At 63.0% G+C, this 115,343-nt stretch carries 101 protein-coding genes and 2 pseudogenes (1 of these 103 running past the window's edge); 52 read left to right on the forward strand and 51 right to left on the reverse strand.

The features are described 5' to 3' along the window. Nucleotides 1-243: 243 nt before the first annotated feature. The 4 genes from IB267_RS34005 to folE are packed head-to-tail and all read right to left on the reverse strand — an operon-like array spanning nt 244 to nt 3,527. The gene (locus IB267_RS34005) at nt 244-519 is read right to left on the reverse strand and encodes a DUF2256 domain-containing protein (protein WP_210335977.1); all 276 of its coding nucleotides are present in this window, start codon (nt 517-519) and stop codon (nt 244-246) included. 45 nt (nt 520-564) lie between these two features. Continuing rightward, nucleotides 565-2,127 (reverse strand): cryptochrome/photolyase family protein, encoded by a 1,563-nt coding sequence (locus IB267_RS20505; RefSeq protein ID WP_192449322.1) that lies wholly within the window; start codon nt 2,125-2,127, stop codon nt 565-567. Between the two features lie 41 nt (nt 2,128-2,168). After that, nucleotides 2,169-2,876: an SDR family NAD(P)-dependent oxidoreductase gene (locus IB267_RS20510; RefSeq protein WP_246810774.1), complete on the reverse strand. Its 708-nt coding sequence runs from the start codon at nt 2,874-2,876 to the stop codon at nt 2,169-2,171. 42 nt (nt 2,877-2,918) lie between these two features. Then, nucleotides 2,919-3,527, reverse strand: a complete 609-nt coding sequence (gene folE / locus IB267_RS20515) for a GTP cyclohydrolase I FolE (RefSeq protein ID WP_192449323.1) — start codon at nt 3,525-3,527, stop codon at nt 2,919-2,921. Between the two features lie 107 nt (nt 3,528-3,634). Here folE and IB267_RS33160 point away from each other — a divergent pair. From IB267_RS33160 to IB267_RS20545, 9 genes and pseudogenes are all read left to right on the forward strand, one after another. Beyond that, nucleotides 3,635-3,835 (forward strand): annotated as a pseudogene (locus IB267_RS33160) (ATP-binding protein); the annotation flags it as partial. 1,138 nt (nt 3,836-4,973) lie between these two features. After that, the gene (locus IB267_RS20520) at nt 4,974-5,183 is read left to right on the forward strand and encodes a cold-shock protein (protein WP_192449324.1); all 210 of its coding nucleotides are present in this window, start codon (nt 4,974-4,976) and stop codon (nt 5,181-5,183) included. A 1,055-nt stretch (nt 5,184-6,238) separates the two neighbouring features. Further along, nucleotides 6,239-6,469, forward strand: a complete 231-nt coding sequence (locus IB267_RS20525; RefSeq protein WP_192449325.1) for a hypothetical protein — start codon at nt 6,239-6,241, stop codon at nt 6,467-6,469. After that, nucleotides 6,430-7,279 (forward strand): annotated as a pseudogene (locus IB267_RS20530) (terminase large subunit domain-containing protein); the annotation flags it as partial. The gene IB267_RS20525 and the pseudogene IB267_RS20530, both read left to right, overlap by 40 nt. 77 nt (nt 7,280-7,356) lie before the next feature. Further along, the gene (locus IB267_RS33485; RefSeq protein ID WP_246810775.1) at nt 7,357-7,788 is read left to right on the forward strand and encodes a hypothetical protein; all 432 of its coding nucleotides are present in this window, start codon (nt 7,357-7,359) and stop codon (nt 7,786-7,788) included. Beyond that, nucleotides 7,709-8,224: a hypothetical protein gene (locus IB267_RS33490; RefSeq protein ID WP_246810776.1), complete on the forward strand. Its 516-nt coding sequence runs from the start codon at nt 7,709-7,711 to the stop codon at nt 8,222-8,224. Before IB267_RS33485 ends, IB267_RS33490 begins: the two co-directional genes overlap by 80 nt. 1 nt (nt 8,225) lies before the next feature. Then, nucleotides 8,226-8,378, forward strand: a complete 153-nt coding sequence (locus IB267_RS20540) for a hypothetical protein (protein ID WP_246764868.1) — start codon at nt 8,226-8,228, stop codon at nt 8,376-8,378. Then, nucleotides 8,372-8,581 (forward strand): hypothetical protein, encoded by a 210-nt coding sequence (locus IB267_RS33495; protein ID WP_246764895.1) that lies wholly within the window; start codon nt 8,372-8,374, stop codon nt 8,579-8,581. The genes IB267_RS20540 and IB267_RS33495 overlap by 7 nt, the downstream gene beginning before the upstream one ends. 3 nt (nt 8,582-8,584) lie before the next feature. Further along, entirely contained in the window at nt 8,585-9,052 is a 468-nt protein-coding gene (locus tag IB267_RS20545; protein WP_192449326.1) for a DUF1515 family protein, read from the forward strand. A gap of 456 nt (nt 9,053-9,508) precedes the next feature. On the opposite strand, the gene IB267_RS20550 is transcribed toward IB267_RS20545, so the two are convergent. The 7 genes from IB267_RS20550 to fdnG form a co-directional block, all read right to left on the reverse strand. Next, a complete protein-coding gene (locus tag IB267_RS20550) occupies nt 9,509-9,841 on the reverse strand; it encodes a hypothetical protein (protein ID WP_192450054.1) in 333 nt (110 codons plus the stop codon). Between the two features lie 1,600 nt (nt 9,842-11,441). Then, a complete protein-coding gene (selB, locus tag IB267_RS20555; RefSeq protein WP_192449327.1) occupies nt 11,442-13,346 on the reverse strand; it encodes a selenocysteine-specific translation elongation factor in 1,905 nt (634 codons plus the stop codon). Further along, nucleotides 13,343-14,719 carry an L-seryl-tRNA(Sec) selenium transferase gene (gene selA / locus IB267_RS20560; RefSeq protein ID WP_192449328.1) on the reverse strand — a complete coding sequence of 459 codons (1,377 nt, stop codon included), beginning with the start codon at nt 14,717-14,719 and terminating at the stop codon, nt 13,343-13,345. The genes selB and selA overlap by 4 nt, the downstream gene beginning before the upstream one ends. Further along, nucleotides 14,719-15,630: a formate dehydrogenase accessory protein FdhE gene (gene fdhE, locus IB267_RS20565; protein ID WP_192449329.1), complete on the reverse strand. Its 912-nt coding sequence runs from the start codon at nt 15,628-15,630 to the stop codon at nt 14,719-14,721. Before fdhE ends, selA begins: the two co-directional genes overlap by 1 nt. A 102-nt stretch (nt 15,631-15,732) precedes the next feature. After that, a complete protein-coding gene (locus tag IB267_RS20570) occupies nt 15,733-16,422 on the reverse strand; it encodes a formate dehydrogenase subunit gamma (RefSeq protein WP_192449330.1) in 690 nt (229 codons plus the stop codon). Continuing rightward, complete coding sequence (fdxH, locus tag IB267_RS20575; RefSeq protein ID WP_192449331.1) at nt 16,422-17,408, reverse strand: formate dehydrogenase subunit beta; 987 nt, start codon at nt 17,406-17,408, stop codon at nt 16,422-16,424. Before fdxH ends, IB267_RS20570 begins: the two co-directional genes overlap by 1 nt. After that, the gene (gene fdnG / locus IB267_RS20580; protein WP_192449332.1) at nt 17,405-20,491 is read right to left on the reverse strand and encodes a formate dehydrogenase-N subunit alpha; all 3,087 of its coding nucleotides are present in this window, start codon (nt 20,489-20,491) and stop codon (nt 17,405-17,407) included. Before fdnG ends, fdxH begins: the two co-directional genes overlap by 4 nt. A 195-nt stretch (nt 20,492-20,686) precedes the next feature. Here fdnG and selD point away from each other — a divergent pair, with 195 nt between their 5' ends. Together selD and IB267_RS33165 are read left to right on the forward strand one after the other, a co-directional pair. Then, on the forward strand, nt 20,687-21,733 hold the full coding sequence (gene selD / locus IB267_RS20585; protein WP_246810806.1) for a selenide, water dikinase SelD: 1,047 nt from the start codon (nt 20,687-20,689) through the stop codon (nt 21,731-21,733). Nucleotides 21,734-22,172: 439 nt separating this feature from the next. Continuing rightward, a complete protein-coding gene (locus tag IB267_RS33165; protein WP_210335949.1) occupies nt 22,173-22,673 on the forward strand; it encodes a S9 family peptidase in 501 nt (166 codons plus the stop codon). A gap of 15 nt (nt 22,674-22,688) precedes the next feature. Here IB267_RS33165 and IB267_RS20595 read toward each other — a convergent pair whose 3' ends face one another. Beyond that, entirely contained in the window at nt 22,689-23,747 is a 1,059-nt protein-coding gene (locus IB267_RS20595) for an adenylate/guanylate cyclase domain-containing protein (protein WP_192449333.1), read from the reverse strand. Nucleotides 23,748-23,914: 167 nt separating this feature from the next. Between IB267_RS20595 and IB267_RS20600 the strand changes: the two genes are divergently transcribed. Beyond that, nucleotides 23,915-24,370, forward strand: a complete 456-nt coding sequence (locus IB267_RS20600; RefSeq protein WP_192449334.1) for an SRPBCC domain-containing protein — start codon at nt 23,915-23,917, stop codon at nt 24,368-24,370. A gap of 202 nt (nt 24,371-24,572) precedes the next feature. Further along, nucleotides 24,573-24,740: a hypothetical protein gene (locus IB267_RS20605; RefSeq protein ID WP_192449335.1), complete on the forward strand. Its 168-nt coding sequence runs from the start codon at nt 24,573-24,575 to the stop codon at nt 24,738-24,740. A 59-nt stretch (nt 24,741-24,799) separates the two neighbouring features. Here the strand turns inward: IB267_RS20605 and IB267_RS20610 are convergent, their stop codons facing one another. Then, the gene (locus tag IB267_RS20610) at nt 24,800-26,869 is read right to left on the reverse strand and encodes an ATP-dependent helicase (RefSeq protein ID WP_192449994.1); all 2,070 of its coding nucleotides are present in this window, start codon (nt 26,867-26,869) and stop codon (nt 24,800-24,802) included. A 342-nt stretch (nt 26,870-27,211) separates the two neighbouring features. Between IB267_RS20610 and IB267_RS20615 the strand changes: the two genes are divergently transcribed. Continuing rightward, on the forward strand, nt 27,212-27,391 hold the full coding sequence (locus IB267_RS20615; protein ID WP_192449336.1) for a hypothetical protein: 180 nt from the start codon (nt 27,212-27,214) through the stop codon (nt 27,389-27,391). 204 nt (nt 27,392-27,595) lie between these two features. On the opposite strand, the gene IB267_RS20620 is transcribed toward IB267_RS20615, so the two are convergent. The 9 genes from IB267_RS20620 to hmpA form a co-directional block, all read right to left on the reverse strand. Then, a complete protein-coding gene (locus IB267_RS20620; protein WP_246810778.1) occupies nt 27,596-27,904 on the reverse strand; it encodes a hypothetical protein in 309 nt (102 codons plus the stop codon). Continuing rightward, on the reverse strand, nt 27,904-29,376 hold the full coding sequence (gene cysG, locus IB267_RS20625) for a siroheme synthase CysG (protein WP_192449338.1): 1,473 nt from the start codon (nt 29,374-29,376) through the stop codon (nt 27,904-27,906). Before cysG ends, IB267_RS20620 begins: the two co-directional genes overlap by 1 nt. Beyond that, the gene (locus IB267_RS20630) at nt 29,348-32,005 is read right to left on the reverse strand and encodes a nitrate reductase (protein ID WP_192449339.1); all 2,658 of its coding nucleotides are present in this window, start codon (nt 32,003-32,005) and stop codon (nt 29,348-29,350) included. The genes cysG and IB267_RS20630 overlap by 29 nt, the downstream gene beginning before the upstream one ends. A 2-nt stretch (nt 32,006-32,007) precedes the next feature. Continuing rightward, entirely contained in the window at nt 32,008-32,343 is a 336-nt protein-coding gene (gene nirD, locus IB267_RS20635) for a nitrite reductase small subunit NirD (RefSeq protein ID WP_371742599.1), read from the reverse strand. 4 nt (nt 32,344-32,347) lie between these two features. Continuing rightward, a complete protein-coding gene (gene nirB, locus IB267_RS20640; RefSeq protein WP_192449340.1) occupies nt 32,348-34,798 on the reverse strand; it encodes a nitrite reductase large subunit NirB in 2,451 nt (816 codons plus the stop codon). A gap of 17 nt (nt 34,799-34,815) precedes the next feature. Next, nucleotides 34,816-36,066 carry a nitrate/nitrite transporter gene (locus IB267_RS20645; RefSeq protein WP_192449341.1) on the reverse strand — a complete coding sequence of 417 codons (1,251 nt, stop codon included), beginning with the start codon at nt 36,064-36,066 and terminating at the stop codon, nt 34,816-34,818. A 325-nt stretch (nt 36,067-36,391) separates the two neighbouring features. Beyond that, nucleotides 36,392-37,606: a CmpA/NrtA family ABC transporter substrate-binding protein gene (locus IB267_RS20650; RefSeq protein ID WP_192449342.1), complete on the reverse strand. Its 1,215-nt coding sequence runs from the start codon at nt 37,604-37,606 to the stop codon at nt 36,392-36,394. Further along, a complete protein-coding gene (locus IB267_RS20655) occupies nt 37,603-38,205 on the reverse strand; it encodes an ANTAR domain-containing response regulator (protein ID WP_192449343.1) in 603 nt (200 codons plus the stop codon). Before IB267_RS20655 ends, IB267_RS20650 begins: the two co-directional genes overlap by 4 nt. A gap of 225 nt (nt 38,206-38,430) precedes the next feature. Further along, a complete protein-coding gene (hmpA, locus tag IB267_RS20660) occupies nt 38,431-39,645 on the reverse strand; it encodes an NO-inducible flavohemoprotein (RefSeq protein WP_192449344.1) in 1,215 nt (404 codons plus the stop codon). Between the two features lie 316 nt (nt 39,646-39,961). On the opposite strand from hmpA, the gene IB267_RS20665 reads away from it, so the two are divergent. Continuing rightward, complete coding sequence (locus IB267_RS20665; RefSeq protein WP_192449345.1) at nt 39,962-40,411, forward strand: Rrf2 family transcriptional regulator; 450 nt, start codon at nt 39,962-39,964, stop codon at nt 40,409-40,411. Between the two features lie 142 nt (nt 40,412-40,553). On the opposite strand, the gene IB267_RS20670 is transcribed toward IB267_RS20665, so the two are convergent. Beyond that, nucleotides 40,554-41,027: an Lrp/AsnC family transcriptional regulator gene (locus IB267_RS20670; protein ID WP_371742600.1), complete on the reverse strand. Its 474-nt coding sequence runs from the start codon at nt 41,025-41,027 to the stop codon at nt 40,554-40,556. A 120-nt stretch (nt 41,028-41,147) separates the two neighbouring features. Here IB267_RS20670 and IB267_RS20675 point away from each other — a divergent pair, with 120 nt between their 5' ends. Beyond that, complete coding sequence (locus IB267_RS20675) at nt 41,148-42,056, forward strand: DMT family transporter (protein WP_246810779.1); 909 nt, start codon at nt 41,148-41,150, stop codon at nt 42,054-42,056. Nucleotides 42,057-42,074: 18 nt separating this feature from the next. Here the strand turns inward: IB267_RS20675 and IB267_RS20680 are convergent, their stop codons facing one another. Beyond that, complete coding sequence (locus tag IB267_RS20680; RefSeq protein ID WP_192449346.1) at nt 42,075-43,226, reverse strand: efflux RND transporter periplasmic adaptor subunit; 1,152 nt, start codon at nt 43,224-43,226, stop codon at nt 42,075-42,077. A 15-nt stretch (nt 43,227-43,241) separates the two neighbouring features. Then, nucleotides 43,242-46,385 carry an efflux RND transporter permease subunit gene (locus tag IB267_RS20685; protein ID WP_192449347.1) on the reverse strand — a complete coding sequence of 1,048 codons (3,144 nt, stop codon included), beginning with the start codon at nt 46,383-46,385 and terminating at the stop codon, nt 43,242-43,244. Between the two features lie 459 nt (nt 46,386-46,844). Between IB267_RS20685 and IB267_RS20690 the strand changes: the two genes are divergently transcribed. Further along, nucleotides 46,845-47,447 carry a TetR/AcrR family transcriptional regulator gene (locus IB267_RS20690; protein ID WP_192449348.1) on the forward strand — a complete coding sequence of 201 codons (603 nt, stop codon included), beginning with the start codon at nt 46,845-46,847 and terminating at the stop codon, nt 47,445-47,447. A gap of 11 nt (nt 47,448-47,458) precedes the next feature. On the opposite strand, the gene IB267_RS20695 is transcribed toward IB267_RS20690, so the two are convergent. The 5 genes from IB267_RS20695 to IB267_RS20710 form a co-directional block, all read right to left on the reverse strand. Further along, complete coding sequence (locus IB267_RS20695) at nt 47,459-48,781, reverse strand: MFS transporter (RefSeq protein WP_192449349.1); 1,323 nt, start codon at nt 48,779-48,781, stop codon at nt 47,459-47,461. A 48-nt stretch (nt 48,782-48,829) separates the two neighbouring features. After that, entirely contained in the window at nt 48,830-49,105 is a 276-nt protein-coding gene (locus IB267_RS20700) for a metal-sensing transcriptional repressor (protein ID WP_192449350.1), read from the reverse strand. 227 nt (nt 49,106-49,332) lie between these two features. Then, a complete protein-coding gene (locus tag IB267_RS33760; RefSeq protein WP_256436965.1) occupies nt 49,333-49,464 on the reverse strand; it encodes a hypothetical protein in 132 nt (43 codons plus the stop codon). A gap of 156 nt (nt 49,465-49,620) precedes the next feature. Continuing rightward, nucleotides 49,621-50,079: an SRPBCC family protein gene (locus IB267_RS20705; protein WP_192449351.1), complete on the reverse strand. Its 459-nt coding sequence runs from the start codon at nt 50,077-50,079 to the stop codon at nt 49,621-49,623. A gap of 80 nt (nt 50,080-50,159) precedes the next feature. Beyond that, nucleotides 50,160-51,521, reverse strand: coding sequence for a dicarboxylate/amino acid:cation symporter (locus IB267_RS20710; RefSeq protein ID WP_371742601.1), 1,362 nt, complete (start codon nt 51,519-51,521; stop codon nt 50,160-50,162). A gap of 398 nt (nt 51,522-51,919) precedes the next feature. On the opposite strand from IB267_RS20710, the gene IB267_RS20715 reads away from it, so the two are divergent. The 5 genes from IB267_RS20715 to IB267_RS20735 all read left to right on the forward strand — a co-directional run bounded on the left by IB267_RS20715 (nt 51,920) and on the right by IB267_RS20735 (nt 56,454). Next, on the forward strand, nt 51,920-53,272 hold the full coding sequence (locus IB267_RS20715; protein ID WP_192449353.1) for an LLM class flavin-dependent oxidoreductase: 1,353 nt from the start codon (nt 51,920-51,922) through the stop codon (nt 53,270-53,272). Nucleotides 53,273-53,281: 9 nt separating this feature from the next. After that, entirely contained in the window at nt 53,282-54,166 is an 885-nt protein-coding gene (locus IB267_RS20720) for an ABC transporter permease (RefSeq protein ID WP_192449354.1), read from the forward strand. A gap of 36 nt (nt 54,167-54,202) precedes the next feature. Further along, entirely contained in the window at nt 54,203-55,186 is a 984-nt protein-coding gene (locus IB267_RS20725; RefSeq protein ID WP_192449355.1) for an ABC transporter substrate-binding protein, read from the forward strand. 9 nt (nt 55,187-55,195) lie between these two features. Next, nucleotides 55,196-55,966: an ABC transporter ATP-binding protein gene (locus IB267_RS20730; protein ID WP_192449356.1), complete on the forward strand. Its 771-nt coding sequence runs from the start codon at nt 55,196-55,198 to the stop codon at nt 55,964-55,966. Nucleotides 55,967-56,079: 113 nt separating this feature from the next. Next, nucleotides 56,080-56,454 (forward strand): hypothetical protein, encoded by a 375-nt coding sequence (locus IB267_RS20735; RefSeq protein ID WP_192449357.1) that lies wholly within the window; start codon nt 56,080-56,082, stop codon nt 56,452-56,454. Nucleotides 56,455-56,572: 118 nt separating this feature from the next. On the opposite strand, the gene IB267_RS20740 is transcribed toward IB267_RS20735, so the two are convergent. The 4 genes from IB267_RS20740 to IB267_RS20755 form a co-directional block, all read right to left on the reverse strand. Beyond that, nucleotides 56,573-57,595, reverse strand: coding sequence for an LLM class flavin-dependent oxidoreductase (locus tag IB267_RS20740; protein ID WP_192449358.1), 1,023 nt, complete (start codon nt 57,593-57,595; stop codon nt 56,573-56,575). 133 nt (nt 57,596-57,728) lie between these two features. Beyond that, nucleotides 57,729-58,043: a cupredoxin family copper-binding protein gene (locus tag IB267_RS20745; RefSeq protein ID WP_192449359.1), complete on the reverse strand. Its 315-nt coding sequence runs from the start codon at nt 58,041-58,043 to the stop codon at nt 57,729-57,731. An 8-nt stretch (nt 58,044-58,051) separates the two neighbouring features. Continuing rightward, nucleotides 58,052-58,573, reverse strand: a complete 522-nt coding sequence (locus IB267_RS20750; RefSeq protein WP_192449360.1) for a DUF4142 domain-containing protein — start codon at nt 58,571-58,573, stop codon at nt 58,052-58,054. A gap of 88 nt (nt 58,574-58,661) precedes the next feature. Then, nucleotides 58,662-59,360 (reverse strand): RNA polymerase sigma factor, encoded by a 699-nt coding sequence (locus IB267_RS20755; protein ID WP_192449998.1) that lies wholly within the window; start codon nt 59,358-59,360, stop codon nt 58,662-58,664. 308 nt (nt 59,361-59,668) lie between these two features. Between IB267_RS20755 and IB267_RS20760 the strand changes: the two genes are divergently transcribed. From IB267_RS20760 to IB267_RS20770, 3 genes are all read left to right on the forward strand, one after another. Further along, nucleotides 59,669-60,079 carry a hypothetical protein gene (locus IB267_RS20760; RefSeq protein ID WP_043611094.1) on the forward strand — a complete coding sequence of 137 codons (411 nt, stop codon included), beginning with the start codon at nt 59,669-59,671 and terminating at the stop codon, nt 60,077-60,079. 298 nt (nt 60,080-60,377) lie between these two features. Further along, a complete protein-coding gene (locus IB267_RS20765; RefSeq protein ID WP_192449361.1) occupies nt 60,378-62,081 on the forward strand; it encodes an amidohydrolase in 1,704 nt (567 codons plus the stop codon). A gap of 166 nt (nt 62,082-62,247) precedes the next feature. After that, on the forward strand, nt 62,248-63,186 hold the full coding sequence (locus tag IB267_RS20770; protein ID WP_192449362.1) for a LysR family transcriptional regulator: 939 nt from the start codon (nt 62,248-62,250) through the stop codon (nt 63,184-63,186). A gap of 56 nt (nt 63,187-63,242) precedes the next feature. Here IB267_RS20770 and IB267_RS20775 read toward each other — a convergent pair whose 3' ends face one another. From IB267_RS20775 to IB267_RS20785, 3 genes are read right to left on the reverse strand one after another with little or no spacing between them, the layout of a single operon-like run. After that, a complete protein-coding gene (locus IB267_RS20775; protein ID WP_192449363.1) occupies nt 63,243-65,075 on the reverse strand; it encodes a carbamoyltransferase in 1,833 nt (610 codons plus the stop codon). Between the two features lie 12 nt (nt 65,076-65,087). Further along, nucleotides 65,088-65,237, reverse strand: coding sequence for a DUF5989 family protein (locus tag IB267_RS20780; protein WP_089043047.1), 150 nt, complete (start codon nt 65,235-65,237; stop codon nt 65,088-65,090). A gap of 46 nt (nt 65,238-65,283) precedes the next feature. Beyond that, nucleotides 65,284-65,715, reverse strand: coding sequence for an SxtJ family membrane protein (locus IB267_RS20785; RefSeq protein ID WP_192449364.1), 432 nt, complete (start codon nt 65,713-65,715; stop codon nt 65,284-65,286). A 317-nt stretch (nt 65,716-66,032) separates the two neighbouring features. Between IB267_RS20785 and IB267_RS20790 the strand changes: the two genes are divergently transcribed. From IB267_RS20790 to IB267_RS20815, 6 genes are all read left to right on the forward strand, one after another. Continuing rightward, nucleotides 66,033-66,200 (forward strand): hypothetical protein, encoded by a 168-nt coding sequence (locus tag IB267_RS20790; protein WP_192449365.1) that lies wholly within the window; start codon nt 66,033-66,035, stop codon nt 66,198-66,200. Beyond that, a complete protein-coding gene (locus tag IB267_RS20795) occupies nt 66,197-68,005 on the forward strand; it encodes a sensor histidine kinase (protein ID WP_192449366.1) in 1,809 nt (602 codons plus the stop codon). The genes IB267_RS20790 and IB267_RS20795 overlap by 4 nt, the downstream gene beginning before the upstream one ends. After that, a complete protein-coding gene (locus IB267_RS20800; protein WP_043611089.1) occupies nt 67,966-68,649 on the forward strand; it encodes a response regulator transcription factor in 684 nt (227 codons plus the stop codon). The genes IB267_RS20795 and IB267_RS20800 overlap by 40 nt, the downstream gene beginning before the upstream one ends. 385 nt (nt 68,650-69,034) lie before the next feature. Further along, a complete protein-coding gene (locus IB267_RS20805; RefSeq protein WP_192449367.1) occupies nt 69,035-69,448 on the forward strand; it encodes a hypothetical protein in 414 nt (137 codons plus the stop codon). A gap of 66 nt (nt 69,449-69,514) precedes the next feature. Beyond that, nucleotides 69,515-70,762, forward strand: coding sequence for a hypothetical protein (locus IB267_RS20810; RefSeq protein ID WP_192449368.1), 1,248 nt, complete (start codon nt 69,515-69,517; stop codon nt 70,760-70,762). A 25-nt stretch (nt 70,763-70,787) separates the two neighbouring features. After that, entirely contained in the window at nt 70,788-71,870 is a 1,083-nt protein-coding gene (locus IB267_RS20815; RefSeq protein ID WP_192449369.1) for an SGNH/GDSL hydrolase family protein, read from the forward strand. A 43-nt stretch (nt 71,871-71,913) separates the two neighbouring features. Here the strand turns inward: IB267_RS20815 and IB267_RS20820 are convergent, their stop codons facing one another. The 3 genes from IB267_RS20820 to IB267_RS20830 all read right to left on the reverse strand — a co-directional run bounded on the left by IB267_RS20820 (nt 71,914) and on the right by IB267_RS20830 (nt 76,871). Then, entirely contained in the window at nt 71,914-74,898 is a 2,985-nt protein-coding gene (locus IB267_RS20820; protein ID WP_192449370.1) for an autotransporter domain-containing protein, read from the reverse strand. Nucleotides 74,899-75,084: 186 nt separating this feature from the next. Continuing rightward, a complete protein-coding gene (locus IB267_RS20825; protein ID WP_210335950.1) occupies nt 75,085-76,440 on the reverse strand; it encodes an FAD-binding oxidoreductase in 1,356 nt (451 codons plus the stop codon). Between the two features lie 53 nt (nt 76,441-76,493). Further along, nucleotides 76,494-76,871 (reverse strand): cupin domain-containing protein, encoded by a 378-nt coding sequence (locus tag IB267_RS20830; protein WP_192449372.1) that lies wholly within the window; start codon nt 76,869-76,871, stop codon nt 76,494-76,496. A 384-nt stretch (nt 76,872-77,255) separates the two neighbouring features. Between IB267_RS20830 and IB267_RS20835 the strand changes: the two genes are divergently transcribed. Further along, on the forward strand, nt 77,256-78,140 hold the full coding sequence (locus IB267_RS20835; RefSeq protein ID WP_192449373.1) for a LuxR C-terminal-related transcriptional regulator: 885 nt from the start codon (nt 77,256-77,258) through the stop codon (nt 78,138-78,140). A 54-nt stretch (nt 78,141-78,194) separates the two neighbouring features. Here IB267_RS20835 and IB267_RS20840 read toward each other — a convergent pair whose 3' ends face one another. The 4 genes from IB267_RS20840 to IB267_RS20855 are packed head-to-tail and all read right to left on the reverse strand — an operon-like array spanning nt 78,195 to nt 82,118. After that, nucleotides 78,195-78,992: an ABC transporter permease gene (locus IB267_RS20840; RefSeq protein ID WP_192449374.1), complete on the reverse strand. Its 798-nt coding sequence runs from the start codon at nt 78,990-78,992 to the stop codon at nt 78,195-78,197. A 10-nt stretch (nt 78,993-79,002) separates the two neighbouring features. Further along, complete coding sequence (locus tag IB267_RS20845) at nt 79,003-79,905, reverse strand: ABC transporter permease subunit (RefSeq protein WP_192449375.1); 903 nt, start codon at nt 79,903-79,905, stop codon at nt 79,003-79,005. A gap of 9 nt (nt 79,906-79,914) precedes the next feature. Next, nucleotides 79,915-80,982 carry an ABC transporter ATP-binding protein gene (locus tag IB267_RS20850; RefSeq protein WP_371742602.1) on the reverse strand — a complete coding sequence of 356 codons (1,068 nt, stop codon included), beginning with the start codon at nt 80,980-80,982 and terminating at the stop codon, nt 79,915-79,917. 29 nt (nt 80,983-81,011) lie between these two features. Next, nucleotides 81,012-82,118: an extracellular solute-binding protein gene (locus IB267_RS20855; protein WP_210335951.1), complete on the reverse strand. Its 1,107-nt coding sequence runs from the start codon at nt 82,116-82,118 to the stop codon at nt 81,012-81,014. 240 nt (nt 82,119-82,358) lie between these two features. Here IB267_RS20855 and speB point away from each other — a divergent pair, with 240 nt between their 5' ends. After that, nucleotides 82,359-83,312, forward strand: coding sequence for an agmatinase (gene speB, locus IB267_RS20860; protein ID WP_192449376.1), 954 nt, complete (start codon nt 82,359-82,361; stop codon nt 83,310-83,312). Between the two features lie 38 nt (nt 83,313-83,350). Here the strand turns inward: speB and IB267_RS20865 are convergent, their stop codons facing one another. The 6 genes from IB267_RS20865 to IB267_RS20890 all read right to left on the reverse strand — a co-directional run bounded on the left by IB267_RS20865 (nt 83,351) and on the right by IB267_RS20890 (nt 88,151). Beyond that, nucleotides 83,351-84,910 (reverse strand): polyamine aminopropyltransferase, encoded by a 1,560-nt coding sequence (locus IB267_RS20865; protein WP_210335952.1) that lies wholly within the window; start codon nt 84,908-84,910, stop codon nt 83,351-83,353. Continuing rightward, entirely contained in the window at nt 84,907-85,143 is a 237-nt protein-coding gene (locus IB267_RS20870; RefSeq protein WP_192449377.1) for a hypothetical protein, read from the reverse strand. The genes IB267_RS20865 and IB267_RS20870 overlap by 4 nt, the downstream gene beginning before the upstream one ends. Next, nucleotides 85,140-85,802 (reverse strand): hypothetical protein, encoded by a 663-nt coding sequence (locus tag IB267_RS20875; RefSeq protein WP_192449378.1) that lies wholly within the window; start codon nt 85,800-85,802, stop codon nt 85,140-85,142. The genes IB267_RS20870 and IB267_RS20875 overlap by 4 nt, the downstream gene beginning before the upstream one ends. 12 nt (nt 85,803-85,814) lie before the next feature. Then, the gene (locus IB267_RS20880) at nt 85,815-86,666 is read right to left on the reverse strand and encodes a DUF350 domain-containing protein (protein WP_192449379.1); all 852 of its coding nucleotides are present in this window, start codon (nt 86,664-86,666) and stop codon (nt 85,815-85,817) included. A gap of 66 nt (nt 86,667-86,732) precedes the next feature. Next, complete coding sequence (gene speD / locus IB267_RS20885; protein ID WP_192449380.1) at nt 86,733-87,128, reverse strand: adenosylmethionine decarboxylase; 396 nt, start codon at nt 87,126-87,128, stop codon at nt 86,733-86,735. Nucleotides 87,129-87,173: 45 nt separating this feature from the next. Further along, nucleotides 87,174-88,151, reverse strand: coding sequence for a DUF808 domain-containing protein (locus tag IB267_RS20890; RefSeq protein WP_192449381.1), 978 nt, complete (start codon nt 88,149-88,151; stop codon nt 87,174-87,176). Between the two features lie 263 nt (nt 88,152-88,414). On the opposite strand from IB267_RS20890, the gene IB267_RS20895 reads away from it, so the two are divergent. The 3 genes from IB267_RS20895 to IB267_RS20905 are packed head-to-tail and all read left to right on the forward strand — an operon-like array spanning nt 88,415 to nt 93,407. Further along, the gene (locus tag IB267_RS20895) at nt 88,415-89,017 is read left to right on the forward strand and encodes a TetR family transcriptional regulator (RefSeq protein WP_043611063.1); all 603 of its coding nucleotides are present in this window, start codon (nt 88,415-88,417) and stop codon (nt 89,015-89,017) included. Nucleotides 89,018-89,073: 56 nt separating this feature from the next. Beyond that, a complete protein-coding gene (locus IB267_RS20900) occupies nt 89,074-90,225 on the forward strand; it encodes an efflux RND transporter periplasmic adaptor subunit (RefSeq protein ID WP_192449382.1) in 1,152 nt (383 codons plus the stop codon). 26 nt (nt 90,226-90,251) lie between these two features. Further along, nucleotides 90,252-93,407 carry an efflux RND transporter permease subunit gene (locus tag IB267_RS20905; RefSeq protein ID WP_192449383.1) on the forward strand — a complete coding sequence of 1,052 codons (3,156 nt, stop codon included), beginning with the start codon at nt 90,252-90,254 and terminating at the stop codon, nt 93,405-93,407. A gap of 54 nt (nt 93,408-93,461) precedes the next feature. Here the strand turns inward: IB267_RS20905 and IB267_RS20910 are convergent, their stop codons facing one another. Continuing rightward, nucleotides 93,462-94,259 carry a C1 family peptidase gene (locus IB267_RS20910; RefSeq protein WP_192449384.1) on the reverse strand — a complete coding sequence of 266 codons (798 nt, stop codon included), beginning with the start codon at nt 94,257-94,259 and terminating at the stop codon, nt 93,462-93,464. A gap of 340 nt (nt 94,260-94,599) precedes the next feature. Between IB267_RS20910 and IB267_RS20915 the strand changes: the two genes are divergently transcribed. The 16 genes from IB267_RS20915 to ggt form a co-directional block, all read left to right on the forward strand. Beyond that, nucleotides 94,600-95,529: a substrate-binding domain-containing protein gene (locus tag IB267_RS20915; protein WP_192449385.1), complete on the forward strand. Its 930-nt coding sequence runs from the start codon at nt 94,600-94,602 to the stop codon at nt 95,527-95,529. A 102-nt stretch (nt 95,530-95,631) separates the two neighbouring features. Beyond that, nucleotides 95,632-96,525: a DMT family transporter gene (locus IB267_RS20920; RefSeq protein ID WP_192449386.1), complete on the forward strand. Its 894-nt coding sequence runs from the start codon at nt 95,632-95,634 to the stop codon at nt 96,523-96,525. Nucleotides 96,526-96,775: 250 nt separating this feature from the next. Further along, nucleotides 96,776-98,008 (forward strand): HlyD family secretion protein, encoded by a 1,233-nt coding sequence (locus tag IB267_RS20925; RefSeq protein WP_192449387.1) that lies wholly within the window; start codon nt 96,776-96,778, stop codon nt 98,006-98,008. Then, nucleotides 97,990-99,987, forward strand: coding sequence for a glycosyltransferase (locus tag IB267_RS20930; protein WP_192449388.1), 1,998 nt, complete (start codon nt 97,990-97,992; stop codon nt 99,985-99,987). Before IB267_RS20925 ends, IB267_RS20930 begins: the two co-directional genes overlap by 19 nt. Before the next feature lie 405 nt (nt 99,988-100,392). After that, nucleotides 100,393-102,006, forward strand: a complete 1,614-nt coding sequence (locus tag IB267_RS20935; protein ID WP_246810809.1) for an ABC transporter substrate-binding protein — start codon at nt 100,393-100,395, stop codon at nt 102,004-102,006. A 19-nt stretch (nt 102,007-102,025) separates the two neighbouring features. Continuing rightward, nucleotides 102,026-103,009, forward strand: coding sequence for an ABC transporter permease (locus IB267_RS20940; protein ID WP_192449389.1), 984 nt, complete (start codon nt 102,026-102,028; stop codon nt 103,007-103,009). Further along, on the forward strand, nt 103,006-103,908 hold the full coding sequence (locus tag IB267_RS20945) for an ABC transporter permease (protein WP_192449390.1): 903 nt from the start codon (nt 103,006-103,008) through the stop codon (nt 103,906-103,908). Before IB267_RS20940 ends, IB267_RS20945 begins: the two co-directional genes overlap by 4 nt. After that, nucleotides 103,905-104,720, forward strand: coding sequence for an ABC transporter ATP-binding protein (locus IB267_RS20950; protein WP_192449391.1), 816 nt, complete (start codon nt 103,905-103,907; stop codon nt 104,718-104,720). Before IB267_RS20945 ends, IB267_RS20950 begins: the two co-directional genes overlap by 4 nt. Beyond that, nucleotides 104,717-105,667 (forward strand): ABC transporter ATP-binding protein, encoded by a 951-nt coding sequence (locus IB267_RS20955; protein ID WP_192449392.1) that lies wholly within the window; start codon nt 104,717-104,719, stop codon nt 105,665-105,667. The genes IB267_RS20950 and IB267_RS20955 overlap by 4 nt, the downstream gene beginning before the upstream one ends. Before the next feature lie 78 nt (nt 105,668-105,745). Continuing rightward, on the forward strand, nt 105,746-107,770 hold the full coding sequence (locus IB267_RS20960) for a beta-N-acetylhexosaminidase (RefSeq protein WP_192449393.1): 2,025 nt from the start codon (nt 105,746-105,748) through the stop codon (nt 107,768-107,770). A gap of 229 nt (nt 107,771-107,999) precedes the next feature. Further along, nucleotides 108,000-108,905, forward strand: a complete 906-nt coding sequence (locus IB267_RS20965) for a LysR substrate-binding domain-containing protein (protein ID WP_246810780.1) — start codon at nt 108,000-108,002, stop codon at nt 108,903-108,905. A 195-nt stretch (nt 108,906-109,100) separates the two neighbouring features. Then, nucleotides 109,101-110,525, forward strand: coding sequence for an aldehyde dehydrogenase (gene aldA, locus IB267_RS20970; protein ID WP_192449394.1), 1,425 nt, complete (start codon nt 109,101-109,103; stop codon nt 110,523-110,525). A 108-nt stretch (nt 110,526-110,633) separates the two neighbouring features. Beyond that, nucleotides 110,634-111,911, forward strand: a complete 1,278-nt coding sequence (locus tag IB267_RS20975; RefSeq protein WP_210335954.1) for a nitrate/nitrite transporter — start codon at nt 110,634-110,636, stop codon at nt 111,909-111,911. A gap of 5 nt (nt 111,912-111,916) precedes the next feature. After that, a complete protein-coding gene (locus tag IB267_RS20980) occupies nt 111,917-113,134 on the forward strand; it encodes a mandelate racemase/muconate lactonizing enzyme family protein (RefSeq protein ID WP_192449396.1) in 1,218 nt (405 codons plus the stop codon). Between the two features lie 21 nt (nt 113,135-113,155). Beyond that, entirely contained in the window at nt 113,156-114,769 is a 1,614-nt protein-coding gene (locus tag IB267_RS20985; protein WP_192449397.1) for a GMC family oxidoreductase, read from the forward strand. 252 nt (nt 114,770-115,021) lie between these two features. Beyond that, on the forward strand, nt 115,022-115,343 hold the start of the coding sequence (gene ggt, locus IB267_RS20990) for a gamma-glutamyltransferase (protein ID WP_192449398.1). 1,418 nt of this gene lie beyond the right edge of the window; the window shows 322 of its 1,740 coding nt (coding positions 1-322); the start codon lies at nt 115,022-115,024; its stop codon lies off the right edge, out of view.

Below are 115,343 nucleotides of genomic sequence, written 5' to 3' on the forward strand. Positions count from 1 at the left end.
TATCCACTCGCTTCAACTCCCGCTCCATCCGCCGCAAAAAGCCGGATGGTCAGATGAAATCTGAGGGGGGTCAAAATTGGACGCCGATTACCCCGCCAAGGGGGTCAAATTTGCACGCCGGAACACACTGGAGCGCGGCATCGTTGTCTCTTAGGAAATAATCCGGTTTATCTGCCTGCCGTAGACGAACTTCAACCGATTGCGCTCGGCAGGCGCATGGCCGGTGTTGACTACGGGGCGCTGTTAATCGGGCGAAGTAAACTTTGACGGCCTTCCTTCCGGCGCGGAAACAAAGGTGTCTTCGCTTCTCTTCGAAGCCGCGGTTTCCTCATGACCCAAAGCCGAATCGGCTCCGACTTGCGCGTCTGACAAATCGAGGCGGGAGCCACGTTTCGATTTGCGGCAACGTTCCGAGCAAAATCTGACCCCGTTCCAGTCCTTCGCCCACTTTAGACGCCACTGAAAGACTAGCCCACAGGCTGGGCAGAACTTCTTGGGAAAATCCGACTTTTTGATCATCCTCGGCACGTTGAGCTTCCGCACTATCTTGCGTGCTGCCCGAGATCACACGCGTTTACCTGCATCAAGGTCTGCAAGAAATGACCGAGCACTTTGGCGGTAGGGCTCCTGTTTGTCGCCAGACATTCGGTTCCACGAAGAGTATGCCTGGCCGAGGCGATGATTGTTAGAAAGCGTTTCAGCGTTTCGATCGAGGAAGTCCCAGTAAAGAGCATTGAAGGGGCAGGCGTCCGTACCTGTCTTCTTGCCGACGTTGTACCGACATCCTTCGCAGTAGTCCGACATCCGGGAAATGTAGGCGCCGCTCGCGGCATAGGGTTTCGAGGCCATGAAGCCGCCGTCCGCGAATTGGCTCATGCCGATGACGTTCGGCAACTCCACCCATTCGAACGCGTCCGCATATACTGAGAGGTACCAGAGATGAACAGCGTGGGGGTCGAGACCCGCCAGCATCGAAAAGTTTCCAACCACCATTAGGCGCTGTATATGGTGGGCGTAGGCGTGATTTATCGTTTGAGTAATAACAGACGACACACATGCCATATCTGTGTCGCCGCTCCAAAAGAAATCGGGTAGCGACCTACGTGCGTTAAACGCGTTGGAGTTTTCATAACCGGGCATTTTGAGCCAGTAGATACCGCGGATGTATTCGCGCCACCCGATAATCTGTCGGATGAACCCTTCGACGCTGTTGAGTGGCGCATGGCCTTCCATGTAAGCACGTTCAGCTGCGCGGCAAATTTCCAGGGGATCGAGCAGCCCGACGTTGATGTAAAATGAAAGGAGTGCATGGTTGAGGAACGGTCGGTCTCTCAACATCGCATCTTGGGTTTCCCCAAAATTCGGGAGAAATTGAAGAATGAAATCATCAGCCGCCTCTTCGGCTTGCGTGCGAGTGACTGCAAACCCAAAATCGCTGGCGGAACCCATGTTTTCAGGGAAGTTTCGTTCTACCAGCTCGACAACTTCTCTCGTGATAGTGTCCGGACTGAACCGACGATGCTTAGGTTGGAAAAGGTTAGGCTGCGCTGGCCTGCGGTTCTCGGCATCGAAGTTCCAGCGTCCCCCCTCCGGCTCATTGCCGTTCATCAATAGTCCGCTGCGGCGCCGCATGTCGCGATAAAAATACTCCATAGTCAAAGTTTTGCGTCCCTGTGCCCAGCCTTGAAACTCAGTTTTGGAACACAGAAAGCGAGCGTCTGGCCTTATATCGACAGGCAGACCAAGCAACGTTTCCCATTGTTTCATGGCCTCAAGAACCCTCCACTCTGAGGCCTCGCAGACGACGACTCGCCGGGGCATGACCATAGCGACTTGCCGCGCGAGCTCCTCGGTGAATGAACCACTGTTTTCGGGATCGTCGAGCTTTGTGTAATGAACATCAAATCCAAGTTCACGCAGTTCGCCTGCAAAATGCCGCATCGCAGAAAAGATGAAGGCAATTTTCAACTTGTGATGACTAACGTAGCTGGCTTCTTCCATTACCTCGCACATCATCACGATGTCCTGTGCGGGATCAAAATTCTCCATACTCGAAACGGATCTGGAGAGTTGATCGCCGAGTATGAGCACCAGATTTCGAATCTTTCCTGCAGGAACATGCGGCATTGTTCACCTGAGCATGACAAGAATCAGCTTCGAACGGCCGGTTACCAAGGGATGGCACTCCCGTCATACGCGAAAAACCGGCCTGTTTGCGACGGTTGGAGCCCATCAAGCACGCCTAGTATTCCTTGCGCGGCGTCAGCGGGCTCCATTCGCTCGTGTCCCGATGCAAAAGGGTCTGAAAGGGTGGTCTTAACGCTTCCTGGATGTATCGAAACGACAACCGATTGAGGATTGATCCTGCCGATTTCAATTGCGCCGGTGCGAACAATCTGGTTGAGCGCAGCTTTTGAGGAACGGTAAGAAATCCATCCACCGAGTGCATTATCGGTGATGGATCCCACACGGGCCGACAGGAATGCAAAGATCGTCCTATCCTTGCGAGCAAGAAGCGGGGCGAAATGCTTGAGGACGAGAGCCGGTCCCACAGCATTCAAGGTGAACTGCGCCAACATCGCTGTCTGCGAGATTTGCCGAATGGATCTTTCCGGGCCGACGCCATCGATGGTAAGCGCGCCTGTCGCGCAGATGACCAAATCGTATGCACCGAGTTCAAGTGCGCCGGCAGCCCTCTGCATGCTTGCCTCGTCGGTTATGTCAAACCCGTGGGAACTACGAGAAAGAGGAACTGCTGCAAAACAGTTCGGATCGGATTTCAAGGCCGCACTGATGGCGCCGCCAATCCCGCCACTCGCTCCAATTATAACGGCGGAGTATCCCGCTTTCAGCGATTTCATCGAGTATTCGGACATATCAGGTTCTTTCAGCGATGGTGCCGTGTCGGCCCATGTTTCCTAACCGCGCACGAAATGAATGAATCTTGCCTGATCTCTGGCCGATCGTTCGAACTTTCCAATGAACGTCGTCGTTATTGTCTTGGCACCATGTTTCTGAATGCCGCGCATTGCCATGCACATGTGCTCGGCTTCAAGCATCACCGCAACACCTTTCGGCCTCAAACTTTCCTCGAGAGCAGCGGCGATCTGGGCTGTCATCGTTTCCTGCGTCTGCAGCCGGCGCGCGTAAAGGTCGACCAGTCGGGCCATCTTGGAAAGACCGAGAACCCCGCTTTCGGGGATGTAGGCGATGTGGGCAACGCCATGGAAAGGCACCATGTGGTGCTCGCAATGCGAATGGAACTCGATATCTTTAACGATGACCATATCGCTATAGCCGGCGACGTCAGAAAATGTCGTCGCCAAGATGTCTTCCGGCGTCGCATCGTATCCCGCAAACAGCTCACGATATGCTTTCGCCACCCGCTTGGGTGTATCGAGGAGGCCTTCGCGAGACGGATCATCACCGGCCCAACGGATCAAGGTGCGTACGGCTGACTCCGCTTCCGCCTGGGTCGGAAGATACGATGGGAACAAAACATCGCTGTCGGTAACAATCGCGTCCATCAAAGACTCTCCGTATTTTAGTCAACAACACCAGTACGGATTCTGCCTTTGATCGGATCAAATCGGGCAATAGGACGGAGTGCATAATTTCGATCTCTTTCCAACGCGGTGACGTCTTTGGCGATCCCGTCGTCGCCACCGCGCTGCTCGACAGGCTCCTTCACCACGCCGTCGTCATTCAGATCGAAGGATCAAGCTATCGCCTGCGACAACATGCGGAACTGATGCAAGAGCACGTCCGCTCCAAAGCCCTCATCACGCCGCCCGCCTTCGCCTATGCCGAGGTGAAGGCCCGCGGATGGGACTAGAGCCGGTACATCGACACCAGCCGCAGAAAAAGGCGTGGGTTAGACGAACGCTCTACCGCTGGATTGAGAAGTCACTTCAACAAATGAAAGCGAAGTCGCCAAAAGTTCAATTTTGTTGAAGGATACCGCCGGTTTACAGGTGGCACACGAGGAGGCACAAAGCACGGGCAAATCAATAACATCGGGTTTGCACGCGTGGATGGCCCCTGATGGAAAGCCCGACCAATATAGGAAGATGAGCTAGGCCGCCATCCGCACACAGACTGCATCAAGGAGGTGCGTTAAATCGCTCAGGGCGGCCGAAGCCGCCCTTTTTCAGTTTTTCCCGCCTGGGCTCAGAAGAGATCTCGAAGCGTCATGTAGACGATAAACGTTATTGCCAGGGTAGGCGAAGCTTGAATCGCAAAATGGAGTAGGGCTACACGTTGTCGAGCTAAGTAGGCCATCGCCTCCTCCTATTTCTTATCGAACGAGGGATATGTGGTCCCTGCGCGAAAGTTTCGGATGATGCGCGCGGAGCGCCGGACGTCTGGAGACGGCTGGGGACTCTCTGAGATGATGAGCTCAGAACGGGCCATGATCTCTTTGATCTTTCGGAGGTCTGCGGATAATGAATAGGGGAGTAGGACGGAAGACATAGGTCCTCCTTTCTTTGGGGCCAGGCATCACCTGAGCGGCGGCGCCCTTTAAATGGCCACCGAAGGATCGACACTGCGCCCTTCTGCTGCCCTTCGCAATGAGAAATTGCGAATTTGCGACGTCGGACTTGCGTTAACCGCAATTGCCCCCTATATCACCTCCATCGGCAATCGCTGATGAGCGCTGGAAAACTTCTGCCGCTCGCGAACGCCGCCATCACCTGATGCCTTTGACCACGGATGTACTGGCACTGGTGAAAAGGTGATGATGAGGAAGGTCGGTGCGGTTTCGCCCCGGCCTTTTTTGTTTCTACAGCAGTGGCTGCCTCCGACTTGTTGAGGACACAATGAGGCTGTAGCCGTTCCCCATCGATCTTGCCTGTTGAGATTTGTTTTCTCGCTTTGGCGTCTAAGCCGACCTTTCCTCTCAAAATCGATCTCTTGCTTGGCTGATACCCATGTCAGCCAAGTATTTTTATTGCGATAGAAAGGAAATCGTTATGAATATTGGAACCGTGAAGTTCTTCAACAGCGCCAAAGGCTTTGGATTTATTGCCCCTGACGACGGCGGAACGGACGTTTTTGTTCACGCATCCGCCGTTGAACGCTCTGGTATGAGGGAGCTCGTTGAGGGGCAGAAGGTCAACTTCGAAATCGTGCAGGATTCCAGATCCGGCAAGAGCGCGGCAGGCAACCTTTCGGCTGCATAATAATATCGCTCTGGTCTTTGACCACCGATGTACTGGCAGTGGCCATTGAGGCGGAATGTGGAAGGTCGGGTTCGCCCGGCCTTTTTTGCTGGCGCGCGTCGATCAACATCGCGACCTGGGAAGTCTCAAGGGGGTCGGCTCCTAGATCGTCAACGAAGGAAGCAACCTCTGTGACGTTAGGCTCTTTCAGGCCCAGAAGTGGATGATGGTTCTTCACACGGCTGGTTACTTCGGCTGTCCAACTGCACCGTGAGGTGGTTAGTATTTGACTGCGTCACTGGGGATGCGGTCAGTTTTTTCGGCTTGGGCCGTTTTGGGCGGTGATTCATCATGTCCAGTGAAGATGGTCGGGGCGGGCCTGAAGGCCCAGACCATCAAGATGCTCAAGGAAACAATGAGAAGCGAGAAAACGAGGCGATTTGACATGGCGCTATTCTCCTAATTGGAGCGCTGTGAATGCAGTTCGGCATTCGTCGCCATTGTCAGGTTGGACGCGCAAGCGCTCAATTGAGGCCGCGCGGCCGGTGCGGTTAAGAAGGGATCATGGTTTCCGGTCGCCGCATGGCAACACTGGAAGTGTACCACAGTTGCGTGGAAGTGGGGTTTTTGTCGGAGTAGAGCAGCCCGGTAGCTCGCCAGCCTCATAAGCTGGAGGTCGCCCCGCCCGGTTTGTCACCCGGTAGCGGAGCTTTCGTTTTCTGATTTTAGCGCATAGCCCGCGCGAACGTCGGTGTTGACGTTACTTCTTGGTGTCCTTCACCTGAGACCCTAACGTCGGCGCAGCGGGTTTCGCGGCGGCCTTGTCCTTCTTGGGCTTTCTGGCTTCCTTATTGCTTCGTACCTGACCCTTGGCCATTTGCGCGTCTCCTGTTGACAAAAGAGCTAGCTGTCAACGGCGGGGGAATAGCAAGCGAATTCGGCCATTCCCACTCTCCGAGGTTGGATCAATGCCCGTCCTAAGGAACGCGCGCCACGAGAAATTCGCGCAGGCAATCGCCGAAGGCATGAAACATGACAGATGAGACCCGAAATAACGGGGGAAATCGGGGAAACCGATGCCTCCGATCGAACACCAGTTCAAGGCAGGCAATCCCGGCCGGCCAAAGGGCGCCCGCAACAAGCTCGGCGAGGCCTTTCTCGAGGCGATGCACGCTGACTTCGAGGACCACGGCCAGGATGTCATCGAGCGGGTCCGCAAGGAAAAGCCGGAGCAATATCTGCGGGTCGTGGCCCCGATCCTGCCGAAGAAGGAATTGCGCGAACCAACGCCACCAATGGGCTTGTGACGGTCACCTTCACGCCCCTGAACGGGATGAGTGCCGTGGTCCAACGCTATGTTCTGCCTGGCAGTGATGCCGGCGCAGCCACTCGAACGGTCACGACAATGACGATCGAGGATGCCGAGCACTACAGTCCGGAGGAACGTCAGCGGATCATCGACAGCTACCCAGCGCATGAGAAGGAAGCCCGCACGAAGGGCATCCCGGCTCTCGGCTCCGGACGCATCTTCCCGGTATCGGTGGAGAGCATCACCGTCGCGCCGTTTGAGATCCCAAAGCATTGGGTGCAGATCGGTGGCCTCGATTTCGGCTGGGATCACCCGTCCGGGGCTACTGGCTGCGCATGGGATCGGGACGCTGATATCTTCTATGTCACGAAGGAATACCGAGAGCGCGAGGCAACGCCGCTCATTCACTCCGGGGCGTTAAAGCCTTGGGGCTCTTGGTTGCCGTGGTCGTGGCCTCACGACGGTCTGCAGCACGACAAGGGCTCGGGCGAGCAGCTTGCGGCGCAGTACCGCGGTCATGGCCTGAACATGCTGCCAGAGCGCGCCACGTTTGATGACGGCACCAACGGTGTCGAGGCTGGCTTGGCCGACATGCTCGACAGGATGCAGACGGGACGCTGGAAAGTGTTCTCGACCTGCACGCACTGGTTCGAAGAGTTCCGGCTTCTATCACCGGAAAGATGGGAAAATCGTGAAAGAGCGCGACGACGTGATTTCAGCGTCTCGCTACGCGCTGATGATGAAGCGCTTTGCCAAGGTGAAACCCTCGAACACCGACTGGGCGTTCACTGATCGGAAGGTTGTTTGATGCCAGAAGTTCCCCCAGCCGGCATCATGCCGCGCCTTGGATGGTGGCCTGTTTTTCCGAACGAAGAGGTAAATCCGATGAACCGCGAAGCGTTCTTCGCCTACGCGAAGCGCGCGCCCTTTGGCGTGAGCATGAAGCAGTCTCAGAAGGATGGCATGATCGCCATCCTAGACGAGTGGGATCGGCGCCAGTCGACCGGCAAGGTGCTCGACAACCGGTGGCTGGCCTACATGCTCGCGATCACCTTCCACGAAACCGTGGCGACGATGCAGCCGGTGACCGAGAACTTGAATTACTCGGCCGAACGTCTGACGCAGGTTTGGCCGAAACGCTTTCCGGATCTCGACAGCGCCAAGCCCTACGCCCGCAATCCGCGCAAGCTCGCAAACAAGGTATACGGCGGCCGGATGGGCAGCAAGGCGGCCGATGATGGCTGGCGCTACCCGTGGCCTGCCGCAGATCACCGGCCACGACAACTATGCCAAGTTCGGGATCGCCGACGCCCCTGAAAAGGCGACCGCGATCCGCATCCTCTTCGACGGCATGATTGGTGGTCTCTTCACCGGCAAGAAGCTCGCCGACTATTTCAACCAGGTGGCCAATGATCCTGTCGGCGCCCGCGCGATCATCAGCACCGACAAGGCGCCGCTGATCGCAAGCTACTATCGGAGCTTTCTGGATGCGCTCGAGGCGGCAAGGTCGCCGGTCCAGGTCGCGGATGTCACGCCGGAAGCGGCCAAAGCCGAGGACGTGCCAGCCAGCCAGAGCGGCACGGCCCTGACAACCGTGGGCGGTTTGTTCGGCAGCGCGGGTCTTTCGGCAGTTCTCGGTGTCAATAATCCCTACGCCGCTGGTATCGCGGCGTTGCTGATCGTCATCAGTTCGATCGCCGCGTTCATGTTCGTCACCGGCCGTTGGTCGGTGTACCGCGCACCGGCCCGCTGAGATGTGGCCGCGCGTCATTATCGGCGGGCTCGCGCTCGCCGCTCTTATCTGGCTTGTTGCCGAGATCCGCGAGGACGGCGCCCGGTCGGTCACCACCAAGATTGAAAGGCAGAACAATGCGAGCGGTGATGCAGCGAGTTCGCAGCGATTTTGACCTATGCCTCGATCGGGGCGGCGTGTGGGACTACGGCGCCGGCAAGTGTCGACGGTCTCAGGCGCGTGGTTGGCACTGATCTGATCGGCGCGCACGGGGCGACGGCTGAAGCTCAACGGAAAATAGACCGGACCGCCGTCGGCATCTGCGCCGCGGCGATCTGGACGAAGGCGGAATGCTCAAGGCATGGGGAAGGGCGCTAGGAGATGGCATCAACGGAAATTGATGCGGCGGTTCACCGCCAGCTTGGGGAACTGGTGGCCGGCATGCGGGGCCTGCAGGAATCGATCCGCCGCTTGGAGGAGGGCTCGGTGCGAGCCGAGGATAAGGCGGCGACCAGTCGCGCTGCCGTTCACCAGCGCATGGATCAGCTTGTCGATCGTCTCGGGCACGTCGAGGCATCGGTTTCTACGATCGGCGAGGACGTCTCGGAGATGAAGCCAGTTACCGACGACATGAAGCGGTGGAAGCGTATGGGGATTGGTGCGCTCGGCGTCACCGGCATCGCGGCCATGGCTCTTGGCGTCAGTTTTGCCGAGGCGATTAGGCGGATCTTGTTCATAGTCGTTGGGAAAGCGCGCGTGCTGTACCAACCGTGCTACACCCAAGGGCCTTCATTCTTAAAACCAGCGACGGAAGCCCTGCCTTTGATCCGTTGGGCGAGTGGATCTTAGGCTCAGCAAGAACGGTTGCCCATGCGGAATGTTCCCTGTGGGGTGGTGCGACAACCAATCTAACACCCTTGCGAGGCCATATGACACGGAAGTCCGGTGGCGGAATCGCGAGCTTGTCTAGCCTTGGGTCTTGGGCACGCCGGTTTTCCGCAGGCCTACCCGATCTCTGCCCTCTCGTGTCGCAGCAACTTGGGTGTCGACGGTTGAGACGTCCCTTGTCGCCGGCGGAATACGGGCGGTGCCGAACCAGAGCGCACATTCAAGAAGGGAAGCTTCATCTCTGTTTCCGAACCTGAATTCATCGCTGATGAACTTTGCTAGTCGGTCGGCATCCTTGCTGATGTGGTGGGTGCGAGTTTTCGAACATGCCGCTTTGAAAACTCTCCGTATCAAAGCAACGTCGCGAGACCCAAGGTGTTGAACTGCCAATTTTGGAGGTATGTGCACCGACGCCTCCTATGAATGAAGCGGGGCGGGCCATGCCAGCAAGCGCTCATGCGGTAAGCGTGCGAGAGCGCCACCTTCATTCTCCCATCGATTGATCGCTTCAGTTTTGTTCTGTGCCGGTGTCTGACGTAACGCCGCCGATTTATAGTAGTCGATGATGTGTTGGAGAGCGCCGCTCTCCCGATCGCCGCCTTGGTAGCAGTTGACGATGCGTCTTGCGATTGCTTCTGCGGCCTCACTATTCCGCGTTAGGCCGAGCCCGCGCCGCATGTCTACGAAGATCTGGTCGATCTCGTCTATATCGTGGGGGGAAAGGGTTGTTGAATGGGTCGTGGTAGACATCGCGCGACCTCCTGTACTTGGGGCGAAAGCGTGATGATCTTCCAGTCGTCGGGGCCCTGGAAACTGCCCAGCGATGATGAAGTATGCTCCGAATTGATGACAACGCAACACACCAACAGGTGAGTACGGATTGAGGAAGTCGATGGCCCAAAGAAAGGAGGTCGGATCAATTCAAAAGGTTGACTGGGGGGGCGATACATAACCACAATGACCCCGCCATTTTCGACGAGGCCACCGAGTGCGCTAGGCGCAGGGGCTCCATTGCGGGGGAAATATGGAGCCCGCCGATAAGCCACAGGGGATGTGGGGCACGGCATTACAGGAACGTCTATAATGCCTGACGGTTCCAAACAAAAGTAGAAGCCAGGCAGCGTAGTTCGCTGCACCAGTGACGGGCCAGACGGCTTCTCGCCCTTTAAAAATGGCCCCGTCCGGGGATGACGGGGCCATTGGGCACTTATCGGGGCTTCACATCCGGAGGGGACAATGAAGGTGGCAACCTGATCGGGGAGCTCGGGGTTCCACAAACCGAAAAACGCTGATGCGAGAAATGGGTTCCAAGACTCCAACAAAAAAATGGCCCCGAAAGGACGGGGCCAAGAGCGTGCTGATCCTGTGCTGGGAGATTGGATGGTCGATGTCTGATCTCGATCAAGTGGCGAGGACCAAACAGTATCTTTATAGGGCAGGATGGATTGGGGAGAAGATCAACCATCGCGCACTTGGGCCGGGCCATCCAAGCCCTGGATGGCGTTGTTCAAGCGCAATGGAATGAATAGCCTTCGATGGCTCGGGCTTGTCAGCTCGGTGCAGGAGTATCGTCGGTATCGGGCACGCGGCGAACTCGCTCGTCGTCCCAGTTCTCCTTGTCATCTGGGGCGAGATTGGTCTGGCGGCAGGGCTGATGTGCTCAGTGGAAGGAAGCACAGTGATAACCAACGTCCGCAGATCGACTTGCACCGTCGATCCCGTGTTGCGTGCCGCACGGAAGATCCGCTCGATATCGGCTTGGCGGAAGTTGGCGCGGCTCATTTCAACCTAGACCCGACGGATAACTTCGTCGGTATCAAAAATCGTGAAGTCGTTTGGCTCGTCATCGCCATTGATTTCGATAAGCTCGCGGCCATCGGCGAGCCTGACGTGGAGAAGGTGGCAGGGCAGGATGCCGGCGCAGTCAAGGGTGAAGGAACGACTGGCTTAGGCGCAGGGGCGGACTGCTTGCCTTGCTCTGCGAGTTCGCCGGCGTTTCGCTTTCAGCCTGCCGCTCGAAGTCCGCTTCAGGGACGTCGGCGACACGGATGGCCGTGACCTGTTGACGTAGATACGCCATCCACCGGCCATTCCAGCATCGCAAGCTCGATCTCAGAGACGATCCAAATCTTGCGGCTGTGCCACCGTCGCGGTTTGGGAGGAAACCTTCGTCCACCATCTGGTCGACCGTGTTGACGCTCACGCCGATCGCCAAGGCGACTTCATTGCGATTGAGACCGAGGCGGGGGACAGTACGATGCTCTGATTCAAGACTTAGCGCCAGGGCACAAGAGTGAACGGGAAGAGAACAAATCTGCTCCGGCCGTCCCACCGGAGACGATTCCCTTCCTCAGTGTGCAAACAGGTCGCGGCGATGGGGATTTATGCGACGCAAGTCTCCCCTGCGCAAGGTCAGGCCCAGCCGGTCGTAGAAATCGAGGATCTCGATGGCGACCTTGCGGCCGTTGTGCACCCGGTCGCGGAAGGCGGGGGCGGTGAACCAGCCGTCATCCGCCTGCGCTGCCACCTCGAGCACGATGGTTGCCATCTCCTCCACGACGGCGCGGGCGAAGAAATGGTCGTGCGCGATCTCGTGGGTCTGCCCGAGCCGCTGGGCGAGTTTCAGCACGCGCCTTATGTCGCGCTCGTCCGCATTGAGAAGGGATGTGAAGTCGCGCACGCGCGGCGGCCGGAAGCGATTGTCGTCGACCAGATGCGGATGGATCCGCTGCCACAGGTCTTCGTCGGCCGGCGACAGCCGGACCGCGTGGCCCGGCAGCCGCAGGAAGGCGCCGTCGAGCACGATGCGACCGGCAGCCGCTTCATCCCTGAGGAACGCGAGGAAGCTTGTCGTCGGCAGGCGTGGTTTGAGCAGGAGCCGCAACCGCTCGCGGCCGATGCCGGCAAGCTCGGGGTTTTCTGCATGGAAGGCTGCGAGTGTGTCGGTCAGGCTCGCCCGCAGGTCGTCAATCGCTGCGGCCGAGAGCGCATGGTCGCCGATGGTTTTTGCCCCGGCGGCAAAAAGAAGTCCTGACAGCGCCTCCTCACCCAGGCCACGGTCGCGAAGGAAAGCCGCAAGCGCGATCGGCGCGAGATCGGACAGGGCCGAAAGAGCTTTCGCCGGGTCCGCGTTGCCAGAGGCGGCAAGGAAGGCCAAGCGCTCCGGCGTGCCGCGCTTTCGCGCCGGCGGGCGCAGATCGAGAAAGCGGCCGCCGCCGATGGTCCGGCTGGCCGAGGTGTCGCGCAGGATGAAGCGGTCGCCGATGGTCGCGGCGATCGGACGGTCGAGGACCAGTTGCACCAGGCCCTCCATCCCGGGATCGAGAGGACCGGCAAAAGGCACGATCCGCGCGCCGACCTCTGTCGCGTGGCTGTGCAAGCGTACGGGAAACCAGGTGCCGATCGACTTTGTTTCCGAGGCGAGAACGCGCAGCGTCGCGTCGATCCGGTCCGTCGGGGCGTGCAGCGCCGGGGCGAGGACCACGTCGCCACGCCGGATCGCGTCCTTCGTCACCCGTTCGCCGGCAAGGTTCAGCGCGCAGCGTTGGCCGGCGGGCCCCTCCGATGCTTTCCGGTTCTGTGCATGGATGCCGCGGATGCGGCCGGTCAGGCCGGATGGGCTGACGATGACCGTATCGTCGAGCGTCGCACGACCGCCGAGCACCATGCCGGTCACCACGGTGCCGGTGCCTGAAAGCGTGAAACTGCGGTCGACGGCAAAACGCAGCAGGCCGGCATCGCTGCGCGCGGCGGTCTCCGCTTCGGCGGCGGCGAGCCCTGCGCGCAGGACCTCGATGCCTTCGCCGGTGAGGGCGGAGACGGCAAGGATCGGCGCCTTTGAGAGACCTGTGCCGGCAAGTGCGGCCTGGATCTCCGCAGCCACTTCCCCGCGCCGCTCCGGTCCGGCGAGATCGGCCTTGGTGAGCGCGACGATGCCTCTGGTGATACCCAGCAGGTCGAGGATGGCGAGATGCTCACGGGTCTGCTGCATGACGCCGTCGTCGGCTGCGACCACCAGCAGCGCGAAGTCGATGCCGCCGGCGCCGGCAAGCATCGTGTGGATCAGCCGCTCGTGGCCGGGAACATCGACGAAGCCGGTGACCGTGCCGTCGCCGAGGTCGGCATAGGCAAAACCGAGGTCGATGGTGATGCCGCGGGCCTTTTCCTCGGCAAGGCGATCTGCATCCGTGCCGGTCAGAGCCTTCACCAGCGCCGTCTTGCCGTGGTCGATATGCCCTGCCGTTCCGACGATCATAGCGCCGCCAGGGCCTCGATGAGCGTCGCATCCACCTCGAGGCACCGCAGGTCGAGGATCAGGGCGCCGTCGCGGATATGGCCGATTACGGGCAGGGGGAGCGCGCGAAGCCGTGCGGACAGCCGTTCCGGCGCGTCGCCGCCGCTGCCCGTTAACCGCAGCCCGGCGCTCGGGATCGTATCGACCGGCAAGGCGCCGGAGCCGACCTGGCTCTGGCAGGCGCAGGGAGCCGCCGAATAGCCGTGTCCCTTGAGCAGCGCATCGATGGCCGGAGCGAGACGAGCCGCCTGTGCCGTAATGTCGGCTTCCGGCCGGGAGAGGAAGCGCAGCGTTGGCAGTCGCTCCTTCAGCCGGTCGGGATCACGATAGAGCTTCAGCGTCACCTCCAGCGCGGCAATGCGGATCTTGTCGAGACGAACGGCGCGTTTCAGCGGATTGCGATTGATCGCGGCAATCAGATCGCGCCGGCCGACAATGAGGCCCGCCTGCGGCCCGCCGAGCAGCTTGTCGCCCGAAAACGTCACGAGATCCGCGCCTTCGGCGACCGCTTCCGCCACCGTCGGCTCGCGCCGCAATCCGAAGGAGGAGAGATCGACGAGCGATCCCGACCCGAGGTCGTTCAAGAGCGGCACACCGACCTTGCGGGCAATCTCGGCCAGTCTTGGCGCCGGCACCTCGGCGGTAAAACCCTCGATCCGGTAGTTGGACGTGTGGACCTTGAGAAAGACGCCGGTTTCCGGGCGGATCGCGCCTTCATAGTCGCGTGGGTGGGTGCGATTGGTGGTGCCAACCTCCACCAGTTTCGCGCCGGCGCGGGCCATGATGTCGGGCATGCGGAAGGCGCCGCCGATTTCGATCAGTTCGCCGCGCGAGACGATCGCCTCGCGGCCGTCGGCGAGCGTATTGAGCGCGATCAGTACGGCGGCGGCATTGTTGTTGACGATGGTGGCGTCCTCGGCGCCGGTCAGTTCGCAGAGCAGGCCGCGCAGATGGTCGTCGCGCTGGCCGCGCCCGCCGCCGTCAAGATCGAACTCCAGCGCCAGCGGGTTGGCCATCGCGGCGCTCGCAGCGCGCACGGCTTCCTCGGCAAGAATGGCGCGGCCGAGATTGGTGTGCAGCACCGTGCCCGTGAGGTTGATGAGTGGCCGAAGGGCGGAGCGGGCAGCGATCGCCAGCTCTTCGGCAACGCGGCGCGGCAGGTCGGCCGCAAGCGCTCTCCCATCCTCGCCCGCGCGGATTTTCTCCCGCGCGATCTCGAGCCGGGCGCGGACAGCAGTGACGACGGCAAGGCGGCCATGTTCTTCCGCCAGCGCCAGTCCCTCTGGCGAGGTCAGCATCTGGTCGACCGAGGGAAGCACGCGAAAATCCGGCATCAATACCCCGCGAGGTAGGGGTTGAAGCCACCGCGGCGAAAATCGGTCTCCTTCATCAGGATATCGAGGCCGAGGCTGCCGACGTCGTCGGCGATCGGCTCCAGGCTCGGGTTTTTCACCTGGTAGAAGATCTTGACCCAGGAATGGCATTCCCGGCAGGTCTCGGCCTTCACCGTCGCCTCCGAGGTCTCGACCGAACGATAGCTGATGCCCTTGGTCGAGCCGCAACAGAGGCACTTCACCCGCACCTCGTTCCATTGCGTGGCGCAGCAGGCGCAAGCGGCATAGCGCACGTTCTCGGCGCCCTGCGTACCCACGACCGACGACGTCGCCGGGCGGCCGCCGCAGACGGGGCAGACGCCGAGGCCGACGGGGACGAGCGCTTCCGCATCGAGCGTGGCGGCGAGCCGCGCCATGTGCACCTGCACCGCGGCTGCGACGAAGAGGTGGGGAGCGGCACTGTCGTCCGGAACCTGATCCGAGAGCATGTTGGTCAGCAACCAGCGTCGGTCGCCGTCCTCAGCTGCTCGCACCGCATCGAGCGCCAGGCGCGCGGCGTCGGGCATGGAAATCTCGGCAGCACCTTCGAGAAGCGCATCGAGCGTCGCCGAAAGGCCGGGGTCATCCACAAGCGCCAGCCGGTCGATCGGCGGCATTTCAGCGCGCGCCGCCTCGGTGACGCGCGCCGATGTCGGCGCCGTCACGGGCGGAAGGGTTACTGCCAAGCGAGCCTGGAGTTTGGAGAGCGCCGCAAGGAAGGTGAGGTAGGGCGCAAGCGCGTTGCTTTCAGCGAGGAACGCGAAGCGGCGCGCGCGTGTCTGGAACAGTTTGACAGGCTCGGGCAGGAAGGCCAGCGGCGGTGTCGGCACGCCACCGATGAGGGAGGGATCGGGTTGTATGTCTTCAGCCATCGCATCTCCGGCAATCCGGCGGAGACGCCGGATCATGCAGCATTCACGGTGCTACAGCGACCGTTGCGCGCCCGACAGGACGCGCGGCGCTGTAGGAGATGTTCACTTTGACGGGTCGGAGCCCTGACGTCCAGCCAGTTCGCGCAGCCATTTGCGATGATGGCGAAAGGCCCAGCCGCCGGTGACGGTGCCGCGGGTCATCGCCCGTATCGTGCCGCGCGTCCAGATCGCCGCATAGACATGGACGATGAAGATCAGGATCGTGAAAAGCGCCGCCAGCGCATGCACGGCGACGGCGATACGGCGAACGGGAATGGAAACGAGATCGGGGAAGTACTGCTCCCAGATCATCATCCCGGTCGTCACAAGCACGACGATCAGGCCGGACATGCCCCAGAAAACCATCTTCTGGCCGGCATTGTACTTGCCGAGTTCGGGCAGGCTTTCCTCGTTGCCCTGGAGAAGGTCGCCGAACTTGCGGCTCCATTCCACATCCTCGCGCCGCGGCAGATTGAGCTTCCACATCTGCGCAAACAGGAGGAGGAAGCTTGCGACGAGGACAAGTCCGACGATCGGATGCAGCCACCGCGTCGCCTGCCCGCCACCGAAAAGGCCGGTTAGGAAAAACAGCGACGGATGAAAGAAGGAAAGGCCGGAGATCAGAAGCACGATCATGCAGGCGGCGGTGACCCAATGGTTGAGACGGGTATAGCCGCGATAGCGATTGACGGTGACCGGGTGCTTCGTCTCGATCCGGTCGCCGGGGGCCGAATAGATGCGTTTGTCAGCCATCACGCCTCCCTGCCGCCTTGCGGGCGGTTGCGGTCCTCGACGAGTTCTTCGGCCTCGCCTTCCTCGTGGGCGGTCACCTCGTTCGGACGGGCGAAGATGCCGTGCAGCACGGCACCGGCGGCGGCAAGCCCGGCAACGGCGAGGCCGACGGTCTTCGCCGGACCCTTCCAGCCGCGCACCACCGGCGAAATCTGCGGATCCTCCGGCAGCCCGGAATAGAGCGACGGCTGATCGGCATGGTGCAGCACATACATCACATGCGTGCCGCCGACGCCTTGCGGATCGTAGAGGCCTGCGTGGTCGTAGCCGCGTGACTTCAGGTCCTCGACGCGCTCGTTGGCAAGCGTGACCATGTCGTCCTTCGTCCCGAAGGTGATCGCCTTGGTCGGACAGGCCTTGGCGCAGGCCGGTCCCTGGCCGACCGCGACGCGGTCCGAGCAGAGGGTGCATTTCTTCGATACATGCGCGGTCTTGGAGATGCGCGGAATGTTGAAGGGACAGCCGGCGATGCAATAGCCGCAGCCGATGCAGTTGTCGGAGATGAAATCGACGATGCCGTTGGAATATTGCACGATGGCGCCCGGCGCCGGGCAGGCCTTCAGGCAGCCGGGATCGGCACAGTGCATGCAGCCGTCCTTGCGGATCAACCATTCGAACTCGTTGGTAACGGGGTTCTCGTATTCGGTGAACCGCATCAGCGTGAACATATCCGCCGTCAGGTCGTGCGGGTTCTCGTAGACGCCGACATTTTCCTCCAAGTCCGGATGCGTGTCGTTCCATTCGATGCAGGCGGACTGGCAGGCCTTGCAGCCGATGCATTTCGAAACGTCGATCAGCTTGGCGACCGGGGTCAGCTGTCGTTCGGGTGCCGGCACGTCGCTGGTTGCCGACGCCTTGATGACGTCGCTCGGCAACAGGTTCGACGCCAACGGCTGCAGCGGCGGGTTGGCGGCGGCCGTTACCGGTTCCGGTGCGCGTTCGCTCATGCCGAAGCTCCTTCTTCCGCCGCCGGTTCGATATTGACCAGGAAGGCCTTGAACTCCGGCGTGTCGATATTGGCGTCGCCGACGAAGGGCGTGAGGCTGTTCGGGCCGAAGCCCTTGCGGGCCGCACCCATGAAGCCCCAATGCAAGGGAATGCCGACCACATGGACCGGCTTGCCGTTGCAGATCAGCGGGCGAATACGCTTCGTTACCACCGCCTTCGCCCAGACCTCGCCGCGCGCGCTCCACACGCGCACCCGTCCGCCCTTGGTGATGCCGCGCTCGGCCGCCAGCTCCTCGCTGATTTCCACGAAGAACTCCGGCTGCAGCACGGCGTTGACGCGGCTGTGCTTGGTCCAGAAGTGGAAGTGCTCGGTGAGGCGGTAGGAGGTGGCGACGAAGGGGAAGTCGGTGCTCGTGCCCAGCTGTTGCAGGTCGCCTGGGAAGATGCGCGCGACGGGATTGCCGCGAAGCTTGGCGTTGAACGGATTTTCGACCGGGCTTTCGAACGGCTCCATATGCGTGGGGAAGGGGCCGTCCCGCATCAGCTTGCGGGCAAAGAGACGGGCGGTCCCCTCGGCCGTCATGATGAACGGCATCACGGTCTCCGGCTTTGCCGTCACTGCGATGTCGGGCACGTCGAATCCGGTCCAACGCTCGCCGTTCCATTCGATCAGTTTGCGCGCCGGATCCCAGGGCTTGCCCTCAAGGTCGCAGGAGGCGCGATTGTAGAGGATGCGGCGGTTTGCGGGCCAGGCGAAGGTCCATTTGAGGAAGGTGCCGACATCGCCCGGATCGCTGTTGTCGCGCCGGGCCATCATGTTGCCTTCCTCCGTCCAGGAGCCGGTATAGATCCAGCAGCCCGACATGGTGGAGCCGTCGTCACGCATCACGCCGAAGTTGGGCAGGAGCTTGCCTGCCTCGACCAGCACCTTCGTCGGATCCGTCGGATCGTAGAGCGTTTGCAGCGCCCGCCCGTTCATCTCCTGGGCAAGTTCGGCCGGTTCCGGCTCATACGGGTCCTTGTAGTCCCAGGCGAGGTTCAGGATCGGTTCGGGACAAAGCCCGCCTTCCTTGCGGTAGAGTTCACGCACCCGCAGGAAGATGTTGGCCATGATCCAGGTGTCGTGCTTGGCATCACCCGGCGGTGTCGCACCCGGCCAGTGCCATTGCAGCCACCGGCCCGAATTGACGGTGGCGCCCTCGTCCTCGGCAAAGCACGTCGCCGGAAGTTGCAGCACCTCCGTCATGATCTTGGCGGGATCCACCTGGTTGTAGATGCCGTGGTTTTCCCAGAAATGCGCCGTCTCGGTCTGCAGCGGGTCGATGGTCACGAGCAGCTTCAGCTTCGACAGACCCTCGGTCAGCTTTGCCCGGTTCGGGAAGGACAGAAGCGGGTTGAAGCCCTGACAGAAGTAGAGGTTCACTTCGCCGCGGCTCATCATGTCGAACATCCGGAGGATGTCGTAGTAGGGCACATCGAGCTTCGGCAGCCAGTCGAAGCCCCAGTCGTTTTCCTTGGTCGCAGCGCTGCCCCACATGGCCTTCAGGAAGCTGACCATGAATTTGGGCGTGTTCTGCCAGTAGCTCGTCTGGCCGGGAACGAGCGGCTTGTTGCCGCGCGTCGAGATGTAGGTCGTGTAGTCCGTCTCCTTTTCGGTCGCCAGGTTCATGTAGCCCGGCAGGGAGTTGGACAGCAGGCCGATGTCGGTCAGGCCCTGGATATTGGAGTGGCCGCGAAGCGCGTTTACCCCGCCGCCCGGCAGGCCGACATTGCCGAGGATCAGCTGCAGCATCGCCATGCCGCGGATGTTCTGGGCGCCTTTCGAATGCTGCGTCCAGCCGAGCGCGTAGAGCGAGGTCATCACCTTGTCGCGGGCGGACGTCGCACCGATCATCTCCAGGATCTTCAGGTAGCGATCCTTGGGCGTGCCGCAGATGTTTTCGACAAACTCCGGCGTGTAGGCTGCGACATGCTGCTTCAGGAGGTTCCAGACGCAGCGCGGGTCTGACAGCGTCGGGTCGGTTTTCACCGTCCCGTCCTCGTTCATCTGGTATTCCCAGGCGGTGCGGTCGTAGTCGCGTTTCTCCTCGTCGTAGCCGTTGAAGAGGCCATCGGCCCAGCCGAAGCCTTCGTTCACCAGGTATGTGGCGTTGGTGTAGTTCTTTACATAGTCCCACTGCACCTTGTCGTTCTCGATGCAGTAGCGGATCGCGCCCATCAGGAAGGCGATGTCGGAGCCGGGTCGGATCGGGGCGTAGACGTCAGCGACCGAGGCGGTGCGGTTGAAGCGCGGATCCACGACGATCAGCCGGGCGCCGCGATGGTGCTTGGCTTCCGTCACCCATTTGAATCCGCAAGGATGGGCTTCCGCCGCGTTGCCACCCATGACGATGACGAGGTCGGTGTTCTTGATGTCGGTCCAGGCGTTCGTCATTGCGCCGCGGCCAAATGTTGGAGCCAAACTGGCTACCGTGGGGCCGTGTCAGACGCGTGCCTGGTTGTCGAAGCCGACGACGCCCATGGACCGGACGGTCTTGTAGGTCAGCCATCCCGTCTCGTTGGTGCCGCCCGAGGCCGCGAGGAATCCCATCGTCGTCCAGCGGTTGACGGTGACGCCGGCCGCATTCTTCTCGATGAAGTTCTTGTCGCGATCGTCCTTGATCGCGCGGGCGATCTTGTCGAAGGCATCTTCCCAGGAGATGTCCTGCCAGGTGTCGGCGCCTGGAGCGCGGTGACGTGGCTTCGTGGCGCGGGTCTCGGACTTCACGAAGTCCTTGAGCGCCGCACCCTTGGGACAGAGCGTTCCGCGGTTGGTCGGATGATCGGCATCCCCCTCGATATGGATGAGTTCCGCCTTCTCGCCGGCGGAAAGGTCACCCTTCGAATACATCAGGATGCCGCAGGCGACCGAACAGTAGGTGCAGACGTTGCGGGTCTCGGTGGTGCTTGCGAGTTTGAAGGCACGCACATGGGCGGCTGTTGCGGCCTCGGCCGCTCCGAAGCCCATGGCCCCGATCGTGGTGGCCGCGGCTCCTGCGCCAGCAAGCTTCAGGAAACTGCGGCGAGAAAGATCGATGTTCATTGGAGGTCCTCTTCCATGCGTATCGGTCTTGAAACGAATGGTCGAGCCTCAGAGCCGGCGTGTCAAGGCCGATTTGATCGGCTTTTGTCACGAAAAGTCATGGCCTTGCCGGAAATGATCGGTCATGATCGCGTCCGTGGCCGGCAAGGCCGCCATCGATACCATTGCATCGAGGGAGTTCTGATCGTGAGCAGCCTGCCCGCCTCCTCCGAGCCTCGCCTGACCTCGCTTGCCCATGGCGGCGGCTGCGGCTGCAAGATCGCGCCGGGCGTGCTTCAGGAAATCTTGCGGGGGCGCGTCCAGCTGCCGTTGCCGCCGGAGCTGCTGGTCGGCATCGAAACGTCCGACGATGCGGCAGTCTATCGCCTCAACGATCACCAGGCGGTGGTCGCCACCACCGATTTCTTCATGCCTGTTGTCGACGATCCCCACGATTTCGGCAGGATCGCCGCGACCAATGCGATCAGCGATGTCTACGCAATGGGCGGCACGCCGATCTTTGCGCTGGCACTCGTCGGCATGCCGGTCAACGTGCTGTCGACCGAAACCATCGGCGCCATCCTCGACGGCGGCGCGGCGGCCTGCCGGGCGGCCGGCATTCCGATCGCCGGCGGCCACACGATCGATTCCGTCGAGCCGATCTACGGTCTCGTCGCGATCGGCCTCGTCGATCCCGCGCATCTGAAACGCAACAACGGCGCCCTTGCCGGCGACGTGCTCATCCTCGGCAAACCGCTCGGCGTCGGCATCTTTTCCGCGGCGCTGAAAAAGGGCGCGCTCGATGGGGCCGGCTATGCCCGCATGCTTGATAGCACCACCCGGCTGAATACGCCGGGACCGGATCTCGCGCGGCTTTCCGGCATCCATGCCATGACCGACGTGACAGGCTTCGGCCTTGCCGGCCACGCGCTCGAAATGGCGCGTGGATCGAATTGCCAGGTCCGGATCGACTGGTCCGCCGTTCCCCTTCTGGAAGGTGCTTTCGATCTCGCTGCCGCCGGTTTCGTCACCGGCGCATCCGGGCGGAACTGGGCAAGCTATGGTCAGGACGTGGCCTTTGACCGCGAGATGGGCGCGATCGACAAGGCGCTGCTTTGCGATCCGCAGACGAGCGGCGGCTTGCTCGTCGCCTGTGACCGGTCCTCCGCGCAGGACGTGCTCGGCCTCTTCGGCAAGCACGGCTTCGGCGCAGCGGTGATCGGGGAAACGGTGGCCGGCCCGGCGGGGCTGGTGGTCGCTTAGGCTCTGGGTCTCACCCGGCGACTGTCGAGTCTGGCCGCCTCTGCCTGGCCCAATACCTCACGTCGAACAGAGTGGCTGCAACGCCTTTCGCCGGGACGCGTTACTCCCGGCGATGATCGCTATGTTGCGGCCGGGTTGCTTTGACAGCAGGCCATGATGGTGCCCCTTTGTCCCCGGCTATTGCTCGGCGGACCGGAGGGCGCCGGCATCGTATACGACCTCGCCGCCGAGCAGGGTGAGATGGTCGCCGTTCCCTTCGAGGACGGGGAACTTCGGGCCGTTCTTCGCGTGCCGAGCGGAGACGGCAGACACCCGCTGGCGCTGATCATCCCTGGCTCGGATTCGACCAAGGAAGAATCCGGCCTTCGAGCGGCATTTTCATGCCCGCGGCGTTGCGACCCTATCGCTCGACGGCCCCGGCCAGGGCGAGGGCCGTTCGATGGGTGCGCTGCGTCCGGATATCGGCCCGGCCGTCGAGGCGGCCCTCCGATCGGTGGCGGCGCATCCGCGCCTGTCGGGCAAGGTCGCGCTCGTCGGCATGGCCTTCGGCGGCTTTCTCGCGCTACGCGCTGCCGCTTCCGTGCCGACGCTTGCCGGTGTCGTCTCCATCAACGGCTTCTTCGATCTCGGCGGGTTCTGGGATGCGCTGCCGCAGGTCTATCGCGACAACATGCGCTTCTCGCTCGGCGGCGCGGACGTTCGCGAACGGGCCGACCGTTTCACCCTGGCGCGCTGCCCGCCGCCGACTATCCGGGCCCTCATCCTTCACGGCGGACGCGACAAGATCTTCTCACCCTCCGAGGCGGTAAAATGCGCCGATATCTGCGTGCGCGGCGCCGAACTGCACGTCTTCGAGGATGGCAACCACGTCTGCAACAACATCCCCTGGCTCTATCGCCCGCTTGTCGCCGACTGGGTGGCAGAGCGATTGGGCGCGTGACCGCCAAGTGTGGCGTTACGCGTCCGGCAAGGTGAAGACGGCGCACGGCGCTGCGATGCCGCGCAAGGAATGCTCGCCGAGCGGCAGCAGCGGCATCGACGTGGCCTCAGCGACGGCACCCGAAATCAGCACGGAGCGGCCGAGCGGCCGGCACAGACCCTCCAGCCGGCTGACGAGATTGACCGCCGGGCCGATCGCGGTGAAGTCGAGCCTGTCGGCGGCGCCGATATTGCCCCAGAGAATGTCGCCGAGGTGCAGGGCCACGCCGAAGGAGAGCGGCGGCAGCCCTTCGGCCTGCCGTGTCTCGTCGAGATGCGCCATTCCGGCGCGTGCGGCGGAGACCGCGCGCAGCGCCGCATCGCAGGCTTCGCCCGGCGAACCGCTCACCGGAAAGATCGCCAGGACGCCGTCGCCGATGAATTTCAGCACCTCGCCGCCAAAGGCGTGGATCGCGCCGGCGAGGCGATCGAACCAGGCGTCGAGGGCGGCGATCACCACGGCCGGTTCCGATGTCTCGGACAGCGCCGTGAAGTTACGCAAATCGGCATAGAGCAGGGCCGCCCGAATGGTTTCGCCGGTGCCGCGGGTGAGCGCCCCGGCGCGAACGCGGGCGGCACTGCGGCGGCCGAGATAGGCGTCGAGCAGGGCGGTCAGCGCTGCCCGCTCGGCAAGAACCGCCAGGGGCGCGACGGCAAAGCGCTCGACCTCATGAAGCCGCGCCGTCTCTTCCGGGTCGAACGGGCGGCTCCCGGCCCAACTGAGGCGCGCGTGTTCCCTTCCCAGTTTGGCCGATGGTTGCAGCACTGGTCCGAACCCGGCCAGCCACTCTTCACCCGCCCGGTCGGAGACGGCGCCGGCAAAGCCCAGGCTCTCGATCACCACGCCGCTCTCGGCCCGCCACAGCCAGGTGCGGCGCGCGATGATCGGGTGTGGCACGGCGAGTGTAAGGGCGCCGGCCGCAAGCGGCAGGCCATCGGCGACGAGCCGGCGGCCGAGGTCGGACAGGAAACTGTCCGGCTCCGGCGAGGCGCTCGCCTCGTCCACGAGCCAGGCAAGGGGGACGGACAAATCCATGCTAGAGAGGATAGGGCCGCGCCCCCTGCCGACAAGCCCCGTTCTGCCGCCGCGCTGAGCGCAAAACTGGGGCGAGCGGTGGCGCCATCCGCCATGGCGGTCTATGATTGCGGCGCCCGCAGAAGGCTAGCAATCCGCGGGCAGGCCAATCAGCAAAGGGAAGACCGATGCCAGAAGCCCTCGTCGTCCGTCGCGAAACACAGATCCCGGCGCCCCCCGCCGCAGTGTTTGCTCTCTTGACCGACCCGGAAAAAATCCTGCGCTGGATGGGAACGGAGGCCGACACCAAGGCGGAGCCCGGTGGCCTCTACCTCGTCAACGTGACCGGCGCGCGTTTTGCCCGCGGGGCTTTCCGCGAGGTCGTGCCGGTGCATCGTCTCGCCTACAGCTTCGGCTGGGAAGGCAGCGACATCGTGCCGCCCGGCTCGAGCCTGATCGAGATCGACCTGATCGAACAGCCGCCCGGAACATTGCTGCGCCTTACGCAAACGGGCCTGCCCAGCGCCGAACAATGTGCCGGCCATGCGGAAGGCTGGACGCATTATCTGGAGCGCTTGCGCCAAGCGGCCTCCGGGCGCGATCCAGGCCCCGATCCCTGGCTCGGCCGCGACGGTGCGGCTTGATGACGACGTCTCTTGATTAAAAACGCCTGGCCCTGAAGGCTTGACGACGGCGTTGGAATGCCATGTTGATTCAACGGGATTGGCGCGAACCTGCTTTTACATCCTATTGATGCCGAATCAGGACGTTAGGCGGGGCGCGCCACGAGTGGTGCGCCGGCTGAACGCGCCGGAACATGTATGAATTTACCCGGGGTGGGAGCGAATGGACGACAACAACATCATCAAGTTTGAACGACCAAAGCCGAAAAAGGAGGCGAAGCCGACCAGACCTGTGCCGCGGAAGGCGTTGATTTGGCTGGCTGTGATTGCGGCCCTGGTTGCGGTGTGGTCGTACTATCAGTTTATCGCGCCGCCGAGCATGCCGGGCTAACAAATCTTCCGGCCGTCCGAGGGTGATCGCACGAACTTGCGGTCCACCACCGCCTTAGCTCACTTCCACATGGAGCGCATGCGGGCGCCGACGTCGATGCGGATCTGCTTGGCGCTTCGCTCGCTGGCGCTTGCCGAAATCTTCGGCCAACTGCTCGTCTCGAAGAATTGCAGCAATGTCGCTGGGATAAAGCGGGTTCGCGAGGCGTAGACATGCCGGTCGCCCTGGGCATTCTGACCGTGGGTGAAGAAGCGCTGCGGCGTCACCAGGGACAGATGATCGCGTGCCCGTGTCATGCCGACATAGAGCAGCCGCCGTTCCTCCTCGAGTTCGGCGGTCGTGCCGACCCCGAGATCGGACGGAATGCAGCCGTCGACGACGTTGAGCATGAAGACCGAGCGCCATTCCTGGCCCTTCGCCGAATGGATGGTCGACAGGATCAGATAGTCCTCGTCGAGCAGCGGCACGCCCGCCTGGTCGCTGGTGGCATCGGGCGGGTCCAGGGTCAGCTCGGTCAGGAAACGTTCGCGGTTCTGGTAGCCGCCGGCAATCTGCTCGAGCTGCAGCAAGTCGGCCTTGCGGGTATCGGCGTCTTCATGGATCCGGTCGAGATGGGGCTCATACCAGGCGCGCGCAGCGCCAATCTCCTGCGGCCATCCAGGCTCGGCCCGTCGCAGGCCGGACACCAGATCGACGAAGCCGGTCCAGTTCTCGCCGGTCTTGGCGGGAGGTGGGATCTCTGCAAGGGCTGCGAGCGGTTCCGGATCGGCGGCGATCGCATCGAGGATCTTTCCGGCGGTCTGCGGGCCAATACCGGGTAGCATCTGCAGCAACCGGAAACCGGCGACGCGGTCGCGCGGGTTCTGCGCAAAGCGCAGGACTGCGAGCAGGTCCTTCACATGGGCGCTGTCGAGAAACTTCAGGCCACCGAACTTCACGAACGGAATGTTGCGCCGGGTGAGTTCGACTTCGAGCGTTCCGCTGTGGTTGGACGAGCGGAATAGAACCGCCTGCTGCTTCAAGGCGATGCCGATCTCACGGCCAGCGAGAACCTGCTCCACGATATAGGCCGCCTGATCCGCTTCGTCCTTGACGGCGACGAGCAACGGTCGTTGCTCCGATTGCCTGTCCGTCCAGAGGTTCTTGGTAAACCGCTCCCGCGCCAGGCCGATCACGCCGTTTGCGGCAGCGAGGATCGGTTGCGTCGAGCGGTAATTCCGGTCGAGGGTGATGACGTCGGCGGGCTCGGGCGAAAAGGCGTTCGGGAAATCGAGAATGTTGCGAACCGTTGCAGCCCGGAAGGAATAGATCGACTGGGCGTCGTCGCCAACGACCGTCAATCCGTGGCCCCCGGGTCTGAGCGCCATCAGGATCGAGGCCTGCAGCCTGTTGGTGTCCTGATACTCGTCGACAAGAACATGATCGAAGCGTCCGCCGACATCGTCGGCAAGCTCCGGATCGGAAACCATCTGCGCCCAGTAGAGCAGGAGATCGTCGTAATCGAGCACGTTCTGCGCCTGTTTGGCATCGACGTAGGCCGCAAACAGCGCCTTGAGCTGTTCGTCCCAGCCGGTGACCCAGGGATAGGCCGTCTTCAGCACGTCGCCAATCGAGCTTTCGGAGTTCACGACGCGCGAATAGATCGAAAGGCACGTTCCCTTGGTCGGGAACCGGCTTTCCATCTTCGAGAAGCCGAGCTCGTGGCGCACGAGGTTCATCAGGTCGGCGCTGTCTTCCCGGTCATGGATCGTAAAATCCGGGCCGAGACCGATTTGTTCGGCATAGATGCGCAGGATCCGGGCGCCGATGCCATGGAAGGTGCCGGCCCAGGAAAGCGCGTCCGTCATGACTGCGGCATTGTCGCCAAGAACCTGGCGGCAGATGCGCGCGACCCGGCGGGTCATCTCGGCTGCTGCGCGTCGAGAAAAGGTCATCAAGAGAATGCGACGCGGATCAGCCCCGTTGACGATGAGATGCGCGACCCGGTGGGCGAGCGTATTCGTCTTGCCGGAGCCAGCGCCGGCGATGATGAGGAGCGGGCCGCCGACCTGCCCTTCCGGCAAGCCGATACCGTGCTCGACCGCTTCGCGCTGGCGGTCATTGAGTTTTTCGAGATAGGCGGCGCTCATGCGTTCCCGTTCGTTTTCGTCGCACTCAGTCACAGCCCGCATCGATTTGCATCGAAGAGACGGGCAGGAACAAAGAAAGAACTAGCAATTTAGCATCCAGATGAAAACCCTGCCGTCGCCGAGTTTGCGTTCTTGCAACGTCGGAATGCCACTCTTCCAAGGTTTTGATGACCTGTGAGACCGCAGATGGGGTTGTTTGCGACAGTAGGTGTAATCGGCGTCATCCACCGGCCTATACCTATGGCTGTGCGCCGCCATGAAGAACGCGCGACGGCTTGTGGCCTTATATGGTGAATTAGAAATATGCTTCGCTCCTGCGTCCACTCGAAAGAGGAAGAGCCCATGGACGAACGGAGCGTTGAAGAGACCTGCGAGGCCACCGGCTCGACCGCCGAACTGCAGGAGATTGCCCGCAAGCTGGCGTCGCTCGCCCAAGAGATCAGGTCAATTGCAGCGACCCCGCTCGGCGAGACGGTCGTATTCGAGGAAAGCGGCGATAGATCGGAAACGGCCGTGCACTGACTTCGGTGGCCGACGTCGCTTTCCCGGCGCGGGCTCATTCCTCAATTGGGGTATGGCCGTGACCTGCCTGCGCGCTTAGAACCAGCCTACGGTGGCGACCTTGGGATATTCGGGACGTTGATACGAGGCGACGCACTCGAATATCCCTTGGTGCGACAGCGGATGCCGGTGCTTGATTGTGCGGCGCGGGGGCGCTTCAGCCCGTCACGCAACTGCCTTGGATGTGATCTCGATGTAGCCGGCAAGACATAGGGCCGAGGCTAAGATGCCCGGCGTCGATGGCACGGCTTGCATTATTCTCGCCAGGAAGATGGCGCCGGCAATGAACAATCCGCCGAGAAGCAGACCGTGTTCCGCAACGGCGAGGCCGATGGCGCAGAGGTTCACGGCACTCGCAACCATGGTGAGGGGCGCTACGGCTACCGCGGCGTTCGATTGAGCTTCGAAGATGAGCCTGAAACGCGGCCAGCTGAGACCGATGGCGAGAACGAGAAACACCAGGGAGATGGCCATCAGCATGCTCCGGCGAGAGGGTGGCCGATCGATCCGGCCTGTTTGTCTCTGGCCGAAAACACGCCGCCGACGGCGATGAGGACAGGGTTGTCGTAGCCGATCTCTGCGATGCCCTCCGGGATTGTCGCGAGCGTGCCGCGCCAACTACGCTCCGTCGGACGGCTGACATCGCTCATGATCACGGCCGGTGTTTCAGGCGGGCGGCCTTCGCCGATGAGCTTTTCGGCAATCAGACTTGCCGTTCGGCCGCCCATGTAAAAGATCGCAGTGCTGCGCGCATCGGCAATACCTGCCCAGTCGACATCATCGGGCAGGCCGCCATGGCGCGAATGGCCGGTCACCAGCCGAAGCGACTGGGCGTGGTCGCGATGGGTCAACGACAGGCCGAGACGGGAGGCCATGGCGCTTGCGGCGGTGATTCCGGGGATGACGTCGACGGGGATGTTCTCGCGATCGAGATGGGAGATTTCCTCGCCGGCCCGGCCGAAGACCATGGGGTCGCCGGATTTCAGCCGCACGACGCGCTTCCCGGCCTTGGCAAGCTTGACCATCATGGCGTTGATATCTTCCTGCCGGCAGCTTTCGCGGCCGCCGCGCTTTCCGATGAGCATGCGCTTTGCCTCCCGCCGGGCGAGGTCGAGCACGTCTGAAGAAACGAGGTCGTCGAAAAGGATGACATCGGCCGCTTGCAGCGCGCGCACGGCCTTCAGCGTCAGGAGTTCGGCATCGCCCGGTCCCGCGCCGACCAAAGTCACGTGACCGATGGCGGGGGCTCCTGCGAGCCTTTCGGCATCAGCAAGAAGCACCCCGCCTACGCCCTCCTCCGGCGTATCCATGGTCGAAAAGACGTGATCGGCAAAACGTTCCCAGAAGAGGCGGCGCCGGGGACCGGGTTCGATCCGGCGGTTCACCGCTCCACGAAGAGACTGTGCCAGCGCTGCCCAGGCCTTCAGGCTTTTCGGCAGCAGCGTCTCGATCTTGCGGCGGATCGTCTGGGCGAGGATCGGGGCGGCGCCATCGGTCGAGATCGCAACGATGACGGGCGAGCGGTTGACGATCGAGCCGAACTGGAACTCGCAGAAGTCCGGCTTGTCGATGACGTTGACCGGAACGCCCGCCGCGCGGGCGGCGGCGAAGAATGCCCGCGCCTCCGCCTGGTCCTCGCAATCGCCGACGGCGAGCGCGGCACGGTCAAGATCGGCGGGCGCCCAGTGCCGGCGGTTTAGCGTGATGATGGCGGTGGGGTGTTGGGGGGTACGGCCGGCAAATGCCGCGAGCGCCTCGTCGTTCCCTTCAGCGTAAAGGTCGACGCGCGCGCCGCAGGCGGCCAGCAGCTCGGCCTTCCACATCGCTCCGTCCGTTGCACCGGCCACCACGACGCGCCGGCCCTCCAGCGCCCAGAAGACGGGCAGCTTGGCGAGCGCCTCCATGCGGGCGGGTCCGTCACTCTGCGGCTGCTGCAAGACATCCATCGATGATCTCCCTGATTTCGGCGCGGCAGGAGCCGCAATTGGTTCCGGCATTGAGCGCCACGCCGACGGCCTCGACGCTGTGGCAACCGCCGCGTACGGCCGCGACGATCTGGTTGACGCCAACACCGAAGCAGGAGCAGACGGTGGCGCCGGGATCCGGCTTGTCGGCCCCCGGACGGCCGGCGACGAGCGCGAAGCGCTTGCGCAGGTTGACGTGTTCAGCGACGAGCTGCGCGATTGCCCAGTTGCGCGCGACGGCGACCGGTTCACGCGCGAGGAAGAAGGCCGCGAGAAGCCGCGGACCATCGAAGAAGGCGAGCCTGATGTCGCCGGTCTGTGCATCCGCATAGCCGAGCGGCTCTACCCGTTGCGGGATCGCAAGAACGCGGCGGCACCAGCCGGCCCAGTCGTCCACCGGCTCGGCAAAAGCCAGTTCCAATCGCCAGCCGCCAGCCGCCTTCGCCAGCGCCCAATAGGCAGCATCCGGATCGACCGGCTTTGCCAGCGAGACAGCGAAGGCGTAGTGCGTCGCCTTGAACTTTCGCGCGGCGACCGCAACGTTCTTCGATGCCGGCTGGCCGGAAAGACGATCGGTGATCGGCGGCACGAGGACATCGATGCGTGCCTTCGCCGCAAACTGGTCGTTCCAGTGCATCGGCGCGAAGATGCTGCCGCGCGCCTGGCGGTCGGTGATGAGCGCACGTACGAACGCCTTGCCCTCAGGGCTTTCGATCTCGATAAGGTCGGCGTTGCCGACGCCGATCTCCATCGCATCACGCGGGTGCAGTTCGGCAAACGGTTCGGCGATATGGGCCGAGAGGCGCGCGCTTTTGCCTGTGCGGGTCATCGTGTGCCACTGGTCGCGGATGCGGCCGGTGTTGAGCGTGAACGGGTAATCGGCATTGGTGCGGTCGGTCTCTGCCGGGCGAACGGCCACGAACCGGCCTCTGCCGTCAGCGTGATAGAAGTTGCCCGCAGCGAAGAAACGGCTTTCGGCGCGTTTCCGGCCTTCCGGCTGAGGCCACTGGAAGGGCGTCAGGCCATCGTAGTCTCCGAGCGCAAGATCGGCATAGGTGCCGATGTCGAAATCGCGGCTGCCGCCGTTTTCGAATGCCGAGAGCGCGGCATGTTCGCGAAAGATCGCGGCGGGCGCTTCGTAGGCGAAAGCATCGGTATGGTCCAGGCGGCGACCGACCTCGGCCAGTTGCCACCAGTCCGCCCGGGCTTCTCCCGGTGCGGCGAGGAACGCTCGCTGGCGCGAGATGCGGCGTTCGGAATTGGTGACCGTGCCGCTCTTTTCCCCCCAGCCGAGCGACGGCAGCAGCACATGCGCGTGGCGGGCGGTATCAGTTTCTTTCAGGATGTCGGAAACCACCACGAAGGGACAGGCACGGATCGCCGCCTCGACGGCATCGGCATCCGGCATCGAGACGACGGGGTTCGTTGCCATGATCCAGAGCGCCTTGATGCGACCCTCTGCCACCGCCTGGAAGAGATCGACGGCCTTCAGCCCCGGCTTCTCGGCAATCTTCGGCGAACGCCAGAAGCGCTGGACGCGATCGCGGTCACCGGCATCTTCGATCGCCATGTGGGCGGCCAGCATATTGGCAAGACCACCGACCTCGCGGCCGCCCATCGCGTTCGGCTGGCCCGTCAGCGAGAACGGCCCCATGCCCGGCCGGCCGATGCGGCCGGTCGCGAGATGACAGTTGAGGATCGCGTTGACCTTGTCGGTGCCCGAGGAAGACTGATTGACGCCCTGGCTGTAGCAGGTCACGACCTTTTCGGTTGTCGAAAACAGCCGGTAGAACTCGCGCAACTGCATGGCCGGAAGGCCGGTCCGTTCGAGTACGTCGTCGAACGAAACACCGCCGGCTGCGAGCAAGGTCTCCGCGAAACCGGCCGTGTGCGCAGCGACATAGTTCTGGTCGACGGCATTGCTGGAAACCAGATGCGAGAACAGCCCGACAAAGAGCGCTACGTCGGCGTCGGGCCGGATCGCGAGATGCAGGTCGGCGATATCGGCCGTCATTGTGCGGCGTGGATCGATGAGTACGATCTTCAGCCCCGGTCGTTTCGCCTTGGCGGCGGCAAGGCGCTGGTAGAGGACGGGGTGACACCAGGCGAGGTTAGATCCGGTCAGCACTACCAGATCGGCCAGCTCCAGATCCTCATAGGTCCCGGGTACCGTATCCGAGCCGAAGGCACGACGATGACCGGCAACCGAGGAGGACATGCAAAGGCGCGAATTCGTATCGATGTTGGCCGAGCCGACAAAACCCTTCATCAGCTTGTTGGCGACGTAGTAGTCCTCGGTGAGCAACTGGCCGGAGACGTAGAAGGCGACCGAATCCGGCCCGTGTTCGGCGATCGTTTCCGCAAAGCGGTCGGCGACGAGGTCGAGCGCTTCGTCCCAGCCGGCCCGGCGCCCGTCGATCTCCGGATGCAGGAGCCGACCGTCGAGGTCGAGGGTCTCGGCAAGTGCGGAACCCTTGGAGCAAAGCCGTCCGAAATTGGCGGGGTGGTCAGGATCGCCGCGAACGGCAACGGCTCCTTGCTCGCTCACGGTCGCGATCACGCCGCAGCCGACACCGCAATAGGGACAGGTGGTCTTGACCTCCTTCTCCATGGTCATTCCGCCGCAATCAGCAGGCTTTCGAGCGCGATGAACAGTGCACCGCCGTCCACGCGCACCGGAATGGTGCGCACCGCGCCTTCGTCGGCGCCGAGCGCCTTGCCGGTTTCGAGCGAGATCGCCCAATTGTGCAAGGGGCAGGTCACGGCCTTTGCGTGGACGATGCCTTGCGACAGCGGTCCGCCCTTGTGCGGGCAATGGTCCTCGATGGCGAAGACCTCGTTTTCGGCTGTGCGGAAGACGGCGATCTTGCCCTGAGGCGTCTTCACGCAGCGCGCGCCTCTGAGCGGAATGTCCGAGATGTCGCCGATCGGGTGCCAGGTCATGTTCATCATCTCACTCCGCAGCTTGGGGGAAGCCGACCGTCGCCATCGGCCGGAACTCGTGTTTGTCCTTGCCGGAGACGCGCTCCGACCAGGGGTCGACCTGGGCAAATTTCTGGCTGAAGACGAAGCGGTCGTAGTAGGCCTTGCGCTTATCCGTATCGGCCATGATCTGGCGGCGGATCTCGTCGAGCCCGATGCGTTTCGCCCACTTGTAGATGCGCTCGAGATAGCGGGCCTGCTCGCGGTACATTTGCGTCAGCGCCACGATGTGTTCCAGCGCCTCGTCCTCGCTTTTCACCAGGCCAAGTACCTCGGTGCCCTTGATGTCGAGCCCGGCAGCACCGGCGAAATGGATCTCAAAACCGCTATCGACGCAGATGACGCCGATGTCCTTGCAGGTGGCCTCCGCGCAATTGCGCGGACAGCCGGAAACCGCCATCTTCAGCTTGGCCGGCGTCCAGGAACCCCACATGAACTTTTCGATGCGAATGCCGAGGCCGGTCGAATCCTGCGTGCCGAAGCGGCACCAATCCGAGCCGACGCAGGTCTTCACCGTGCGCAGACCCTTGGCATAGGCCTGGCCGGAGATGAAACCGGCCTTGCCGAGATCGGCCCAGACCGCGGGCAGGTCTTCCTTTTCGATGCCGAGCAGGTCGATGCGCTGGCCGCCGGTCACCTTCACCAGCGGAATTTCGAACTTGTCGACCACGTCGGCAATCGCCCGCAGCTCGCCGGAATTGGTGACCCCGCCCCACATGCGCGGCACGACGGAATAGGTGCCGTCCTTCTGGATGTTGGCGTGAACGCGCTCGTTGATGAAGCGCGACTGGTAGTCGTCGGCATATTCGTCCGGGAAATCGCAGACGAGGTAGTAATTGAGCGCCGGGCGGCACTTGGCGCAGCCGCAGGAGGTTTTCCACTCCAGTTCCTGCATGACCGCGGGAATGGTCTTCAGGCCCTTGGCCTTGATCAGCCGGCGTACGTCGTCGTGGCCGAGTTCGGTGCAGCCGCACATCGGCTGGACGGCGGCCGGACTGTAGCTCTCGCCGAGCGTCAGCGTCATCAGCTGTTCGACAAGGCCAGTGCAGGAACCGCAGGAGGCCGATGCCTTGGTATGGGCGCGCACCTCGTCGAGTGACGTCAGGCCCTTGTCGGCAATCGTCGAGACGATCTTACCCTTGCAAACGCCGTTGCAGCCGCAGATTTCCGCATCATCCGGCAAGGCTGCAACGGCCGCCATAGGGTCCAGCGGAGCGCCTCCCTGGAAAGCCTGGCCGAAGATCAGGGTCTGGCGCATCTCGGAGACATCGGTCTCCTTCTTCTTCAGGTCGTTGAACCAGGCACCGTCGGAGGTCTCACCATAAAGCACCGTGCCGATGATGCGGTTTCCCTTCAGCACCACCCGCTTGTAGACGCCGGCCGTGGCGTCGCGCAGGACGATCTCCTCGCGGTCGTCGCCGTCGGCAAAGTCGCCGAGCGAGAAAAGTTCGATGCCGGTGACCTTAAGCTTGGTCGGCGTGTCGGAATGCACGAAGGAGGCGGAGCGGTCGCCCGCCAGATGGGAGGCCGCGACACGGGCCATCTCGTAAAGCGGCGCGACGAGGCCATAGACCATGCCGCCCACTTCCGCACATTCGCCAAGCGCCCAGATGCGGCCATCCGAGGTCTGCATGCCCTGGTCGACGACGATGCCGCGGTTGATCGCAAGACCGGCTTCCTTCGCAAGGCCGACGCTCGGCCGGATGCCGACGGCCATGACGACGAGCGTTGCCGGAATGACGCGGCCGTCGTCGAGCTCGATGCCCTCGACCCTGCCGTTGCCGACGATCGCCTTGGTATTGGCCTTGCAGATGATCTTGATGCCGCGGCCTTCCAGCTCCTTCTCAAGGAGGTAGCCGGCGGCCGGATCGAGCTGACGGTCCATCAGCGTCGGCATCACGTGAAGAACGGTGACATCCATGCCGCGGCCGGCAAGGCCGGCGGCGGCTTCAAGGCCAAGCAGGCCGCCGCCGATGACGACGGCTTTTTCACGGGACTGGGCGGCGAGCAGCATGGCCTGCACGTCATCCAGGTCGCGATAGGTGATGACACCGGGCAGGTCTTTGCCTGGCACCGGCAGGATGAAGGGCACCGACCCGGTGGCGATCACCAGCTTGTCATAGCTCTCGGTGACCCCATGGTCGGAGGTCACGGTTCGGGCATCGCGGTCGATCGCAACTATGCGGTGGCCCTTATAGAGCGTGATGCCGTGCTTGATGTACCAGCCGTCGCCGTGGATGATGATCTCTTCATATTCCTTTTCGCCCGACAGCACCGGTGAAAGCATGATGCGGTCGTAGTTGACGCGCGGTTCGGCGTTGAAAATGGTGACCGCGTAGCGGTCAGGCGCCTTGTCCAGCAGGTGCTCCAGCATGCGCCCCGGCGCCATGCCATTGCCGATGATGACGAGTTTCTCAGTCATGGTCTGTCCTTGTCTGTTTACGCGGCAGCAGCCGTCGGCAGGGTGGGCGCACGGCGCTCCATCTGGCGGATCGAGAGATGCATCCACAGAAGCGATGCGACGACGACGGCAAAGAGAAGCAGGAAGCAGCTCGACCAGAGGCCGGTCGCATCCTTGAGCAGGCCGAAGGCGATCGGCAGCACGAAGCCCCCGAGCCCGCCGACCATGCCGACGATGCCGCCGACCGCGCCGACATTGTCCGGGTAATAGGCCGGGATGTGCTTGTAGACGGCGGCCTTGCCGAGGCTCATGACGAAGCCGAGCACGAAGACCGTGACGATGAAGACGGCAGGCGTGATGCCGAAGCCTTCGCCGGCGGCCGGCAGCGACAGGATCAGCGTTGCCACCGCCGAGATGCCGAGCATCCAGTACATGACGCTGCGTGCGCCCTTGCGATCCGAAAGCACGCCGCCGAAGGCGCGGAAGACGCTGCCGGGGATGGAGTAGGCGGCGGCGACCATGCCGGCCACGGCGATATCGAAGCCGTAGACACCGACGAGATAACGCGGCAGCCAGAGCGAGAGGGCAACGAAACCGCCGAAGGCGAAGAAATAGTAGAGCGAGAAGCGCCAGACCTGCGCATTCTTCAGCGGCGCAAACTCCTGGAGCAGGCTGCGCTTCGGCGTCTGGCGCTCGCGGCGGCTGCGGAAGGCCGGATCATCGCTGGTCGTGAACCAGAAGACGAGCGCCGTCACGACGAGTGCTGCCGCCCAGATCTCGGCAACCGTCTGCCAGCCCCAGGCGATGAGGACGAAGGGCGCGACGAACTTCGTCACCGCCGCGCCGACATTGCCGGCGCCGAAGATGCCAAGCGCCGTGCCCTGTTTTTCCGGCGGAAAGAAGGGCGAGACATAGGCGACGCCGACGGCGAACGAGCCGCCGGCAAGGCCGATGCCGAGGCCGGCGAGCAGCATCTGTGGATAGGTCGTGGCGTAGGTGAGCAGAAAGGTCGCAAGGGCTGCGGCCAGCATGGTGAGCGTATAGACGAGGCGGCCGCCATAGCGCCCGGTCCAGACGCCGAGCAGGATGCGCACCAGCGAGCCGGTGAGGATCGGCGTGCCGACCAGCAGGCCGAACTGCGCTTCGGTCAGCGCGAGGTCCTGCTTGATGCGGATGCCGATGATCGCAAAGATCGTCCAGACGGCGAAACAGATGGTGAAGGCGAAAGTGGACATCCACAAAGCCTTGGCGGGTTCGCTGGCGGATAAAGGCTGCTTGTTCTCAGACATGGCTTCTCCGAGGCCCGACAAGGTCGTGCCGCTCCATCTTGGGGGTGAAAAACAAAAAGCCGCTGGCCAGGTATGCCCGACACGGTTTGCCCCGTGTGCGCAGTCCTGATCAGCGGCTTTGCTGGTAGGGCGCCCGTCGTTGGACGCCGATCTCTTGGCCCGAGGGCCTGCAATAAGAAAAGCAATCAGCGTGCCAGTTTTGGCAAGCTATTGATATAAAAGAAAAAGTGGAATTGTCGGCCTGGTGTCATCCCGGCGGGTGACATTCCCTGATGCAGTGCGAAGCCATTTTTTGTGCAATGCGCATAAATTAGGCGTCGCGCATTCAGTCCGCAGACTGGGCCGCGATATAGGCATCGAGGTCGTCGGGATCGAAGCGTCCACCGTCGAAGAAGCCATCGGGCCCAAGCGTCAGGGCGCCCGACGATCCAACCGGGGTTTCCACGGTCAAAGCGCCTTCCACCTTGGCGCTTGCCGACGGCATGGCGATACCAAGGTGCTTCAGGGCGGCGCGGTAGATGTCCGGCCGGTAGGTTTCCGCGGCGATGCGCTGGCGCTCTGCCGTATGCTCGATCTGCCGCCAGCGCACCATCTGGCTGTAGAACCAGAGGGCATGGCTCTTCCAGGGGAACGTCGCTGCCTTGGCGTTCGGAACGAAGAAGTCCCTGACGGCCCGGACCTCACCGTTGCCGACCGGCAGGTTGCCTTTGAGGGCGGGAAGAAGCAGTTCGACATCGCGCCCCACATAAGCAGGCCTTGCCAGAAGGGTCGCGAGCGCCTCGTGGTTGTCCGGGCGGGCGCACCAAATTGACGCCTGGTGAAGCGCCACGAGCAAGGCGGCCATCGCCTCCGGGTTGGCTTGCCCCCACCGGGCGTTGACGCCAAGCACCTTTTCCGGGCTCGACCGCCAGATCGCTGCCTTGACGGTGGCGAGATGCGCGCCGCGGCGAAGCACGCCGAAGGTGTTCCAGGGCTCGCCGGCGCAATAGCCGTCGATCACGCCTTCGGCGAGCGCATCGCCCATATCGGGCGGCGGCAGCACGACGATCTCGATATCACGGTCCGGATCGATGCCGCTCGCCGCCAGCCAGTAGCGCAGTTCGTAATTGTGCCCGGAATAGGGGTGCACGACGGCAAAGCGCAACGGCGCGCCTGTCTGCGCATCGATCGCCTTGCGCAGGGCTGCACCGTTCGCGCGCGCATCGAGATCCGTGGTCGCGCCGTTTTCCGCCATCCTTTGCCAGAGCGCCGGAGACACCGTCACCGCATTGCCGCCGAGACCCAGCGCCATCGGCACGATCATTTCAGGCGCTGGCACATTGAGACCGAGATTTCCGGCGATCGGCATCGGCCCGAGAATATGCGCGACTTCGACATGGCGAACCGCAAGCCGGTCGCGGATGCTGGCCCAGGAGCGTTCGCGCAACAGGGTCAGTTCGATCCCCTGTTCCTCGGCAAAGCCCATCTCGCGGGCGACGACGAGCAGCGCACTGTCGAGCAGCGGCACGAAACCGGCGGTGATGGCGTGGCGCGTCGTCATTCCTTTCCTCCCGGATCGAGCAGGCTGGCGGCGGTAACGAGGCTTTGCGCGATCTCGACGATCTTGCGGTTCTGGTTCATCGCCGTCCGCCGCAGCAGCGCATAGGCCTCTTCTTCGGAAAGTCCCCGCGAGCGCATCAGCAGCCCCTTGGCGCGATCGATCACCTTGCGGTTTTCCAGTTCGCCGCGTGTCTCCTCCAGTTCGCGGTTGAGGCGGGAGAAGGCATTGAAGCGGCTGATCGCCATTTTCAGGATCGGGCGCACCCGTTCCTGCTTCAGGCCGTCGACGATGTAGGCAGAGACCCCGGCTTCGACCGCCGCCTCGATGGAGGCCTCGTCGGACTTGTCGACGAACATGGCGATAGGGCGCCTGACCGCGCGCGAAAGCTGGAACATGCTCTCCAGCATGTCGCGGTTCGGGTTTTCGAGGTCGATGACGATGACGTCGGGATTAAGATCGGCGATGCGTCGTGCAAGACCATGCATGTTGTCGATGACGGTGACCTGGTCATAGCCCGCGTCGCGCAGCCCGTCCTCGATGATCGCGGCGCGGATGCGGTTCTCGTCGATAACCAGGACGTTTAGTCTGCTGTGCTGCATGCCACGACCGCATTCTGACCGAGCTTGACCTGCCGTGTCGGCTCTTTTTGCAATGCAGCATGGCCGGTCCGAAAGCAAGGACGATCTTTCGGATGGTGCTCACGCACAGCCGGGACTCCCGCGATCCTCGGCGAAGATCGGCTTTGCCGCGGCGCGAAGGTCGCGCCACGGCATTGAGGAGATCAAGCACTTCCACGGTCCGTGGAAGTGCAGACAGAACGCATTTCAGGCTGCAATGAGTTCGTCGGCTGGGCCGAAGAATTCGTAGTGGACCCGCTCGCTGGAAACGCCTTCCCGGGCAAGAGCCGGGACGAGCGCCCGAAGGAACGGTTTGGGGCCACAGAGATAGAATTCGGCATTGGCGATGGGCGTGTGGTTGCGAAGCCATTCCGCCGTGATGAAGCCATCGAAGTCGTGCGAAAGCCCCACGGCGTCCCCGTTCGCCGGCGCGCTATAGAAGCTGCTGATCGTGATCTTGCCATGGGCATCGGCGAGTTCGCGAACATGCCGATCCATGGCATGCGTGCCGCTGTTCAGCGCGCCGTGGACGAAGTGCGCCTCGAGGTTTGGATGTTCCTCGGCGATCGTCTCGAGAATGCTGACCATGGGTGTCAGTCCGACGCCGCCCGACAGCAACACGACCGGTGCCGCCGGCGCGTCGGGAAGGAAGAAGTCGCCAGCCGGCGGAGTCGCGCTCAAGACGGTGCCGACGGTTGCCAGATCGTGGAGATATCGCGATCCGCCTTGCCCCTGCGCTTCGCGCTTCACGGAGATGCGGTAGAAGCTGTCGTTCGGGCCGCTGGAGATCGAGTAGTTGCGCTTGATTTCCAGGCCATTGTCCAGCTGGAAGCGAAACGTCAGATATTGGCCGGGCCTGTGGCGCACAACGCGACCGCCGTCCTTGGGTTTCAGGATAAACGAGGTGACGACGTCGCTTTCGCGAACTTTTGAGGCGATGACGAAATCTCTCCAGCCGTTCCATCCGCCCGAGCGCGCCACCAACTCGTCGCGGATGGTGGCTTCGCGCTCCTTGAGAATGTCGGCCAGGAACCAATAGGCCTCGCCCCATGCGTTAAGGAGCTCAGGGGTCGCCGCGGTTCCGAGCACATCCTCGACGGCGGCGAGAAGAGCCGTGGCAACAAAGGGATAGTGCTCGGGGAGGATGTGGTAGCCGATATGCTTTTGGGCGATCCGTTCGACCACCGGGCCAAGCACGCCGAGATTATCGATATTCTGCGCGTAGGCGAGAATGGCGGCCGCAAGCGCGTTCACCTGTGAACCGCCTTCGCCCTGATTGGCGTGGTTGAACAGCGCGCGGATGTGATCGTCTTGGAAGAGGCGGGCATACATGCTTTTCGTGATGTCCGCTCCATGGGCCGCGAGCGCCGGAGCGCTGGCCTTCACGGTCTGGACAGTCTCGGGGGAGAGTGGTTTCGGCATGATCTTTCCTTTCGGTGGGACGTATCAGTGAGGGCAGGTTGGTGATCTCGGAAATGCATCTGGCATTTCGATGGGCCGGTGATCGGGGGCTGTGTCCCAGTGCCTAGCGGCAACGCATGCCGCGCTCGAAATCCCGTTGATGCGGGCTTCGCCGTAGAAGTCTTCGACGATCATTCTGATCTCAGTTCCGACTGCCGTTCGCGCGGTCATCGCAAATGACCCTTAAAGATGTATCTGAAATGCATCTATTCGCTCGCGATCAAAGATGCTAATAAAATGCATGTTTTTTGAACGGACTTTTTGACGCAGACCCGCGATGAGGCTCACGAAATACACCGACTATGCGATGCGCCTGATGATCTATCTGGGCTCACAGCCGGCGGGGCTCAGCTCCATCCGGGGGATATCCGATACCTTCTCGGTCTCGCAGAACCATATGATGAAAGTGGTTCAAGACCTCGCGAATGCAGGGTTTCTCGAGGCCGTGCGCGGCCGCAACGGCGGTATCAGGCTTGCAAGGGCTGCAAACGAAATCAATCTCGGCGCTCTTCTTCGCCACACGGAGGAACTGTCGGATCTGATCGACTGCCGGGGTTGCCTCATCGCACCCGCCTGCAGCCTGCCGTCCGTCCTTTCGGAAGCCACGGCCGCCTTCGTCGCGGTCTTCGACAAGTACACGCTCGCGGATCTCGTTGAGAAGCGCTCGACGCTCGGCGCGCTCCTCGGTTTCAGGGCGGCCGTGCCGGGCGAAGACTGCACCTTGTGATCAAGGGATCTGCGGCCCGCGCGATAGATCGCTCCTCGCTCAAGGTACAACAGCGCGCCGGCACTCCAACGACCCGTCGCGGGCCAACTGCGCCGCTTTGCTTTGGGGGCGGATCTGGCCGTGGCCGGAGCCCGCCGTAGCATCAGATCGGCAGCAGCGCGTCCGGCTTGACGTCGCCGACCGAGGCGTAGGTGTGCGTCTCCCGGACGCCAGGCAGGGGCAGGATGACCCGTTCGAGAAAATCCTGGAACAGCGACATGTCGGCAATGCGCGCCTTCACCAGATAATCGAAGCCGCCGATCACCATGTGGCATTCCAGAACTTCAGGTGCCTTTGCGACCGCCTCGGAGAAGCGCTCGAAGATATGCGGGGCGGTATGGTCGAGGCGCACCTGGATGAAGACGACGGTGCCCCGGCCGATCTTCTTCGGATCGAGGATCGCGCGCACGGCCCTCACATAACCCTCGCGGAAGAGGCGCTTGACGCGCTGGCTGGCGCCGGTCGGCGACAGGCCGACCCGGCCTGCCAGTTCAAGCGTGGTGCGCCGGCCGTCTTCCTGAAGCAGCCTCAGCAAGGTTCGGTCGATGGCGTCGAGACCAGGAATTTCATTATTCACGCAAAATGACCCTCAGTAGAGTGAATCTCACGCAGTGTAGCTGCAGTCAGCATATTCAGACGCGCTGAATGCGGCAATACCATGCGCATGTCGCAGGCGGAGAATGAGGGGGTGAGCGCCATGGCTGCAAGCGCTGATGATATGACGTTCGATGACAGTGCCAGTCGCCGGCGGCTCGCCATCCTCGCAGGGTTGGCGGTCGTCGCCATCACCACCGTCCAGTTTGTCGCCGCAAGGTTCAGTCTGCGCACGCATCTGACGCCAGCCGACATCGTTAGCCTGCGGTTCTCGGGCGCTGCCCTTGCGTTCCTGCCGGTGCTCCTGGGGATCGGCGTACCGAGGCTGAGCCAACTCGGCTGGCGGAAGGCCGCTGTGTTTGCGCTGTTGACGGGGCTGCCTTACCCGCTGATCATCAATCAGGGACTGGCGCTTGCGCCAGCGGCCCATGCGGCCGCGCTCTCTCCAGCCGTAATCGTCTTCTTCTCGTTCCTGTTCTCGCGCGTCGTCTTCAAGGACAAGGTCTCCGGCGTGCGCCTTGCCGGTATCGCCACGGTCATTGCCGGCCTTCTGCTGTTCGTCGTCCAGTCGGGCGTTGGGGACGGGGAAACGCTGCGCGGCGATCTGTTGTTTGCCGTATCGGGGGTCATGTTCGCGGCCTATGCGGTGTTGGTGCGGCTATGGTCCGTCGATGCGGTCACGGCGACGATCGCTGTCGTCTTCTTCTCTTGCCTGCCATTGCCCTTGCTGCACATCCTGGCGCCGAGCGGATTTGCCACCGCCCCGTTCGCCGAAATCGCTACGCAATTCGTCATCCAGGGCTTTCTCGCCGGAGCGCTCGCGAGTGTTCTTTACACCTATGTCATCCGTCAATTGGGCCCGCAGCCTGCGTCGCTGTTCATGCCGTGCGTCCCGGTGACGACGACCGCGGCGGGCGTCGTCGTTCTCGGTGAAGTTCCGACGCTGCTTCAGGTCCTCGCCATTGCCGTCATCACGTTCGGAATGGTCTTCCCGATCCTGAAAAGGACGTAGCCCGGGCCAGTGGCTGGCCTACTTCTGCGCCTGTTCGGCCGGCATCGGTTTGACCGGTGCGCCCGGGAAAATCTTCTGCAGGTTTCCGGCGATCACCTGGTCGCCCTCCGAAACCCCTGACGTCAGGCCGATGAGATCGCCGCTCGTCGGCCCGAGAGTGACGAGCCGCTGCTCGACGGTTTCCCCCTTACCGACGACATAGATGTACTTGCCGAGCTGGCTTGAGCCGAGCGCCGTTTCCGGCACCATCAGCACGTTGGTTTCGTCGCGGATCTTCAGCCGGACGCGAACATATTGGCCGGGCAGCAAGGAGAGATCCGTGTTGTCGATTGTCACACGGGCGACGACCGTTCCGGTGTTGCCCTCGACGGTGTTGTTGATGAAGCTGAGCTCTCCGCGATAGCGCGGTTCCTTGTCGCCGGGCAGAAGCACTTCCGCCTCGACCTTACCCTTTGCCCGTGCCTTCTGGATGTCGGCGAGCTCCGTTTCGCTCGGGTTGAAGGAGACATAGATCGGCGAAAGCTGCACGAGGTTGTTGAGCGGCGTTCCCGCGGTGTTGCTGACGAGTGTTCCCTCCGGCGCCTGGTCGCGGCCGAGACGGCCGGCAAAAGGCGCGCGGATCTCAGTGTAGTCGAAGTTGATCTCGGCGGTGCGCACGGCCGCCCGCGACATGGCAAGTGCGGCCTCGGCCTGATGCACCGCGCTCTGGCGCTGATCAAAGCTGTCCTTGTCGAGATAGCCCGTCGTGGCGAGTTCGTTGCCGCGGTTGAGGTTGGAGCGCAGATAGGCGAGAGACGCCTCGTCCCGCTCGACCTGGGCCTTCGCCTGATCGAGCGCTGCGCCATAGTCGCGTGCGTCGATCCGGTAGAGCAGGTCGCCTTCCTTCACGTCCGAGCCGTCGGGTGCCGCCTGCGCTTCGATATAGCCCGTGATCTTGGCGCGCAGCGTCACGTTGCGGATCGCTTCGGTGCGCGCCGAATAATCGAGATAGATGGGAATGGTTTTCTTGACGACCGAGGCGACGGGAACGGGCACAGCCTGCTGCGGCGGCCCCATCGCCGCGCCGGCGTCGCCGCCTTTCAGCTCGAAGCCGCCGTTCTTGTAGTGATAGGCCGCAGCAAGGGCAGCGACCACGACCACTGCGGCAAGGACCAGTCTCGAACCACGCATGTCAGGCTCCAATACCTATTCCGCCGCCTCCGGCTCTTGACGCTGGCCGATCGGTTGCGAGGACGTGCCCTCGCGCCATTTTTCGATGACCGCGTAGAAGACCGGGACGAAAATGAGTGTGAGGATCGTTGCCGCCAGCATGCCGCCGAAGACGGTGGTGCCGATCGACTGGCGGCTGGCGGCGCCGGCGCCTCTGGCATACATCAGCGGCAGCACGCCGAGGATGAAGGCAAAGGCCGTCATCAGGATCGGCCGCAGTCGCAGCCGCGCCGCTTCCGCGGCGGCGGCGACCACGTCGAGCCCTTCCTCGCGCCGCCGTCTTGCGAACTCGACGATCAGGATGGCGTTCTTGGCGGCAAGTCCGACCAGCATCACGAAACCGATCTGCGAATAGACGTCGATCTGCATACCGCGCAGCCACAGCGCCGAGAGCGCACCCAGGAGCGCAAGCGGCACCGAAAACAGCACCATGAAAGGCATCGACCAGCTTTCATACTGGGCGGCCAGGATCAGGAAGCAGAAGACGAGGGCGAGCGCAAAAACGAGCGCGGCGATCGAGCCTGCCCGGATCTCCTGATAGGTAATGCCGGTCCATTCGAATGTGTAGTCCCTGGGCAGCGTCGTTTTTGCCACCCGCTCCATCGCCGCTACTGCCTGGCTCGAGCTGAAGCCGGGCGCTGCCGCGCCGTTGATCAGCGCCGAGGGGTAGTTGTTGTAGTGGGTGATGGTTTCCGGGCCGACCGTCGGCTTGAATGTTCCGAGCGTGTTGAGCGGCACCATTTCGCCTTCCGTGTTGCGGACATACAGGCGTGACAGATCCGTCGCCGAGGCCCGCGCACCCTGGTCTGCCTGCAGCGTCACGCGGAAGGTTCGGCCGAAGATGTTGAAGTCGTTGACATAGAGCGAGCCGAAATAGATCTGCAGCGTGCTGAAGATATCCGGCAGGCTCAGGCCCAGCAGCTTTGCCTTGTCGCGGTCGAGGTCATAGTCGAACTGCGGGCTCGAGGTGCTGAAGGTGGTAAACAACTGGTAGGGATTGATTTCCGGCTGCTTGCGCGCCTCGGCAATCAGCGCCTGCGTCGCTTCGTTCAGCGCCTCGGCGCTGCGGCCGGCAAGGTCCTCCACCTGGAACTCGAAGCCACCGGTGGCACCCAGCCCCTGGATCGATGGCGGGTCGAAGGCGAGCACCAGCGCGTCCGGGATCTGCAGCAGTTGCGGCATCACCGCCTCGCGCAGCGCCGAGGCCCCCTGTTCGGGTGGCCGCTCGTCCCATGGCTTCAGCACGGCGAACTGCACTGCCGAGTTCGACTGGGCGGCGAAGGACAGGAAGTTGAAGCCGACGACCGAACCGACGAAATCGACGCCGGCGGTGCCGCGCAGGATCTCTTCCGAACGCCGCGCGACGGCCTCCGTGCGTTCGAGCGAAGCGCCGTCGGGCAGCTGGATGACGACGAAGAAATAGCCCTGGTCCTCGACCGGCAGGAAGGTCGAAGGGATGCGCTGCCATAGCGCGTAGGTCGAGGCGATCGCGGCGAGGAAGACGGCAAACAGGGCCCAGCGCCAGCGCACGAGCCCGGCGACGCTGCGCGCATAACCGTGTGACAGCGCATGAAAACCGCTGTTGAACCAGCGGAACAGCGCAAAACGCGGCTCGCCGCGATAGCGCAGGAACGCGGCGCTCAGCGCCGGACTGAGGGTCAGCGAATTGAAGGCGGAGAAGGCGACGGAGATCGCGACGGTCAGCGCAAACTGGTTGTAGAGGCTGCCGGCGACGCCCGGGATGAAGGCGACGGGGATGAAGACGGCAAGCAGCACCGCGGTCGTGGCGATGATCGGCCCCGTCACCTCCTGCATCGCCTTTTTGGTGGCCTCGAGCGGTGGCAACCCGGCCTCGAGCTGGCGTTCGACATTTTCGACGACGACGATCGCGTCGTCGACGACAAGCCCGATGGCGAGCACCATGCCGAGCAGGCTCAGCATGTTGAGCGAGAAGCCGAAGAGATACATGACGACCAGCGTCGCGATCAACGAAACCGGAATGGCGATCGTCGGGATGATCGTCGTGCGCAGGTTTTGCAGGAAGATGAAGACGACGAAGACGACGAGGGCGAGCGCCTCGAGCAGCGTGAACACGACATCCTTCATCGCCGCCGAGACGAAACGCGTGGTGTCGTAGAACATGTGGTAGGCGATGCCCGCGGGGAAGCGCTGCGACAGCTCGTCCATCTTCGCCTGCACGCGCGCCTGCAGGTCGAGCGCGTTGGAGCCCGGCGCCTGGAAGACGGCAAGCACGACGCTTTCCTTGCCATTGAAAGTGACCGACGAGGAATAGAGCAGTGCCCCGAGTTCGATGCGCGCCACATCGCGCAGCCGCGTCGTCGCCCCCGTCGTCTGGTCGGCGCGAAGCACGATGTCGCCGAACTGCGATGGGTCGCTCAAGCGTCCAAGCGCGTTGATCTGCATTTCGAAGGGCGTTCCGGCCGGCGCCGGCGATTGCCCGATCTTGCCGCCGGCAACCTGGATGTTCTGCTCGGCAATGACGTTCTGGACGTCGACGGCGGTAATGCCGAGATTGGCCATGCGATCCGGATCCAGCCAGACGCGCATCGAATAGCGGCGCTCGCCGAACAGCTGGACGTCGCCAACGCCCGGCAGGCGTTTCAGCGGGTCGAGGATCTGCAGGTAGGCGTAGTTGCTGACGGCGGCGAAATCGACCGAATTGTCGGGCGAATCCAGGCTGACGAGCACGGTGAAATTGGGGATTTGCTTGGCGATGGTCACGCCCGTCTGGTTGACGAGGGCCGGAAGCGAGGAGGCGGCCTGCGAGACACGGTTTTGTACGTCGAGCGCGGCGACGTCGATCGGATAGCCCACTTCGAAGGAAATGATGATGCGCGACGAGCCGTCGTTCGAGCTGGTCGAGGTCATGTAGAGCATGCCCGGCACGCCGTTGATCTGCTGTTCGAGCGGCGTCGTTACTGTGTCGGCGACCACCTGGGCGCTGGCGCCCGGATAGTTGGCGGCAACGACGATCTGCGGCGGCGTCACGTCGGGAAACTGCGAGATCGGCAGCAGGAAGTAGCAGATGCCGCCGGCAAGCGTCATGATGATGGCGATCGCCGATGCGAAGATCGGCCGGTGGATGAAGAAGTCGATCATGGGGCCGATCCTATGGGAGCGCCACCATCGCAGCAGGCAGCGGGGCAGAAACTCGGCATGCATGTGCGCGCCGCGCGGACCTTGCGGTCAGCGACGGTCTTCCCAGCCTTCAGCCCATCCAGCATGCGCATCGTAAGGCTCCAGCACGAGATCATGACGGGCCGGTCCGGCCCTAATCACGACGACCAAATCACGAGCGTTATCGAATTTTAAAAGTCTCTGCGGTGTGCGCTCTGGCTAAAAGACGCCTGACGACCGCGCCCACCGACACTGCGCATAAAAATTTTTCTGCTAGTTACCGCCGCCGTTTCCGGAAGAGCTTTTCGCGGCAAGTGGCTGCGCCACGATATGCCGCGCTGGCGAAAATGTTACTGGTCGGTAACATCGTCGCATGTTATCGACCAATGACAGGGCGTCAAGGGGCAAGATTTTCCGCGCCGTTCACGCCGGGCCACTGCGATGACAACGGATTTGTGCAAACCATCCCGCCCTTCGCCGCGCGATCGCATCGTCGAGGCTGCGCGCGATCTCTTCCGCCGCCGCGGCATTCGCGGCACCGGCGTCGATGCGATCGCCGACGCTGCCGACAGCAACAAGATGACGCTCTACCGCCACTTCAGTTCGAAGGACGAGCTGATCGTCGAATGCCTGCGCCATGCGGGAATGGAGATGGATGGCTTCTGGCGCGAGCTGGAAGACGAGCACCCGGGAGACGGTCTCGGTCAGCTCAGGGCCTGGGTCCGGCAGATCGCCGAACATCTCGGCGAGGACAAGTGCCAATGCGAGATGATGAGTGCCGCCGCGCAGCTGACCGATGAGGGCCACCCCGGACGCGAGGTGATCCGGCTCTTCAAGGATGCGCAGCGCGACCGCGTCGTCGAACTCTGCCGCCGCGCCGGCATCGCCAATGCGGAATTGCTCGGCGACACATTGTTGCTGCTGATCGATGGCGCGCGCGCCGCGCAGCAGAGCAGCGGCGCCGAAGGGCCGAGCGCCCGTTTCGCCGAGATCGCCGATGCGGCGATCCTGTCCTTTGCCGGCAACAACACCGCTTCCAGGTAGCAGTCGTTTGCCTACTGCTGGGCCGGCCAGTCCGGGTGATGGCTGTCGATCACGAAGACATGGGTGTGGCGGTGGCCGCTGCCGACGCGCGTCGCGCCGGCAAGATGGGGATGATCGTCCGCCATCGCGTGATGCACGTGCTCGATTTCGTCCGGGTCGGGCGCCGGCCAGAACCGGGCGGCCGCAGTGATGGCGCCAATGGCGATAAGGCCAAGCGCGACGAAGGTCACTCCGAGACCGGCGGTAGCGCCGAGCCAACCGGCCAGCGGATAGGTGATCAGCCAGCAGGCATGCGAAAGGGCGAACTGGGCGGCAAAGAGCGCCGGCCGGTCTTCAGGCTGGGCGGAGCGGCGGAGCAACCGGCCGGACGGCGTCTGGGTCAGCGAGTAACCGAGACCGATGGCGAGCCAAAGCGGCAGCAGCGCAGCGAAACTTGGAACGAGCGGGCCGATGAACAGGCCGGCGACGAGGATCGTCGCCCCGGAAAACATCGCGAAGCGGTCGGGTGTCCGGTCGAGCAGGCGTGGCAGCATCAGCGCGGCAATCATCGAACCGCAGCCAAAGGCGGCAAGCGCGATCGCCGTGTCGGTCTGGGTAAGACCAAAGCCGGCCTGGACCAGCACCACCGTGTTGACGATGACCATCGACCCGGCCGCCGAGACTGCGAGGTTGAGCGCGAGCAGGCCCCTGAGCCGCGGTGTGGCGAGATAAATGCGCAAGCCCCGCGTGGTGCGGTCGTAGATGCCGCGCCGTTCCGCCGCCTTCGGGCTTGGCAGTGCGACCGACACGACGAAGGCGGCCGAGGCGAGGAAGCCGAATACCGTGCCGGCGAACAGGTCGTGGAAACTGACGACGGTAAGAAGTGCCGCAGCGAGCATCGGGCTTGCGACGCTTTCGAGATCATAGGCAAGCCGCGAGAGCGACAGGGCGCGGGTGTATTCCTTTTCATCCGGCAGCACGTCGGGAATGGTCGCCTGGAAGGTGGGGGTAAATGCGGCCGAGGCCGACTGCAGCACGAAGATCAGCACATAGACCTGCCAGATCTCGGTCACGAACGGCAGGAACAGCGCCACGGCGGCGCGTACCAGGTCGAGGCTGACGAGCATGGCACGGCGTGGAAGCCGTTCGGCGAAGGCGGCGGCGATCGGCGCCACGCCGACATAGGCGATCATCTTGATCGCAAGCGCCGTCCCGAGCACCGCGCCCGCTTCGGCGCCGGCCAGATCATAGGCGAGAAGCCCAAGCGCGACGGTTGCGAGGCCGGTTCCGATCAGCGCGATCACCTGCGCCAGGAACAGGTGGCGATAGGTGCGGTTTGCGAGGATCTGCAGCATGACGATGGGGCCTCGCTCGGTGGCGGGTTGCGGCAGCGGGTTTGCTGCTTAGAGATATTTCGTGATCGCCTTGAACTCGTCGATGGAGTGGCGCTGCTCGCGTGGGAGCGCGCCGATCGTGTCTTCGAGGCAATGATCCAGATGATCCTGGATCAGTGTTCGCTTCGCCTGGCTGATCGCCTTTTCCACCGCGTGGAGCTGCTGGGCGATGTCGAGGCAGGGGCGGCCACCTTCGATCATGGCGATGACGCTCTTCAGGTGCCCTTCCGCGCGTTTCAGCCGCTTGACGATGTCGGGATGGGTGTCGTGTCTGTGCTCGGTCATGCTGAGATCCTATCCTCCCGGATAGGATATATCAAGGGCGCGATTTTCGATGGTTCTGCGATGTCCGACGGCGGGGAGTGCCTTCGTCTGTCATCGCCACGCGCCCGCACATCCGAGACACGCGTCGCTACGTTCCTGCACTTGACGCACCTATGCCCCGCGACAGGGCGGGGCATAGGTTTGGTCTGGGGCGGCGTGATCCGGTTCGCCGATGCGCCCGTTTTCCGCTAGAGGCGCACGAGCATCTTGCCGGTGTTGGCGCCCTTGAAGAGGCCGATGAAGGCGTCAGGCGCATTTTCTAGGCCATCGACGATGGTCTCGCGCAGCTGGATCTTCGGTTCCTTGATCCAGGCGCTCATCTTGCGATCGAACTCCGGGATGAGATCGACATGATCGGAAACGATCAGCCCTTGAACGCGGATGCGTTGCCTGGGCAGAAATCATTCTGCAAGAGGCGCGCCTTGGGGCAATAGCCGTTCGCCTCCGCGTCTTTCCGGAATGTGCCCGCCGTTGCTTTAGGCCAGCCGTTTCAGGAGGCCGCGGCGTCCACGCTCCATCACCACCCCATGATTCCAGCGGAAGACGGGCCTGAGGATAAAGGAAAGCCGAACCATCCACGGCTTCGTGACTGCCACGATCCAGTCATAGCGAACCCGGCAAGTGCCGCCGTCGCCTTGTAGCGTCCAGCGGCCGATGCCGTCGAGTTCGCCCAAGGCCCGACCTTCGATCAAGAGGGGCGGTTCGACCCTCGTGGTTTCCATGTCGAAGACCAGTTCGTAGGGCAGCGCCGTCGACCAGCGCATGCGCCTGACAGCGCCGACACCGCGCTCGTCACCCGGTTGCAGCAACGTCACCTGTTTCACCGACGGCCACCACTCGGGCCAGCGCTCCGGTGTGCTGAGTTCACGCCATACGTCTTCAAGCGGGGAGGCGATCTTCCATTCGGTGACGAGGTGAAAATTGGTCGACGACATCGCCGATCCCTTAACAGGCGGAACGCCTGAAGTATAACACGGCATGCGGGTCTTGCGCCCGCATCCGTCGTTTCATGCCATCAGGCCGCGCGTGCAGCGACGCCAAGCGGTTCCAAGTCGTCGAGCACCTTGTCGCCGTTGTAGACGGTCTCGTCGAGAATGCCTTCGCGCTTGGCGACGATCGTCGGCACCAGCGCCTGGCCGGCGACGTTGACCGCTGTGCGGCCCATGTCGAGGATCGGGTCGATGGCGAGCAGCAGGCCGACGCCTTCGAGCGGCAGGCCGAGCGTCGAAAGCGTCAGCGTCAGCATGACGGTCGCGCCGGTGAGGCCGGCGGTGGCGGCGGAGCCGAGCACCGAGACGAAGACGATCAGCACATATTCCTGAATGCCGAGCGGCAGGCCGAAGAACTGCGCGATGAAGATCGCCGAGATTGCCGGATAGATCGCGGCGCAGCCGTCCATCTTGGTGGTGGCGCCGAGCGGCACGGCGAAGGCGGCATATTCGCGCGGCACGCCGAGGCTCTTTTCGGTCACCGTTTCGGTGACGGGCAGGGTGCCGACGGAGGAGCGCGAAACGAAGGCGAGCTGGATCGCCGGCCAGGCGCCGGCAAAGAAGCGCGATGGCTTCAGGCCGTGACCGACGAGCAGCGCCGGGTAGACGACGAAGAGCACGATCGCAAGGCCGATATAAACGGCAGCGGTGTACCAGCCGAGCTGCGCCAGCGTTTCCCAGCCGTATTGGGCGACGGCGCGGCCGAGCAGGCCGATCGTGCCGATCGGCGTCAGCCGGATGACCCACCAGAGGACCTTGCGCACGATCGCAAGCAGAGACTGGTTGAAGGCGAGGAACGGCTTGGCAGCATCGCCCACCTTCAGGGCAGCAGCGCCGACGGCAATCGAAACGACGAGGATCTGCAGCACGTTGAAATTGAGCGAGGTGGTGGCACCCGTGTCGGTGACCTTGGTGCTGGCTTCAAGCCCGAGCATGTTGGCGGGCACGAGGCCCTTGAGGAAATCGAGCCACGAGCCGGAATAGGAGGGCGCCTTGGCAGCTTCCTGTGAAACGGCTGAACCCACGCCCGGCTGAATGATCAGGCCGAGAGCAATCGCGATGACCACGGCGATGAGCGAAGTGATGGCGAACCAGAGCAGCGTCTGCCATACGAGCTTGGCGGCATTCTGCAGCGTCGCCAGATTGGCGATCGAGGCGACGATAGCGGTGAAGACGAGCGGCGGCACGAGCGCGCGCAGAAGCTGGACGAAGATCGAGCCGATCGTCTGCAGGGTGACCGTCAGCCAGTTGGCATTGCCGCTGGCATCGACGCCCATGTTTCGGGCGATGAGGCCGAGCAGCAGGCCGATGACCATGGCCGCCAGGACCTGGAAGCCGAAGGAGGCATAGATCGGCTTTGGTGAGGATTGGGTGGTTACTTGGGGCACGTCTTTCACTCTCATTGTGTGGCGGCGGCCACATTTTTAGGCAATGGCCGCCGCAAGTGCCCGAAAAATAGTCGAGTATTCTGGTCGAGATAAGAAACCCTTTGGCTCGAAAACTATTCCAAGTGGAATATTTTCCCCGATCAACCGCGCACGCTCGCTCCGGCCGGTTTGCCTTTAAGGACGGCGAGGCGGTCATCGATCTCCAAACCGGGCGAACTGGCGAAAAACATTTCAATCCCGCCGCGCCTCGTTGAAATCTCCTTTCTCTATAAAAATAGTGTATAATGTAACCTGTCTGTCGTGGCCGGAGTTCGTCGCGTGTCGCGGAGCGCCTTGTGCGCTTCGCCCTCGGCAGGGCGATCTCCTCGAGTTTAAAGAGAGAACAGGAGAGGATTGAGATGACACGCAAGATCCGGCTTGGAGCCTTTCTTCCCGGCGGCGGGCAGCATATCGCGGCCTGGCGCCACCCCGATCAGCCCGCCGATGGGGCGACCAGTTTCGAGTTTCACAAGCAGCTGGCGCTGACCGCCGAACGCGGTTTGTTCGACGCCTACTTTCTGGCCGACGGGCTAGCGATCGGCTTCGGTGGCGCGCGAGAGGGCGGCAATGCCCGTGTTGCCGGCTTCGAGCCCGTGACCCTGTTTTCAGCGCTGGCGCCGCTCACCACCCATCTCGGTTTCATCGCGACGTCGTCGACGACCTATGAGGAGCCCTATACCACAGCGCGCAAGTTCGCCTCGCTGGACCTGATTTCCGGCGGGCGCGCCGGCTGGAACGTGGTGACGACGACGGGCGATCCGACGGCGCAGAATTTCAACCGCGACACCCAGCTTCCGCATGCCGAGCGCTACCGGCGCGCGGCCGAGCATGTCGATGTCGTCAGGAAGCTCTGGGACAGTTTCGAGGACGATACCTTCATCCGCGACAAGCAAACGGGCGTCTTCTTCGATCCGGCGAAGCTGCACGACACGGATCACCGCGGCGAGCATTTCAAGGTCCGCGGCCCGCTCAACATTTCGCGCTCGCCGCAGGGACATCCCGTCATCGTCCAGGCCGGCCAGTCCGAGGATGGCCGCGGCCTTGCCGCCGCCACCGCGGAGGTGATCTTCACGGCGCATCAGCACATCGAAACGGCGCAGGAATTCTATCGCGACATCAAGGCCCGCGCCCGCGGTCTTGGCCGCGACCCGAACCACATCCTTGTCATGCCCGGCGTTTCTCCCTTCGTCGGCCGGACGGAAGCCGAGGCGCGGGAGAAATACGAACGGCTGACGTCGCTCATCGTCGAGGAGGACGGCATCGGCCTGCTCAACGGCCTGACGGGCGGAACGCTCGATCTTCGTGGCTACGACCTCGATGGGCCGTTGCCGCCGGCGCCGCCGACCGAGGGCATGAAGAGCCGCCAGGCGCTGATCCGCCAGATCGCCGACGAAAACAACTTCACCATTCGCCAGCTCTATCAGTGGATCGCGTCGGCGCGCGGCCACTACACGATCGTCGGAACGGCAGGACAAATTGCCGATACCCTGCAGGAATGGTTCGAGAACGAAGCCGCCGATGGCTTCAACATCCTGCCGCCATGGTTCCCGACGGCGCTCGACGATTTCGTCGAGCTGGTGATCCCGGAATTGCAGCGTCGCGGCCTTTTCCGCACCGCCTACGAGGGCAAGACGCTGCGCGAAAACCTCGGCCTGCCCGTTCCCGTCAACCGCTGGACTGCCGCCCGGTCGGCCGTTCAGGCAGCAGAGTGAGGTGTTGCCATGTCCTATGAAACTATCAACCCCTCGCTTGCAACAGGCTTTGCGACCGCGCGCCGTGAGGCCACTGCCAAGAGTTCCACGCCGCCCGCCGTGCATTCCCGGCCGAACAGCGCGCCGCGCTGGCGCCGCCTGCTCGGCGCGATCGTCGCCCGCTACGGCCTCGTGCTTGCGTTTCTGGCCTTCTGGCAGGTTGCAAGCACCGTCGGCTGGGTCAACGCGGCAGTCTTTCCGCCGCTCGATGTGATCCTGTCTGCCCTTTGGGACGGCATCGCCGGCGGCGCGCTGCTCGACGATATCGCCATCAGCCTGCAGCGGTCGGGCATTGCCTTTGCCGCTGCCGTCGCCGTCGGTATTCCGCTCGGGCTGTTCATGGGCCAGGTCCGGCTCGTCGAGCAGGCGCTCGACCCTGTCCTGCAGCTTTTCCGCCAGACCTCGGCCCTAGCGCTCTATCCGGTCTTCATCCTGCTGCTCGGCCTTGGCGAGACCTCCAAGGTCTTCGTGATCTTCTGGGCGACGCTGTTTCCGATCCTGTTGTCGACGATCGGCGGGGTCAAGGAGGTCGACAGGAAGCTGATCGAGATGGCCCGCACCTACGGCGCCGGCTCGCTCGCGGTCTTCCGCCGCGTGGTTCTGCCGGCCTCGGTGCCTGCGATCTTCGTCGGCCTCAGGCTCTCGGCGACGACCGCGCTGCTGCTTCTGATCGCTGCCGAAATGATCGGAGCGAACAAGGGCATCGGCTTCCAGGTGATGAACGCCCAGTACAACTTCCAGATCCCGCTGATGTTTGCGTCGATCCTGCTGCTTGCCCTGCTCGGTCTCGCCGCCAACGCGCTGCTCGTTCTCATCCAGCGCAATCTCTGCCGCTGGTCTGCGCCGAGCGTCTGACCGCCTCTACCAGTTCTCCTTCGAAAGGATATCAAGATGACCTTCCATCCCCGCAATCTCCTTCTCTCGGCAGCCGTCACGCTTGGCCTTGCGGCGCCGGCGGCCGCCGCCGACGCCGTCACGCTGCGTTATCTCGCTAGCCAGGGCGGCCTGTCGGCCCATGAACTCGCGCAGGAACTCGGCTATTTCGACGGCACCGGCATCACGGTCGAGAGTGTCGGCTTTGCCACGGGCGGGCCGGCTTCGCTGATCGCGCTTGCATCCGGCGATGTCGAGATCGGCAGCGCGGCAACCTCGGCCGTGCTGAACTCGATCATCAGCGGCAACGACTTTGTCGCCGCCTATCCCTCCAACGGCATCAATGACGAGGTGCAGTCGATCTTCTACGTGCTGGAAGACAGCCCGATCAAAAGCATCAAGGACATCGCTGGCAAGAGCATCGCGGTGAACACGCTCGGCGCTCACCTCGACTATACGATCCGTGAGGCGCTGCATTCCGTCGGCCTGCCGACCGATGCGGCCAATCAGGTCGTCGTTCCCGGCCCGCAGCTGGAGCAGGTCCTGCGCTCCGGCCAGGTGGATATCTCCGCCTTCGGCTATTGGCAGACGACCTTCGAGGGCGCGGCCCGCAAGAACGGCGGCCTGCGCGCCATCTTCGACGACACCGACGTGCTCGGCGAGATCGCCGGCGGCTTCGTCGTTCTGCGACGCGACTTCGTGAAGGAGCATCCGGAGGCGGCAAAGACCTTCGTGCTGCAGTCGGCCCGCGCGCTCGACTATGCCCGCGAACATCCGCAGGAAACGAAGGAGATCCTGGCGAAGGCCCTGAAGGCTCGCGGCGAAAATCCTGAGATCGCCCAGTACTTCCGCGGCTATGGCGTGCGGGCCGGCGGCCTGCCGGTCCAGCGTGACCTCCAGTTCTGGATCGACGTGCTGGTGCGCGAGGGCAAGCTCAAGCAGGGCCAGTTGACGCCAAAGGACGTGCTCTTTGCCGTCGATGGCGCAACGGCCAGCAACTGAGGACGTCCCATGAGTGTTGGCCAGAACCTTCGCCGCGGAGAGGTGACGATCCGTCACCTTTCCAAGACCTACCGTCTGAACGGCGCGCCTCTGCCCGTGCTTCGGGATATCAACCTTCATATCCGCTCCGGCGAGACGCTTGCTATCGTCGGTGCCAGCGGCTCGGGCAAGACGACCCTGCTTCGGGTGCTGGCGGGTCTCGAGGATCCGGATGCCGGCGAGGTGTTGATCGACGGCAAGCTGACCAGAGGCGTCGGCACCGACCGTGCGGTGATCTTCCAGGAGCCGCGGCTTTTGCCCTGGCTGACCGTGCTCGACAATGTCGGCTTCGGGCTGGAGACGCGTGGGCTTTCCCGGGGACAGGCGCGGGAGCGGGCGCGGCGCTACGTCCAGCTGGTCGGCCTGCAACAGTTCGAAGGCGCCTATCCGCGACAATTGTCGGGTGGCATGGCGCAGCGCGTCGGCATTGCCCGGGCGCTCGCCGTCCAGCCGGAAATCCTGCTGCTCGACGAGCCGCTGGGCGCGCTCGACGCCATGACCAAGATCAGCATGCAGCAGGAGCTCGCCCGCATCTGGCGCGACGAGGACGTAACGACGGTGCTCGTCACGCACGATCTCGAGGAGGCGATCTACCTCGCCGACCGCATCCTCATCCTGCCGCGCGAAAAGGGCGGCGAACCGCGGCTGATCGAGATCGACCTGCCGCGGCCGCGCGACCGCAGTGCCAGCGCCTTCGTGCGTCAGCGCGAGGAACTGCTCGGCATATTCGGACTGCATTGAGGTCGCTTGCGGAACGGTTGCAGCGGCTGGGCGTTATCTTGGGGAAGCGGCATTCACCGGGGGCGACGCTGCCCGGTGAATGCCGGATGCCGAGCCGAGACAGGAGCAACGCCATGAAGCTTTCGAAGGGAATGTCATTCGCCGCAATCGTCTTCGCCCTTGGCGCGGCAGCACCGGCGATGGCCAACGGATTCTATACCGGTATCGATCCGCACAATCCGCCGGGCACCCAGAACAGGGTTCTCTACGGGCGACCCTATTATGTCGAGCCCGTGCCCGGCCCGGTCTATGTCGAGCCTGTGCAGCCTCAGGTCTATGTCGATCCGATGCCGACCGGCAGCATCTATGTCGACCCGGCCCCGGGTTACATCTATCGCCCACCGGCACGCACGCTGGGCGATGCGCGCCAGCGCTACACGGGCGAGTATCAGAGCGGCGGACAGGGCGATTATTACCTCGGCGTCGCGCACCCGCCGCAGGTTCCCTGAACCGGCGACTGAGTGAAGGGCGCGGTTCTAGAGCCGCGCTACCTACCTCCGGCCGGCTGCCCCCTCCGGCCGGCTGCCCGATGTCAGATGCCGGGCGTTTGAGACGCGTCGCCTGGCGCTAGCGCCAACCAAGCGCCGGCGCGACATGCTTGAGGATCGCCTCGATCACATGGGCGTTGTATTCGACGCCAAGCTGGTTCGGGACCGTCAGCAGCAGCGTGTCGGCCTCGGCGATCGCCTCGTCCTTCGCCAGCTGCTCGACCAGCACGTCGGGTGCTGCAGCGTAGCTGCGCCCGAAGATCGCCCGCGTCTTGTCGTCGATGAAGCCGATCTGGTCTTCCTGCTTGTTTCCGCCGCCGAAATACATCCGGTCGCGATCATCCACCAACGCAAAGATGCTGCGGCTGACCGAGACGCGCGGCGCGCGCGTGTGACCCGCCGCCTTCCAGGCGTCCCGATAGGCGCGGATCTGGTCGGCCTGCTGGACGTGGAATGGCAGGCCCGTTTCGTCGTCCTTCAGCGTCGAGCTCTGCAGGCTCATGCCGAGCTTGGCGGCCCAGACGGCCGTGGCGTTGGAGCTTGCGCCCCACCAGATGCGCTCTCTGAGGCCCGCGGAATGCGGCTCGAGGCGCAGCAGGCCGGGCGGGTTGGGAAACATCGGTCGCGGATTGGGTTCGGCGAAGCCTTCGCCGCGCAGGACGTCGAGCAGCACTTCCGCGTGCCGTCTTGCCATGTCGCTCTCAGTCTCGCGTTCGCCCGGCTGGTAGCCGAAGTGGCGCCAGCCATCGATCACCTGCTCCGGCGAGCCGCGGCTGATGCCGAGCTGCAGCCGTCCACCGGCGATGAGATCGGCGGCACCCGCATCCTCGGCCATGTAGAGCGGGTTCTCGTAGCGCATGTCGATGACGGCGGTGCCGATCTCGATCCGGCTGGTCTTTGCGCCGACCGCCGCCAGAAGCGGGAACGGCGAGGCGAGCTGGCGGGCGAAGTGATGGACGCGGAAATAGGCGCCGTCTGCGCCGAGTTCTTCGGCCGCAACGGCGAGATCGATCGACTGCAGCAGGGCGTCGCCGGCCGATCGCGTCTGCGACTGGGGCGAGGGCGTCCAGTGTCCGAAGGAAAGAAAACCGATCTTCTTCATGGCCGTGCCGCCTCCTCGATGGAACCAGCCGCTTCCATGGCACAATTCGGGTTCCGGATACAGACGGCGTCCGGTGACTTCGCCGTGAACGGCAGCGCGCGAGGATGGCCACGCGCTGCCGTCCTCAACTCTTTCATTGCACCTTGAGGCGCGCTTTCATGTTCGGGTGAAAGCGGCAGATGTAATCGAAGGTTCCGGCCTTGGTGACGGTGAGCGTCGCGATTTTCTTTGGTGGTATCACGATGTCGAAATCACCTTTGGCCGTTGCCGTGTGCGCCATGACGTCCCTGTTGTCCCACTCGATCACGTCGCCGACGGCGGCGCTGATTTCGGCGGGTGAAAAGACAAGCTTTTCGATCGTCACCCGGATGGTCTCCGCCCACGCCGATGGCGCAGTCAGCATCAGGGTCAGGCCGCACAGCGCGCCAAGGCTTCGCTTTCGGATCATGACGCCGCCTACTTCATCATCTGGGCGACATGCTCGGCATGTTGCTGGTGGCCCTGGAACAGCTTGAGGCCGGTTTCCAGCAGGTCCTTGAGTTCGGCATTCTTCGCGGAGGGAATGAGCAGGGTCTCAAGCGCGCCATTGACCTGCTTGTGGTAGGCCACCTCGTTGGCGACATAGGCCTTGTCGAAGTCGGCGCCACTGAGCTTCGCCAGCTTTTCACGCTCTTGCTTCGCCGCTTTCGTCAACGCGCGGCTGGTGTCGTTGTCCTCGGGCGTCACCTTGAGTTTCTTGACGAGATCGAGGGCCTGCTTGTTGACGGCCTCATGGTCGCGCAGCATGTCGTTGGCGAAGCTGATGACCTCCTTGTCCTTTGAGATTTTTAGGGCCTGCTTGGCGGCCTCGATATCGATGACGCCGGCGGTATAGGCGATATGGGCGATCTGGGGGTCGGTTACCTTCGTCCCTGCTGCAAGGGTCGCGCCACTGATGAGGCAGGCGATGGCGAGGGCTGAGGTGAGGCGGGCATACATCGGAAACTCCTCTTCGGCGGCTGTCGCTGCCGGTCTTGATGGATCACGCCCATTGGATGCGCGCCGCCTTCAAAGGTTCCCGAAAATGTCAGCTTGAAAGTTCGAGCCGGTTCATGACCGCCTCCGTCAACCGGGCGCAACGGCGTCCGGCAAAGGGGAAGGCATTCAAAAGCACGGGCCCGACCTGGCGATGGATCTGCTGGCGCAGAAGCTGGCGGGCCCGGTGCAGGCGGCTTCTGACCGTCTTTGGGTTGATGCCGAGCAGGGCCGCGGTCTCTTCGACGCTCATCGCCTCGATCACCCGGGCGGTGAACACAAGACGGAAGGGTTCCGGCAGGGCGTCTGCCGCCTCTTCCACCAGCCGCAGGATCTGCCGCTGCGCGAGGCTGCGTTCCGGATCGTCGGCGTTCGCAGCATTGGGAAAGGGTACGATCTCGGCGCCTGCACTGTCCGTCGCGAGCGGAACCTCCCGGCGCGTCGCCGACCGGCGGAGGCGTCCGAGCGCCTCGTTCAGCACGACGCGATGCAGCCAGGTGGCGAGGCTGGCGTCGCCGCGAAACGTCTCGAGGTGTTCGAAGGCGCGCAGATAGGCTTCCTGCACCACATCCTCGGCGATGCTGTCGTTGCGCACGACGGCGCGGGCGATGCGAAAAAGCCGCTGGTTGTGCCTCGTCATGATGATCCGGAAGGCTTCCGGGTCGCTGGCAAGCGCGCGTTCGACGAGCGCCTCGTCCGTCAAATGGTCCGCTTCGGCCGTGGTGCGTCTTGTCAGCAGTGCATCGTTCATCATCCACCTCCAAACCACCGTTTGATGCGGATCGGGCAACAACGTTCCCGAGAAAGCATACGCCGCGTGAGCGGCAACCGAAATAGGGTGTGACTGGAGCGATGAAGGCAGCTGTTCGAGGCGGCATTTTGCGCATTTCCGCCAGCGGAAGTTGGGTCTCCTGGCGCCGTTCGCGCGGTGGTAATCGCGGGTCCTCTTTTTTTCTCACGACAGGGAACCGGGGTTCCCTCCGGCGAGTTTGAGGAACGGCGACCCCGGTATGGAGGGGCGCGTATCGCGGTCGCATCTTCGCACTAGGAGAGACGACGATGAAGCATCAAACCATCGAACAGTTGCAAGCGCTCGCCGAAATTCGTTCCGATCCCGCGATGACGAGAACGGAACGGCTTCAGCGTTGGGCCGAACTCTTGGAAAGCAATCCCGATCGCCGGCTAGGCACGCTTTCCGGTACTGAACGCGCGACCGCTGCCGCGCGCCAGGCCATGCAGGTCAACGGTTCGCCCATGACCGTCGCCTTCGAGGATACGCAATTGCGCCTCGCGGGGCTCGCAGACGACAGCTACGGTGAAGCAAAACGCTTCTTCGAAATATCGGACCACCAACTGCACGACATCGTCTGCGACTGCAATTTCGGCAGCTCCGTTCGGGCTGCCTATGCCGCCCGGCGGGTTCGCGCGGCCATTGGTCTTTGGCCGCGCCTGAAGGCGCTCTTCAGCTGAGGCTGCGCCGATCGGCCAGCCTCCGGGGAAGCCAGGGCGCCAGCCGGAAGCTTCCCTAAACTCTTGTTTTATGAGCGGCGCGGGCCCCCGCCTTCGCGCCGGGTGACGATTTTGTCCGCCTGGGCTGTATCGGCACGCGCTTCGTCGCTTCAGATCCGCGCCGTTCTAGCGCGGCATCGCTCGAACCTAGCCCGAGGGAGTATATCGTTATCCTCCCCACTTGCAGCATCATCCCTTCAACGCCGGTGCCGCGCGGCTCGCCGGGGGTGGAGGGATGCAGCCGCGGGAGGAGGATTTCATGACATTGGCAGCAGTAACCCGCGCCTTGGGTGCAACATCCGCTTTGGCGATCCTGGTCGGCACGGCACAGCCGGTTTGGGCCGCACCCGATCTGATCGTGCTCAACGGCGATGTGCGCACGGTCGACCAGGGCAAGCCGAAGGCACAGGCCTTCGCGATCGAGAACGGCAAGTTCACCGCAATCGGCAGCAACGACGAGATCAAGGCGCTGGCCGACGCCGAGACCAAGATGATCGACGCTGGCGGCAAGACTGTGACCCCGGGCTTCATCGACGGCCATACGCACCTGACAGACGGAATGGACATGGTGACCGGAGTCGACCTCTCCTACATCCCGGACAAGAAGACCTGGCTGGAAAAGATCAAGGAGGCCGACGCTCGGCTGCCGAAGGGCGTTTGGCTGATGGGAGGCGGCTGGGATTATACGCTCGGCGAAGGCAAACTACCGACTAAGGAAGATCTCGACGCGGTGGTGCCGGACCGTGTCGTCGTACTGCGCGACATTGATTTCCATTCCTACTGGGTCAATTCCAAGGCGCTTGAGGTCGGTGGCGTCACCGCGCAGTCCAAGGTTGCGGAAGGCGGTGAGGTCGTGCTGAACGACAAGGGCGAGCCGAGCGGCATCTTGCTTGAAATGGCCGGCGATCTCGTCACGAAACACCGGCCGAGCATAAGCGACAGCGAGCGTCGCGCGGGCCTGCTTCAGACGATGAAGTTTGCGAACAGCCTGGGGATCACCGGCGTCAACGACATGTCCCATCTCGAAGCCGTGCACGACTATGCGGCGATCCTCGCCGAGAAGAAGTTGCCGCTGCGCGTCTGGTATGGCTTCTTCGAGGGTGACCCGAAGAAGATTGCCGCCGCGGTCAAGGACCGCGACGAGGTCGACAAGGTTGCCGCCGATTCCGGCGAGCAGGAGGTAAAGGGGCCGATGCTGAAGCTCGGCTACACCAAGTCGGTGATCGACGGGGTGCTCTCGACCCGCACAGCTTACATGCACGAGGACTATTCCGACCAGCACGGCTGGAAGGGCAAGCCCTTCGAGACCAAGGAGCAGCTGGCGGCGGCAATCAAGGCCTCGAACGAAAACGGCTTCCCGACTGCGGTGCATGCGATCGGCGACGGCGGCGTCAGCCTCGTTCTCGACGCCTTTGCCGAAGCCTCGGTGCCGCGGCCGCAGCCGAACCGTATCGAGCATATCGAGGTGGTCGAGACCAAGGACATCCAGCGCTTCAAGGATCTCGGCGTCGTCGCCTCGATGCAGCCGAACCATGCGACCGGCACGATCGGCAAGTACATCACCGAACGCATAGGTACGGATCGCGAGCCGCGGGCCTATGTCTGGCATTCGATGCTCGACGCCGGCGTGCCGCTGGTGTTCGGTTCGGATTGGCCGACATCGCCACTGAGCCCGCTTACCCAGATCAACGACGCCGTCTTCCGCGAAAGCCCATTTGGCTTGGGTGACGGTCCCTGGCATCCCGAGCAGGCCGTCACCTTCGATCAGGCCTTGCACGGTCTCACCCAGGCCGGTGCCGACATGACGCCCTGGGGGGCTCAGATCGGCTCGATCAGCGTCGGCAAGTGGGCGGATTTCGTCGTGATCGACGGCACCCTCGCAGATCCGCTCGATCGCTCCATCCGCGAACGCAAGGTGGAGGCGACCTATCTCGCCGGAAACGAGGTCTATCGCCGGCCCTGATCGGCAGCCTTTTGCGGCGACGTCCCATCGATCCAGATCACGCACGGCCGGCGCTCCCTGCGCCGGCCAATTTTTTTGTTGGGTCCATGATGCACTAGCTTAGTGCCTGAAAATTCATAATAATTGCGCTTCACTTTGGAGTTTCGCAAGCTAAGGGCGCGATCGAATGGCATTGGACTCGTTGGATGTGCGGCTGCTGCGGATCTTCGTGACGATCGTGGAGGCGGGTGGTTTTGCCGCCGCCCAGGGAGAGCTCAACCTGTCGCTCTCGACGATCTCCAATCATATCTCGGCGCTGGAAAGCCGCCTCGGCCTGATCCTCTGCCAGCGTGGCCGGTCTGGCTTCCGCCTCACCGAGGAGGGACGAGCCGTTTACGAGGAGGCCAAGCGCCTGTTCGGCACGATCGACCAGTTCGATATCCGCATGAAGGGCCTGCAACACCGGCTGAACGGCACGCTTTCCGTCGGCCTCATCGACAACACCCTGTCGGACCCGGCCTCCCGCCTGACCCGCGTCTTTGCCCGGATGACGGACGAGGCGCCGGAGGTGGCGCTTTCGATCGTCACCCGGCCGCCGCATGAGTTGCTGCGCGACGTGATAACGGGCGAGCTTCACATCGCGATCGCCAGCTTCCCGCGCACGACGCTGGGGCTCGAATATGTCGATCTCTACGAGGAGACGCAGCGCTTCTACTGCGGGGCCGAGCATCCGCTGTTCTCCCGCGACGACAGCACGATCGAAATCGACGACATCCGGTCCCACAATCTGATCGGCCGCTCCTATTGGAATGCCCGCGACCTCAAGATCTTCTCGATCGCCAACCCGCGCGCGACGGTCAGCGACATGGAGGCGGAGGCGCGGCTGATCCTCTCCGGGCGCTATCTCGGCTATCTGCCCGATCACTTTGCCAACCGCTATGTCAGCGAAGGGCTGCTGCGGCCGATCCGTCCGGATCTCTTCAGCTACAGGGCGCCGTTCCAGGCGGCCTTCGACAAGGCGCGCGCGAAGTCGGGGCTGGTGCCGTTTTTCGTCAAGCTGCTGACGAGCGAGTTCGGCGTCGCGCCCTCCGGCCGGAGCGCTTCGCGCTTGCGCGCCGGACGGTAGAACGCCGGGTCGCTGCTGCGGCCCGGCGCGCTGAAGGCACACATTGCCCGGCCGTTCTAGTCGAGCTCGAAGTTCTCTTTGTAGTCCTGCTTCAGGTGCGCCGGCTGGTCCTCTTTCTTCAGCATGCAATTGCCGACGACGAGGCGTTCGATCTCCGTTCCCATGAAGCAGCGATAGGCGTCTTCCGGATTGCAGACGATCGGTTCGCCACGCACGTTGAAGCTGGTGTTGACGAGCACCGGGCAGCCGGTGCGCGCCTTGAAGCGGGTCAACAGCTCCCAGTAACGGGGGTTGGTCTCGCGGTGTACCGTCTGGATACGGGCGGAGTAATCGACATGGGTCACCGCCGGTATTTCCGAGCGCGGCACGTTGAGCAGATCGATGCCGAACAGGTTTTCCTGCGGATGATTGGCGTGCAGGCGGCGGCTTTCCAGGACGTCGCCGACAAGGAGCATGTAGGGGCTGTCCGTGTCGATATCGAACCAGTCCGACACGTCTTCGCGCCGGATCGATGGAGCGAAGGGGCGGAAGCTCTCGCGGTACTTGACCTTGAGATTGAGCATCTTCTGCATCGTCGGCGAACGGGCGTCGCCGAGGATCGACCGACCGCCGAGCGCGCGCGGGCCGAATTCCATCCGCCCCTGCATCCAGCCGACCGCCTTTTCCTCGGTCAGGGCCGAGACGGTGGAGGAGGTGATCTCCTCGTCCGAAAGGACCTCGAAGTTCGCCCCGGCATTGGCAAGCCGCTGCTCGACTTCGCCTTGCGCGAAGGCTGGCCCGAGATAGCCGCCCGACATGGCATCGCCGTCCTTCACGACGCGCGTGCTTCCGAGATATTCGTGCCAGACGGAGAGAGCCGCCCCGAGCGCGCCGCCCGCATCACCGGCGGCAGGCTGGATCCAGATGTCGTCGAATATCCCCGCCTTCAGCAACTTGCCGTTCGCCACGCAGTTGAGCGCGACGCCGCCGGCAAGGCAGAGGTTCTTTTCGCCTGTCTGGCGCCGGGCATAGCGGGCGAGCCGCATGACCGCCTCTTCGGTGACGACCTGAACGGAAGCCGCCAGGTCCATCTCACGCTGGGTCAGCGGCGATTCCGGCTTGCGGGGTTCGCCTCCGAAGAGGTCGTTAAAGGCCGGCGAGGTCATCCTCAGGCCCGTGCAATAGCCGAAATAGTGCTGATCCAGACGGAAGGAGCCGTCGTCCTTGAGATCGATCAGGTTGTCGAGGATCGTCTGCGCGAAACGCGGCCGCCCATACGGCGCAAGCCCCATCACCTTGTACTCGCCCGAATTGACCTTGAAGCCCGTATAGTAGGTGAAGGCCGAATAGAGCAGGCCGAGGGAGTGCGGGAAATGCAGCTCCTTCAGGAAGTCGAGGCGATTGTCATGGCCGTGGGCAAGCGACGTGGTGCACCACTCGCCGACGCCGTCCATGGTGAGGACTGCAGCGGAGGCGAAGGGCGAAGGAAAGAAGGCGCTCGCCGCATGGGACTGGTGGTGCTCGGTGAAGAGCAGCGAGCCTTCCCATTCCTTCTTGCCGACAAGCTTGCCGAGATCCTTGCGCAGCATCTTCTTCTGGAAGAGCTTTTCCTTGATCCAGACCGGCATCGCCACGCGAAACGAACTGAAGCCGTGCGGCACAGTCGCAAGATAGGTCTCGACAAGCCGCTCGAACTTCAGGAACGGCTTTTCGTAGAAGACGACATGGTCGATGTCGTTCATGGTGCAGCCTGCTTCCGACAAGCAGTACTCTATTGCCCGCGCCGGAAAGTCGGGGTCGTGTTTCCGGCGCGTGAAGCGCTCTTCCTGTGCGGCGGCTACGATGCGCCCGTCTTCGACGAGCGCGGCCGCGCTATCGTGGTAAAAGGCCGAGATACCGAGGATACGCACGATGGTGCCGCCCTAGAACAGCGTATAGATGAAGGGGGCGACGGCCGTTCCCTGCGTCAGTACTACCAGGGTTCCGAAGATGGTCGTCATGACCAGGATCGGCAGCAACCAGTACTTCTTCCGGTTGCCCATGTAAGACAGGAGTTCCCTAGCAAGGTCCATTTTCGTGTCCTCTGTCCGATACAATAAGGGATAGGTTCTTCAAAATTCAGAACTGGTTCTTCATCGTTGCCTGGGCTGCTTCGGCCTTTGGCTTGTCGATCCAGTAAGTCTTGGCGTTCTTGTCGAACTGTTCGGTCAGCGCGTCATTGCCGCGAAGCCTGAGATAAAAACCGATCGGCACGAAGGTCGTGACGTAAATCAGGAACATCACGACCGGATTGACGATCTTGAACAGCACAAGGCCGAGCCGCATCCAGAGATGGTTGGCGCGTGTCAGGGTGGAAGGCGCGATCAGGGCCAGGACGACCAGAACCACGCCGATCAGAGCGAGCACAGCCGTAACGGTCGTAATCTCGGAAGCCCGCCACCATTTTACGAGCGCAATCAGGGAAAGGATGCCACCGACGGTATAGCCGAAACTTCTGTTCGACGGTCCTTCCGGGGGCCTCTCGTGCAGTGGTCCGTGAGAAATGCTCATTGCTATCCACCTCAGAGCGGTTAGCTAAAAAACGCACAATTTTCATTGTGCCGACGAATGAAAAACTTTTTAGTCATTTATATTGGGAGAATATGAGCGGCAAATACTGGGGTAGGTCAATATGCCAATGGATATAGAGGGTCATATCCGGCTTACGATTCTTGGCGCGATCTTCCGATACTCGGGTTGATGCCCGCCGGTCGGCCCTGTTCCAGGGCTTGCCTGCAGCAGTGCAAGGTTCGTGTGGTCCGGGCGCGCGTGCGTAACCTTGGCTATACTGGTGGCGAATGCATTTGAGCGCGGGAAGAGACGAGCGTATGCTGACGACACTTGAATATGCTGATTGCAGCGGCTGCCAGGGCCGTGCCGTCCTCGTCGTCGAAGATGCGGTCGGCGACGGTCGGTGGCCGCGATTTGATTTATCCTCGCTCGTCACGCGCAGGGTTGTTTTCAAAGGGGCGGCGCAGAGCGGAGACTTGGCATGAAGCTAGAGCCGTCAAACCGTTTCAGCGCCCGCCGCGTGAGCTCGGCGGCGGTCGCTCCACCACACGGTGCCGGCGCGCCGATGGATCTGGACCAGGCGTCCGGCCGCAAGGTCTGGACGAACACCTTCCGAGCCCGCTCCGACAAGGTGATCGCCGTCGGGCGCATTCTGCTTGCGCTCGGCAGCGTCTGGATCGCCTGGCTCGATTCCGTTCACGTGCCGCTGCCGCCAGAGCCGATCTACTTCCTGCTGATCGGCTATCTCTTCTATGCCATCGCGGCCGCCTTCCTCGTCTGGCGCACGGAGATTTCGCGCGTGCGCGGCACGCTGGTGCGTCACATCATCGATGTCGCCGCCTTTGCGATCTTCATGTCGATGACCGACGGCCCGGCAAGCCCGTTCTTCATGCTGATGCCGTTCACCTTGTTGTCCGCGACGCTGCACTGGCGCTGGCGCGGGGCGCTCTACACCGGTCTCGTCTGCCTGGCGGCCCTGCTCTATCTCGGTTACTTCGATGCCGGCGATATGCTCGATCCGGATGCCGATACGACGACGAACGCCTCGCGGATCCTCTTCATCTTCGTTGCGGCTGCGCTGCTCGTCTGGCTGGGCGCACACCAGGAGGCGGTCCGGGCCGAGCTTCTTCGGCTGGTGCAGCGAACACCGAGCCAGCCGCGGGGACGCGAGTGGCCGGCGCGCGCGGCCCTCGATTATGCCGCCCATGTCATGCTGGTTCCGCGGGCCCTCCTGTTGTGGACCGATGCGGAGGAGCCCTGGACCTATGCGGCCCTGTGGAACGAAGGCGAACTCGAGGTCATGCAGATGCCGCCCGATGCCTTCGGTACGTGGACGGACGAAAAATTGCTGCGCAGCAGCCTGCTTGTCACCGAGGCCGCCCGTGGCCGGCTTCTCGTGCATGTGGGCGAGGGGCGGTTTCATCAATGGTCCGATCCAAACCCGCCGATCTCGCCGGCGCTTGTGGAGGCTTTCAACATCAACGCCGCGGTCTCGACCTACTTTCAGGTCGACGACCTGCAGGCGCGTCTCTTCGTGCTGGAGCCGCCCGCGCTCACGCTCGACGACGTGGCGATCGCCGAAATCATCGCCGACAGGATCAAGGCGCTGTTCGAACAGGCGATCCTGGTCAGGCGCCTGAGCGACGAGGCGGCCGTCGATGAACGCATCCGCATCGGCCGCGACCTGCACGACGGCGTGCTTCAGGCGCTTGCGGGCACGGCACTGCAGCTTCAGTCGCTGCGCAAGCTCAAGGATGCGGGGCCGGAGGTGATTGCCGAACGCCTCGAGGCCGTCCAGGCGATGCTGCTCGAAGAACAGCGGGAGCTTCGCGGTTTCATTCGCGCGCTCGAGCCGGGCGGCAATCTCCAGGCTACCGGCGAAATGCAGCTCGAGCGACAACTGGAAGCGGTCGCCGCGCGGCTGCGGCAGCAATGGCAGATCGACGTCTCGATCGCCTTCGACCCGCCATCCGGCATCGACCTGCCGCTGGCGCTGACCTACGAGCTGGCGCGCATGACGTCCGAAGCGACCGCTAACGCGGTCAGGCACGGCGGCGCGCAGAAGGTCAGGATCACGCTCAGCATCGACAACGGATCGATCATGCTGACGATCGACGACGACGGGGTCGGCTTCGGTTATGGTGAGCGTCTTGACCATGCCGAGCTTGAACGAGAAAAAATCGGACCGCGGAGCCTGCGCGAACGGGCGGCAGCGCGTGGCGGAAAACTCGCGATCGAAAGGATAGCGGAATGGACTCGAGTGGTCGTCATGCTGCCAATGCCGCAATAGCGTTGCGCGCGGTCGTCGTCGACGATCATCTGATCGTGCTCGACGGGCTGCGCCGGCTGATCGAGACCGTGCCCGGCTGGGAGGTGGTGGCGACCTGCGAGCGTGCGACCGATGCGCTGCAGGTTCTGTCCGAGCGGGGCGCCGATATCGTCGTCGCCGACCTTCGCATGCCGCATATGGACGGGCTCGAATTCATACGCCAGGTGCGCAGCACTCACGGACAGCAGATCGCGATCGTCATCCTGACGGCTGATATCGGCGACGACCAGGTTGCCGAAGCGATCCGGCTCGGGGTGAACGGCATCGTCCTCAAGGAACAGGCTCCGGACACCCTGATCGACTGCATGAATGTCGTGGCCAGCGGCAAGACCTATTTCCAGGACCAGGCGCTGAAGTCCGCGATCGAGCGAATCCGCGCGCAGGAAGCCGTTGAGACCAGGGGCGTCGACCTGTTGACGCAGCGCGAGATCGAGGTCTCGCGGCTGGCGGCCTCGGGGATCCGAAGCAAGGAGATCGGCGCCCGGCTCGGCATATCGCCGGGCACGGTCAAGCTGCATCTCCACAGCATCTACAGCAAGCTCGGCATCTCGACGCGCGTCGAGCTGGCCAATCTTGCGAACCGGCTTCCGAAAAGCCCTTCGTGACGGCGCCGGCCGCGCTTGCGGGCCGCCTGCCTTTGCGCTGACCCTCCTCCTTCAAAATCGATCGAACCACGGCGACGAGACGCCGCGATCGGCGTTTTTTGTCGCAAGTGAACTGTAACAAACAGGGCCGGAGTATATCCATCTGGATATATTCAGAACGAAAATCCTGGGATAGAGTTCGGAATTGTAAGGCGTCTCCGGCAGAGAAGTGAAACCTCCGAAGCTCATGTCGCTATATAACGAATAGATTCATGTTCTCGTATTCTGAAAATATTGACGGTGTTCTTCTCTGTTCCGGAGAGCCACTATGCATGTTCAAAGTGTTATTGAAATAGCTGAAACAGACGGTCGGCTTCCGGTCGAGATAATCATAAAGGGTTATCGTTTGAGCCAGAAGCGGCTTACCGTCTTCGTTTTAAACGAGGTGACGCCGGCTGCGGTCAACCGGGTCCTGGATCCCGTGGTGCCGACGTTGCCTCTTTTCATTCCCGGCGTGCTTTACGTCAAGATTTCGGATGATGCCCGCGTGCGGGAAGCGGTCGAGACGGCGGATGTCGTCTATGCCGCGACCAGCCTGTTTCGCGACCAGTTGACGGGGTACGGGACTTTGCCCGGACTGCTTCGACCGATCGAGCTCCTGCGGCCGGATGCATCCAAACGCATCCGGCTCGCGAACTCCGGCGAGCACATAAGCTCCGGCGAACCGAAGCGTCCCTCCGTCGCAAAGACGGCGAGGCGTACGACCACCTATCTCGCCAGCCTGGCACGATCCTATTGGCGCGAGGCCGGAAGCGCCTGAAGCGGGCGATTCGGAAACCATCCGAAATGTTTCAACACAGATCGCACAATCAAGGTGTCAGCTGACATGTCCCGAAAAGCCGAACGTCAGGATGCGCTCAACAACAACAATCCGACGGCGACGCCTGCGGATTTCATCGATCAGGACAAGCCCTCATCGAGCGGCACCCTGAAGCGTATGCGCCGTTCGCGCAATTTCGGCGGCATCATGGATGGGCTGATCATTCTCGTTTCGGGCCTTGTCGCCATTCTGCTGTGCGAGATGCTGCTGCGTATGGTGCCGAGCCTGCAGCTTCCGGTCGGCGAGGGCGAATATGTCTATTGCGGCGTGCCACGGGCGCGGCATCAGTCGCATGCGCTCTATGGCTATACCGAAATACCGGGCAACAGCTATTTCGAGCGCTTCAGCCCGCTCGATCCCTGGAACCGCGTCCAGATCAACAGCGACGGTTTCCGCGACAATGCGACGGGAACGGGGTCTCCGGTGTTCGTGCTCGGGGATTCCATGGTGCGCGGCTCGCTCGTCAAGGAAAGCGAAACCTTCAGCTCGCTGCTGAACGCATGGCACCCGCAGCTGCTTCTCAAGAACTACGGCACCGGCGGCTACGGCCAGCCGAACGAGATCCGGGTCTACGAGGACAAGGGCCACAGCATCCCTCATAAACTCGTCGTCGTCGGCCTCTCGCTCAGCACCGACCTCGAGGACAATGCCGAGCGTGCGGTGCTGACACCGTCGTCCGTCGACATCACCGTCGAGCCGGCCGGCAGCGGAACGAAGAAGCCCAGCCTCGCTTTGCAGGCGCATCTGTACCTGTGGCAGAACAGCAAGCTCTACAACTGGTTCTATTCGACGCTGCTCAGACCCTATGTCGGCGACCGGTCGTCCCGCCGTGACATCGGCCACGCGATCGAGCTGACGCGGCGCCTGTTCGTCCGGCTTGCCGACGACGCCCGTAACAACGGCGCCGAGCTGCTCGTCGTCATCCTGCCGGGCTGGGCGGAGCTGGCTGGCCGCGACGACGGCCTGCAGCCGGAAAAACAACGTGAAATGATCAAGGCGTTCGCCGCTGCGACGCCCGGCGTGTACGTGGTCGATCCGACCGAAAAGCTCTCTGCCAACGATCCGATGAAAACCTATGGCATCGGCGACAAGCATCTTTCTCCGCTCGGACATTTTCTTGTCGCGGAGGCGATCGACCAATGGCTGGTCAATGATTGGAGCGGCGGCAAGGGCCTGACGGTCGGCGAGCACCCCTTCGTAAAAACCGCTCCGGTGGAGCCTGATTGCCTGAAGTTTTCTCAGGTCGGACAGTAATCGGCGGACCTGAAAGGAAGATCCGATGAATTCCAATGCAACACGTGTCGTTCAAATGGAACAAAACAGCGTCCGGAAGTCCTCCATTCTCAAACGTGCCCTGCTTGCTGTTCTCGCGACGGCTTTCAGCCTGGCGCTCTGCGGTCTCATGATCGAAGGCATGGCGCGCACCGTCTTTGACAACGGCATGGATTTCGACCTCGAGATGTGGAAATACGCCCGCGACCTGAAACGGGTCAGTGCCGAGCCGGCGATCGGCCACGAGCACATTCCCAATTCGAGCGGCGTGTTCATGGGTGTGCCGGTCAGCATCAACTCCGTCGGTCTGCGCAACCGCGAAATCGGCCCGGTGACCGCCGGGACGACGCGCGTGATGATGCTCGGGGATTCGCTGACCTTCGGCTGGGGCGTCAAAGAGGAAGATACGCCGTCCAGGTTGCTGGAAACGGTCCTCAATGGCGGCAGCCAGGGGGCGCCGAAATACGAGGTGATCAACACCGGTGTCGGCAACTACAACACCCAGATGGAAGTTGCCTACTTCATGACCAAGGGCATCGAGCTCAAGCCGGACGTGGTCGTGCTCAACTATTTCATCAACGACGCCGAGCCGACGCCGCGTCGTCACCAGGTCGGCTGGGGCGAATATTCGCAGGCCTATGTCGTGCTCGCCTCGGCGGTCGACAAGATCTCGCGCATCTTCCTCGGCCGGGCGGACTGGAAGGCCTATTACCGAGGCCTCTATGAAGCCGACCAGCCTGGCTGGACGGAAGGGCAGGATGCCATGAGGCGGCTGATCAGCTTCTGCCGCGAGCGCGGCATCAAGCTCGTGATCGTCAACTATCCCGAGCTGCATGAAGTCAAGCAGTATCCGTTCCCGGAAGTCACCGGCGCGGTCGAAAAGATCGCCGAAAGCGAGAAGGTTCCCTTCCTCGATCTTCGCCCGTCGGTCGAGGATCTCGTTCCCGAAACGCTGTGGGTGTCGCCATCAGACGCGCACCCGAACCGGATCGCCAACGAACGCTTCGCCGCTGCGATCGCCGGAACGCTGGAACGCTCCTACCCGGACCTCTTTGCCGGAGCCGGGTCGGTCGCCAAGGTCCAGCCGTGATGCGGCCGCGATCGGCCGTTGCCGGTCTTGGTAGACATGCGATTTAGAAATCGACGATCAGGTTTGCGCGGCCGGCGCTCGACCGCGCGCCGTCGCCGAATTCACCGAGATAGGTGATTGCCAACCGGGCTGATTTGGAGAGCCGGGCGGAAATGCCCGCTTCCACCACCAGCGCGTCGCGCGCGATGGGAACGCCCGCGATGGTAAAGGGGCTGCCACCGGCAAAGGCAAGGCGCGAGGACGGCGAAAGGTCGCCTTGCGCATGGCGCCATCCGAGCATGCCGGAGGCAGAAACCGGCATCTGGTCCACCGGCAGATCCGCCCACCAGCGCAGGCCGATGGTCGTGAGCATGGCGTCGTCCGTGGCGCCCTCTGCCGATAGCGCTGCCGAACCACCGTTTTCCTGGAACGCATCCGTATCGAGATAGACATAGGCCAGGTTTGCGAACGGCTGCAGCCTGATGTCGTCTGCACTGAGCGTGAAGGAAAGGTCGGCGAAAACCTGTGCAACGGTGCTGTCGTAGTCGGCGGTCAGGTGATCGGCGAACGAGCCGAAGGCGAGGTCACGCTCCGACGAAATCTCGTTGTGGCTATAGATCGCACCGCCTGCAAGGTTCAGCGCTCCGATGTTGCCATATCCGTAGAGGCCGGCATGGTAGGCGTCGACGCGCGCCTGTGGTTGAACGGTGAGATGGCTGTAACCGAGGATCCCGCCGAGGCGCCAATCGTCGGAAACCGCCATATCGGCGCCAACGAGAACACCTGCCGTACGGCTATCGATAGCGGCGGCGTTGCCGTCACCGGACAAATGGCCCGTGCCTGCAAAACCCGACGTCCAGAAGACGGCGTCCTCTGTTTCCTGAAGTGTCGAGACGGAGGAGCTCGCGCGCTCCAGAACGGCGTCCCGCGGAAAGCGGCTGTCCCAGATCAGCGCGCTCTTGACCGAGGCGTGGACCTCTCCGCTCAGCTGGGAAAAGGCGCTTGTGGCCTTTGCATCATCCAGAGAGAGCACGGCCAGCGTGAGCGGGTTCGTGACGCCCAACGCTTCGACGGCGCTCGCCGTTGCGCGCCCGTTGGCGGTTTCTGCAAGATCCGCGAAGGCAACGTCGTTACGGTCGAGCGTCAGATCGATGCCGGTGGCGCCATAGGTCAGCGTTGGCGAAAGGAAGGCAAGATTGCTGGTCACCGCGTCGAACCGGCCGCTGACAGTGCCGGCGGAAACGATCGTGTAACTCGTCGACGGGTCATAGACGCCGCTGCCCGCGAGGACCGCGAGCCTGCCGCCGTCAAGCGAAAGCGCGCCCGAAACGGCCAGGCGGTCGGATTGCCCTGCCGCATCCACATCCACCTGATAGATCGAGCCCGAACGGAACGTCAGGTCGCCGTTGACGGTGGCAACCGCGATGCCCGGGCCTGGCGAGACCACGCCGCCGGCATTGACCGTCAGGCCGCCGACGATGCCGCTGCCGGACAAGAGACCGCCGTCGAAGATTTGGACCGTCCCGGCGACCGTGCCCTGATTGACGAGCGTGCCGCCCGTGATGCTTGCCGCGCCGCTGATGGTGCCTGTGTTTTGGAACAGGCCGCCGCTGTTTGCGAGCGCGGCGATGGTTCCGTCATTCGACCCGGTGCCGGCGTTGGAGACGGCCCCGGCAGTCGCGCCGCTGTTGTTGGTGAACGTGCCGTTGGCGCCGATCTCGACGTCTGCGAGCGCTGCATTGTTGACGACGCTGCCGCCGGCAACGGTTGTCTTTCCGGTCACCGTGCCGTTGCCGTTGTTGGTGAAGGATCCGCCATCGTTGCGCACGGACGCGATGGTGCCGGCATTCGACAGGGTGCCGGCGTTGGTGACGTTGCCGGCGACGGCGCCGCTGTTGTTGACGAAGGCGGCGGCGGCCGCGACGTCGGCGTCGGTGACGACGAAATTGTTCGTCACCGTGCCGCCTGCAACCGTCGTCTTCCCGGTGATGGTGCCGCCGGCATTGTTGGCGAAGCTTCCGGCCGTGTTGGCCAGTCCGGCGATCGTGCCGGCATTCGATGCGGACCCACTGTTGGTGACGGCTCCTGCGTTCGCCCCCGAGGTGTTCGTGAAGGTGCCGTTCGCGCCGACGGTCACCGTACCGAGTGTCGCGTTGTTGGTGACGGCGCCGCCCGAGACCGTCGTCTCGCCGGTTACTTCGCCGCCGAAATTGTTGGTGAAGCTTCCGGCGTCGTTGCGCACCGACGCGATGCTGCCGGCGTTCGAGACCGTGCCGGCGTTGGTAATCGCGCCCGCCGTTGCGCCATTGTTGTTGACGAAGGCGGCCGCGGCCGCGACATCCGCATCGGTGACGACGAAGTTGTTGGTGACGGTTCCGCCCGACACCGTCGTTTTTCCGGTGATCGTGCCGCCGGTATTGTTGGTGAAATTCCCTTGGGTGTTGGTGAGCGAGCCCATGGTTCCGGCGTTGGAGGCGGTACCGGCATTCACCGTCGCGCCGGCGACGGCGCCGGTATTGTTCACGAAAGTACCCCCGGCCGAGACGTTGACGCCACCGACCTGGCCGTTGTTGGAGAGCGACGTGGCGCTGCCGACGCTGGCGCTGTCCAGCGTTCCGTTCACCGACACGTTGCCGTTGTTCAGCGTCAGTCGTCCGTTGAGGTCCCCGTCGATCGACAGGCTGCCGCCGTTCAACTCGACATCGGAGGTGAGTGCGCCGCCTGCGTTGATGCTGACGCTTCCCGAATTGATCGTGCTGCCGTTGGTGACGGTCAGCGCGCCGGTATTGGAGATGGTGACATTGCCACCATCGACGCCGAGCTGGCGGATCGTCCGGCCGTCGTTGACCTGCGGAGAACCGGTGCTGACCTCCGCTGCGTCGTTTGCGCCGGGCAGGGCCGGCGCCCAGTTCCCGCCGTTGCCGAATTCATTGTCGGCTCCCCCGGTCCAAACGGACTGGGAAAGCACGGGCGTCGAGAGGGCAAGGGAAGCTAGTGCCGTGAAAAGGCCGAGGCGTTTGGAAAGAACCGCGAGCGGTGTTTGTCGCATGGGTGCCGCCGGTGCTACGAACGCTCGCGAATCAGCCAGCGGAATGGGTAGCTTTGGCTATCTAATCATGGTTAACGATTTACTACCACCGTTGCGCCCGGGCCGGATGCGACGCCGCCACCAGCGGGTGTCGGAGCCGAAGGTTTCGGCTCCGCTTGCCCGTTGAAAGCGCCGGAAAACGCATACTCAACTGAGCGGGAAGCCCATGGCCGAGACCATTTTCAGCCACGGCCTGCGCCAGCCGCCGGACTTGTCGGCGGTGTCGAGCGCATACATGGTGATCTGTGCGCCGAGCCAGCGGAACGGCTCGGGTGGGATCGTGTTCGGAAGGCTGGTGGCGAAATCCAACCGGCTTTCCGGGGTCTTCGAGCCGTCGAGAATGTCTAGCGCGATGCGCGCGCCGAAACGCGAGGCCGAGACGCCGAAGCCGGAATAGCCGCCGGCGTAGACGACCTTTTCGTCGTGGTAACGCTGGAAGTGCACGGCCATGCGGGTGCTGAGATCGATCGGACCGCTCCAGGCATGGGTGAAGCGCAGGCCTTCGAGCTGCGGGAAGGTATCGAAGAACGCTGCAGCCAGCGGCTCATAGGTATCGAGCTCCCGGTCGACCGATGGAAACGGATCGCCGGCAAAGGCATAGGCGAGGCGCCCGCCGAAGATGATGCGGTTGTCTTTGGTGAGCCGCATGTAGTTCATCTGGGTCCGCGTGTCGTAGACGCCCTGGCGATGGCTCCAGCCGATTGATGCCATCTGGTCTGCCGACAGGGGCTCCGTCGCAAGCACCCGGTCGCGCACGGCGACGACCCTGTTTTTGATCTTCCTGTGGCCCGAGGCAAAGGCATTGGTGGCGAGCAGCACTTTCGGCGCGGTCACGCTGCCGGAAGGCGTGTGCGCCTTCATCCGGTCGCCGAGGTCTTGGAGACCGGTCAGTTCGGTGTTTTCGAAGATCCGTACACCGAGCGTGAGCGCGACCCGCTTCAGCCCGAAGGCGAGCAACGCCGGATGTACCGTGCCGCAGATATGCTTCGACCAGACGCCGGCTTTGTAGCGCGGCGAATTGATTTCGGCGCGGACGGCGCTCTGATCGAGGAAGGCCGCCTGATGGCCGTATTTCAGGTGAAGTTCGTGCTCCTCGTGCAGCGCCTCGATATGAGCATCGTCGACCGCGACGGTCAGCTCCCCGCCCCATTCGGCATGACAGTCGATCGCATGCTCCTCGAGCGTCTTGAGAAAGCCGTGCATGTTCTCCTGGCCGAGCTTCTCGAGCGCTGCGATGTCCTTCGGGAAAATGCGCACGGCGTTCGACAGGCCGTGCATGACGGAGGTAGAAACCACGCCGCCCGGCCGGCCCGAAGCGCCGTTGGCGACCGAGCCTTTCTCGATCAGCACGACCTCGATCTCGGGCCGGCGCTGCTTTGCCTGGATGGCGCCCCACAATCCGGTAAAACCGCCACCGACGACGAGCAGGTCGGCTTTCAGATGTCGGGACAGCCGCTCTCGCGGCTCAGGCGCATCCGGCCGATCGAGCCAGAAAGGCCTCATCGTCACATCCGCAAGAGCTTTGCTTCTTACCTTGGTCATGGGGACGCCTCACATCACTTCGCTGCAGGGGCGGTGTAGAGGACGTAGACCTTGCGCATCGTTTCGATCACCTCGAAACGGACCTCGACGCCGGCTGGAAGTACGTAGCTTTCGCCCGCCGTAAAGGTCTCGACCGAACCATCGGGGTTGGTGATCGCAACCTTGCCCGAGAGAATGACGCTGTATTCGTTGCCATCGGGATAGGACAGCATTTCCGCGTAGGGCGTCGACTGCCATGTGCCGATGACGACGGCCTTGTCGGGGCTTTCGAAATGCACGTCGCCGAGTTCGTCCGCAAAGCCCGAGAGGATCGCCTCCGGCGGCACGACGCAGCATTTTTCGAGCGCGTTGAGGCCGACACCATCGCGCCCGAGTTTGATGACCTTCGACATGTTCACTCCAGTTCAGAAAGACGAGCGCCAAGTCGTCGGCGGCGCGCCAGGGTTTCGTTGCTTCATTCTTCTGCGGAGCGATGGAATGTCCGAGATCAATATGCCGTCTCGACAGTCACGCGCCGCCTTGCCTACCGCGGATCTACTGTGCGGCTTGCATCATTTTTCTAGGCGCCGGGACCGCAGGTCGGAATACGCCAAAGGGCTAGGTTCGGGCCGCTGCATTACGTTCGTCCCGCGTCGCGAGGCCTTGTCCCGCCGGAGTTCCGCCGCCTATCCCGTTGTTTTGGTTCTCCAAAAGATAGTTTTGGAAATCCCGTAGTGAAAATCCGTTACTTGCGACCGGCCGAACCTTCACCTAGTCTGTGCTTGGAGGAGAACAACATGAACGATAATACGATCATCAAAGTCTGCGCGCCGACGCAGCAGGTGTCCGGCGTGGGCGATCTGGCGCTGTCGCTGATGGAGGGGGTGGGCCGCTCGGATTTCCAGGACCGGCTGACACATTCGCTCAAGCGGCACATCGCGATCGATGCCGGCCTGATGCTCCTCTATCGCCGCGACGCCGCGCCGAAGATCCTTTACAACGACTGGCGCACGGACAGGGGTCTATCGGATATTCGCGCCTACCTGCAGGGGCCTTACCGGATGGATCCGTTCTACCGTCTGGCGCTCGACAACGGCGACGACGGGCTTTACCGCCTGCGGCAGATCGATCCGTCCTTCGACCGGTCGCAATATTACCGCGACTACTACCGGCATTCGGGCCTGCACGACGAATTCAACGTCTTCATCGGCATAGATGCCGACACGAAGATCGCAATCTCGCTGGCGCGGCGCCATGCGCATGCGGCCTTCAGTGGCGAAGACCAGGATTTCCTGCAGAGTGCCGCCCCGCTCATCAGCATGGCCGTGCTTCGGCACTATCGCGATCTGAGGCCCGAAAGCCTGGGCGACGACGGTTCGCCGCTGCAAAGCGCCCTGGCGCAGGCGGTCAGGAACTTTGGCCGCAGCCTGCTGACCGACCGCGAGTGCCAGGTGGCGCAGATGATCCTGCGCGGTTACTCGGTCAAGGGTGCCGCCGAAAAGCTCGGCATCTCGCCAGCGACCGTCAAACTGCATCGCCGCAACCTCTACGCCAAGCTCGACGTCACGTCGCAGACGGCACTGTTCTCGCTGTTCATCGACGCCGTGTCTTCGGCGAGCAACGCGTTTGAAGATCCGCTGGCCACCTATCTTTCGCCGGCTAGCGCGCTGAGACCGCACTGACCTTCGCGCATTGCGTCGGCAATTCCGGAGAACAACCTGTTCCCCGGAGATACCTCAAGTAGCGGCGCTTACCCGTTGTTCGGAGCGTCGCGAGACCAGTTGGGCTGCCACCAATCCCAGCACGACGATGCCGAGGATGATCGTCGAGATCGCGTTGATCTCCGGCGTCACGCCGAACTTGATCTGCGAATAGATCTTCATCGGCAGCGTTGAGGCGCCCGGCCCGGTGGTGAAGCTCGAGATCACCAGATCATCCAGCGACAAGGTGAAGGACAAAAGCCAGGCGGAGACGAGCGCTGGGATCATGTTCGGTAAGGCGACGCTGACGAAAGCCTTGGCCGGTGGGCAGCCGAGGTCGCGTGCGGCCTCTTCGAGTGACGGGTCGAGTTCGACCAGCCGCGATTGCAAGACGACGGTCGCAAAGCAGAGCGTGAAGGTTGTGTGCGCCAGCGTGATGGTCAGCGGCCCGCGGTCGATCCCGAGCGTCACGAACATCAGAAGCATCGAGACGGCCATCACCACCTCGGGCATCACCATCGGCGCAAGCAGCATGCCGTTCAAGAGCGCCCGGCCGCGGAAGCGTCGCAGCCGCACCATGACGACGGCGGCAAGCGTGCCGAGAAGAGTTGCGGTGGTCGCCGAGATCGCGGCGACCAGGAAGCTGACCTTCGCGCCTTCGATGATCGAGGGGTTGTTGAGAACGGTCGCATACCATTGGGTGGAGAAACCGCCCCAGACCGTTACGAGCTTCGAGCCGTTGAAGCTGTAGACGACAAGAACGACGATCGGCAGATACAGGAAGGCAAGGCCGAACAGGATCGACAGCCGATTGAACCAGCTTGGTTTGGTCATCGCTTGCTCCTCAACTCTGCGCGCGCGATTGGCGTGACTGGAAATAGACGATCGGCACGACCAGCAGGGCGAGCAGGACGATGGTCACCGCAGCCGCCATCGGCCAGTCGCGGTTGTTGAAGAATTCGAGCCAGATGGCGCGGCCGATCATCTGCGTGTCGGCCCCGCCGAGCAAATCCGGGATCACGAATTCGCCGACGACCGGGATGAAGACCAGCGCGCAGCCGGCGAGCACGCCCGGCAGGCTCAAGGGGAAGGTGACCCGCCAGAAGGCGGAGATGCGCGAGCAGCCGAGATCACGCGCCGCCTCGATCAGCGTCCGGTCGGCGCTGCTCAAGGTCGAATAGATCGGCAGCACCATGAAGGGCAGGTAGGTGTAGACGATGCCGATATAGATCGCCGTCTCGGTGTTGAGGATGCGTAGCGGCTCGCTGATGAGGCCGATCTTCAACAACAGCATGTTCAACAGGCCGTCGTTCCTGAGGATGCTCATCCAGGAATAGACGCGGATCAGCATCGAGCTCCAGAACGGCACGATCACCAGGAAGACCAGCAGCGACCTTGACGACGGCGAGCAGGACGCGATGCCATAGGCGAGCGGATAAGCGATGAAGAGCATGGCGGCAGTCGAAATCGCCGCGATCTTCAGGCTCGTCAGATAGGCCAGAAGATAGGTGTCGTCGGTGAGAACGTAGAGGAAGTTCTCGAAGTTGAGCCTGAGATTGAGGATCGATCCGTCCCAAGCGGTCAGCGGCTCGAAGGGCGGCATGCCGAGCCGCACGGTCGAGAGGCTGATGCCGGCGACCAGTGCGAAGGGTGCCAGGAACAACACGAGAAGCCAGGTATAGGGAATGGCGATCAGCAGGCGCTTGCCCCAGTTCGCCTTTGCGGGCGATGCCGAAACGGAAGTCATGGTGCTCTCCTATTCGGCCAGCAGCCGGCTTGCCTGCGGCGGCCAGCTTGCAAACACCCGATCGCCGACCGCGAGATCGCTCTCAGTGCCAAGGTTGACCCGGCGCGCGTCGAGTGTCGCGCCCGACTTCAGCCGCACGCGATAGTGCCGCTCGACGCCGGTGTAGGTGAGCTGCTCCACGGTGCCTTCGAGGCCGCTGCCCGAAGTCGCAAGTTCCACCCGTTCGGGTCGGACCGAAACCCAGAACGGCCGTTCGAGCGCCACCCGGTCGGTGAAGGCGGCGCGGACGCCACCGCCGGCCTCATCGCTGTCGATCCGCAGTTCTTCGCCGCTCCGCTCCGCGCGTCCACCGGCAAACACGTTGGTTTCGCCAAGGAACTTCGCGACGTAGCGCGATCGCGGCGCCTCGTAGACTTCCGAAGGTGAACCGACCTGCAGCACCTGTCCCTGCTTCATGATGGCGATGCGGGTGGATACAGTCATCGCCTCGTGCTGGTCGTGGGTGACGATGATGAAGGTGAGACCGAGCTCGCGCTGCAGGCGGACGAGTTCGAGCTGGGTTTCCGTGCGCAGGTTCTTGTCGAGCGCGCCCAAGGGTTCGTCGAGCAGCAGCACCTTCGGCCGCTTGACAAGTGCGCGGGCGAGCGCCACGCGCTGGCGCTGGCCGCCGGAAAGCTGCACCGGCTTGCGATCGAGAAGCGCGGTCAGTTGCAGCTTTTCCGCCACCTCGTCGATCCGCTTCCTGATTTCGCTCTTGTCGAGCCCGTCCTGTTGCAATCCGAATGCGATGTTCTTGCCGACGGTCAGATGCGGAAACAGCGCATAGGACTGGAACATCATGTTGGTCGGGCGCTTGTGCGCCGGCACGTCGGTGACATCGGCCCCTTCCAGCCTGATCGCGCCGGAGGTCGGCGTCTCGAAGCCGGCGATCATCCTGAGCAGCGTCGATTTTCCGCAGCCCGAGGGCCCGAGAAGCGAGAAGAACTCGCCCTTCTCGATGCCCAAGTTGATGTTGTTGACGGCCGTGACGACGCCATAGGACTTCGCCAGGTTCTCGATCGAAATATAGGATGGCACGGGATCTGGTCCTGCTGTTGACGGTTCGCCTATTGGCCGGCCCGGAATGCGGACCAGACGCGGGTGCGCTCGCGCGTCTGGCGCGGTGGCAGCGACTTGTCGACGAAGAGCTTCGAGCGGACTTCGGCAGGCGGATAGATGTTCGGGTTGTCGCGGATGCCGGCGTCGACCTCTGCCGTCGCCGCCGCATTGGCGTTGGCGTAAAAGACGTGGTTGCTGATCGCGGCGACCGTCTTCGGCTCCAGAATATAATCGATGAAGGCGAGCGCCTGTTGCGTATCCGGCGCGTCGGCCGGGATCGCCATCGTGTCGAAGGAGATGATCGTGCCTTCCTTGGGGATCGAATAGTCGACCGCAACGCCGGTCTCCGCCTCTTCGGCGCGGGCCGCGGCAATGCCGGCGTCGCCGCTCCACATCAGCGCCAGGCAGAGCTGACCCGATGCCATGTCGGCGACGAGCTGGCCGCTCTGCATATGGCGGATGTAGGGACGAAGCTTGAGCAAGAGCTCCTTCGCCTTGTCGAGGTCATTCGGCCTGGTCGAATAGGGATCGAGGCCGAGATAGTTGAGCGCGATCGGGATCACCTCGTTCGGCGCGTCAACGATGCCGATGCCGCAGTCCTGGAATTTTGCCGTGACCTCTGGCTTGAAGAACATGTCGAGGCTGTTGGTCGGCGCATCCGGCAGGCGATCGGCGACGAGCTTGGCGTTGTAGGCGACCCCCGTCGTCAGCCACATATAGGGAACGAGGTATCTGTTCTCGGGGTCGTGCTCGGCGACAAGCTTGAGGAGGTCCTTGTCGAGATTGCCGTAGTTCTTCAGCGCCGTGACGTCGATCGGCTTCAGCGCGCCGGACTGGATGAGACGCTCGCCGACCGTGGCGCTCGGGAAGGCGACGTCGAAGCCGCTGCCGCCGGCAAGCAGCCGGGTCTCGAGCACTTCGAGGGAATCGTAGAAGTCGACCCGCGTTTCGACGCCGGTCTTCGCCTGGAAGTTCGAAACGGTGTCTTCGGCGAAGTAGTCGGAGAAATTGTAGATGAACAGCTTGTCCTGTGCGTGGGCCGCCGTTGAGGCCGCAAGGGCGACGAGCGACGCCGCAAACATGGAGCGCATTACGGTGCGGGTTAAGTTTTGCATGGTTCCTCCCAAGGACAGCGTATTTTTGTTTTCGCCAAAGTGATTGGCGGGTCCTTGGAGGGCAACACTCCCTTTGGCTAGGTGCGGGAGACGCGGCGGCGTCGTAAACGGCAATCGACGCTGGCCTTTGCCGCATCGGGCATGTTTGTTTGACCGCGATCGAAGTAACGTTCGATCGAAGGGCAATTTCTCTGATGCCAATGGCTGCTAGGGTTCCGGCGACAGAAAGGGAGAACTTCCATGGACGAAAAATTCAACCAGCCGCTCGGCGGCAACGACATGCCCCGGTTCGGTGGCCCCGGCACGATGATGCGCCTCCCGACGGCGATGTCGGCTGAAGGCCTCGACGCGTGCTTCATCGGCATCCCCATGGATATCGGCGCGTCCAACCGCTCCGGCACCCGCTACGGACCGCGCCAGATCCGCGCGGAATCCGTGATGATCCGCCCTTACAACATGGCGACGGGTGCAGCACCCTTCGAGAGCCTGCAGGTTGCCGATATCGGCGACATCGCCATCAACACCTTCAACCTGCCGGCCAACATGGAGATCATCACCCGCGGCATCGGCGAGATCCTGAAGCACGATTGCATTCCGCTGACGCTCGGCGGCGATCACACGATCAGCTACCCGATCCTGAAGGCGGTCGCCGAAAAGCACGGGCCGGTCGCCCTCATCCATGTCGACGCGCATGCGGATATCAACGACACGATGTTCGGCGAAAAGATCGCGCACGGCACGCCGTTCCGTCGCGCCTATGAGGACGGCTGCCTCAATCCCAATCTCGTCTTCCAGATCGGCCTGCGCGGTACCGGCTATGCGTCTGACGATTTCGACTGGTCGCGCGACAAGGGCTTCACCGTCGTCCCGGCTGAGGAATGCTGGCACAAGTCGCTGGTGCCGCTGATCGAAGGCATCCGCGCCAAGATCGGCAACCACAAGACCTACCTGACCTTCGACATCGACAGCCTCGACCCGGCCTATGCGCCGGGCACCGGCACGCCCGAGATCGGCGGTCTGACCATCATCCAGGCGATCGAGATCATCCGCGGCTGCCGCGGCCTCAACCTCGTCGGCGCCGATCTCGTCGAGGTCAGCCCGCCCTTCGACACGACGGGCACGACCGCGATCACCGCGGCGAACCTGCTTTATGAAATGCTCTGCGTTCTGCCGGGTGTGAAGTACAAGCGCTAGCGCCGGTCGTTGAGGCGATAGCGCTGCTTTTCGCAGCGCTATCGATAATTCCGCCAGCCGGCGAGGTAATAGTCGAGCAAGGCGGGGCGATCGAGCGTGTTGACCTCGACCCCGTCTGCGATCACGTCCTTCTCGAACAGGAAGTGTTTGGCGAAGTTTGCTTCGTCGAGATAGCGCGTTTCCACCTTGAGTGCCGGTCGCGCCGGATCGAGAGCAGTGTCACTCGCCAGCACGAACCCCCAATCGCCGAACGAGGGAACGTTGGCGTGGTAGGGGTAGAGATTGGCGAAGCCTGCAGCCTCCACAGTTTTCGCGATGCTCGCAAAGGCCGTTGGCGCGAAATAGGGGCTCGTCGCCTGAGTTACGAGCAGCCCACCGGGGACGAGATTGTTGCGGACCAATCGGTAGAATTGTTTGCTGTAGAGCCGGGCGAGCCCGCTGTTGTTGGGGTCCGGCAGGTCGGCGATGATGAAATCGAAGGGCGCGCGATTTTCCTGCAGGAAGCCGAAGGCGTCGCCGAGAACGACCCTGACCTTGTCCGATGCGAGTGCGTCGCCGTTGAGCGCCAGAATATGCGGGTTGCTCCGGGCGAGGTCGATCATCTCCGGGTCGAGGTCGACCAGCACGATTTCGCGGACATCGGGATATTTCAACAGCTCTCTCGCGGCGAGGCCGTCGCCGGCGCCGAGCAGAAGCACGCGGCCGGCCGGCCGCGTCGACAGCGAGAGCGGAATGTGAACGAGCGCCTCGTGGTAGCGATATTCGTCGATCGATGAAAACTGAAGATTGCCGTCGAGATAGAGCCGCACGTCGTCCCGATCCTTGGTCAGGACGATGCGCTGGTAGCGCGATTGGTCGCTATGGACGATGCGATCTTCGTAGAGGCTCTGGTCCCAGCGTTCGAGGAAGTAGTGCGAGAGTGCGATCAGTGCGGCGAGCAGCACCGTCAGGACAAGCGTCAGCCGCATGAGCGGGCGCGACCTATCGCCGATCTCGTCACCAAAGACCCGGAGCACCGCAAAGCCGATGGACATGTTGGCGAAGCCGAAGAGCAGCGACGATTGGTAGACCCCGAAGAACGGTAGCAGGAAGAAGGGGAAGGAGATGGTGGCGATCAACGCGCCGAAATAATCGAACGAGAGGATGTTGGCGATGTTCACCTTGAGCTGGTTGTAGCGCTCCATCAGCCGGGTGAGGAACGGGATCTCCAGGCCGATCAGCACGCCGATGGTGACCGTGAAGATCAGATAGAAATGGATGAAGAAGCTCGTCCAGGCATAGGCGAAATAGAGAACCGGAATGCTCACGCCGCCAAGGAAGGCGAGCGCCAGTTCGATCTGGACGAAGCGGACCAGCAGATCCCGCTCGATATACTTCGATAGATAGGTCCCGACCCCCATCGAGGCCATGTAGATACCGATGGTCAGCGAGAAGAACTTCACGCTGTCGCCGAGGAAATAGGAGGCCGTGGTGGCGATCAACAATTCGTAGATGATCGAGCACAGCCCGGAGATGAAGGCGCAGAAGACGAGCGTCAGCGAGCGTCTGGAGCTGCCTGTCGATCGTTCATCGGGCGCTTTTTCCGGGATCTCGGTCACTTGCCGCTTTCCGGACCGCCGCCCAGCCGGTTGGTTCCGTCGAGGCTGCCGGCGCGATTGCTTGGCTCGTGGTAGGTTTCAGGGCCGCCCCAGTACCAGCGCGATGAGCCGGAACTAGAGCCGCCGTGGCCGGAATAGCCATAGCCGTCGAGAGCGAAATAGAAGAGGGCGATGTAGATCGCGCCCAGGATCGTCGCCGTGACATACACCACGCGTCTGGTCTCGTTCGTCATGAGCGGAACCTCGTTGCCAGCCGAATAATCGTTCGGTTGACGATTTCGTTGACCAGGAGACCGATCGAGAGCGTGAGGATGCCGAAGATCAGGTGTGGGATGCTGCTGCCATAGCTTCGGCTGATAGCCACCCTGATCACGTTGGCGCGGACGGGGCCCTGTGCCTTGACGTTCAGGTAGTATGCGCCCGGCTGCGGAATTGTGAGCTTCATTTCATAGATTTCGTCGGCCTCCTCCCAAGGGCCATCGCTGTCGGCTCCGATTTCATGCCAAAGCTCCTGGCCGAAGGACAGCATGTAGTCCTTTTCGGCATCGAGCAGTTCCACTTCGACGAAAGACCACCTGTTCACCTGGACATCGGCCGTCACTTGAACCCGGAAGACCTGGTTGGCGCGCGTGACCATGAAGGGGCCGATCAGCTCATAATTTTGCGTCGGCACGCGTTCGCCCGCTTCGTCCGCTTCGACCGCCGCCGGCGAGCTCGCCGCCATCCTTGCCGGGCCGGTGAAGATCTTCTGCGATTCCCAGCTGAAGACCCAGGCGGTGAACAGGCTCAATAGGCCGAAGCATATGTAAACCGATGCGATCCGGCCGTAATCGAGCCCGACCGCGATGGTCGGCCCGCTGCCGGTGGTTTGTTTGCGATACGCATCTGCCACGCTTGCGCCCGCCTACAACAGAAATGCGAGAACGGTGGCGAACGCGATGGCGCTGGACGCCTCGAGGATGCCGGCGCCGATATTGCCATCGTCGCGGATTTCCCGCGCCAGCGACTGGCCAGGGATGATCGACCGGTCGATCGCCACGCGGATGACCGGCAGGAAGATGAAGGCGATCAGGTTCGCGGTCGCGAATTGCAGCAGGTCGCTCTTCCAGTCGCTGAAGTTGCCGGCCGAGGCGTTCATCACGATGATCGCGAGCGCGATCACGTGGCCGCAAAAGGCGACGCCCGCTGCGGAATTCTTGCGCAGCAGTTCGTCGTGGATGTCGTAGGGCGAAAGCTTCTCGTAGACAAAGGCGAAGACGAACAGGGAAACCTGCCCGAGCACGAAGAAGACGACGGCGGATACAACGCCACCGCCTTCGCCCGATATCGCGCCCGCCGCAATCAGGCCGGTGGCAAAGTAGACGCCGAAATGGACCGCTCCGACGCCGGTGTTCTTCTCGTGGACGAGCTGTTCGGTGTCGCTGAACTTTCGCAGGATCGCCGCATCGACGATCCAGCCGCTGAGGTTCAGCATGACAAGGCCGAGCAATGCATAGCCGCCGACGGAAAGCAGGTCCTGCGTCAGACCGTTTGAAGGACCGACGAGTGCAGCGCAATAGATGATGGCTGTCGCGAGATAGTAGCCGCTGGTCGCGATCGCGATCGCCTGGTTGTCCTTCGAAGCCAGCTCGTGATCGATGTCATAGGGCCGGAGCATACCCTTCAGCCATTTCGAAAGCAGGAACAGAACGAGATAGAGGAGGACGAATGCCGGCGCGCGCGCGACATCGTCGAAAACGAAGTTCCTGAAGTCCATGGAAGGCCCGTTAGATCGTAGGCTGTGAAAATGCTGGGAGAGGCTTATGCGGCTTCGCGTCGTCGTTCAAGATGCGATGCAACTCTCGGCTGAAAGAAGTGGCTCGAAACCTCTGGCGACCGCGGTGATCTTGATATCCGTCGGGTTGAAACGTCGCTTGAGCGGGGCGATGGCATCCCTCGGATCGCAGCCGCCGCACACGAAAACGTCGAGCGCCGCATATCCGGTCTCCGGCCAGGTGTGGACGCTGATATGCGATTCCGCGAGCAAGGCGACGCCCGTCACGCCGCCCTCGCCGCCGAACTCGTGCAAGCGCACGTCAAGCAGTGTCGCGCCGCAGGCGTCGGCAGCCTCCCGCAGGGCCTGGTCGATGCCGACGGCGTCATCGAGCCCGGTCGCCCCCCAGAAATCGAGCAGCAGGTGCGTTCCTGCGGGGCGGTATCCGCTGTTGTCTTTAGCCATGCGTTTGGCCCTTCAGGCGGGGGGAGCGCTATCAAGCCGATGATTTCAGCCGCGCTGATCCCGCACTGGTCGCAGCCGGCTCCAGATCGGCGCGACGACGTTGCCCATGACGACGATGGTCGCGGCGCCGACGACGATGGCGAGCAGGGCCTGCTGCGCCGAGGTTGCAAGCCAGCCGACGAGGCCGGGGGCGACCTGAAGCGCCAGGGCGACGTGCTCGGAGATGTCGTGGATCAAATGTTCCGGACCGGCCTGGCCCATCTGCGCCATGCCGTGCACGAGGATGCTGCCGCCGACCCAGAGCATGGCGGCCGTGCCGATGGCAGCGAGCAGCTTGAGGAAGACCGGCATGCCGAGCACGAGCCCGCGGCCGAGCGGGCGCAGGAGCGAGACGGGGTTCTTGGCAAGCGCGACGCCGGCGTCGTCGGCCTTCACGATCAGAGCGACCGCTCCGTAGACGGCGAGCGTGATGAGGATGCCGACGCCGGCCAGAACCGCGCCCTGCATGTAGATGCTGGCGTCGGCAACGGTCGAGAGCGTCAACGCCATGATCTCGGCGGAAAGAATGAAGTCGGTGCGGATGGCGCCGGCAACCTTCTCGTTTTCAAGTGCTGCCGGATCGCTGGTTGCGCCGAGCACGGCTTCCTCATGCGCATGGGCGGCATGGGGGAAGAGCGCGCCGTAGAGCTTCTCGGCGCCCTCGTAGCAGAGATAGATGCCGCCGACCATGAGCAGCGGCGTGATCGCCCAGGGGGCGAAGTAGCCGAGCAGAAGGGCTCCGGGCAGAAGGAAGAGCAGCTTGTTCTTGAGCGAGCCGAAGGCGATCCGCGCGATGATCGGCAGCTCCCGCTCCGGCGTCAGGCCGACGACATAGCGTGGCGTCACCGCCGCGTCGTCGATCACCACGCCCGCAGCCTTGGTGCTGGCCTTCACCGTCTGGGCGGCGACGTCGTCGAGCGAGGCGGCAGCCATCTTGGCGATCGCGGTGATATCGTCGAGGAGGGCGATGAGACCTGTGGCCATTGATGGCTGAACCCTTTGAGAGAAATCCGAAAAGCGGCGGTTAAGTCGCCAGTAACCACCATAGCGTGTCGAGTCAACGGCCGTCGGGGTTGCATCAATCGCGGTCTCACATCGCGGAGGCTTCCGGCGGTCCGGCGCCGGCCATTCTGGTCTTCAAACGTGATCGCGTTGCCCGGCCTGTGCCATTGACGCACACCTCGTTTCGATTTACGACTGACGAAATACAAAATTCGTCAGTCGTAAATCGAAAGGCCAGCGATCCGGTGAGCAACGATATCGTCGTCGACCAGACACGGCAGGACAACATCACGCGCATCCTCGATGCGGCGGAGGGCCTGTTCCGGCATTTCGGCTACAGCAAGACCAACGTGGCCGACATCGCCCGCGAGCTCGGCATGTCGCCGGCAAACATCTACCGCTTCTTTGCATCGAAGGCTGAGATCCACCAGGCGCTTTGCGCGCGGATGCTCGCAGCAAGCTACCAGCAGGCGCAGGAAATCTGCCAATTGCCGCTCACCGCCAGCGAGCGCCTGCGCCGCTACGTCCATGCCCAGCACCGCATGACGGTGGAGCTCATGCTCGACGATACCAAGGTGCACGAGATGGTGATCGTTGCCATCGAGCGCGAATGGCACGTCATCGACAAGCATATCGACCGGATCGACGCGCTTCTCGCCGACGTCATCCGCGAAGGCATTGCCGCGGGCGAGTTCCGCGACCAGGACGCCGATGCCGCGTCCCGCTGTTTCGGGGCTGCGACCGTCACGCTCTGTCACCCGCAAATGGTCGCCCAGTGTCTGAGTAAATCGAACCGTGCAAGCCCCGAAGAGTTGGTCGAGTTCGCGATTAACGCATTGAAAGTTTAGCAGAAATATTTCCGGCGCGGCTTCTGCCTGCGCCAACCTGTTTTGGGAGTGCGAACATGTTTAAGCCCTTAGAATTTCGCCGCCGTATTTCATTCTTTGCCACTGCTGCACTCCTTACGACGCTCACGGCGGCCATTGCCGGCTGCTCGCAGGAAAAGACCGAAGCCACTGCTGTTGTGCGCCCGGTCAAGGTCGTCGAGATCGCCGAGGCTGACACGGCCCGCCAGCTCAGCTACTCCGGCTCGGTTCGGGCGCGGACCGAAATGAACCTCGGCTTCCGCGTCAGCGGCAAGATCGTCGAGCGGGTCGTCAATGTCGGCGACCGCGTCAAGGTCGGCGATCTGCTCGCCCGTATCGACGCTACCGACTACGAACTTGCCGTGCGCAGTGCCTCGGCCAATCTGGAAGCGGCCGAGCGCCAGGTCGAGACGGTCAAGCTGGTGCGCGACCGTGCCGAGCAGCTGCTCGCCCGGAAGTTTGCCTCGCAGGCCCAGTTCGATCAGTCGGTGCTGAGCTACAATCAGGCTGTGGCGACGCGCGACGCGGCGAAGTCGGCGCTGTCGCAGGCGGAGAACCAGGTGACCTATACGAACCTCGTCTCCGACCGACCGGGCATCGTCACCACGATCAATGCCGATGTCGGCCAGGTCGTCGGCTCGGGCACGCCTGTCGCCACCGTCGCCGTCGAGGGCGAAAAGGAAGTGCAGGTCGCCGTGCCCGAGACGGAGATCGCCAATTTCAAGACCGGTCTTCCGGTGAAGGTCGGGCTCTGGTCCGACACCGGCCTGTCGCTGGATGGCACGGTGCGCGAGGTGGCGGGTAGCGCCGACCAGCAGTCGCGGACCTTTTCCGTGCGGGTGAGCCTGCCGAACGATCCGCGGGTGCTGCTTGGCATGACCGCCACCGTCGAGGCATCGGCCGGCAGCGGCAAGCCTTATGTCTCGGTTCCCTTGAGCGCGCTTGCCCAGAAGGACGGCTACACCATCGTCTGGGTTGTCGACCGCGGTACGGAAACCGTCCGCAGCCGCCCGGTCACGCTCTCCGACTTCACCACCGACGGCGTGCGCGTCACCGACGGGCTTGCGGTTGGCGATCTCGTCGTCGCCGCCGGGACGCAGTTCATGGCCGACGATCTCAAGGTGACGATCTCGAACGCGACAATGCAGCACTCCGCTTCGGCCCAGGCCGAAGTCCCCCTCCTGCGCTGACACCCGAAAACCGCGGAACCGAGCCGATGACCACCTCCTCTTCCGACGAAAAGCGGCCCTTCAACCTTTCGCGCTGGGCGATCGCGCATCCAAGCATGGCGCGTTTCCTGTTCGGCCTCATCATCCTTGCCGGCGTCTTCGGCCTGATGCGCATGGGGCAGAAGGAAGACCCGGACTTCACCTTCCGCGTCATGGTCGTGCAGGCCTTCTGGCCGGGCGCCTCGATCGAGGAGATGCAGGACCAGGTCGTCAACAAGATCGAGCGCAAGCTGCAGGAAACGCCGCATCTCGATTTCGTGCGCTCTTATACGCGTGCCGGCAGCGCGATCATCACGTTGCAGGTCGAAGGCGATACCAACGCGCAGCAGGTGGCGGACGCCTTCTATCAGGTCCGCAAGAAGGTCGGCGACATCGCCAACGAGCTGCCCGAAGGATTGCTTGGTCCCTATTTCAACGACGAGTTTGGCGACACCTTCATCACGCTGCATTCGCTGAGCGGCGAAGGTTACAGCTATCCGGAGCTGAAGAAGTTCGCCATCCAGGCGCGCGACATGCTTTTGACGACGCCCGGCGTCGAGAAGGCCGTCATCATCGGCGACCAGCCGGAGAAGATCTATATCGACGTCTCGTCCAATGCGCTGGCCGAGCGCGGGCTGACGCTCAACGATTTGCGCAGCACGATTGCCGGCCAGAACAACATCGATCCGGCGGGTGCGGTCGATACCGGCACGCGCTCGGTGCGCATCTCGGTCGAAGGCAGTCTCGACAAGGTGGAGGACCTGAAGAACCTGAGGCTTCGCGCCGGCGGCCAGATCACCCGGCTTGGCGACATCGCCACGGTCAGCTCCGGTCTCGAGGATCCCTATTCGCGCAAATTCCGCTTCAACGGTGAAGACAGCGTGCAGATCGGCGTCGTCATGGCCAAGGGCTTCAAGGTGACCGATGTCGGTAACGCGGTGGAGGCGACCTATGAGCGCTTCGAGGCGTCGCTGCCCTATGGCGTCAAGGTCGACCAGGTCTCCAACCAGCCCGAAGTGGTCAAGGAAGCCGTCGGTGAATTCATGAAGGCGCTCGGCGAGGCGCTGGCGATCGTGCTGGTCGTGTCGTTCCTTTCGATCGGCTGGCGTTCGGGCCTGGTGATCGCGATCACCATCCCGCTCGTTCTGGCCGCGACCTTCGCCATCATGTACGAGCTCGGTATCGACCTGCAGCGCATCTCGCTCGGCGCCTTGATCATTGCGCTCGGGCTTTTGGTCGACGACGCCATGATCGTGGTCGAAATGATGGAGCGAAAACTGGAAGAGGGCTTGGTGAAGGTCGAAGCTGCGAGCTTCGCCTATACCTCCACCGCCTTCCCGATGCTGACGGGCACGCTGATCACCACGGCCGGCTTCATTCCTGTCGGCTTTGCCGCCTCGACCGCCGGGGAATATGTGCGCTCGCTGTTCTACGTGGTCGGCATCGCGCTCGTCGTTTCCTGGTTCGTCGCCGTCTATTTCACCCCCTGGCTCGGCAACATGCTGCTGAAGCAGCGCAGCCACGCGGGCAACCATCACGACGTCTTCGACACGCGCTTCTATCGCCATCTTCGCACGACGGTGACGTGGGCCGTGCGCCATCGCATCATCGTGCTGTCGACGACGCTCGTCATCTTCTTCGTCAGCCTCTGGGCCTTCCAGTTCATTCCGAAGAACTTCTTCCCGCAATCGTCACGGCCGGAAATCCTCGTCGACCTCTGGCTGCCCGAGGGCACCAGCATCAAGGAAGTCGAGAAACAGGCCAAGGCACTCGAAGCCCGCATGATGGACGACGAGGACAAGCGCTTCATCGCCACCTATATCGGCGAGGGTGCGCCGCGCTTCTTCCTGCCGCTCGACCAGCAGCTTCGCAATCCGAACTTCGCCCAGCTTCTCGTGATGGCCAAGGACGAGCCGGCTCGCGAACGGCTGATCGCCAAGATGCGCGGAATTCTAGCCGCCGATTTCCCGTCGATGCGCGCCAAGGTCGATCGCCTGTTTCTGGGGCCCCCGACCGGCTGGCCGGTGCAGATGCGCGTCATGGGACCGGATCGGGAAGAGGTGAGGCGCATCGCCGACCGCGTCAAGGCGAAGTTCCACGAGAACCCGCAGCTTGGCGCCGTGCATGACGACTGGTTGGAGCCGGTGCCGGGCATGAAACTGGTGATCGACCAGGACCGCGCCCGCGCGCTCGGCGTCACCTCGCAGCGCATCCGCCAGATGCTGCAGGCGAGCGTCACCGGTGCGCCGCTCGACAATTTCCGCGACGGCGAGGAGACGGTGGCGATCGTCGCCCGCGAGCCGGCGGACAGCCGTAAACTCCTGAGCTCGGTCGACTCCATCTACATCCCGACCGACTTCGGCGGCTTCGTACCGCTCTCGCAGGTGGCCAAGGTCGTGCCGGTGCTCGAACAGGGCATCGAATGGCGGCGCGATCGCCTGCCGACGATTACCGTGCGCGGCACGCTGCCGGACGGCGTGCAGCCGAACGACGTGGCGATGAAAATGTTCGGTGAGATGCAGCCGTTGCGCGACAGCCTGCCTGCCGGCTACTCGATCGCCATCCAGGGCGGTGCCGAGGATTCGGCCGAAAGCCAGGCGTCGATCGCCGCCAAGGCGCCGATCATGCTCGGCGTCATCGTCATCCTGTTGATGATCCAGCTGCAGCATTTCGGCAAGGCGATGCTGGTTCTCGCGACCGGTCCGCTCGGCATCATCGGTGCCGCGGCCGCCCTTCTGATCAGCGGCGCGCCCTTCGGCTTCGTCGCGATCCTCGGGGTCATCGCGCTGCTCGGCATCATCATGCGCAACTCGATCATCCTCGTCGACCAGATCGACCAGGATATCGCGGCGGGCATGGACCGTGCCGAGGCGATCGTCGGGTCGGCCGTGCGGCGCTTCCGTCCGATCACGCTCACGGCGTTGACGGCAGTGCTGGCGCTTATCCCGATCTCGCGCGGTGTCTTCTGGGGACCGCTCGCCTACGCCATGATGGGCGGCATTCTGGTTGCGACCGTGCTGACGATCCTGGTTCTTCCGGCCGGCTATGCCCTCTTCTTCGGGCGCGAACCGAAGAAGCGTTCCGCCGAGCCTGAGACGGCGGAAAGCCTCGAGGCCGAGGACGCAAAGACCGTAGCCTATCCCGCAGCCGTGGCGGCAGAGTAGCGCCACGGCTCCTTGCGAAGATGGCAGATCGGGCGGCGGGCAAGCCGTCCGACGTCAGGCGGTAATGTACATCGCCTGGCCCTGGGCGAGGTATTGGAACAGCTCGTAACCCATCCAGATATAGCCGTGACGCCCGTTCCATTCGCAGCCCCATTTCTCACCGAAGCTGTTCTGGATGAGAATGGCCTGCTGCTCGTCGTCATAGCCGATGATCAACATGCAATGGCCGGTGTTCGGCAACTTTTCCAGCGGGCCTCTCAACGCACCTGGCCCTTCATATTGCATGAAGCCCTTGTTCAGGGATGTGCCGTAGCAAAGCGCGCCGCCAGCGACGATGACGGCCTTGATCGCGTCGAGATCGCTGGTCTCGACCGTCGCCCAGCCGGGGATCTGGAAGCTGGCATCGGCAAGGGCGTTGGGATCGTAGCGCGACCAGAGCTCGGGACAATTCGGAAAATAGGGCGCCGTCTTCCAGTTCGGGGTGCCGCCCTGCTTGAGCAGATTGAGATAGGAGGCGAGCTGTGATCCCGCGCAGCCCGTCTTCCCGTAGCTCTTCATCACCTCGATGTAGATATGGGCGGGGCTTGCCTGCCGCACAGGTTGCAACGACGCCTCGCCGGTCGAGACGGCCGCCCAATAGCTGGCAAGTCCGTAGGTCGTGGCCCAGGCGGCGCAACTGCCGGGACTGCCGACATGGCTCGGTGTGCCCTGTGCCTTGGGCGGCGGCAGATAGAACGCGTTGACGGTTGCCGCGCTCGGCAGCGATGCCGGTATCGGCGGCCGGAGCAGCGGGCCGTCTTCCTTGATCGTGGGATCATAGCCGAAGTTGAGAATTGCTTCCTGTACGGTCATCGGGATCTCCTGCCGACAGCTTGGGTTTGGGTGGGTGAAAGTCACGGATGCATGCGCCGCGCGCCGCCGGTATGTCCGGTGAGACGACAGCCGAAAGAGGCTCCCTCGTTTCCCGGGGGCGCAGTCGAAATCTCCCCGGCGACCGCGGCGCGTGTGTCAAGATGATACGCGCATAGGTTTACGTTATCAGAATTATGCACGCTGAAAATCCTGGGTTTCGCAGGGTTTTCGATCATTCCATCGTTGCGTGCAATGAAATGTGCGTTTCATTGTTGACATTTAATGGATCATACATTCCGTTTAGCGCTCATAAGTCGTCTGGTCCCCTGGGAGGTTTCGAATGAGGAAGTTGCTGTTTGCCGCCATGTCGGCTCTGCTGGCTGGCACCGCTCACGCCGAGAACATCGGCATCACCATTGCCCGTTCCGACAGCGCGTTCCTGACCATCCTGCGTCAGGGCATGGAAGACCGGGCAGCCAAGCTCGATGGCGTGTCGGCCCAGGTCGAGGACGCCCAGAACGATCCGAGCAAGCAGCTGGATCAGGTGCAGAACTTCATTTCCTCCGGCGTCGATGCGATCGTCGTGGTCGCCGTCGATGGTGACGGCACCCCGGCGCTGACAAAGATGGCGAGTGCTGCCGGCATTCCGATCGTCTATGCCAACCATCCGCCGGCCGATGTCGATGCGCTTCCCGAAACGGCGGCCTTTGTCGGATCGAACGAGGTGGACTCCGGCACGCTGGAAACGAAGGAAGTGTGCCGGCTGCTTGGTGGCAAAGGTGCCGTCTACGTACTGATGGGCCCGCTCAACAATCATTCGTCGCTGACCCGCACGAAGGATATCCACGACGTCATCGCCACCGACGGCTGCAAGGGCATGAGCGTGATCGAGGAGCAGAGCGCCAACTGGGATCGCCTCGAGGCCAGCAACATCATGACCAACTGGCTGTCGACCGGACGGGAATTCGATGCCGTCATCGCCAACAATGACGAGATGGCGATCGGCGCGATCCAGGCGATGAAGGCGGCGGGCACCGGCATGTCGAAGGTCGTGGTCGGCGGCATCGATGCGACGCCGGACGGGCTTGCCGCCATGGCCGCCGGCGATCTCGACGTCACCGTCTTCCAGAACGCGATCGCGCAGGGCGCAACCGCGATGGATGCCGCCGTGGCCCTGGCGCGGGAGGAAAAGACGGAACGGCAGATCTGGGTTCCGTTCGAACTGGTAACGCCCGAGAACATGAAGGACTACGCCAAGGCGAACCAGTAGACGGCCTTTCGCCTCAAACGATCACTGGTAGATCCCGGTATTAAGCGATAGAGAAGCCGGCAGGCCGCTCGTTAAGGGCCTGCCGGCTTTTCTCGTGTCCAAATGTCTTCTGATCGTTCCACCCAGCATTCTTCCCTGCCGAGTGCCGACCTGCAGATCGCAATCGCGGCCTTCGTGGCGGGGGCCGGATGGCTGTTTTCGATCCATGCGCTAGCCGAGTTGCCGCCGCTGCTCTTTCTCGGCAGCCGCTTCGTCATCGCCGGCCTGCTGATCGGTCTCCTGGCGCGGTTCGCGACCTTTGCCGAACTGGGCAGGGCGGTGCGCCTGCTGCTTCCAGGCGCGCTCGCCTTTGCCGTCGCCATGATGGCCTGGATTTTCGGTCTGAAACAGACGACGAACCCTGGCGTTGCAGCCTTCATCTCCTCGACCGGCAACCTGCTGGTACCGGTTTTCGGCTTGCTGTTCTTCGGCTGGCCTGTGGGGCGAGCGCTCTGGATCTCGATCGCCGTCGCGCTTGCCGGGATGGGCTTGCTGTTTCTTGGCCCCGGCGCCCGCGTCGAGGCGGCTCACCTCTATTTTGTCGTCTCGGCCCTGCTTTGGGCGGCGAGCATCGCGCTGGTCAAACGCAATTCCGCCGAGGTCGGCGCGGTGGCCGTAGCCGCGATCCAACTGGTGGTCGCAGGGGTGCTCATCCTCGCCGTTTCACTGCTCGTCGAAGAGATGCCCGCGGCAGTCCCTTCGATCGAGACCTGGGGCTGGTTCCTCGCAAGCATCCTGGTCTCGACCTGCCTGCGTTTCGTCCTGCAGTTTCGCGGCCAGCAGCTGATCTCGGCGGCGCGGGCATCGGTGATCATGTGCTGCGAACCGGTATGGGTTCTCGTCTTCGCGCTGGCGTTTCTCGGGACGCCCTTGAGCCTTTCCCAGATCTTCGGCTGCGTGGTCATCTTCCTCGCCATGATCTGTCAGGTTGCTTTTTCGTCAAGATCGGTCGCCTGAGGACCACTCCCACTTTAAGTCGAAGCGTTTGCGCTGACATGATCATTCCGGATGAAGAGGACGACCGGCTGTGTCCAGGGCGTGGATCGTTCGTAACTGGTTAACCGAATGACAAAAGCACCAATTTCTAAGGGTTGCCCGCAGCGCCTTTGCGCACGATTTTCTTCATGCAGCCGGAACGGCAGTTGGTGCGGGATTACGCGCTGATGTCTGCCACCTCCGGCAAGGGTCGTGACTGGGAACGGTTGGCATGCTCCTGAACCATCGCATCACACGCATCACAGTCGGCGTCCTGCTGCTCACGCTTGCAATCGTCGTGCTCCTGCCTGGACTGACGGGCTTTACCAGCCTCGACGGCACCGTGAATGCCCGCTTTGCCGTCATCAACGCGCCGATTGACGGGGAAATCGGACAAGCGCCGCCACGCATCGGCACGCCGGTCGCCGAAAACGGGACGCTTCTGACCATACGCAACGAACGGGTCAATCGGGCGATCCTTGCTTCCTTGCAGGCGGAAGGAAAAACGGCCGCCGACCGCGTCACGGCGCTGGAGCGTGAACGCGATGAACTCGTCGCCTTGCGCAACCAACTCGCCCATCGGCTGGAGAAATTCAAGAACGCCACCATTGCCAGTCTGGAGCGCGAACTTCGCATCCTGCAGAAGCGGGTGGAGGTGTCGCGTGCCCAGGACGTCGTTGCAAGGGTAGACCTAGATAGACGGCAGGAACTGGAGTCCAAGGGAATATTCACGCGCAAGATGGTCGAGGCGGCAGCCGCCGCCGGCGCGGCCACGGGCGGCGAGGTCGAGATCAGCAATTTGTCGCTCGATCTTCTCGAACAACGGCTGATGGCCCTGCGTGAGGGGATATTCATCGTCGGCGATGGCCAAAACGACGTGCCCTATTCGCGCCAGCGTCAGGACGAGGTGATCGTTCGTATAAACGACATCAACACCCGCATCGTCGAAAACAGCACGCGCGCCGAGCAGATTGAGCGGCAGCTGGAGGAGGAGGAGAAGCGCGTTCGCAGTCTCGAACTGGCAGAAATCGCGTCGCCCTTCAGCGGCGTGGTGTGGACCCGCAACGTCGTCAACGGCTCCAATGTCATCCTGAACAACGAGCTGTTGCGTATCCTCGACTGCCGCGAACTTTTCGTCGACATTCTCGTTCCCGAAGTCGATTACGACGAGATCTACCCGGGCCGTGAGGCGGAAGTCCGGCTTCTCGGGCGAAGCGAAGTCTTCAAGGGGAAAGTGCAGGCCGTCAAAGGCTCATCCGCTGTCGTTGAGAAAGACAATCTCGCGGCCAAAGAGCCGGAAACCGAGGAGCGCGATGCCAGGATACGCGTTCAACTCCTCCCTTCCGCCCTCAACACCGATTTCGGCAATTTTTGCCAGGTGGGGCGGTCCGCCCAGGTCCGCATCTCCCGGCACAATCTGCAACTGACACAGTGGATCAAAGGGCTTTGGTTCAACCTCTTCTAGCGCTCGCGCCCACATTGCTGGTGATCGCCTTCTTCCTGCTTGGGCCATCGAACTGGTCGCGGCATCAAAGCTGGGCGCGCACCATCACTTGCGCGGTCGTTGGGGCGGTCGCATTGCGCTACATGGTCTGGCGCCTCTTCGAAACCGTCCTTCCCTATCCAACCGATGGCGCAAACGTCTGGTGGGTTTGGATCGTCTTCGTCATCGAGCTCCTTGCCTTCACAGAAGTCGTTCTGTTCCTCATTCTGATGAGCCGATACGTCGACCGTAGCCTCGAGGCGGACCGCTTGGGGAAGACGTTCTTTGCGCGCGAGGCGCAGGATCTGCCCACGGTCGACGTCTTCATTCCGACCTACAACGAGCCGCTCGATGTGCTTGAGCGTACGATCGTCGGAGCGTTGGCGCTCGACTATCCGAAGGACAGGTTTAAGGTCTATGTCCTCGATGACGGCCGGCGTGATTGGCTGAGGACCTTCTGCGCAGAGCGGGGCGCGGTCCACCTGACACGAGCGGACAATGCGCACGCGAAAGCCGGGAACATGAACAATGGGCTGCGCGCGAGTTCGGGCGATTTCATCGCCATCTTCGACGCAGACTTTGTTCCCTATCGCCATTTTCTCAAGCGGACCTTGCCGTTCTTTTCGGACGAGGGGATCGGGATCGTCCAGACCCCGCAGCACTTCTTCAACGTCGATCCGGTGCAATCGAACCTGGGTCTGGAGAACATCTGGCCGGACGAACAACGCCTATTCTTCGACGAGATCGCGCCAAGCCGCGACGTCTGGGACGTCAGCTTCTGCTGCGGTTCGTGCTCGATCGCCCGCCGCAGGGCCGTCGATGCGATTGGCGGCTTCCCGACGGAGTCAATCACCGAAGACCTGTTGACGACGCTGTCGATGCTGAACAAGGGCTACAAGACTCGCTACCTGAACGAACGGCTGTCGATGGGATTGGCGGCCGAGAACCTGACAGGCTATTTCGTCCAGCGGGAACGTTGGTGCCAGGGCGGCATCCAGACGCTCTATCTCCACAACGGCCCCTTGCGTGGACCGGGCCTGTCCTTGTTTCAGCGGATCATGTTTCTCCCCATGTCCTGGCTGGTCCAGTACGTCGTGCGCCTGATCGTCCTGATCGTGCCGATCGCCTATCTCTGGTTCGGAGCCTTGCCGTTGCATTTCACGGGCGTTGCCGACTATATTTCAAATCAGCTTCCGGTGCTGGCGGCCTATTTCCTCCTGATGCTCTGGATCACGCCGACGCGTTATCTGCCCGTGGTCTCCAGTGCAGTCGGAACCTTTGCGACCTTCCGCATGCTGCCGACCGTTCTCTCCAGTCTCGTGCGCCCCTTCGGCAAGCCGTTCAAGGTAACCCCGAAAGGCACCGGCAACGAGGCAAACAGCTTCGACGCCTACACGTTTACCTGGATTGCCGCTTTCATCGCCGTCACGGCGCTGGGACTTCTGATCAACCTCGTGCCGGAAACGGCGCAGGTCCAAAGGTCGTTCTCGGCGATCGGAGCCGTCTGGTCGGGCATCAACATCGTCGTGCTCGTCATCGCGTCGCTGATCTGTTTCGAAAAACCGCGTCGCCTTTTCCAGGCTTTCAAGCTCGACGAGCCCGCCAATGTCGATGGGGCACAGGGGCGCGTGGTCAGCCTGTCGCTCGACAAGGCGGTGGTCGCGGTTCCGCCGGAGGTGCGCTTCAAGTCTGCGCAAGTGACCCTCAGGCTCGACGGTTTCGAGCCGCTGCAGGCCGACCTCAGGCAAGTGACGCAGCGGCGCGGCGACATATCGCGTACCGGCGACAAGCGGCGCTTCTACCTTCACCTTTACTACAACCTCGAGGGCAAGGAACGCGACCAAATGATCGTCAAGCTCTATACGGGGCGATACTCGCAGGACATCCCTGATATCGACAAGGTCGCGGTTTCCGTGAACCTCTTGCTGCGCGCCTTCGGTCGCACGCGTACTGTCTCCTAGCACACGGCCGCTGCGAGCCCGGCATGGCAGCTCCGGTAGCCGCCAAACTTCGCCGGTCCGCGCAGTGATTCTCGCTTTTCATGATCCGGTCTCGGTGCGTCTGCGACCAATTTAGCGGCCTGAACAAACCGATGAACGCCGCTTTTTCGGAAGTGGTATTCTCGTTCGAAATACCACTTGGCGGTTCGGACCATAACTTTAGTCTCGGCGAAAATACCCCGATTGACAGCGCGACTTTGGCGGACTTATCGTTAAGTCAAATTACTTGACTTAATAGTTCGATCAACGAAGCCTGAGGGGGAATTCGTCATGACGGCAGTCGAGGAAATGCGGCCTTTGCGCAATGCGCCGAGGGTCGGGAGGAGCGGTACGGCATGGCGTTTTGGGACGCTCGCGACCGTGCTGATGATGATCGGCGCCGCTGAGGCGCGCGCCGAATCCGTGCTCACCATGCACATCGAAGAGCAGACGAGCTGGGTGCAGAATTTCAACCCGTTCGACCTTGGCGGTCGTCGGCAGAGCACCATGGATTTCGTCTACGAGCCGCTGGTGATCTTCAACGATTACGACGGCGGCAAGCCGGTCTTTCGGTTGGCGACGGCCTACAAGTTTGCCGACGATCTGAAGTCGATCACCTATACGCTGCGCGACGGTGTTAAATGGTCGGATGGCAAGCCGCTGACCTCGGCCGACATGAAATTCACGCTCGAGATGATGCTCAAGAACCCGGCCGTCGATACCGTCGGTGTCGGTGAGACCGTCGCTTCCGTAGAGGCGCCGTCGCCGACCGAGGTGAAGATCAATCTCAAGGACGTGGACACGCATTTTCCGGAGTCGCTTGCCGATTTCCCGGTTGTGCCCGAGCACATCTGGAAGGATGTGAAGGATCCGCTGGCCTTCAAGAACGAGACGCCCGTCGGCTCCGGCCCGATGACCGAGATCCGCCGCTTCACACCGCAGGTCTACGAGCAGTGCCGCAACCCCAACTACTGGGATGCCGCGACGCTGAAGGTCGATTGCCTGAAGCTGCCGCAGATCTCCGGCAACGACCAGATGCTGGCGCTCCTGCCGGAAGGCGCGATCGACTGGTTCGGTTCGTTCCTGCCGCAGATCGACAAGACCTATGTCGGCCTCGATGCCGAGCACAACGGCTACTGGCAGCCGCCGGCCGAAACCGTTGCCTTCCAGATGAACTTCAAGTCGTCGAGCCCCGGCAATGCCGAGGCCTTCAACGACATGACCTTCCGTCGCGCCTTCAGCCTTGCCATGGACCGCACCGCGATGGTCGATATCGCCGGTTTCGGCTACCCGGTCGTCAACACCCATGCGAGCGGCCTGCCGCCGCGCTTCGACAGCTGGCGCAACAAGGCCGCCGAGGGCGCGCAGGACGAGTGGCTCGCCTATGACATCGACAAGGCCAACAAGCTGCTCGACGATGCCGGCTACAAGAAGGACGGCGAAGGCTTCCGCACCACGCCGAGCGGCAAGCCCATCGCCTTCCCGATCATCGTGCCGAACGGCTGGACCGACTGGATCGACGCGGTGCAGATCGCGGCCGAAGGTCTGCGTAAGATCGGCGTCAACGCTTCCGTCGCGACGCCCGAATACGAGCAGTGGCAGAAACAGATCCTCGACGGCAGCTTCGAGGCGGTGATGAATTCGCGCGCCGACGGGCCGACGCCTTTCCGCGGCTACTTCCAGTCGCTGTCGACCGGCTTCGGCGGGCGTATCACCAGTGCGCCGTCACGCTATTCCAACCCGGACCTCGACAAGGTTTTCGATGATTACCGCCGCGCCGCAACGGACGAGGAGCGCAAGAAGCTGTTCGACCAGGTGCAGGTGATCGTCGCCGACAATCTGCCCGTCGTTCCCGTCTTCAACGGTCCGACCTGGTATCAGTTCTCGACCAAGCGCTTCACCGGTTGGGTGACGAAGGACGAGCCGGTCATGAACCCCGAGGATCACGACAACAACCGGATGCGGCTGGTGCATCTGCTTCGCCTGAAGCCCGTACAATAAGCGAAAGCGGGTTTCAGCGATGCGACTTTCCCGTCGACGGCTTACCGTCTACTGCGTGGCGTTCCTCTTCGCGATCGTCATGAATTTCGCGGTTCCCCGGCTCATGCCGGGGTCCCCCGTCGACAGCATGATCGCCCAACTCGGACCGCGGGCAACGCCCGCGGCCGTCGAGGCGATCAAGGCGCGCTTCGGTGCGATCGAGCAGCCGATCTGGCAGCAGTTCGCCGACTATGTCGTCGGGCTCGCTCATTTCGATCTCGGCGTCTCGGTCAAATATTATCCGCAAACCGTGCTTGAAGTGCTCGGCCGCTCGGCCGGGTGGACGGCATTCCTCGTGGTGACCGCCATTGTCTTCTCGCTTTGCGTCGGCGTGCTGCTCGGCGCGATTGCCGCCTGGCGCCGTGGCGGGCGTTTCGACAGTTTCGTCTCGCCCTTCTCGGTGGTGATGATCGCCGTTCCGCCTGTCATCATCGCGCTCGCGACGCTGTTCACCTTCGGCGTGACGCTCCGGCTCCTGCCCGTGGGGTATGCCTATGATCCGAGCCTCGATCCGGGGCTGAACTTCACCTTTTTCGGCAGCGTCTTCCTGCATGCGATCATGCCGGTGCTGACGCTCTCGCCCTATCTGATCGGCGAGTTCCAGACGACGATGCGTTCCAGCATGATCTCGGTGCTCGGCGAGGATTACGTCACCATGGGTCGCGCCAAGGGCCTGTCGGAAGCGGCGGTCATGTTCGGTTATGCGGCGCGCAACGCCATGCTGCCGGTGCTGACCAATCTGGCGCTGATGCTGGGCGCCGTCTTCGGCGGCTCGATCGTGACCGAGATCGTCTTCAACTATCCGGGCCTCGGTCTGACGCTCTATACCGCAAGCGTCGCCCGCGACTATCCGGTCATCCAGGGGCAGCTTCTCCTGATGACCATCGCGACGCTCGGCGCCAATCTCCTGGTCGATATCATCTATGGCGTGGTCGATCCGCGCATAAGGGAGGGCAGGGCATGAATGCGGGCGTCTCCTTGTTCTGGCGGCAGAAGAAAGCCGTTGCCGGCCTTATCATCATTCTCACGCTCTGCCTGATGGCGCTGTTTGCGCCGGTTCTGGCACCGGGTGATCCGAGCGAGCGCGTCGGCCGTTCGCATCAGCCGCCGACCGTCGAGCATGTCTTCGGCACGACGAAGATGGGCCGTGACGTCTTCTCGCAATTTGTCTGGGGCGCCAGGCCGTCGCTTGCCGTCGGTTTCGCCACCGGACTTGCGATCACCGCGCTCGGCACCATCGTCGGCCTCGTCGCCGGTTACTTCGGCGGCCGCACCGATGCGACGCTCGATCTTGCGACAAACGCCGTGCTGGTCATTCCCAACATTCCGCTCTTGATCCTGCTCGCTTCCTTTGCCGGCACGGTCGGGCCGATGGCGATCATGGCGATCATCGCGCTCACCTCCTGGCCCTGGGGTGCTCGCATGACCCGGTCGCAGACCATGGCGCTCCGGCAGCGCGAATTCGTGGTGGCGGCGCGCATGGTCGGCGAGCCGCACTGGCGGGTGATCTTCGTCGAGATCCTGCCCAATCTGGTGCCGTTGATCGGCATTAACGTCGTCGGCAGCATCATCTATGCAATCGTCGCCCAGACGACGCTCGAATATCTCGGCTTCGGCGATCCGCTGCGGGTGACTTGGGGCACCATGCTCTACAACGCCCAGAACTCCTCGGCGATCATCGTCGGCGCCTGGTGGGATATCGCCGTCCCGGCCGCCGGGATCGCGCTCGTCGGCCTTGGTCTTGCACTCATCAACTTCACCTTCGACGAGATCGCCAACCCGCAGCTTCGCTCAGGGCCGGCGCTCAGCCGCTGGCTGCGGCTGACGCGATTGCGCCGCCGTGAACTGGAGGCGGCCCGATGAGCGATGCACTTCTGGAAATCCGCAACCTCAACGTCGATTATCTGCTCGACGACGGCGCCTTCCGCGCCGTCAACGAGGTCTCCTTCGAGGTCCGCCGCGGTGAACTTTTCGGCCTTGCCGGTGAATCCGGCTGCGGCAAGAGCACCATTGCCTATGCGATCACCCGGCTGTCCAAACCACCGGCCTGGGTCGCCGGCGGCGAAATCCTGCTCGACGGGCAGAACCTCCTGAAGATGCCGGAGACGGCGCTGCAGAATGTGCGCTGGCGGCGGATCGGCATGGTGTTCCAGAGCGCCATGAATTCGCTCAACCCGCTGATGCGGGTCGAGGCACAGTTCTTCGACGTGCTGCGGCGGCACACCGGCGCGACGCGGCCCCAGGCGCGTGCGCGGGCAGAAGAAATGTTCCGCCTCGTCGGCATTCCGGTGGGTCGCCTCGACGACTATCCGCATCAGTTCAGCGGCGGTATGCGGCAGCGCATCGTTATCGCCATCTGCCTGGCGCTGAAGCCGGAGCTGATCATCATGGACGAGCCGACGACGGCGCTCGACGTGGTGGTGCAGCGGGAGATCCTGGAGCAGATCGTCGACCTGCAGCGCAGCCTCGGCTTCTCGGTGCTGTTCATCACCCATGACCTGCACCTGATGGCGCAGCTCTGCCACCGCATCGGTGTTATGCTGAAAGGGCAACTGGTCGAGGTCGGCGACACGCAGCAGATCAGCCGGGCGCCGGAGCACGACTACACGCGGAAACTTTGGGGCGCGATTCCGCAACTGCCGTCATCCGTCCGCAGCCTGGGGGTCGTCGAATGAACGTGATGCCGCAAGCGACGACCATGGCTGGTGAAGACGGCGCGATCGTACGCCTCAAGGGTATCAGGCGCAGCTTTGGCGCCGTCGAGGCATTGCGGGGGATTTCGCTCGCCTTGAAACCTGGCCGGGCGCTGGCGCTGGTCGGCGAGTCCGGTTGCGGCAAGACCACCTGTGCCCGCATCGTCGCAAGGCTCGATGCGCCGACATCGGGGAGGATGGCATTTCGCGGCGCCGACGTCACCGAGGCCGGCGACCGTGCCGAGGAGAAGTTGCGTCGCCGGGCGATCCAGATGGTGTTTCAGGATCCGTTCGCCTCACTCAATCCGGTGTTCTCCATCTACCACCATCTCGCGCGGCCGCTTCTGTTGCACGGTCATGCGAAGACCGGGGCCGAGGCAGGGACTGCCGTCGCGCGCCTGCTCTCCGATGTCGGCCTTGATCCCAGTGTGACCGCGCGAAAATTTCCGCACGAACTGTCCGGTGGCCAGCGCCAGCGCGTCAACATTGCCCGGGCGCTCGCCGTCGGGCCGGATGTGCTCGTCGCCGATGAACCGACCTCGATGCTCGACGTTTCGATCCGGCTCGACATCCTGGAACTGCTTGCGCGCATCAAGCGCGAGCGCAACCTCGCCATGCTTTACATCACCCACGATATCGCCACGGCCGCGCACATTGCCGAAGAGGTCGTTGTGATGTTTGCAGGCCAGATGGTCGAGTGGGGCGAGACCAGTGCCGTCATCGGCAATCCCCGCCATCCCTATACGCAACTGCTTCTGTCCGCGGTTCCAGATCCCGATCGCCCTTTCGTGCCGGGGCAAAGCGCCCGCTTCCTCGCCCATGCCGACGAGGTGCGGCGAAAGAGCCGTCCGGCCTCCGACGTGGTGGAAGAAGTTACCGTGAATCACTTCGTTCGTGCCCTTGGCCAAACGCCGACGGGAGCTATGTGAACCGAGGACACGCCTTCGCCAAGAAACGCGCTGGCCCTCCGGCCGAACGCAGAGACCAATCACTCATGGAGCCATTTGATGACGTTTGCCGCCAAATCTGACTATCTTCTGGAAACGCTCTGGGTGCCGGTCGGCACCGCCGACAGGTCAGTCTATGCGCTGACGCTCACCAACAATTCGGACCGGACGATCAAGGGTTTTCGCCTCGGCGTCTCCGGCCCCGCGCGCATCGATCCTGCCGCCGAGGTCGAAGGCGGGCAGCTTCTCGTCCGGCTCTCCAACTATGCCGAGTTCGCGCCGCCGGAGGGGTTTGAGCTGAAGTCCGGCGCGACCTGGACGCTCAAGGCCCTCGGCATGAGCTTCGAGCCGCGCCACTGGACCGATGGCGCCAATGCCGCTTTCCTCGTTCTGTCCGACGGCACGAATGCGCCGGTGGCCGTGCTTGCCTCGCGGGCGCACGGCGACAATGCCGAGCTGAAGCGCGGCGCCGCCGTCTATCCGGTGCCGAAGGTGGCGCCGGTGCCGGTCTCGATCGTGCCCTGGCCGCAGGCCGTTGCGGTCTCCGGTCAGTTGCTGGCGCCTCCGGGCCTTGATCTGAAGGCCGAAGGCAGTGAGGCGTCCGCCGCGGCCAAGGCCTTTGTCGATCTCACGGCCGGCCTGTTTCCGGTCGAGGGCATCGTCCGGCCGGCGGCGGAAGGCGGTTTCCCGGTCGCTCTGTCAAAGGCAGCAGACCTTGGTCCGGAGGCCTATACGATCCGCTTCTCGCCCGCCGGCGTTGCCGTTTCGGGTGGTAGCGAGACGGGCATCCTCTACGGACTGATCACGCTCGGTCAGGTCCTGCGCGGGGCGCGGTCGCATCCGGGCACCTTCGTGTTTCCGATGGGCGGCGAGATCAAGGACGAGCCGGCGCTCGGCTGGCGCGGCACCCATCTCGACGTTGCCCGGCAGTTCTACAGCACGGCGGAAGTCGAGCGCTTCCTGAGGCTGATGGCCTGGAACAAGCTCAACCGCTTCCACTGGCACCTGACCGATGACGAGGCCTGGCGCGTCGAGATAGACGCCTATCCGGCGCTGACCGAAATCGGCGCCTGGCGCGGCCACGGCCGCAAGATCCCGCCGCTGCTCGGCTCCGGTCCTGAACCGACCGGCGGCTATTACACCAAGGCGGCGGTGCGTCAGATCGTGGCGCTTGCCGCGAGCCTCGGCATCGAGGTGATGCCGGAGATCGACATTCCCGGACATTCCTATGCAATGCTGCAGGCGATCCCGGAGCTGCGCGATCCCGACGAGAAGGGCAGCTATCATTCGGTCCAGGGCTTCCCGGACAATTGCCTCAACCCGGCGCGCGAAGAGACCTATCGCGTGCTGGAGATCATCTTCGACGAGTTGATCGAGCTCTTCCCGATGCGCGCCATCCATGTCGGCGCCGACGAGGTACCGCTCGGCGCCTGGTCCGGTTCGCCGGAAGCACTGGCACGGCTACGCGCGCTCGCCGGCGACGAGGTGGCGGAAACCCACGCCAAGCGGCTGAACGTCGTCACCAACACCCACGGTGCCGACGAGATCGACGGCTCGGGTGCTGCGGTGCTGCAGGGCGAGTTCCTGGCCCGCGTCCAGAAATTCCTGGCAAGCCGCGATTGCGTCACCGGCGGGTGGCAGGAGGCGGCCCACGGCAATGTCATCGACAAGGCGAAATCGCTGCTCTTCGGCTGGCGCACGGTCGAGGCATCGGCAGCACTTGCGGAGGAAGGCTATGACATCGTCGTCTGCCCCGGCCAGGTCTATTATCTCGACATGGCCAACAGCCCGGCCTGGTCGGAGCCGGGCGGCAGCTGGGCCGGCTGGTCGGATCCGGAAAAGCTCTACACCTTCGATCCCGTGGAAGGCTGGACGGATGCGCAGAAGAAGCATCTGCTCGGCGTGCAGTGCTGCATCTGGTCCGAACCGATGACCGACCGCGCCGTCTTCGACCGGCTCGTCTTCCCGCGGCTTTCGGCGCTCGCCGAAACCGGCTGGACCAAGCCGGAGCGCAAGTCCTTCAAGCGTTTCGAGGCCCTGGTCGGGCTGATGCCTGTTCTCTACGGCTTCTATGCCGCGGAGTAGGCGCGGTTGAGTTTCCAGTTTTCGTCTGGGCTTGGCCAGGCGATGGATTGGATAGGTAAACGGCGGCGAGAGCCGCCGTTTGTCGTTGCGAGGCAACTGGACGCATGACTGTGGTCAGTAGGTGCGGTTTGGATTTTCGTGCTTGTGCGCTGGAGCATGGCACGCAAGAGTAAGCATCGATCCCGCGACAATCCGTAGGGATGCAGCGTTTATCGAGGCCACGTTATCGATGCGAAGACTTCCTGGACTGTCGGCGATGAAGGTCTTCGAAGTGGTCGGGCAGACCCGCAGCTTCACGCGTGCGGCTGAGCGGCTCAACCTCACGCAAAGCGCCGTCAGCCGTCAGGTCCGCAATCTCGAGGACGAACTTGGCGAAGACCTGCTCATCCGCCGCCACCACCATCTCGAACTGACGCCGGCCGGCGCCGAATTGCTGGCGACGATCCAGGAGGCGTTTCACAGCATCGAGGTGTCGCTACGCAGCATTACCGAGAAGAGCAACCAGAACCGCTTGCGGATCAACGTGCCGCCGACCTTTGCCAAGCGCTGGCTGCTGCCGCGCCTGCCGCGACTGCGCGCAGCTTTGCCCGACGTCGATATCAGCCTCAGCACGGAAGCCACGGACACGCTTGCCGAGCGAGGTCTTCTCGACTGCGCCATCCGCTTCGGCGATGGCGAGTGGCCGATGCTGGATGCGAGCATCCTGATGACGGAGCGGCATGTGGTCGTCTGTGCGCCATCACTGCTCGAAGGGGTGAAAGTCGAGGGTCCGACCGACCTTCAGCGCTTTACCTTCCTGCACGTGCTTGCCTCGCCCGACCGGCGCTATCTGACGTGGCGGCACTGGCTCGACGCGGCGGGGTTCCAGGATGTCGATACCCGCGGCGGGCTGGAGTTCGACCTGCTCGATCTGGCGATCGAAGCGGCCTGCGCAGGACTGGGCGTCACCGTCGCCGATCGTTCGATGGTGCGGGTTCAGTTGGAAACTGGGCAGCTCGTGCAACTCTTCGATGTCGAAGTCGAGGGGCATGAGTCCTACTGGTTCGTGACGCGGCCCCAGGCAGGAAACGACAGCAAGGTCGATGCTTTCCGCGACTGGCTGCTTACGGAAGTTTCGGCCGACCGCGCGGCCTGAGCCAAGCATTCCATTTTGGAATGCTCTCACTGAAAATTACTCGCTTGTGCCTCCGGCCCCATCGTCGCAACAGTTTCGTGACGGTCTCGGTCGGGGAGAGAGACGGGCCGTCGCTCGTCGTGCTCTCTCCCGCGCAGTCCGCTTGTCCTGCGCGCCTTTGGCGCCCGGAGCCGCGGCCAACACATCCGAGATGCCATGAGCCCCTATCGCAATTTTTCCGGCGGTCGTTTCATCGAAAGCACGTCTGCGGTGACGATCGACGTCCGTAATCCGGCAACCGGCCAGGTCTTCACATCGGTGCCGGCAGCAACGGATGAGGAGGCAGCAGCGGCGGTCGAGGCAGCAATGAAGGCGCAGCGCGCCTGGGCGGCACTGCCGGCTATCCAGCGCGGTGACGCGCTCCGCAAACTGGCGACCGTATTGGAGAACCGGGCCGAGAACATCGGCGCTGCCCTGGCAAAAGAGTCGGGCAAGAGCCTCGCCGACGCGACCGCCGAGGTCATCTATGGCGCCGAACTGATGCGCTACCACGCCGAATGGGCGCGCCGCATCGAGGGTGAGGTGATCGAGAGCGACAATCCCGGTGAGACGCTTCTCCTGAAGCGTGTTCCGATCGGCGTTGTTGCCGGTCTGATCCCGTTCAACTATCCGATCTACACGCTGGTGCGCAAAATCGCCCCTGCGCTGATTGCAGGCAACGCCGTCGTCGTGCGTCCGAGCAACAACACGCCGACATCCGCCTTCGCCTTTGCCGAAGCGATCGTCGAGGCCGGCCTGCCGGAGGGTCTCGTCAACATCCTCACCATGTCGCATGACGTTGCGAAAACGCTCTGCACCCATCCCGGCGTCGGCATGATCACGCTGACTGGCAGCGTTTCGGCCGGCCGCATCGTGCTCGACTACTGCAAGGAAAACATCGCCAAGCCCTCGCTTGAGCTCGGCGGCAAGACGCCTGTCATCGTCGAACCGGACGCCGATCTCCATGTTGTGGCACAGGCGATCATTGCCGCCAAGACCGCCCATTGCGGCCAGGTCTGCACCAGCGCCGAGCGGCTCTATGTGCACGAAAGCGTGCATGACATGCTGCTCGCCAAGCTGCGGGAGGGCTTTGCAGCCCGTGCCTTCGGCGACCGCGGCGAGGATGCGACCCGCATGGGACCGCTTGCCAATGCCGCCGCGCAAAAGCGCGTGCACGAAATGGTCGAACAGGCGAAGGCGGAAGGCGGAACGGTCGAGACCGGCGGCTACCTGCCGGAAGGCGCGGGCTACTTCTATCCGCCGACTCTGATTTCCGGCTGCCGGCAGGAGATGGAAATCGTGCGCGAAGAAGTCTTCGGTCCGGTGCTTGCGGTGGTCCGCTATTCCACCTTCGAGGAAGCGCTGGCGTTGGCGAGCGACCATCAGTTCGGCCTGAGCTCGGTGCTCTTCACCGAGAACTATCGCACCGTCATGCGGGCCAGCGACGCGATCGAGGCGGGCGAACTCTACGTCAACCGCTTCCCGGCGGATCCCTATCAGGGCTTCCACGCCGGATGGAAACGCTCGGGCCTTGGCGGCGACGACGGCAAGCACGGCATGCTGGAATTCACCCAGACCCGGCTCGTCGTCCTGAAACACTGATCATTTGAAATGACGCAATTCCGGACGGGAACCGGAATTGTTCGGACATCAACATCAAGACCGGGCCGATGGCATTGCTCCCGCCATCGGTCGGGGAGGAGAGGACACTTGAGCTCAATTTCCGATACAGACATCGCTGCGCCGTCCGTGTCGGCCCGCAGCCGTTACCTGCAACTGGCGCTGATCGTAATCGCCGCCGGCGCGATCTATCCGATCCTCTACCTGCGCCAATCCTACCAGACGACGATGCTGGAGGTGCTTAAGCTCACCAACACCGAGCTTGGCGTTCTCTATTCCATCCTCGGCACCAGCTTCCTGGTCGGCTACCTGCCGAGCGGCTGGCTCGCCGACCGCGTCCAGCCGCGCATCCTGATCCTCGTTTCCATGGTCGGCACGGGACTGCTCGGCCTCTGGTACGCGACGCTGCCCGGCTACTCATCGCTTCTCGTCATCTATTGCGGCTTCGGCGTCACGACGGGCCTGACGTTCTGGGCCGCCACGCTGAAGCAGGTGAACCTGATTGCCGGCGCCAATGAGCAGGGACGCTTCTTCGGCATTCTCGACGGCGGCCGCGGCCTGGTCGAGGCGCTGCTCGCCAGCGTCGCCATAGCGCTCTTCGTCTTCACGACGGAAACGCGCGGTGCCGGGCTTGCGATGGGTTTCCGTGATGTCGTGCTGCTCTATGCCGTCTTCTGCATCGTCGTCGGCATCGCCTATTTCGCCGTGTCGCAGCCCGTCGCGGTCGAGAAAGGCGCGCGCAAGCGCGAAGGCAACCTGCTTGCTGACATCAAGACGCTGCTCCTTATCCCCGAGGTCTGGCTCGTCGCCGCCATCATCTTCTGCGGCTATCACGTGTTCCTCGCAACCTACAGCTTCTCGGCCTATCTGCAGGAAGGCGGCTTCGGCATTTCCGCCGCCATGGCCGGCCTGATCGTCACGATCAAGCTCTGGCTGCGCCCGGTCGGCGGCATCGGCGGCGGCTTGCTCGGTGACCGCTTCGGCAAGACCGGCATCCTGCTCCTGAGCTTCCTCGTCGCAGCCGCCAGCCTCGTGGCGATGATCACCCTGCCGGGCGTCGGTTCCACGGTCCTCTTCGTCGGACTGGTGCTGCTCGTCGGCCTCATCACCTACACGATCCGCGGCCTCTACTGGGCGATCCTCGACGATTGCCACGTGCCGGCAAACATCACCGGCCTTGCGATCGGCATCATCTCGCTCGTCGGCTACGCGCCCGACACCTACCTGCCGCTTGTGAACGGATATCTCTCGGACCGCTACCCCGGCATCGCCGGCTACCAGTTCTATTTCGGCTACATCGCCGCCATCTGCGTCCTTGGCGCCATCGCCACCCTGGCGCTGATGGCCCGCCTCAAGAAAAAGGGATGACCCCCATGAAGATCGCGTCTCTCAAGACCTATGCCGTCGCCGTCCCGCCGCCGCATGTGGGCGGAATGTACTGGATCTTCGTGCGCCTCACGACCGCCTGCGGCATCGAGGGCATCGGCGAGATTTACGCGACCTCGTTCCATCCGAAGGCGCTGACGCCCCTGATCGAGGACGTGTTCGAGCGGCATCTGCTCGGCCATGATCCCCACCAGATCGAACGCTTCTGGCGCTCGGCCTATTCGAGCGGCTTCACCCAGCGCCCGGATCCGACGATGATGGGCATCGTCTCGGGCCTCGAAATCGCCTGCTGGGACATCATCGGCAAGGCGGCCGGCCGGCCGGTCGCAGACCTCTTGGGCGGCACGGTGCATGAGAAGCTGCGTGCCTATACCTATCTCTATCCGAAGAATGCCGCCGGCGAGTTCGACTTCAACGATCCGGATCTCGCGGCCGAATGTGCCGTCGAAATGGTCGAGATGGGCTTTACCGCCGTCAAGTTTGATCCGGCCGGTCCCTACACCAACTATTCCGGTCATCAGCTTTCGCTTGGCGTGATGGACCGCTCGGAGGAATTCTGCCGCAAGATCCGCGAGGCCGTTGGAAGCAGCGCCGATCTGCTCTTCGGCACGCACGGCCAGATGGTGCCGTCCTCGGCGATCCGGCTGGCGCGGCGTCTCGAAAAATACGACCCGCTCTGGTTCGAAGAGCCGGTTCCTCCGGGCCAGGAAGCGGCGATGGCCGAAGTGGCGCGTGCGACCTCCATTCCGATTTCGACCGGCGAACGCCTGACCACCAAATATGAGTTCCAGCGCATCCTCGAACTCAAGGCCGCCTCGATTCTGCAGATGAACGTCGCACGCGTCGGCGGGCTTCTCGAGGCGAAGAAGATCGCCGGCATGGCCGAGGCCTACTACGCCCAGATCGCTCCGCATCTCTATAACGGCCCGGTGGGCGCTGCCGCCAGCATCCAGCTGTCGGCCGCGACACCGAACTTCCTTATCCATGAGGCGATCCTCGATTTCAGCGGGTTCCACGCGGATGTGCTGAAGACCAAGCTCGCCGTCGAGGATGGCTACATCATCCCGTCGCGCGAGCCTGGCCTTGGCATCGAGCTCAACATGGACGTCGTCGAAAAGCACACGCCGTACACCGGCGAGCGCCTGCACCTGCAGATGGACAGCCGGCCGGCGGACGTGAAGGCCTTCGCGCCGGCACGCGGATAACTCCGACGATAGGACATGCAGATGATCTACGACTACATCATCGTCGGCGCCGGGTCGGCCGGCTGCATTCTTGCGAGCCGGCTCAGCGAAAATGGTCGCCACAGGGTGCTTTTGATCGAGGCTGGCGGCAACGACAATTCCTTCTGGTTCAAGATCCCGGTCGGCTACGCCCGCAGCTACTACAATCCCCAGGTCAACTGGATGTATTCGAGCGAGCCGGAGGCCGCGCTTCAGGATCGCAGCATTTACGTGCCGCGTGGCAAGGTCCAGGGCGGATCCGGCTCGATCAATGCGATGATCTATGTGCGCGGCGCGCGCGACGACTTCGACGACTGGAAAAACGCCGGCAATACGGGCTGGGGCTATGACGATGTCCTGCCCTATTTCCGCCGGCTCGAAACCCATGCGCGCGGCTCATCGGAGTGGCATGGCGGCGAAGGCCCGATCCACATCACGCCGATGCGCGGCATGACGCACCCGATCACCGATGCCTTCCTCGAAAGCTGCGGATCGCTGCAACTGCCGCTGAATGAGGATTTCAACGGCGCCTCGATCGAGGGCGCTGGCGTCTACGACGTCAACACCAACAACGGCCGCCGTTCGCATTCGAGCGCGGAGTACCTACGGCCAGCGCTCAAGCGTCCTAACCTCACGATCGAACGCTACGCGCAGGCCGAGCGGTTGGTCTTTGGTGAAGATGGGCGCGTGACCGGCGTCGATGTCATCCAGAACGGGACGCGGCAGCGTTTCACGGCGGGGCGCGAGGTCATCCTGGCCGCGGGTGCGGTCGGTAGCCCGCAATTGCTGCAGCTCTCCGGCATCGGTGACGGCAAGGCGCTGTCGTCAGCGGGCGTGGAAACGCGCCGGCATCTGCCGGCCGTCGGCCAGAACCTGCAGGATCACCTCTGCGCCAGCTTCTATTATCGCGCAACGATCCCGACGCTCAATGACGAGTTCGGCAGCCTCTTCGGCCAGATGCGTCTCGGCCTGCAATATCTGTTGACCGGCAAGGGCCCTTTCTCGATGAGCGTCAACCAGGCGGGCGGCTTCTTCCGCGGCCGGCCCGACGAAGAGCGGCCGAACATCCAGCTCTATTTCAACCCGCTCTCCTACCGGATCCCGAAGGATCCGAAGGCCGGGCTGAAGCCGGAGCCCTATCCCGGTTACCTGATCTGCTTCAACTCATGCCGCCCGACCAGCCGCGGCAGCATCTCGATCGCGTCCGGCGACCCCTCGGCCAAACCGCTGATCCGGCCGAACTATCTGACGACCGATCGCGACATCGACGAGGTGCTGCAGGGGAGCCGGCTCGTCCGGCGCATCGCATCTGCCTCGGCGCTCTCCTCGCTGACCGCGGAAGAAATTTCGCCGACGCCGCGCGTCGAAAGCGACGAAGCGCTGATGGACTATTTCCGTGAAAACTCGGGCTCGATCTACCACCTCTGCGGCACGTGCGCGATGGGGCCGGACCAGGCGAGTTCGGTCGTCGACAGCCGCTTGAAGGTCCACGGTGTTCCCGGCCTGCGCGTCGTCGATGCCTCGATCTTCCCCAACATCACCGCCGGCAACATCAACGCGCCGACGATGATGGTCGCGGAAAAGGGCGCCGATCTGATCCTTGCGGATGCAGCCTGACGCTTGCGTGACGCTTCCCCGTCTCGACGGCGGGGTAAGCGGACGCGGACCGACTGGCGGCGCTCGGGCGTCGGCCGCAGACACCTGTGATTTGCCATCGTCGATTGAGCGTGACTATACTTCCCGCACTTCATAGCCGCCCACATCAGGTGCTTGCCCCTACTCGAACGATCGTTGCCACCGCGCTCGACGCGGCGAGGCCACGGTCATTGAATTTTGGCAATGCGCCGCGAGCCTGCGAGGGAGAGACGCATGCCGAGTTCCCGCTTGAAGACCTTGTCGATTACGTTGCTTATTGCATCGAGCCTGACGCCCTGGGCGGTGCAGGCGGCCTCACCCGAGCCCGTGAAGGCGGAGCATGGCATGGTGGTCTCCGCCCAGCACCTGGCGTCCGATGTCGGTGTTGCCGTGCTGAAAAGCGGCGGCAACGCGGTGGATGCGGCCGTTGCCGTCGGCTATGCGCTGGCCGTCACCTATCCGACCGCCGGCAATATCGGCGGCGGCGGTTTCATGACGATCCGCTTCAAGGACGGCAAGACGACGTTCCTCGACTTCCGCGAACGCGCGCCGCAAG

It is taken from the genome of Ensifer sp. ENS09 (assembly GCF_014852425.1).
GTDB lineage: Bacteria > Pseudomonadota > Alphaproteobacteria > Rhizobiales > Rhizobiaceae > Ensifer.

Excerpts from the sequence above, each read along its gene's own strand:
- IB267_RS34005 (WP_210335977.1), bottom strand. The coding sequence starts at position 519 with ATGATCAAAAAGTCGGATTTTCCCAAGAAGTTCTGCCCAGCCTGTGGG.
- IB267_RS20505 (WP_192449322.1), bottom strand. The coding sequence starts at position 2,127 with ATGCCGCATGTTCCTGCAGGAAAGATTCGAAATCTGGTGCTCATACTC.
- IB267_RS20510 (WP_246810774.1), bottom strand. The coding sequence starts at position 2,876 with ATGTCCGAATACTCGATGAAATCGCTGAAAGCGGGATACTCCGCCGTT.
- folE (WP_192449323.1), bottom strand. The coding sequence starts at position 3,527 with ATGGACGCGATTGTTACCGACAGCGATGTTTTGTTCCCATCGTATCTT.
- IB267_RS20520 (WP_192449324.1), top strand. The coding sequence starts at position 4,974 with ATGAATATTGGAACCGTGAAGTTCTTCAACAGCGCCAAAGGCTTTGGA.
- IB267_RS20525 (WP_192449325.1), top strand. The coding sequence starts at position 6,239 with ATGCCTCCGATCGAACACCAGTTCAAGGCAGGCAATCCCGGCCGGCCA.
- IB267_RS33485 (WP_246810775.1), top strand. The coding sequence starts at position 7,357 with ATGAACCGCGAAGCGTTCTTCGCCTACGCGAAGCGCGCGCCCTTTGGC.
- IB267_RS33490 (WP_246810776.1), top strand. The coding sequence starts at position 7,709 with ATGGCTGGCGCTACCCGTGGCCTGCCGCAGATCACCGGCCACGACAAC.
- IB267_RS20540 (WP_246764868.1), top strand. The coding sequence starts at position 8,226 with ATGTGGCCGCGCGTCATTATCGGCGGGCTCGCGCTCGCCGCTCTTATC.
- IB267_RS20545 (WP_192449326.1), top strand. The coding sequence starts at position 8,585 with ATGGCATCAACGGAAATTGATGCGGCGGTTCACCGCCAGCTTGGGGAA.
- IB267_RS20550 (WP_192450054.1), bottom strand. The coding sequence starts at position 9,841 with ATGTCTACCACGACCCATTCAACAACCCTTTCCCCCCACGATATAGAC.
- selB (WP_192449327.1), bottom strand. The coding sequence starts at position 13,346 with ATGATCGTCGGAACGGCAGGGCATATCGACCACGGCAAGACGGCGCTG.
- selA (WP_192449328.1), bottom strand. The coding sequence starts at position 14,719 with ATGCCGGATTTTCGCGTGCTTCCCTCGGTCGACCAGATGCTGACCTCG.
- fdhE (WP_192449329.1), bottom strand. The coding sequence starts at position 15,630 with ATGGCTGAAGACATACAACCCGATCCCTCCCTCATCGGTGGCGTGCCG.
- IB267_RS20570 (WP_192449330.1), bottom strand. The coding sequence starts at position 16,422 with ATGGCTGACAAACGCATCTATTCGGCCCCCGGCGACCGGATCGAGACG.
- fdxH (WP_192449331.1), bottom strand. The coding sequence starts at position 17,408 with ATGAGCGAACGCGCACCGGAACCGGTAACGGCCGCCGCCAACCCGCCG.
- IB267_RS33165 (WP_210335949.1), top strand. The coding sequence starts at position 22,173 with ATGGGTGCGCTGCGTCCGGATATCGGCCCGGCCGTCGAGGCGGCCCTC.
- IB267_RS20595 (WP_192449333.1), bottom strand. The coding sequence starts at position 23,747 with ATGGATTTGTCCGTCCCCCTTGCCTGGCTCGTGGACGAGGCGAGCGCC.
- IB267_RS20600 (WP_192449334.1), top strand. The coding sequence starts at position 23,915 with ATGCCAGAAGCCCTCGTCGTCCGTCGCGAAACACAGATCCCGGCGCCC.
- IB267_RS20605 (WP_192449335.1), top strand. The coding sequence starts at position 24,573 with ATGGACGACAACAACATCATCAAGTTTGAACGACCAAAGCCGAAAAAG.
- IB267_RS20610 (WP_192449994.1), bottom strand. The coding sequence starts at position 26,869 with ATGAGCGCCGCCTATCTCGAAAAACTCAATGACCGCCAGCGCGAAGCG.
- IB267_RS20615 (WP_192449336.1), top strand. The coding sequence starts at position 27,212 with ATGGACGAACGGAGCGTTGAAGAGACCTGCGAGGCCACCGGCTCGACC.
- IB267_RS20620 (WP_246810778.1), bottom strand. The coding sequence starts at position 27,904 with ATGGCCATCTCCCTGGTGTTTCTCGTTCTCGCCATCGGTCTCAGCTGG.
- cysG (WP_192449338.1), bottom strand. The coding sequence starts at position 29,376 with ATGGATGTCTTGCAGCAGCCGCAGAGTGACGGACCCGCCCGCATGGAG.
- IB267_RS20630 (WP_192449339.1), bottom strand. The coding sequence starts at position 32,005 with ATGGAGAAGGAGGTCAAGACCACCTGTCCCTATTGCGGTGTCGGCTGC.
- nirD (WP_371742599.1), bottom strand. The coding sequence starts at position 32,343 with ATGAACATGACCTGGCACCCGATCGGCGACATCTCGGACATTCCGCTC.
- nirB (WP_192449340.1), bottom strand. The coding sequence starts at position 34,798 with ATGACTGAGAAACTCGTCATCATCGGCAATGGCATGGCGCCGGGGCGC.
- IB267_RS20645 (WP_192449341.1), bottom strand. The coding sequence starts at position 36,066 with ATGTCTGAGAACAAGCAGCCTTTATCCGCCAGCGAACCCGCCAAGGCT.
- IB267_RS20650 (WP_192449342.1), bottom strand. The coding sequence starts at position 37,606 with ATGACGACGCGCCACGCCATCACCGCCGGTTTCGTGCCGCTGCTCGAC.
- IB267_RS20655 (WP_192449343.1), bottom strand. The coding sequence starts at position 38,205 with ATGCAGCACAGCAGACTAAACGTCCTGGTTATCGACGAGAACCGCATC.
- hmpA (WP_192449344.1), bottom strand. The coding sequence starts at position 39,645 with ATGCCGAAACCACTCTCCCCCGAGACTGTCCAGACCGTGAAGGCCAGC.
- IB267_RS20665 (WP_192449345.1), top strand. The coding sequence starts at position 39,962 with ATGAGGCTCACGAAATACACCGACTATGCGATGCGCCTGATGATCTAT.
- IB267_RS20675 (WP_246810779.1), top strand. The coding sequence starts at position 41,148 with ATGGCTGCAAGCGCTGATGATATGACGTTCGATGACAGTGCCAGTCGC.
- IB267_RS20680 (WP_192449346.1), bottom strand. The coding sequence starts at position 43,226 with ATGCGTGGTTCGAGACTGGTCCTTGCCGCAGTGGTCGTGGTCGCTGCC.
- IB267_RS20685 (WP_192449347.1), bottom strand. The coding sequence starts at position 46,385 with ATGATCGACTTCTTCATCCACCGGCCGATCTTCGCATCGGCGATCGCC.
- IB267_RS20690 (WP_192449348.1), top strand. The coding sequence starts at position 46,845 with ATGACAACGGATTTGTGCAAACCATCCCGCCCTTCGCCGCGCGATCGC.
- IB267_RS20695 (WP_192449349.1), bottom strand. The coding sequence starts at position 48,781 with ATGCTGCAGATCCTCGCAAACCGCACCTATCGCCACCTGTTCCTGGCG.
- IB267_RS20700 (WP_192449350.1), bottom strand. The coding sequence starts at position 49,105 with ATGACCGAGCACAGACACGACACCCATCCCGACATCGTCAAGCGGCTG.
- IB267_RS33760 (WP_256436965.1), bottom strand. The coding sequence starts at position 49,464 with ATGAGCGCCTGGATCAAGGAACCGAAGATCCAGCTGCGCGAGACCATC.
- IB267_RS20705 (WP_192449351.1), bottom strand. The coding sequence starts at position 50,079 with ATGTCGTCGACCAATTTTCACCTCGTCACCGAATGGAAGATCGCCTCC.
- IB267_RS20715 (WP_192449353.1), top strand. The coding sequence starts at position 51,920 with ATGACACGCAAGATCCGGCTTGGAGCCTTTCTTCCCGGCGGCGGGCAG.
- IB267_RS20720 (WP_192449354.1), top strand. The coding sequence starts at position 53,282 with ATGTCCTATGAAACTATCAACCCCTCGCTTGCAACAGGCTTTGCGACC.
- IB267_RS20725 (WP_192449355.1), top strand. The coding sequence starts at position 54,203 with ATGACCTTCCATCCCCGCAATCTCCTTCTCTCGGCAGCCGTCACGCTT.
- IB267_RS20730 (WP_192449356.1), top strand. The coding sequence starts at position 55,196 with ATGAGTGTTGGCCAGAACCTTCGCCGCGGAGAGGTGACGATCCGTCAC.
- IB267_RS20735 (WP_192449357.1), top strand. The coding sequence starts at position 56,080 with ATGAAGCTTTCGAAGGGAATGTCATTCGCCGCAATCGTCTTCGCCCTT.
- IB267_RS20740 (WP_192449358.1), bottom strand. The coding sequence starts at position 57,595 with ATGAAGAAGATCGGTTTTCTTTCCTTCGGACACTGGACGCCCTCGCCC.
- IB267_RS20745 (WP_192449359.1), bottom strand. The coding sequence starts at position 58,043 with ATGATCCGAAAGCGAAGCCTTGGCGCGCTGTGCGGCCTGACCCTGATG.
- IB267_RS20750 (WP_192449360.1), bottom strand. The coding sequence starts at position 58,573 with ATGTATGCCCGCCTCACCTCAGCCCTCGCCATCGCCTGCCTCATCAGT.
- IB267_RS20755 (WP_192449998.1), bottom strand. The coding sequence starts at position 59,360 with ATGAACGATGCACTGCTGACAAGACGCACCACGGCCGAAGCGGACCAT.
- IB267_RS20760 (WP_043611094.1), top strand. The coding sequence starts at position 59,669 with ATGAAGCATCAAACCATCGAACAGTTGCAAGCGCTCGCCGAAATTCGT.
- IB267_RS20765 (WP_192449361.1), top strand. The coding sequence starts at position 60,378 with ATGACATTGGCAGCAGTAACCCGCGCCTTGGGTGCAACATCCGCTTTG.
- IB267_RS20770 (WP_192449362.1), top strand. The coding sequence starts at position 62,248 with ATGGCATTGGACTCGTTGGATGTGCGGCTGCTGCGGATCTTCGTGACG.
- IB267_RS20780 (WP_089043047.1), bottom strand. The coding sequence starts at position 65,237 with ATGGACCTTGCTAGGGAACTCCTGTCTTACATGGGCAACCGGAAGAAG.
- IB267_RS20785 (WP_192449364.1), bottom strand. The coding sequence starts at position 65,715 with ATGAGCATTTCTCACGGACCACTGCACGAGAGGCCCCCGGAAGGACCG.
- IB267_RS20790 (WP_192449365.1), top strand. The coding sequence starts at position 66,033 with ATGCTGACGACACTTGAATATGCTGATTGCAGCGGCTGCCAGGGCCGT.
- IB267_RS20795 (WP_192449366.1), top strand. The coding sequence starts at position 66,197 with ATGAAGCTAGAGCCGTCAAACCGTTTCAGCGCCCGCCGCGTGAGCTCG.
- IB267_RS20800 (WP_043611089.1), top strand. The coding sequence starts at position 67,966 with ATGGACTCGAGTGGTCGTCATGCTGCCAATGCCGCAATAGCGTTGCGC.
- IB267_RS20810 (WP_192449368.1), top strand. The coding sequence starts at position 69,515 with ATGTCCCGAAAAGCCGAACGTCAGGATGCGCTCAACAACAACAATCCG.
- IB267_RS20815 (WP_192449369.1), top strand. The coding sequence starts at position 70,788 with ATGAATTCCAATGCAACACGTGTCGTTCAAATGGAACAAAACAGCGTC.
- IB267_RS20820 (WP_192449370.1), bottom strand. The coding sequence starts at position 74,898 with ATGCGACAAACACCGCTCGCGGTTCTTTCCAAACGCCTCGGCCTTTTC.
- IB267_RS20825 (WP_210335950.1), bottom strand. The coding sequence starts at position 76,440 with ATGAGGCCTTTCTGGCTCGATCGGCCGGATGCGCCTGAGCCGCGAGAG.
- IB267_RS20830 (WP_192449372.1), bottom strand. The coding sequence starts at position 76,871 with ATGTCGAAGGTCATCAAACTCGGGCGCGATGGTGTCGGCCTCAACGCG.
- IB267_RS20835 (WP_192449373.1), top strand. The coding sequence starts at position 77,256 with ATGAACGATAATACGATCATCAAAGTCTGCGCGCCGACGCAGCAGGTG.
- IB267_RS20840 (WP_192449374.1), bottom strand. The coding sequence starts at position 78,992 with ATGACCAAACCAAGCTGGTTCAATCGGCTGTCGATCCTGTTCGGCCTT.
- IB267_RS20845 (WP_192449375.1), bottom strand. The coding sequence starts at position 79,905 with ATGACTTCCGTTTCGGCATCGCCCGCAAAGGCGAACTGGGGCAAGCGC.
- IB267_RS20855 (WP_210335951.1), bottom strand. The coding sequence starts at position 82,118 with ATGCAAAACTTAACCCGCACCGTAATGCGCTCCATGTTTGCGGCGTCG.
- speB (WP_192449376.1), top strand. The coding sequence starts at position 82,359 with ATGGACGAAAAATTCAACCAGCCGCTCGGCGGCAACGACATGCCCCGG.
- IB267_RS20870 (WP_192449377.1), bottom strand. The coding sequence starts at position 85,143 with ATGACGAACGAGACCAGACGCGTGGTGTATGTCACGGCGACGATCCTG.
- IB267_RS20880 (WP_192449379.1), bottom strand. The coding sequence starts at position 86,666 with ATGGACTTCAGGAACTTCGTTTTCGACGATGTCGCGCGCGCGCCGGCA.
- speD (WP_192449380.1), bottom strand. The coding sequence starts at position 87,128 with ATGGCTAAAGACAACAGCGGATACCGCCCCGCAGGAACGCACCTGCTG.
- IB267_RS20890 (WP_192449381.1), bottom strand. The coding sequence starts at position 88,151 with ATGGCCACAGGTCTCATCGCCCTCCTCGACGATATCACCGCGATCGCC.
- IB267_RS20900 (WP_192449382.1), top strand. The coding sequence starts at position 89,074 with ATGTTTAAGCCCTTAGAATTTCGCCGCCGTATTTCATTCTTTGCCACT.
- IB267_RS20905 (WP_192449383.1), top strand. The coding sequence starts at position 90,252 with ATGACCACCTCCTCTTCCGACGAAAAGCGGCCCTTCAACCTTTCGCGC.
- IB267_RS20910 (WP_192449384.1), bottom strand. The coding sequence starts at position 94,259 with ATGACCGTACAGGAAGCAATTCTCAACTTCGGCTATGATCCCACGATC.
- IB267_RS20915 (WP_192449385.1), top strand. The coding sequence starts at position 94,600 with ATGAGGAAGTTGCTGTTTGCCGCCATGTCGGCTCTGCTGGCTGGCACC.
- IB267_RS20920 (WP_192449386.1), top strand. The coding sequence starts at position 95,632 with ATGTCTTCTGATCGTTCCACCCAGCATTCTTCCCTGCCGAGTGCCGAC.
- IB267_RS20925 (WP_192449387.1), top strand. The coding sequence starts at position 96,776 with ATGCTCCTGAACCATCGCATCACACGCATCACAGTCGGCGTCCTGCTG.
- IB267_RS20935 (WP_246810809.1), top strand. The coding sequence starts at position 100,393 with ATGATGATCGGCGCCGCTGAGGCGCGCGCCGAATCCGTGCTCACCATG.
- IB267_RS20940 (WP_192449389.1), top strand. The coding sequence starts at position 102,026 with ATGCGACTTTCCCGTCGACGGCTTACCGTCTACTGCGTGGCGTTCCTC.
- IB267_RS20945 (WP_192449390.1), top strand. The coding sequence starts at position 103,006 with ATGAATGCGGGCGTCTCCTTGTTCTGGCGGCAGAAGAAAGCCGTTGCC.
- IB267_RS20950 (WP_192449391.1), top strand. The coding sequence starts at position 103,905 with ATGAGCGATGCACTTCTGGAAATCCGCAACCTCAACGTCGATTATCTG.
- IB267_RS20955 (WP_192449392.1), top strand. The coding sequence starts at position 104,717 with ATGAACGTGATGCCGCAAGCGACGACCATGGCTGGTGAAGACGGCGCG.
- IB267_RS20960 (WP_192449393.1), top strand. The coding sequence starts at position 105,746 with ATGACGTTTGCCGCCAAATCTGACTATCTTCTGGAAACGCTCTGGGTG.
- IB267_RS20965 (WP_246810780.1), top strand. The coding sequence starts at position 108,000 with ATGCGAAGACTTCCTGGACTGTCGGCGATGAAGGTCTTCGAAGTGGTC.
- aldA (WP_192449394.1), top strand. The coding sequence starts at position 109,101 with ATGAGCCCCTATCGCAATTTTTCCGGCGGTCGTTTCATCGAAAGCACG.
- IB267_RS20980 (WP_192449396.1), top strand. The coding sequence starts at position 111,917 with ATGAAGATCGCGTCTCTCAAGACCTATGCCGTCGCCGTCCCGCCGCCG.
- IB267_RS20985 (WP_192449397.1), top strand. The coding sequence starts at position 113,156 with ATGATCTACGACTACATCATCGTCGGCGCCGGGTCGGCCGGCTGCATT.